Source organism: Nocardiopsis sp. ATB16-24 (genome assembly GCF_030271535.1).
Classification (GTDB): domain Bacteria; phylum Actinomycetota; class Actinomycetes; order Streptosporangiales; family Streptosporangiaceae; genus Nocardiopsis.
On sequence record NZ_JASCXJ010000006.1, the window covers coordinates 115,344 to 230,686 of the forward strand.

A 115,343-nucleotide genomic window follows, 5' to 3' on the forward strand; every position below is an offset into this window, starting at 1 on the left:
AATAAGCTGTGATCTGTCCGTGATGTATTCTGGCCGCCGAGTAGATCATCCGTTCCCCCTTCTCCTCGCACCCGAGAAGCAGGGTGCGCCGACACCTTCCTCCGCCACGGCCCCTCGGCCGAGATCACCGCGAACCAGTGGTGGGCGGAGACCGTCCCAGTGGGGGTGGGAGCCCCCCGACCAGAGCAGCTGCGCGGAGGTGAGCCGGTGCGAACGGCGAACGACGGCCTTGGCGAGGAGCCGTGGGACGACCCGGCCATTGCCTCCTCCCCCGATGACGAGGCCACCCGGGTCTTCTCTCGGGAGGCCTTCTCCCTGGCCTCCGCGTCCTCCGACGCGGACACCACACGTGAGTTCGCCCGTGAGGCGTCCGACGAGACGACCCGGGCCCTGCGACGTGAGGAGTCCACGGAGGCCTCCGGAACCCGTGAGTTCGCCCGGTCGGACTTCGACGACCTCTACGAGGTTCCGGCCGGCTCCGAAGGGGAGTGGGCGTCGGGCCGTAAGGCGCAGGAGCCGGGGTCGTCGAGCGTCGACTTCACCCGTCGCTTCGTTCGTGAACGTCCGCCCGGCCGCGGTCGGGCGCCGTATTCGCGGGAAAGGGAGCCGGAGGAGACACCGCCCACCGCCGAACCCCGCCGGTCGCGGCCGGCGCCTCCCCGTCCGCGCGGGCGTCGCCGCCGTTTCCGCCTGCGGTGGGTGATCACCCTGGTGCTGCTCACCGTCCTGGCCCTTCCCCCCGCGACCTGGGGTTGGGTCTGGTACACCGCACGGCAGGACGACCGCACGGCCTCCGACGCCATCATCGTGCTCGGCGCCAGCCAGTACAACGGTGTCCCCTCACCCGTCTTCGAGGCCCGACTGCGCCAGGCCCAGGAGCTCTACCTGGAAGGCGTCGCCCCCGTCATCATCACCGTCGGCGGCAAGCAGCCCGGTGACAACTTCACCGAGGCGGCCTCGGGCCGCAACTGGCTGGTCGAGGTGGGGGTCCCAGCCGAGCAGATCATCGCGGTGGAGGAGGGCAGCGACACCCTACAGAGCATCCAGGCCGTCTCCTCGGTCTTCGAGGAACGCTCCTGGGAGACGGCCGTCCTCGTCTCCGACCCCTGGCACAGCCTGCGTTCCAAGCGCATGGCGGCCGACCACGGCATCGAGGCGGGCACCTCGCCCTCCCGCTCGGGCCCGGCGGTCATCGAGCGCCGTACCCAGGTGTGGTACATCACCAGGGAGACCGCCTCGCTCTGGTACTACTGGATCTTCAACAACAGCAGCGACATTCAGGTCAACGCCGCCTGACCAGCGCAGACGGCGGGTGTTGTCGGAGCGGGGAAGTAGGGTCGTACCCGATGACGAACCACGTCCGCGAAGGCGGAGCGCCCGGATACACGGCACATGACACCGAACGCAGGACGCGGGAGGACCGCAAGAACCGCGCCCGGGACCCCTTCGAACGCGATCGCGCCAGGGTCCTGCACAGTTCCGCGCTACGCCGCCTGGCCGCCAAGACCCAGGTGGTCCAGCCCGGAGTGAGCGACTTCCCGCGCACCCGCCTCACCCACTCCCTGGAGTGCGCCCAGATCGGCCGCGAACTCGGTCAGGCGCTGGGCTGTGATCCCGATCTGGTGGAGACTGCCTGCCTCTCCCACGACCTGGGCCATCCGCCCTTCGGACACAACGGCGAGCGCGCCCTGGACGAGGCCGCCGCCGCGTGCGGCGGGTTCGAGGGCAACGCCCAGAGTCTGCGCCTGCTGGTGCGGCTGGAGGGCAAGGTCATCGACGCCGAGGGACGCAGCGCCGGGCTCAACCTCACACGCGCCACCCTCGACGCCACCGTCAAGTACCCCTGGCGTCGCGGTGAGGGCGGTCACACCCACAAGTTCAACTGCTATCCCGACGACACCGAGGTGTTCACCTGGCTGCGCCGGGGCGCGCCCCGGAATCGCACCTGCTTCGAGGCCCAGGTCATGGACTGGGCCGACGACGTCGCCTACTCCGTCCACGACGTGGAGGACGCCCTGCACGCGGGGTTGGTGGACCCCTCCGCCCTGCACAGCGCCGCCGAACGCGCCGAGATCGTCCGTATCGCGGCCGAACACTACTGCGACGCCGACCCCGCCGAGCTCGACGAGGTCTTCACCGCACTGGTCTCCGCCCCCGCCTGGCCCCGCGAGTTCACCGGGGACCTGCCCTCCCTGGCGGCCCTGAAGAACCTCACCAGCGAACTCATCGGCCGTTTCTGTCGGGAGGCGGAGGAGGCCACCCGCGCCGCCCACGGTCCCGGACGTCTCACCCGCTACGGCGCCGACCTCATCGTGCCGCGCCGCCCGTTGCTGGAATGCGCCCTTCTCAAGGCGGTCGCGGCCCACTTCGTGCTCTCCCGGGAGGAGGCCCTGGCCTACCAGGCGCAGGAGCGGCGTCTGATCACCGAACTGGTCGAGGCCCTGTGGAAGAGCGCCCCGGAAGGACTCGACCCCCAGTTCCGCGCCGCCTTCGCCGAGGCCGGGGACGAAACGGCCGCCCTGCGGGTGGTGATCGACCAGGTGGCCTCGCTCACCGACACCTCCGCCACCGCCCTGCACGCCCGCATGGTGGGTTGACGCGCCTCCCGGTTTCGGGGAAGGGGGGTTGACTTTCCGTATGTGAGCGCTAACACTGTTGCGCACCTCACATGACCCCTTGGAGGTGCGTCCAGTTGAACCCAGGTGACCGTACCCCCGTCATGGCGGACGTGGCCCGGTTGGCCGGAGTCTCCCACCAGACGGTCTCCCGTGTCGTCAACGGCCATCCCAACGTCCGTGAGGAAACGGTCCTGCGGGTACGGCGCGCGATCGACGAACTCGGATACCACCGCAACCCGACGGCGAGGGCACTGGTCACCCGCCGGACCAACGTGCTCGGCGTCATCGCCTTCGACACCACGCTCTTCGGTCCCGCGCAGACCCTGGCGGGCATCGAACGCGCGGCACGCGAAGAGGGCTACTTCCTGAGCATGGTCACCTTGGACGACGTGTCGCCGGACGGGGTCGTCGCGGCGGCCGATTATCTGGTCCAGCAGTCCGTCGAAGGTTGTGTGGCGATCGCCCCGCAACGCAGCCTGGTCGAGGCACTGGCCGCGGTGCGGGGCCCACGCCCCCTCGTCGCCGTGGAGGGCGGGGAGGGCTCGGGCCTTCCCGTCGTGTGCGTGGACCAGGTCCAAGGCTCCTACGACGCCGTGCGACACCTGCTCGCACTGGGCCACAGCACCGTCCACCACATCGAGGGAGCTCCCCTGTGGCTGGAGTCGGAGGCCCGCGTGGTCGGGTGGCGCCGGGCGCTCACCGAGGCCGGGGCGCCGATTCCCGAACCGCTCCAGGGTGACTGGAGCCCCCGATCCGGCTACGAGCTGGGCCGCCGACTGGTGGCCCGGCGGGCCGCGGGGGAGCGCGTCACGGCCGTCTTCGTCGGCAACGACCAGATGGCCATAGGGCTGCTGCGCGCCCTGTACGAGGCGGGGCTGCGCGTGCCCGGGGACGTCAGCGTGGTCGGCTTCGACGACGTGCCCGAGGCGGAGTTCCTCACCCCCTCCCTGACCACCGTCTTCCAGGACTTCGCCCAGGTGGGCAAGGAGAGCCTGGCACTGCTGCTCGGCGAGATCGACGCCCAGCGCAACGGCTCCGCGGCCTCCTCCCGGGCCGGCCGCAGAGTCGTTCCGGCCCGGCTGCGGATCCGGGGCAGCAGCGGCCCCCCACCCCCCTGACGCCTTCGCCCGCCCCCGTCCGACCGTTCGCCTCCCCGCCTCCGAGACTCCGAGACTCCGCCCCCACCGGAAGGGATTCCTTCGTGGACCGAAATGTTAGCGCTCACATTCCTTCCCCCTCCGAGGCCGTGGTCCTCGGGGTGGACTTCGGTACCCTCTCCGGCCGTGTCGTGGTGGTCAGGGTCGACGACGGCGCCGAACTCGCCTCGGCCGCCCACGCCTACCGGCACGGCGTCATCACCGACCGCCTGCCCGGATCGGAGCGGGCCCTGGAGCCCGAGACCGCCCTGCAGTGCCCCGAGGACTACCGTGAGGTCCTGCGCACGGCCGTCCCCGAAGCGCTGCGCGCCGGAGGAGTCCTTCCCGAACAGGTCATCGGCATCGGCACCGACTTCACCTCCTGCACCTTCCTGCCGGTGACCTCGGAGGGCACACCGCTGTGCGAGATCCCCGAGCTGGCCCGGCGCCCGCACGCCTGGCCCAAACTGTGGCGTCACCACGCCGCCCAACCCGAGGCCGACCGGATCAACGCCCTGGCGGCGGAGCGCGGAGAGAAGTGGCCGGCCCGCTACGGAGGAAGGATCTCCTCCGAGTGGCAGTTCGCCAAGGCACTGCAGGTCTTGGAGGACGACCCCGAGATCTATGAGCGAACCGACCGCTGGATCGAGGCCGCCGACTGGATCGTGTGGCAGCTGTGCGGACGCGAGACCCGCAACGTCGCCACCGCCGGGTACAAGGGTCTCCACCAGGACGGCGCCTGGCCCTCCACGGACTTCCTGGCAGCCCTGGATCCCCGTTTCGCCGGTTTCGTCCAGGACAAGCTCGCCCACCCCCTGTCGCAGCTCGGTGAGCGCGCGGGCCCCCTCACCGCCCAGGCCGCCTCCTGGACCGGTCTTCCCGAGGGCATCCCGGTCGCCGTCGGCAACATCGACGCACACGTCACCGCGGCCACCGCGCAGACGACCGGATCCGGACGGATGCTCGCCATCATGGGCACCAGCACCTGTCATGTCATGAACTCCGACGTCCTGGCCGAGGTGCCCGGTATGTGCGGCCTGGCCTACGGCGGCATCACTCCCGGGGCATGGGGGTACGAGGCCGGACAGAGCGGAGTCGGTGACATCTTCGGCTGGTTCGCCGACTCCTACGCACCGCCCGCCTACCACGACGAGGCACGCGAACGCGGACTCACCCTGCACGAACTGCTCACCGCCAAGGCCGAGAGAGCGGCGGTGGGAGAGCACGGACTCCTCGCCCTGGACTGGCACAGCGGCAACCGTTCGGTCCTGGTGGACCACGACCTTTCGGGGGTCCTGGTCGGTATGACCCTGGACACCCGGCCCGAAGAGGTCTACCGGGCGCTGGTCGAGGCCACCGCGTTCGGTACCCGCACCATCGTCGAGGCCTTCGCCTCCTCCGGGGTCCCGGTGCACGACCTCACCATCGGTGGCGGCATGGTCCGTAACCCCTTCGTCCTCCAGGTCTACGCCGACGTGCTCGACCGGCCCCTGCGCGTCGTGGCCTCCGAGTACGGCTGCGCCGTCGGAGCGGCCATCCACGCAGCCGTCGCGGCGGGGGCCTACCCCGACATCCACGCCGCGTCCGAGGCCATGGGCCGTGTCCGGGAGGAGGCCGTCGTTCCCGACCCCGCACGCGCCGTCGTCTACGACGAGCTCTACTCCGTCTACTCCGAACTCCACGACCACTTCGGCCGGGGCGGCAGCCGCAGCCTGCACCGTCTGAGAGCCCTGCGCAACGCCGTCCTGGCCCGGGCACAGGACGGCACCGAGAAGGGAGAGCGATGACCATCCACGCATCCGAGGCGGTCCCAGAGGAGTTCCGAGAGGAGGTGGAGCACCTGAGAGAACAGGTGTGCGCCCTGCACTCCGAGCTGATCCGCTGGAACCTGGTCACCTGGACCAGCGGTAATATCTCGGCCCGTGTCCCTGGCGCGGACCTGATGGTGATCAAGCCCAGCGGCGTCTCCTACGACGACCTCGCACCGGACGACATGGCCGTGTGCGACCTGTACGGCCGGGTCGTCGAAGGGCGACGAAAACCCTCCAGCGACACCTCCTCCCACGCCCACATCTACCGTGCCCGCCCCGACGTCGGCGCCGTCGCGCACACGCACAGCCCCTACGCCACAGCCTGGGCCGCGCGCGGCGAGGCCATCCCGTGCGCCATCACCGCCATGGCCGACGAGTTCGGCGGCGACATACCCGTCGGCCCCCTCGCCCTCATCGGCGGAGACGACATCGGACAGGGCGTGGTCACCACCCTGGAGGGCCACCGTTCGCCCGCGGTCCTCATGCGAGGCCACGGTGTGTTCACCGTCGGAGCCGACGCCAGGGACGCGGTCAAGGCCGCGGTGATGTGCGAGGACGTCGCCCGCACCGTGCACATCGCCCGCCAGGGCGGTCCCCTCCGACGCCTGCCCCAAGAACACATCGACGCGCTCCACCACCGCTACCAGAACGTCTACGGCCAGTAAGGAAGTACGTCTCGTGTCCGTACCCGCAGCCCCGGCCACCGACCACCCGCCCGTCCAGGTCCACCGTCCCCGTATCGGCCTGCTCGGGATCATGCAGCCGCTCTACGACGACATGATCCCGGGTATCACCGAGCACCAGGCGGCCTACGCCGCACGCGTCGCCGACCGGCTCTCCGACGTCGCCGAGTGGACCGTCGGCCCGCCGGTGCGCGGGCGGGCCGACGCCGAAGCGGTGGCGCGCGACTTCGAGGCCGCGGGACTCGACGGCGTCATGGTCGTCATGCTCACCTACGGTCCCTCCCTGCGTGTCACCCGCGTGCTCGCCGACATGCGGCTGCCCGTCGTCCTGGCCAACATCCAGCCCGATCCCGAGGTCGACCCCTCCTGGGACATGGCGGACATGACCTACAACCAGGGCGTCCACGGAGCCCAGGACACCGCCAACGCCATGGTGCGCGCGGGTGTGCCCTTCGAGGTCGTCACCGGTGACTGGCGCAGTGCCGAGTTCGCCTCGCGTGTGGACCGCTGGGCACGGGCGGCCCGCGCGGTCACGGCGCTGCGATCCCTGCGGGTCGGCGTGTTCGGCCACCCCATGAACGGCATGGGCGACGCCCGCGTGGACGAGACCGCCCTGCTGCGCGTACTCGGCCCGGAGGTCCACGTCATCTCGCCGGGGGTCCTGCACCGGACGATGGCCGGCCTGTCCGACGAGGCGGTCACGGACCTCATGGACTGGGAGGACCGGGTGTTCGAGGTCGACGGGCGCCTGTCCACGGAGGAACGCGTCGACCACGCTCGTATGCAGCTGGGCATCGAACGACTCCTGGAGGAGAGCGGCTGCGGTGCCTACTCCACCCACTTCGACGCGATCGGTGAGGACGGACGTTTCGCCCGCCTGCCGATGGCCGCGGCCTCCACCCTGATGGCCAAGGGGTACGGGTTCGCGGGCGAGGGCGACGTCCTGGCGGCCTCCATGGTCTACGCGGGACACCAGCTCGCCGGAGACGGCCACTTCACCGAGATGTACGCGATGGACTTTCCCAGCGACTCCATCCTCATGAGCCACATGGGAGAGGGCAACTGGAGGGTCGCGCGTGGGGACGAACCGATCCGTCTCATCAAACGCCCCCTGGGCATCGGTGGCCTGGACGACCCGCCGACCCTGCTGTTCCGCTACCGGCCGGGACCGGCCACCCTGGCCTCGTTGGTCGCCCTCGGTGGTGAGCGCTTCCGCGTGGTCGTGGCCCAAGGCGAGGTCATCGACACACCCGCGCTGCCTTCCCTGGAGATGCCCTACGGCCGGTTCCGCCCCGACAGTGGCGTGCGCGGATGCATGGACGCCTGGCTGCGCTCGGGCGGTACCCACCACATGGTCATGAACACCGGAGCCCGCGCCGAGGACTGGCGGGTCCTGTGCGAACTCTCCGGTGTCGAGTACGTCCGGGTCTGAACCGTCGGACACGTCCCCCCACGGGGTTCCCAGGCGACGAGCGCCCACACACGGCGGCCGGTTCCGGCCACATCGCGAGGACGTCCGGGCAAGACCCGGGGCCGGCGGGCAGGATCGTCAGTCGACCGCCCCGAAGAACCCAGTGAGGACGACCCCCGAAGACACGACGTTCTCGAGCAGCCCCCATCACGAGGAGACCCCTTGCTCCACGCCTCCCTCAGCGCCGACGCGGTCACCCCGCTCTCTCCCGTCCACCGCCGTACCTTCGGCTCCTTCGTCGAACACATGGGACGTTGCGTCCACACCGGCGTCTACGAACCCGACCACCCAACCGCCGACGCCGACGGGTTCCGCGGCGACGTCGCGGCCCTGGTCCGCGAACTGGGCGTGACCACCGTGCGCTACCCCGGTGGCAACTTCGTCTCCGGCCACCGCTGGGAGGACGGGGTCGGACCCAAGGACCGACGTCCGGTACGCCGGGACCTGGCCTGGCACGCCATCGAGACCAACCAGTTCGGCCTCGACGAGTTCGTCACCTGGTGCAGGCGGTCGGACATCGAACCGATGATGGCCGTCAACCTCGGCACACGCGGACTCCAGGAGGCCCTGGACCTGCTGGAGTACGCCAACCATCCGGGCGGTACCCACCTGTCGGACCTTCGCGCCGCCCACGGACACCCCGACCCTCACGACATCCGTATGTGGTGCCTGGGCAACGAGATGGACGGACCCTGGCAGATCGGCCACTTGGACGCCCGCTCCTATGGGCGCAAGGCCGCTCAGGTCGCCCGTGCCATGAGGATGGCCGACCGCGATCTGGAACTGGTCGTGTGCGGCAGCTCGAACTCCTCCATGCCGACCTTCGGCACATGGGAGGCCACCGTCCTGGAGGAGGCCTACGACGCCGTCGACCACATCTCGCTGCACGCCTACTACGAGGAGCACGAAGGCGACCTGGCCGGCTTCCTCGGCTCGGTCACGGACATGGATCGCTTCATCGACTCCGTGATCTCCACCGCCGACGCCGTCGGCGCGAGACTGCGGGAGCGCAAACGCATCCAGCTCTCCTTCGACGAGTGGAACGTGTGGTACATGAGCCGCCACCACGCACAGGCCGCCGCCCGGCCCACGGACGACTGGCCTGTCGCGCCCAGGGTCATCGAGGACCGGTACAACGTGGCCGACGCGGTCGTGGTCGGCAACATGCTCATCAGCCTGCTCCGGCACAGCGACCGCGTCACCGCGGCCTGCCAGGCACAACTGGTCAACGTGATCGCACCGATCATGACCGAGCCCGGTGGGCCGGCCTGGCGACAGACCACCTTCCACCCCTTCGCCCTGACCGCCGCCTCGGCGGCGGGCCACGTGCTGCACACCGACGTCGACTGCCCGGTCCAGGACACCGCCAGGTACGGCGAGGTCCCCGTGGTCGACGCCGCCCTCACCCACGACCCCGAGGACGGGCGTGCCGCCCTGTTCGTCGTCAACCGCTCCACCGAACGACCCCTCACCCTCCGAGCCGACCTGCGCGACCTCGCCCCCGAGGGCGTCTCCGAAGCGCTCACCCTCACCGACGACGACGTGTACGCGACCAACACCATGGACGACCCCGACCGGATCGTGCCCCGACCCAACACGACGGTCCGACTCGACGGAGGGCGCCTCACGGTGACCCTGCCGCCGGTGTCCTGGACCGTCCTCACCCTGTCGACCAGCCGCAACTGACCGGAAGGCGTAACCGACATGACCCCCCGTATCGCACCATCACTGGCCCTGTTCGGCGTGACACTCCTGCTCACCGCCTGCGGCGGCGTCGGCGACGCCGCCCGTCCCACCGGTGAGGAGGGGACCGTCGGCATCGCCATGCCCACACAGTCCTCCGAACGTTGGATCAACGACGGAGCCAACATGGTCGCCGAGTTCGAGGAACGCGGCTTCGGCGCGGACCTGCAGTACGCCGAGGACGTCGTGGAGGACCAGGTGTCCCAGATCGAGAACATGATCACCAGGGGCGCCGACGTCCTGGTCATCGCCGCCATCGACGGCGAGGCACTCGGAGACGTGCTCGACATGGCCGCCTCCAACGACATCCCCGTGATCGCCTACGACCGTCTCATCCGCGGCAGCGAGAACGTCGACTACTACGCCACCTTCGACAACTTCGAGGTCGGTGTGCTCCAGGGCCGCTACATCGAGGAGGCCCTCGACCCGGAGAAGGAGGAAGGACCCTTCAACATCGAGCTGTTCGGCGGTTCGCCCGACGACAACAACGCCTACTTCTTCAACGACGGGGCGATGTCGGTGCTCCAACCCCACATCGACGACGGCGTCCTGCGGGTCCGCAGCGGTCAGACCTCCATGGAGCAGATCGCGACCCAGCGCTGGGACGGCTCCATCGCCCAGGCCCGCATGGACAACCTGCTCAGCGCCCACTACTCCGACGAGAACGTGCACGCGGTCCTGTCCCCCTACGACGGGATCAGCCTCGGCGTCATCGAGTCCCTGCGCGCGGTCGGCTACGGCAGTGAGGATCGCCCACTGCCCGTGGTCACCGGACAGGACGCCGAGGTCGCCTCGGTCAAGTCGATCATCGCGGGGGAGCAGACCCAGACGGTGTTCAAGGACACCCGGGCCCTGGCCGCCCAGACGGTCGACATGGTCGAGGCGCTCCTGGCGGGAGAAGAGGTCCCGGTCAACGACACCGAGACCTACGACAACGGGGTCAAGGTCGTGCCCTCCTACCTGCTCGAACCCGTGTCGGTCGACATCGACAACTACCACGAGGTGCTCGTCGGCAGCGGTTACTACGAGGAGTCCGACCTCTGATGACGGCCGCGGACGCGCGGCCCGCCTCCCACGGCGGGCCGCTTCTGACGATGCGGGACATCCGCAAGGACTTTCCCGGCGTGCGAGCCCTCGACGAGGTCTCTCTGAGTGTCGAGCACGGCCACATCCACGCCTTGATGGGGGAGAACGGGGCCGGCAAGTCCACCCTGATGAAGGTGCTCAGCGGTGTCCATCCCGTGGGCTCTTACACCGGTGAGATCCTCCTCGACGGCCGACCCTGCGCCTTCTCCGGTGTCGCCGACAGCGAACGCGCCGGGATCGCCATCATCCACCAGGAACTGGCACTCATCCCGCAGCTGTCCATCAGCGAGAACGTCTTCCTCGGCCACGAACGGGCCCGGTACGGCGTCATCGACCGGGACGCCACCCACGCCCGGGCGCGGGAGCTGATGCTCCGTGTCGGCCTCGACGAGAACCCCGCCACCCCCGTCTCCGCACTGAGCGTGGGCGCCCGACAACTGGTGGAGATCGTCAAGGCCCTGGCCAAGAGCGTGCGGCTGCTCATCCTGGACGAACCGACCTCGGCGCTGAACGAGGCGGAGAGCGCCCGCCTGCTCGAACTCCTCCTGGACCTGCGCGGACAGGGGGTGACGTGCATCCTCATCTCGCACAAGCTCGGCGAGGTCATGCGGGTGTGCGACGAGGTCACCATCCTGCGCGACGGGCGCACCATCGAGACCCTGGCCGTGGAACGTGACGCGGAGGGCGTCCCCTCCGTCGACGAGGATCGCGTCATCCGCGGCATGGTCGGTCGCGAACTCGACCAACGCTACCCCGACCGGATCGGGAAGGTCGGCGGGACGCGCTTCGAGGTCCGTGACTGGACCGTGGACCACCCGACCCAGGCCGGTCGGCGCATGGTCGACGGGGTCGACCTGACCGTGCGCGAAGGCGAGGTCGTGGGCATGGCGGGACTGATGGGCGCGGGCCGGACCGAGTTCGCCATGAGCCTGTTCGGTCGCTCCTACGGCCGTCACGTTCGCGGCGGCCTGTTCAAGGACGGCGTGGAACTGCCCACCGGAAACGTCGCGGAGGCCGTGCGGGGCGGCATCGCCTACGTGCCCGAGGACCGCAAGTCCCTCGGACTGCTGCTCGACGACGACATCCGCCACAACATCACGCTCGCCGGACTGGGCCGGGTGTCCCGGCGCGGGATCCTCGACCCGGGGCTGGAGACCGTGGAGGCCACGCGCATGAGCGAGCGGATGCGGGTCAGAAGCCACGGCACGACCCAGACCGTGCGCACCCTCAGCGGAGGCAACCAGCAGAAGGTCGTGCTCGGCAAGTGGATGTTCACCCGGCCCGAACTGTTGATCCTGGACGAACCCACCCGGGGCATCGACGTCGGTGCCAAGTACGAGATCTACCTCATCGTGCGTCGACTCGCCGCAGCGGGCGCCTGTGTGCTGCTCATCTCCTCCGAGCTGCCCGAGATCCTCGGTATGTGCGACCGGATCTACACGATGTGCGAGGGGCGCGTCACCGGAGAGGTGCCCGGAGAGGGAGCCGACCAGGAAACCCTCATGAGACTGATGACACGAACCGGGGGCCTCCCGTGAAAGAGACGACCACGACCTTCCGACCGTCCCGGCTCGGCTCGGTGCTGATGCGGGACAACGCCCGCCAGTACGGCATGGCCATCGCCCTGGTCGCCATCATCGTGCTGTTCCAGATCCTGACCGGGGGACTCCTGCTCACCCCGCTCAACGTCACCAACCTGATCATGCAGAACTCCTACATCCTGATTCTGGCGATCGGGATGATGCTGGTGATCATCACCGGTCACATCGACCTGTCGGTCGGGTCGGTGGTGGCGTTCACCGGCGCGGTCTCGGCGATCATGCTGACCTCGTGGGGACTGCCCACGCTCATGGTGGTGCCGGCGGTACTGCTTCTGGGCGGACTCATCGGCGCCTGGCAGGGGTTCTGGGTGGCCTACGTGCGCGTGCCCGCCTTCATCGTCACCCTCGCCGGGATGCTCGTGTTCCGCGGCGCGACCCTGGCGGCCCTGGGAGGGGAGTCCATCGCCCGGCTGCCCTCGTCCCTGCGCTCGTTGTCCAGCGGGTTCCTGCCGGGTCAGGGCGGAGAGGGCCCCCACCTGCCGACACTGTTGCTGGGAGCGCTCGGAGCCGCGGCGATCGTGTGGATCCAGTGGCGCTCACGTGCCCGCTCCCGCGGGTACGGGCTGCCGGTCCAACCGGTCGGGGTCACCGCGGCCTCCTCCGCCGTCGTCGTCGCGGCCGTGCTGGCGTTCACCTACGTGCTGGCCCAGTACAACGGGCTGCCCATCGTGGGGGTGCTGCTCGTCGCGCTCATCGCGGGGTACTCGTTCGTCATGCGCTCCACGACCATGGGGCGACGCGTGTACGCCGTCGGCGGCAGCGAGCAGGCGGCCGCGCTGTCCGGCATCAGGACCCGGCGCACCACGTTCTGGGTGTTCGTCAACATGGGTGTGCTCTCGGCGCTGGCGGGACTGGTGTTCACCGCGCGCCTCAACGCCGCCACGCCCGGCGCCGGGACCATGTTCGAGCTCGACGCGATCGCGGCGGCCTTCATCGGCGGTGCCTCCGCCACCGGGGGTGTGGGAACGGTCGTCGGCGCCGTCATCGGGGCGCTCGTCATGGGTGTGCTCAACAACGGCATGTCGCTGATCGGACTGGGAGTGGACTGGCAGCAGCTCATCAAGGGACTGGTGCTGTTGCTCGCGGTGGCCTTCGACATCTACAACAAGCGTCGCGTCTCCACCGGGCGCACCGTCTCCCTGCCGGTGCCCCGACGCCGGAACGGGGGAGGAGGGGAGGGAACGGCCGCTCCGCCACGGGGTGATGCCCAGGCCGTTCCGTGACCGGGCCCGGGACCGCCCCGCCGACAGCCCCGGACACTTCGCGAAGTCCGTTCCAGGTCCTCGTTCGGGGCGTCGGACATCCGGCGGCCGCCGGATGTCCGACGATGGGGCCGTCGCGGGCACGTCCGTCCCGCCGAGCAGCACCGGGGAACACCGGCACGGACGCCACCGCCGGGCCGGGGCCACCAGGGCAGGTGCGACCATCCCGCCCTCGCCTCGTCCGGGCGAGGAGCCGCCCCCGGCCGGCCCTCCCGGGCACCGTTCACCGGAGGCTCACGAGGACCGGAACGCTCCGGTGTGGAGACGGCCGGCCGATGTCCGCCCGACGAGGCGCGGGGGAAACCCCCAGTGGGGACGGTCACCGTCCGGGCGCGGGGCGCCGCGAAGCGGTCCGGACCGTGGGCGGGGCCGGAACGTCCCGGGGGAGAACTACCCTGGGGAACGTGGCAGGCCGGATCAGAGACGAAGACATCGCCCTCGTGCGTGAGCGCGCCCCCATCGCCGACGTGATCGGTGAATACCTCCAGTTGCGCAACGCCGGAGGCGGGTCGCTCAAGGGACTGTGCCCCTTCCACGACGAGAAGTCCCCCTCCTTCAACGTCACCCCCTCGAAGAACCTCTGGTACTGCTTCGGCTGCAACGAGGGCGGCGACACCATCTCCTTCCTCCAGAGGATGGAGAGCCTCAGCTTCGTCGAGGCGGTCGAGACACTGGCCCGCCAGGTCGGCGTCACCCTGCGCTACGAGGAGGGCGGTCGCAGCGCCAGGCGTGAGGAGGGCAAGCGCCGGCGCCTGCTGGACGCCCATCGGGAGGCCGCCGAGTTCTACTCCGAGCAGCTGCTCTCACCCGCCGCGGTCACCGCGCGACGCTTCCTGGACGAGCGCGGCTTCAACCGGGCGCACGCCGAGCACTTCGGTCTGGGCTACGCCCCGCCGGGGTGGGAGAACCTCACCTCGCACCTGCGGCGCAAGGGCTTCACTGACGCCGAGCTGGTGGAGGCGGGTCTGGCCAGTCAGGGGCGGCGTGGCGCCTACGACCGTTTCCGTAACCGGCTGCTGTGGCCCATTCGCGAGGTCACCGGCGAGGTCGTCGGTTTCGGGGCCCGCAAGCTCGACCCCGACGAGGACGGTCCCAAGTACCTCAACTCTCCTGAGAGCCCCATCTTCCACAAGGGGCGCCTGCTGTACGGGTTGGATCTGGCCAAGCGCAACATCTCCCAACAGCGCCGTGCCGTCATCGTCGAGGGCTACACCGACGTCATGGCCTGTCACCTGTCGGGGGTGACCACCGCCGTGGCCACCTGCGGCACCTCCTTCGGAGAGGACCACCTCAAGCTCCTGCGACGGATGCTGCTGGGCCGCTCCAACCAGGGCGGTGAGGTGGTGTTCACCTTCGACGGGGACGCCGCCGGGCGCAAGGCCGCCGTCCGCGCCTTCGCCGAGGAGCACGGCTTCACCTCCGAGACCTTCGTCGCCGTGCAACCCGACGGCCTCGACCCGTGCGACCTGCGTCTCCAGCACGGACCACAGGCGGTCGCCGACCTGGTCGAGGACCGTGTCCCGCTGTACGAGTTCATGATCCGCAACGTCATGGAGGGCTACGACCTGTCCACCCCCGAGGGCAGGATGGCCGCGCTGGACGCCGCCGCCCCGGTGGTCGCCAGCATCAGGGACGAGGGCGTACGGCGCAACTACGGCAAGAACCTGGACCGCTGGACCGGCATCCTGGACGAGGCCTTCGTGTTGCGCCGGGTCAACCAGCACATGCACCGGGGGAGAAAAGGGCAGGTGCGGGCCCCCGCACGGCCCGCCCCGACCCCGGACGCGCGCGAGGCCCCCTACGACCTGAACGATCCCTCGGTGCAGCGTGAACGTCAGGCGCTCAAGATCGCGATGCAGTACCCCTCCCTGGCCGTCGGATTCGACACGTTCACCGAGGAGGACTTCACCGTTCCCCAGCACCGGGCCCTGCTCCGGCTCATCCTCGACCACGGGGGCGTGGCCGCCGCGCATGACCCCGCCGCGTGGGTCAACGACCTGCGCGAGGCGGCTCCCAACGACGCCCAGCGTGATTTCCTGACCCGTTTGGCGGTGGAGCAGCTGGAGTTCTATGGAGAACTCGACGAGCATTACGCCAGACAAATACTGGGCACAATCAGAACTCATTCCATCAATCGCCGTGAAGCAAACCTGAAATCCCGGTTGTCGCGCCTGGAAGGCACTGCACAAGTGGAGGAACAACAGCAGGTACTGGTCGAGCTCATGGCGCTTCAGCAGCAAAAACGTGCTCTCCGAGAGGAGCTTGCCGGAGGCATGTAGCACCGAGGTGACAATAGTAGTTCTCCCTTTTCCGGCCCCCGTGCGGGCACAATGGGGGAGTGGCTCCCACAGTTGTGACCAAAGAAGTGCGGCATGTTCGGCAGGCGGCCCTGCCGCCCACCGACCGGGGACCGGTCGGTCGCGGCGAGGTCGCCTCCGCGCCGGAGCGGCCGGACACCTCCCCGGACCACCTGGACCACGCCGTCCTCCGGTTCTCGGGGATCGGTGCGCAGAGCGTCGACCAGGAGGAGGTCGGAGGACGCCCCGACGACGGCAGACGCTCCGGCTCCGATCTGGTACGGCTCTACCTGCGCGAGATCGGCCGGGTGCCACTGTTGACGGCCCAGGAGGAGGTGGACCTGGCCCAGGCGGTCGAGGCCGGACTGTACGCACAACACTGCGCCCCCCTCGCGGGGGAGCGGACGCGGGAGGAACTCCTCACACTGGTGGAGGAGGGACGACGGGCCAAACGGCGCCTGATCGAATCCAACCTGCGCCTGGTCGTCTCCATCGCCAAACGCTATGTGGGCCGGGGCCTGCTTTTCCTCGACCTTGTTCAGGAGGGCAATCTCGGACTGATCCGCGCGGTGGAGAAGTTCGACTACCGCAAGGGTTTCAAATTCTCCACCTACGCGACGTGGTGGATTCGCCAGGCCATCACGCGGGCGATCGCGGACCAGGCCCGCACCATTCGCGTTCCCGTGCACATGGTCGAGACGATCAACAAGATCATCCGGATACAGCACCAGCTGCATCAGCGGCTGGGGCGCGAACCCAGTACGGCGGAGATCTCCTCCGTGGTCGGATTCGGCGATGAACGTGTTCTGGAGATCCAACGGATCGCCCGGGAGCCGGTGTCGCTACAGGCGCCCATCGGGGAGGAGGAGTCCGACTTCGGCGACTTCATCGAGGACCGTGACGCGGTCGTCCCGATGGAGGCGGCGGCCTTCACCGTTCTCCAGGAACAGCTGGGACTGATCCTCGCGGGGTTGTCCGACCGGGAGCAACGCGTCATCAGACTGCGGTTCGGCATGGCCGACGGGCACCCGCACACCCTGGAGGAGGTGGGGCGCGAGTTCGGAGTGACCCGGGAGCGTATCCGTCAGATCGAGGCCAAGACCCTGGCCAAGCTACGCCACCCCTCCCGGGCCGGGGCCCTGCGTGACTTCCTCACCACCGACTGAGGGGTGCCGAGCGGGACGTTCGGCTCGAACGGGACCGGGCGGGAGCAATCAAGAACAACGTGTGGGAAGGTCCCGGGGTTCCGTGACGGCCTCATGTGGCCGGCTCCGCGGGAGCGGCCGGTTTCCCGCCCCCGGGCGTCTACCGTCGAAGGATGACTTCCCCATCTGTTCCGAGCGCGGGGCGCCGACGTCGGCGGCGCTCCCCGCTCGTCTTGGGCGCGGCCGTGGTGGCCGCCGTCGTACTGATCACGGGGGTCTTCGTCGTGGCCACATCGAAAAATCCCGAGCGCATCGGTTACTTCGCCGACTGGAACGTGGCCAATCGCGGCTACACCGTCAAGGAGCTGGACGACAGCGGCGCTCCCGAGCACCTGACCCGACTGATGTGGGCCTTCGGCGACGTCAGCTCGGAAGGACTGTGCCACATCCCGGGGAACCACGACCAGCCCTGGGAGCTGTACCAGCGGCGCTACGACGCGCAGGACAGTGTCGACGGGCGGGCGGACGAGTACGAGCAGGAGCTCGCGGGCAGTCTCCATCAGTTGCGCCTCCTCCAGGAGAAGCACCCCCATCTGCGGGCCAGCCTGTCCCTGGGCGGATGGAACTGGTCGAAGCACTTCTCCGTCGCGGCCCGTACCGAGGAGTCCAGGCGGGAGTTCGTGTCCTCCTGTCTCGACCTGTGGCTGCGCGGGAACCTTCCGGTCTACGAGGAGGAGCCCCAAGGAGGGGACGGGGTGGCCGCGGGCATCTTCGACGGCATCGACCTGGATTGGGAGTGGCCCGGGGGAGGGGGACACCCGGACAACGACGAGCATCCCGAGGACGCGGCCAACTTCACCCTCCTGGTGGCCGAGTTCCGCCGCCAACTCGACGAGCTCTCCCGCGAGACGGGCAGGGACCACGTGCTGTCGGTGTCACTGCCCGGCGGGAGCGCCGACGGTCGGGCCTACGACGGCGAGATCTTCGACCACCTCGACTTCGCCACCGTGCAGGGTTATGACTTCGCCGGCCCGTGGAACGAACGGACGGCCTTCCACTCCAACCTCTACACCTCCGCGTCACGGCCGGAAGCCGACAGCGTCGACCAGGCCGTTCAGCGCTACCTGGATCTGGGCGCGCCTCCGGAGAAGCTGGTGGTGGGCGTTCCGGCCTTCGGTCGTGGATGGCAGGGGGTCGGTTCCACCGACGAGGGACTCGGGCAGGAGGCGGACGGGCCGGCCGACGACGGCTACGACGGTCCGACGATGGCCTTCTCCGAGTTGCAGGAACACGAGGGCCGCCGCTTCCTGGACGAGGAGGCGGGGGCCTACTGGGTCTATGACGGCGACGAGTGGTGGACCTACGACGACCCTCAGGTCCTGGCGATCAAGGGCGAGTACGTGTTGGAGAGGGGTCTGGGCGGGCTCATGGTGTGGAACCTGGACATGGACCCGACCGGCGAACTGGTCCGCGCCATGGACGAGTCCCTCCGCGGCTGAACGGGCAGCGCGCGCGGCACGCTTGCGACACCGCCGGCCCACCCGTCACGCTGAACGGCATGGCCGACCCGCACAGCACCACAGAACGAACCGACGTGACCGCCCTGCGCCGCGACCTGGAGAGCCGTGTCAGGGGTACGGTCGCCTTCGACCCGGGCACGCGCGCCCTCTACACCTCGGACGCCTCCAACTACCGGCGCGTGCCGTTGGCGGTGGTCATCCCCGAGACCGTGGAGGACTGCGCGACGGCCGTGCGCACCTGCGCCGAGCACGGTGTACCGATCGTGCCCCGGGGCGGAGGCACCTCCATCGCGGGCAACTCCATCGGCACCGGCGTGGTCATCGACACCTCGCGCCACCTGCGCGCCATCGAGCACATCGATCCCCAGGCCCGCACCGCCACCGTCCAACCCGGCGTCATCCTGGACGACCTGCGCCGAGCCGCCGCCGAGTACGGGCTCACCTTCGCGCCCGATCCCTCCACCCACAGTCGTTGCACCATCGGCGGCATGATCGGCAACAACGCCTGTGGCTCCCACTCGGTGGCCTGGGGCACCACCGCGGACAACATCGTCTCCCTGGACCTGCTGCTCAGCGACGGCACCAGGCTCACGGTGGGCTCCTACGACAGTGAGGAGCAGACACGGGAACTGGCCCGCAGGCCGGGGCGCGAGGGACGCGTCCACGCCGCGCTGGCCCGCCTGGTGGAGGAGTACCGCGCCGAGCTGCGCACCGCCATGCCCGACTTCCGCCGCAGGGTGTCGGGTTATGCGTTGGACCGTCTGCTGCCGGAGAAGGGCCGCAACGTCGCCGCCGCGCTGGTGGGCACGGAGGGCACCTGTGCGTTCGTGCTCGGTGCCACCGTGCGGCTGGTCCGTACGCCCGCGGCCCGTGCCCTGGCCGTTCTGGGCTACCCCGACGCCCCCGCCGCCGCCGACGCCGTTCCCGCCCTGCTCACCCACCGTCCGCTCACCGTGGAGGGCATCAACCACCGCATGGTGGCCGCACTGGACCGGCACGGGACGGGGTCACGGGTACCGCTGCCCGACGGCGGCGCCTGGCTCCTGGTGGAGATCGCGGGACCCGACCACGACGGGGCCGCCGAGGCCGCCCGGGACATGCTGGCCGGACTCGCGGGCACCGCCCGTCCCCAGGACGCGCTGGTCGTCGCCGACCCCGCCCACCAAAGGGCCCTTTGGCGTATCCGTGAGGAGGGGGCCGGACTCACCCAGCGCACGCCCACCGGAGACGAGGCCTGGTCCGGCTGGGAGGACGCCGCCGTACCTCCGGAGAACCTGGGCGCCTATCTACGCGACTTCGACCGGCTCATGCGGCGCCACGATCGCTTCGGCGTGGTCTACGGTCACTTCGGTGACGGTTGCCTGCACGTGCGCATCGACTTCGAACTCACCCATGAACGGGGCCGCCGCGAGTACCGGGCGTTCATGGAGGAGGCCTCGGAGATCGTCGTCAGGCACGGCGGCTCCCTGTCGGGCGAGCACGGTGACGGTCAGGCGCGTTCGGAGCTGCTCACACGCATGTACCCCGAACGCCTCATCCGGGCCTTCGGCGAGTTCAAGAGGATCTGGGACCCCGACGGCCTCATGAACCCCGGCATCATCGTCGATCCGCTGCCCCTGGACGCCGACGTCCGGGTGTCGGCGAGGATGTCGCCACCGCTGCTGGCAGAGGCGTCCCTGGCCTACCGGGAGGACGACGGCGACTTCGCCAAGGTCCTGCGGCGTTGCACGGGAGTGGGCAAGTGCCGCCGACAGGAGGGGCCGGGCGTCATGTGCCCCAGCTACCAGGTCACCCAGGAGGAGAAGCACTCCACCCGTGGACGCGCCCGCCTGCTGTTCGAGATGGCCACCGGGGAACTCATCACCGACGGATGGCGGTCGGAGGAGGTGCGCGAGAGCCTGGACCTGTGCCTGTCCTGCAAGGGCTGCCTGAGCGACTGTCCGGCCGATGTGGACATGGCCGCATACAAGGCCGAGTTCCTGCACCAGCACTACCGGGGTCGGGTGCGCCCGGCCGCCCACTACTCGATGGGCTGGCTGCCACTCTGGGCGCGCCTGGCCTCGTTGGCCCCGGCCGAGGCCAACCGGCTCACCAGGACGCCCGGTGTCTCACGCCTGGCCAAGAGGGTCGCGGGGGTGGCTGCGCAGCGTGATCTGCCCTCGTTCGCCCACACCACCTTCACCCGGGCCTTCCACCGCCGTGTCGCACGCGGCCAGGCCCGGGCGGACGGGCCTCGGGTGGTGCTGTGGCCGGACACCTTCGGCGAACACCTGAACCCCCACGTACCGGCCGCCGCCGTACGTGTGCTGGAGGACGCCGGGTTCAGCGTGGTCCTGCCCCGAGGACGGGTGTGCTGCGGCCTGACATGGGTCTCCACCGGCCAGTTGGACGTGGCGCGCGCGGTGATGCGCCGCGCGGTACGGGCCCTGGCACCGTTGGTGGAGGAGGGGCTGCCCGTGGTGGGCCTGGAGCCCAGCTGTACCGCGGCGCTACGCCACGACCTGCGGGAACTGCTTCCCGGGCCGGACAGCGAGAAGGTGGCCGGGGCCGTGCACACCCTGGCGGGGTTCCTGAGCGAGTACGCCCCCGACTGGCGACCGCCGAGGATCCCCGCCTCGGCCCTGGCCCAGGTGCACTGCCACCAGCACGCGGTGATCGGCTTCGACGCGGACCGGGAGTTGATCGCCCGTGCCGGGATCGACGGTGAGGTGCTGGACTCGGGCTGCTGTGGGCTGGCGGGGGACTTCGGCTTCACCGAGGGCCGTTACGAGGTGTCCACGGCCATCGGGGAGCGCGACCTGTTGCCCCGGGTGCGTGAGGCCTCCGAGGACACCCTGGTACTCGCCGACGGCTACAGCTGTCGTACCCAGATCGAACATGGCACGGGTCGCCGGGCCCTGCACCTGGCCGAGGTCCTCGCACGGGGACTGGAGGGCTGAGAACAGACGGGAGTCGCCCCTTCCACGACCGGGAGGCGCCACGGGGATCCGCACGGCCGGCGACCTTCCTCGGAGCGGCGCTCTTTGGAGCACAGCGGTACCACGGCGGGTCTCTCCCCGTCGTGGCCGCCCGGGGAGTGGTTCACACCCCCATCTGGTCGTGGAGTTCGGCCAGGGCCAGGGAGACGGCGTCCGGCAGGCGCTGGTCCCGCGGGTCCACACCCTCACCCAGGTGGACGCGCCAGTCCACGTCGGTGCCTCCGGGCGGGCGGCGCGCCACCAGTCGGAAGCCGGTGGCGGAGTCGGCCTCGGGAAAGGGCACGAACCGGTTGACCAGGATGGTCGCGGTGACGCGTTCGGAGACGGTCTCGGCCAGGCGCCGGTAGTCCACGGCGTCGGCGGCCGGGGCCGAGCGCAGTCGCACGGTGTGCTCGCCCGACCCTCCCTTCAGGAACGTGAAGGTGTCGGGGGTCCAGCGTGCCTGGTCGATGTCCTGCCAGGGGACGGCACGGCCGTCGGGCAGGTACAGGGCGAGCGTGGTGGCGACCAGGACCGGGGTCCCCCCGTCGGTGGGGGTGGCGACGGGCGCGTGCGCCAACACGCGCTCGCCCCGCTCCAGCCGGGCGCGTACGGCGGTGGGCACGCCTCGGGAGAACAGGGACACTAACGCTCTCCACCCGAGGTGTCCCTGCCGCCCGGGGGCTGGGTTCCGTTGGAACCGCGGGTCTCCCACTCGACGAGGTCCATCTCCTCGTCGGTGGGCCGTGCCAGGAAGTCGCGCACCGATGTGACCGGCATCTTGTCCATGGCCTTGTCGTAGACGGTGCGGCCCGCGTTGCTGACCTGGGCGCCGACGAGTCCGGCCACCTCTTGGACGACGGGACTGTCGGCCACCTTACGGGCGACACGGGCCAGTTGCTCGTAGCGGGCCCTGCCCGCCCTCGCTCCCAGGACGTAACCGATGGCGAGTCCGGTCGCGAACGTGATCCGGTAACGCATGGGGTACCTCTTCCGCCTCGGAGACGATCGGTGTGGTCTGGCCACGACGTTACCCGGAAGGGACCCCGCCACACATGGCCGACACCGGTCAAGAGCACTCCACGAACACGCTAGGCTTGGGTTGTCGTCACGGCCGAGGAAGACCGTGACGTACGCAGTCCCGCGTAGCTCAATCGGCAGAGCAGCCGGCTGTTAACCGGCAGGTTATTGGTTCGAGTCCAATCGCGGGAGCCCGTATCGGACACCGGCGAGCCGTCCTCGTACAGGCGTCGTCGGTGGAACCACATCATGTGAGCCAGGGCTCTTCCCAAGGGAAGGGCCCTGCGGCCTTTCCGGGTGAGGTCCGCCGACTCACGAGGCTCTCCGCAGGGCCGGGGCGACACCGCCCTCCCGTCCGGCGTGCACCGGCGGACACACGCCCCGATGCCCTCTGACGAAGGGCCGCCACCCTCGGTCGCGCCCTTTCCCCGGAAGGCCCTCGTGTGCCTTCACCGACAACCGGTCCCCGATGTGGACGGTCACCGCCCTCGTGGCCGCCACGAGTCCGGTCACCCCATCTCCCCCCGGCGGGCGGCGCCGCGCGGCCCACGGACGAGCAGGACGGTGTTCACCGTACGATCCCCGACCCCAGCCCCGTCGAGCCGGGGAACGTCCGCCGCGCCGGTTCGCGAGCCCCGCGGAGCAGGTGTGGGGCCTGCGTTCCGGCGACGTGTGCGCGGCCGGGACGGGAGCCGGAAAAAGCGTCGCGAGCACCCTCCGGGAGGCGCTAGGCTAGTGGCGTCGCCACGGACCCCCAAGGCACCGGGTGAACGCAGTCCCGCGTAGCTCAATCGGCAGAGCAGCCGGCTGTTAACCGGCAGGTTATTGGTTCGAGTCCAATCGCGGGAGCGGTACGGTCGGGCCCCTCTCCTCAGGGAGAGGGGCCCGACGTCGTCCACGGGGCGTTGGGTCGTTCCTTCACGGGGAGGCTCGCCCACGTCGCCGGCCCTTCCCGGGCGTTCGCCGTGCCGGTCGTCCGGGGCGGGGCTGCTCCTCGACCGAAGGGGCACGCGCGAGAGCGTCGGTGAGGAGAGGGTCTCGGTCGGGCCGTGGTGGTCGTCCTCCCCGCCCCGCCGTCCACGATACTGAGAGGTCTTCTCGGTGTCCCGGCACGTCGGGATCGTGAGGGCTTCGCCCTTCGTCCGTACGCCGCAGAGACTTTCATGAGGTGGCCGGGCCGGGCGGGCGCCGACACGAGGAACGATGCGCGAGGGGGCCAAGGGAACACCGGTTCACAGCGTCCTCACCGACGCCGCCGTGGTCTCCACGGTGATCCTCTCCGTGCCCTCGCTCGTCTGTGGCCCGTCCCTGATGGGGAGGCCCGGCGCGCGAGGTCGTGTTCTGCGACCGGGTGGGTCTCTCTTCTCCGGGCGGGGCCCGCAGGACGTGCCCCCGTCGGCGCACCGGGACGGAAGATGGTGTGGTCCCTCGCCCGCTGCCGGTCCGAGGCGGCTCCAACGCGGGGGTGAGGGAACGACGGGTTTCAGATGCGGCCCAGACCGCCCAGGATCAGTCGACGGTTGCGCTGGGGCATCTGGTAGCAGCCGGGTACGGGCGGGGCCACGGGAAGGGTGCGCCAGCGCTGGACCTCGATCAGGCCGGGCTCGCTGATCCGCCAGCCCTCGAAGAAGCCCTCGATGGTCTTCCGCGAACGCCAACGGCCGGACCCCAGGTGGTCCAGGAAGACCCGCTCCAGCTGTTCGGCGCGGGAGGCGTCCTTGGGGAAGGCCGTGGGGTCGGGGCGGCAGTAGTGACTGAGGACCATGTGGCTGCCCGGGGCCAAGGACTCGCGCAAGGCGGCGATGTGCTCGGCCGGGGTGTCGGCGTCGGAGGTGTGCGAGACCACGCCGGTCAGCAACAGGCCCACGGGCCGGTCCAGGTCGATGAGGCTCCGGGTCTCGGAGCTGTCCAGAAGCAGGTCCGGCTGGGTGAGGTGGGCCTTCACCGCCGTGGTGGTGCGCCCGTCACGGAGCAGGGCGAGGTGGTGGGTCAGCACCACCGGATCGTCGGTGGCGTAGACCACGCGGGCCGAGGGGTCGCTCGCGTGCGCGATCTCGTGGGGGTCTCCGGGCGCGGGCAGCCCCGCGCCGAACTGAATGAACTGTCGGATGCCCAGGTCGGCGCTCAGGTGGCGCACGGCCCGTTGGAGGAAGGCCCGTTCGCCCAGGACGAGGTCCTGGAACCCCGGCGCCGCCTGTTCCGCCCTGGTGGCCAGGTCCCTGTCCACCTCGAAGTGGTCCTTGCCCTTGAGGTGGAAGGAATGCAGCCGGGCCAGACTCGGCCGGGTCAGGTCGACGAAAGGCGGAGGATTGGCCCTGACATGCTTACTCCCCGCCTGCCTGAGGAAATCGGGGGAGGTGAATCGAGACATCGCCGTCCTCTTGTCTGAGGTGGGGAAGTGTGGTCGACCTCTGGATTCTATTCCGAGTGTGCAGTGTTGTTAACCGCATCACAGACACAGGATGGAGAAAATCTCCGTTCACGGCGCCCGGGAAGTGCCGCGCAGGACATCGAAGGGCGAGCTTGGGGTCGCTAAGACTTATATCCCCGATGTCCATTATGCGAGGAATCAGGGCGCGGCCGCGCGACAAGCCCGTGGTTGCGGGCTTTGCGGGCCCCGGTAGGGGCGGACGGGCTTTCCGCACGGACCGGTGACAAGTGTGCGGAGCTTCTCGGACGTGTGCGCGATCACCGCTTGTTCTCGCGTCCGGAAAAGGAGATCCTCCCCTGTATCGGCGCGGAAAAGCACGGTAATCCAGGGCCGCTGCCTGCGGCAATACACTCCTTACCCCGAATAAGGGCGCTTCTTGAGGAGTGTTATGGCCATCAGGAAAACAAGGCGCCTGTGGTGTCCGACCGGCGGACGCACGGGAATTCCATGCCGACCCGTGTGGCCCCGTCGAGGCCGCGTGCCCACGTAGGATGGGCCCCGTGGACCGCCCCTACACCATTCTCAGCTGCGCCATGTCGGTCGACGGACGCATCGACGACACCGGACCGCAACGGCTCCGGTTGTCCAACGAGGCCGACTTCGCGGAGATCGACGAGCTGCGCGCGGAGTGCGACGCGATCCTGGTCGGCGCCGGGACCCTGCGCGCCGACGATCCCCGTCTCCTGGTCCGCTCACCCCTGCTGCGCCGGCGCCGCAGGGAACAGGGACGTACCGAGAACCTCCTCAAGGCCGTGATCACCCGCAGCGGGGAGATCGACCCCCAGGCCCGCCTCTTCTCCACCGGTGACGCGGGTGCCGTCGTCTACACCACCGGGGCGGGGGTGGAGATCGCCCGGAGCGCGTTGGAACGGCGTCCCGACGACGACCCGCCGGCCGACGTCGTGGACGCCGGCGACCCGCCCACCGCCAAGGCCGTCCTGGCCGACCTGGCCGACCGCGGCGTGTCCCGCCTGCTCGTCGAGGGCGGTGGACACGTCCACACCCTGTTCCTCACCTCGGGGCTGGTCGACGAGCTCCGACTCGCGATCGCCCCGTTCTTCGTGGGGGAGGAGGACGCCCCGCGCTTCGTCCTGCCCGGCGCCTTCCCCCACACCCCCGACACCCCGATGCGTCTACTGGAGGCGCGGGCGCTCGGGGAAGTGGCGGTCCTGCGCTACCGCCTGGGAGAGGGGGAGGGGCGGTGAACGTCGGGCCGCCTCCGGCCGTGGGCGAGGCCGACGCCCACTGGCTGCTGCGCACCGTGGAACTGTCGCGCTCCTGCCCGCCCTCCGACACCGCTTTCTCCGTGGGCTGCGCGGTGGTCGCCGCCGACGGCACCGTCCTGGGCGAGGGCTACTCGCGCCGTGACGACCCGCACGACCACGCCGAGGAGGTGGCCCTGCGCGAGGTGGACACGGACGACCCTCGGCTGACCGGTGCCACTCTGTACTCGTCGCTGGAACCGTGCAGCTCCCGTTCCTCCCGGCCCCTCCCGTGCAGCGCGCTGATCCTGGCCACGCCGATCCCGCGCGTGGTCTTCTCCTGGCGTGAGCCCGACCTGTTCGTGGACTGCGACGGGGCCGAGCGCCTGCGCGCCGCGGGCCGTGTCGTGGTGGAACGCCCCGAACTGGCCGAAGGCGTGCGTGAGGTCAACGCCCACCTCGTGGACTGACGACCCCGCCTTCCCTCCGGGGGGGAGGCACCGGGAGCGGGTCGCCTCCTCAGAGTCGGTCGACGTCCACCACGCGCAGCACCGCGTGTCCGGCGGTGTCGGACGCGGCCAGGTCCACCTCCGCGCTGATCCCCCAGTCATGGTCGCCCGCCGGGTCGGCGAAGATCTGGCGTACTCGCCACAGCTCCGGTTCCCGCTCGATGAGCAACATCGCGGGTCCGCGCGCGTCCGGACCGGTGCCGATCGAGTCGTGCTCGTCGAAGTACTCCTCCAGCGCGTCCTCCCAGTCCTCGGCGTCCCAGTCCCCGTCCTCCTCCAGCGCGCCCAGTTCGTCGTAGCGGCGGCGGGCGGCCAGCTCCACGCGACGGAACATCTCGTTGCGCACCAGGACGCGGAAGGCACGGGCGTTCGCGGTCACCGGACGCACCTTCTCCTCGACGGGCTCCTCCGCCCCCGGGTCCTCCGTCCGCGGGTTGGTCAACTGCTCCCACTCGTCCAGCAGACTGGAGTCGACCTGACGCACCAGTTCGCCCAACCACTCGATGAGGTCGCGCAGCTCCTCGGTCTTGGCGTCGTCGGGCACCGTCTGGTTCAGCGCCTTGTAGGCACTGGCCAGGTAACGCAGCACCAACCCCTCCGACCTGGCCAGCTCGTAGAAGCCCACGTACTCGGTGAAGGTCATCGCCCGCTCGTACATGTCGCGGACCACGCTCTTGGGCTGGAGCGGGTGGTCGCCCACCCACGGGTGACCGCGCCGGTACACCTCGTAGGCATGGTCGAGCAGCTCCTCCAGCGGCTTGGGGTAGTCGACCTCCTCCAGCCGCTCCATGCGCTCCTCGTACTCGATGCCGTCCATCTTCATCTGCTGGACGGCCTCACCGCGCGCCTTGTTCAGCTGTGCGCCCAGGATCTGCCGCGGATCGTCCAGAGTGGACTCCACCACGCTGAGCACGTCCAGGGCGTAGGTGGACGACTCCCTGTCCAGCAGCTCCAACGCGGCCAGCGCGAACGTCGACAGGGGCTGGTTGAGCGCGAAGTCGGCCTGGAGGTCCACGGTCAGTCGCGCGGTGCGACCCTGCGCGTCCGGTTCGGGGAGCACCTCCACGATCCCGCCGTCCAACAGCGAGCGGTAGATCGCGATCGCCTCCCGGATGTGGCGGCGCTGCGTCTTGCGGTCGTCGTGGTTCTCGGTGAGCAGGTGCCGCATGGCGGAGAAGCAGTCTCCGGGCCGGGCGATGACGCTCAGCAGCATGGCGTTGCTCACCCTGAAACGCGAGGTCAGCGGTTCCGGTTCGGCCTCGATGAGTTTCCTGAACGTGGACTCGTCCCAGGAGACGAATCCTTCGGGGGCCTTCTTGCGCACCACCTTGCGCCGCTTCTTGGCGTCGTCGCCGGCCTTGGCCAGGGCTTTCTCGTTCTCGATGACGTGTTCGGGAGCCTGGGCCACCACGTTGCCCACGGTGTCGAAACCGGCGCGGCCCGCCCGTCCGGCGATCTGGTGGAACTCCCGGGCGCGCAGGCGGCGCACCCGCACCCCGTCGTACTTGCTCAACGCGGTGAACAACACGGTGCGGATCGGTACGTTCACCCCCACACCCAGGGTGTCGGTACCGCAGATGACCTTGAGCAGCCCGGCCTGGGCCAGACGTTCGACCAGGCGCCGGTACTTGGGCAGCATGCCCGCGTGGTGCACGCCGATGCCGTGACGCACGTACCGGGACAGGTTGCGGCCGAACCGGGTGGTGAAGCGGAAGTCGCCGATCTCCGCGGCGATCGCCGCCTTCTCCTCCTTGGTGCACATGTTGATGCTGGTCAGTGACTGCGCCCGCTCCACGGCCTGGGCCTGGGTGAAGTGCACGATGTACACCGGGGCGTTGCCGCTGCCCAGCAGCTCCTCCAGCGTCTCGTGCAGGGGAGTGACCCGATAGTCGTAGTAGAGGGGGACGGGGCGCTCCGCGGAGGTGACCACCGCGGTGGAGCGTCCGGTGCGTTTCTCCAGGTCCTCCTCGAAGCGGCTGACGTCGCCCAGGGTGGCCGACATCAACACGAACTGCGCCTGCGGCATCTCCAGAAGGGGCACCTGCCAGGCCCACCCGCGGTCGGGCTCGGCGTAGAAGTGGAACTCGTCCATGATGACGGTGTTGATGTCGGCGTCCGCGCCCTCGGCCAGGGCGATCTGGGCCAGGACCTCCGCCGTGCAGCACACGATGGGCGCGTCGGCGTTGACACTGGCGTCGCCGGTCATCATGCCGACGTTCTCGGTGCCGAAGATCTTGCACAGGTCGAAGAACTTCTCCGACACCAGTGCCTTGATGGGAGCGGTGTAGAACGCGCACTCGTCACGGGCCAGCGCCGCGAACAGCGCGCCCGTGGCCACCATGCTCTTACCCGAACCGGTGGGGGTGTTGAGGATGACGTTGGACCCGGAGACGACCTCGATGAGGGCCTCCTCCTGGTGCGGATAGAGGGTGAGGCCCCGCTCCTCGGCCCACAAAGCGAACGCCTCGAAGAGGGAGTCGGGTTCTGGTTCGGCCGGAAGCACATCAATGAGACTCACGACTTCTATACTGCCTGCTTTCCGAACCCGTTCGGGACGGTGCGGGGCGCACCCGGACACCAGAACGGGCGCGCCCCGTGGGACGCGCCCGTTCACGGTCGGTATCTCAGATCAGGCCGAGCTGCCTGACGGTGTCGCGCTCCTCGACGAGTTCCTGGACGGAGGCGTCGATGCGGGCGCGGGAGAAGTCGTCGATCTCCAGGCCCTGGACGATCTCCCACTCGCCGCCGCGCGAGACGACGGGGAAGGAGGAGATGAGGCCCTCGGGCACGCCGTAGGAGCCGTCGGAGGGAATGGCGGCGGAGGTCCAGTCGCCCTCGGGGGTGCCGTTGACCCAGTCGTGGACGTGGTCGATGGCGGCGTTGGCCGCGGAGGCGGCGGAGGAGGCCCCCCGGGCCTCGATGATCGCGGCGCCGCGCTTGGCCACGGTCGGGATGAAGTCGTCCTCCAGCCAGGCCTGGTCGCCCACGGCCTTGGCGGCGTTGGTGCCGTTGACCTCGGCGTGGAACAGGTCCGGGTACTGGGTCGCGGAGTGGTTGCCCCAGATCGTGAGCTTCTTGATGTCGTTGACCGACACGTCGAGCTTCTTGGCGAGCTGGGTGAGGGCACGGTTGTGGTCCAGACGGGTCATCGCGGTGAAGCGCTCGGCCGGAACGTCGGGGGCGTGGCTCTGGGCGATGAGCGCGTTGGTGTTGGCGGGGTTGCCCACCACCAGGACGCGGACGTCGTCGGCGGCACCGGCGTTGATCGCCTCGCCCTGAGGCTTGAAGATGCCTCCGTTGGCCTCCAGAAGGTCACCGCGCTCCATGCCCTTGCTGCGGGGGCGGGCGCCGACCAGCAGGGCGATGTTGGCGCCCTGGAAGGCCTGCCCCGCGTCGTCGAAGATGTCGATGCCCTGGAGCAGGGGGAAGGCGCAGTCGTCCAGCTCCATCGCGGTGCCCTCGGCGGCCTTGACGGCCTGCGGGATCTCCAGAAGGCGCAGCTTCACCGGGGTGTCGGCACCGAGCAGCTGGCCCGAGGCGATCCGGAACAGCAGCGCGTAGCCGATCTGGCCGGCGGCGCCGGTCACGGTGACGTTGACGGGTGCTTTGGACATGACGTGAACTCTCCTGAACGACGTTGTGCGGCCCGCGATGTTACCAACGGGTTCCACGCGGCGTCGGTGCCGGGGCGCTGGGGGCCGTCCAGACGTGCGCCGCACCTCACCACCCTAGACCTCGTGCCCTCCTCGCCTCGGACCCAGGTACGCGGTAGTCGGAATCCCGGAGACCGTAAGCCTTGTCCGACAGCGGATTCACGGCGGAAGAAGGGCGGACACACCCTGTTAGGATGACTTTCGCCTGCAACGGCGGGCCGGTAGCTCAGCTGGTTAGAGCAGGGGACTCATAATCCCTGGGTCGCGGGTTCGAGTCCCGCCCGGCCTACCCTCAGATAGGCTTTTCACCTGGGCATTCCTTTTGTCCAGGGATCCCCTTCGGGCTGTCGGGCTCTTTCGGTGGACCGTTGGGGGACCGGCAGTCCCGGAACCGGTCCCCGACGAGGCACGGGGGACCAGCCGCGCGGACGCCTCCGCGGCTTCGTGCGCGACCTCTGGCGACACCGACGCCTAGATGTCGGCCGTGACCGTGATCGAGGAATGCCGCAACATCGCCTGCACGGTTTTCATGTCCACCCCGGCCGCGAGCGCGAGCGTCGTCGCGCCATGGCGAAGGTCGCCTCTGACCCGTCGCTCTTGAGGTCGGCGTCCTCGATCGCGTCGAACATCGCGGAGACGTGATCTCCCCGAAGCTCGTCGAGTTCGAAGTGCCCGAGGCGCGGTTTCAGGTAGGGGCGTCCGTGCTGCTCGTACTTCTCGGTTGTGGACCGCTGGAGGCTGTTCTTCCCAGCCGACCAGCTGTCGAAGAACGTCCCGAACACCCGTGTGCGGTGATGGGGCAAGGAGAAGGGGCCACCGGCCTGGAACCGGTGACCCCGTGCCCGGCCTTCTGTCTGACCGGTAGTGGCCGCTCCGCCCCTCGTCAGAAGCGGCCGTCAAGACCCGCGCCGCGGTTGTCGACCAACACCCTCCCCTTGGGGCACTGGGCCGCGACGCGGGGGTCTATGGGCGCCTGGGTGTGGTCGGGCTCGGTGGTGCGGGCCGCACCGGGACAGCGAGCGGGGAGGCCCCGGGGCGTCTTCGAGGGAGCGGACCGCCGCCGCTGGTGAGGGGTGCGTCGCGGGTGGTGCGTGGTGCGGTGAGCCGCGCCAGTTCTGCGAAGGTCACCGGTCACCCCTGCGGGGGATGTTGCCCCACGGGGAGGGGTTGAGCATGCGGGCTTCGAGCCGGTCGGCGGTGTCCTCCATCAGGGTCGGCTCGACACCGTCGACGCGGGAGGTCGCCATCCAGTACCGGGGGGTTCGCCATACCTTCCACCGTGTGCCGTGTTCGGCTTGTAGCCGGGCGAGTTCCTGGGTTTCCAGACGCACGAGGAGGCCGGCCGGGGAGGGTGCGGACAGGGTCGTGTTCCCTCTGGTGGCTTGCCAGTTGCCGTGTGTGGCGCCGTCCCGGTCGCGGCTGACCTCCCATGCGGGGAAGCCGGCCGCGATGATCTCGATCGCGGACGGATGGGCGTGCAGCGCTGCCTGGTCTTCTGCGCGCTGGTCGGTCATCATCGGTCACCTCGGGGGAAGCCGTGTGCGTGGTGACACGACGCTAAGAGCGCCCCAGGGTGACGGAGGGCACAGAATGTGTCCCCTCGACGTCACACGGTCAACAGCCCCAACCGGTCCGCCAGCTCAGAGGCGCGCCGCTGTCGTCGGCCGTCCCGTTCGTCGAGTTCTTCGAGGACGATGCGCCGCGCGTACCCGTTGAAGCGGATCGTCTCTGGGGCCGCCTCGTGCGCGGCTTCGAGCACCGCCAACGCCGCGTCGGGTTGGGCGTCGAGGTAGTAGGCGCGCGCCTGCTCGATCTCGTGCCGTGCCCGGCGCGGACGTGAGGGGATGCGCGCCGAAGCGGCACGAGAGGCTTGCCGCACCGACTCACCACCGGCCCGAAGTTCCACGGCGATCGTGACGGCGTGCGCGCCCATGATCGCCTGAGAGAACGACGTGACCGGGTGGTAGTAGCCGTGGGGGAGCCGCGCGGCGACCTCGTTCGCCGCGTCCCACCGCCCCCATGCCGCGCCGGTCTCGCCACGCCGCGCGGCTGTGTACCCGTCCTCGAACAGCATCGCGCCCCGGATCGCCGCGACGTCGGAGGCGTCGTGGTCGGCATGCCGGTCGAGGAGTTCCAGGGTGCTCGCCGTCACCACGTCGGCCGCGTCCCAATCCCCCGCGTCGCGGTGCGCTTGTGCCATCAGCCAGGCGGCGACCCCGATCGCGTGTAGATCGCCGGAATCGTGAGCGGCGACCATACCGCGCTCTGCGACGCGCCACAGGAGGTCTTGGGCGGGTTGGTAGGCGATGAAGAACTGGGAGAGCGCGTACACCTCGGCAAGGATCGCTTGGGCCGCACGCCGGGCGGTGCGGTCGTCGGCCTGGTGGGCGGCAAGCTGGGCATCCTCGATCAACGCGGGCAACAGTTGCCCCAACACTTCCCGGTGGTGGGGTGAGGAGTGGCGCGCCGACCACGCCTGATCGAGACGCGCGCGCAGGTGCGCGACCGGTGGTGCCTCCCTGGGAGACAGAGCGGGGAGCGCGTTGACAGCCTCCCGGACCCGGGGCGACCGGGGATGTCCGGGGCCGGTGAAGAGGCTGATGGGCATGGACTGGTCGCCGGTGAGCTGGGAGAGGTCACGCACCCGCAACGCCTCTGCCAACCGCAGGAGGTTCGCGAGCTTCGGTGTCTGGAGTCGGCCGGTCTCCACGGCCTTGACCCACGATGCGGACTTGCCCACCAGGCCGGCCAGGACCTCGCGCGTCATGCCGCGTCGGGTGCGTTGGATCTTCAACCGCTGCCCGAAGGTGAGGGCCGTGTCGGCGAGGTCGGGGGTAGGCTGTGGCATGTCGGGCCTCGTCTTCTCTGGGTTGGTCGCACTTCACAGAGTAGGGCGGGGCCTTCGTCGTGTCAGGAGGTCGCCGACCACCACGGCACGACAGAGCGGGCCGCCCCGGCAAGGGGCGGCCCGCTCTCAGCCTGCGATCAGGCGGTGCGGCGCTCCCGGATACGGTCGCGGCCCCACCGCTTCGACCTGCCGAACCGTTCGGCAAGCTCCTCGCCGGTCAACCGCTGCCCCTCATCGAGGGCGGCACGGTACACCTGCCGGGCGCGGGCACGGTCGTCCTCGGGTGGCACGTCGACACCGGGTTCGCCTTCTGGTCGCGCCACCACCCCCACACGAGTGGGCGGCGATGCGAAACACCTCACGGAACATCCCGGAACCTCCCCGCCGGGTGGAATCGTCTCCCTTACACTGGCGGCCGGTCGGGGAGCGTGGTGTGCCACGTCTCAGCAACCACCGCGTGCCCGGAGTCGTCGAACGGTGGACGGGCGACGGTCGGGGAGGCGAGCGTTGGGAGCGGACGGGACACGGCACGGCGGTGCGCACCGGCGGAGCCGGCGTTCTTCGCGTCATCTGCTGTACCTGGCGGCGGCCGTGGTCGTGGTGGTCGTGGTGGCCGCCGTCGGCGTCACGATCTCCCGCGGGCCGACCTCCGATCCCACGGAACGGGCGGAACCCGCCCGGCCCGGCCCGGCCGCGCCCTCCTTCGACTCCCTCCTGGGCCACATGGGCATCTCCTGGGACGGTTCGGCGGCCAACGTCGACCTCGACGGCCTCGGCAACAGCCTGTCCTCGCAGGCGCTGGCCGGCGCCGGGTGGACGCCCGGCCGTGAGGTCGTGCTGATGGGCTCCTCCCTGGAGCTGCCCGACTACGCCCGAGGTCGCCCGGACCACGTGGTCTCCGCCGGGCAGTCCGTGGGACTGCCCGCCGATCGCTACCGGTCGCTGACCTTCCTGGCCACGGCCACCCGCGTCGACGGCACCGGGGCGGACGTCGACGGCACCGGCCACGTGGTCTACGCCGACGGGGAGGAACAGAGGTTCGTCCTGTCGGTCCCCGACTGGCTCGCGGGGAACGCGAGCGAGGCCGCGCTCGTCCTGCCCTACGCCAACTCCGCCGAGGAGTCGGGGCCCGGTTCCACCCTGGGCTCCGCGCGTCTGTACGCGCACCACGTTCCCGTCGATCCCACGCGGGAGATCTCCCACGTGGTCCTGCCCGAGGTCACCGACGATCACGGCCGCATCCACCTGTTCTCCGTGGGCGGGCGCACCGCCGCCCCGGAATGGACCGGTACCTGGGCGCGTGCGATCTCGGGCTACATGGAGGTCGGTCCCTGGCAGGACCAGACGCTGCGCCTGTCGGTACGCACCACCACGGGCGGCCACCAGGTCCGGATCCGCTTGGAGAACACCTTCTCCACCACGCCCGTCACCGTGGGCGCGGCCTCCCTGGCGTTGCGCGGGACCGGCGCCGCCACCAAGGGCTCCGCGGTCCCGCTCACCTTCGAGGGCCGCTCCGACACCGTCATTCCGGCCGGGGGACAGGTGTTCAGCGACCCCGTCGAGATCCTCCTGCCGCCTCAGACCGACGCCCTGGTCAGCATCCACCTGCCGGAGCAAGTGACCACCGCACCGGTGCACTACGCCTCGGTGGACACCAATTACGTCAGCGCTCCCGGCAGCGGCGACCGGACCTTGGACACCACGGGGGAGCCGTTCACCGGCACGGTCGAGCAGTGGCCCTTCCTCACCGGGGTCGAGGTCCTCGACGGCCCCGGCGCGATCGCGGCGCTCGGCGATTCCATCACCGACGGGATCCGCTCCACCACCGACGCCCACTCCCGGTGGCCGGACGTGCTCAGCGCCCGTCTGGCCGCGCAGCCGGAACTCCCCACCCCGGGGGTGCTCAACCTGGGGGTGGCCGGGAACCACGTGATCAGGGACGGCTATCCCGGGGAGGGGGTCTCGACCAATCTCAGTGGCGTGGCGATGCTCCGGCGGGCGCACCGAGACGTGTTCACCCGCAACGGGGTGGACACCGTCGTGGTCTTCGGCGGCATCAACGACCTTCGCTGGGGTACCTCGCCCGAGGCGGTGATCAGCGGTATCGGCCAGATCGCACGGACGGCCCACGAACACGAGATGAGGGTGTTCGTGGCCACGCTCGGACCGTGCGCGGGGGAACGACGCTGTACGGAGGAGGTCGAGCGGGGTCGCCAGCGGGTCAACGCCTATCTGCGTTCACAGGCCCATGACCCGAGGTCGCCCTTCGACGGGGTCTGGGACTTCGACGCGGTCCTGCGTGATCCGAGCGACCCCGCTCGCCTGCTGCCCGCGTACGACTCCGGAGACCACATCCACCCGGGGGACGCCGGTCTGCGGGCGCTGGCGGAGTCCATCGACCTGCACGGCCTTCTCGGCAGATGAGTCGGCCGCGAGGACCCCTGGGGTGCGCCCGGCGCGGAGATCGGACGCGCGCTGCGGCCGAGGGCGGAGGTCCTGACGCGGAGCGTGGGGGGCGGGTGCCGTCCGTCACGCGCTCCGGGTGGCGAAGACGCCGACGGGTGTGGTGTCAGCAGGAAGAACGCTCACCGGAGCGGTTCGATGCGCCGGTGCGCCGTGATTGCGAGCGGACTCACGTCGCCCCGGCCTCGAAGAGGTGTGCCGGGCTGGGAAACTCTGTTACATGGCGTCGTGACCGCACGGCGCTCCCATGGCCGTCCCCCTGGACTGTGAGGCGAACGATGATTCCGGACCAGCGACGAGAGCATATTCTCAAGCTCCTCCAGGAGCGCCACGTGTTGAGCATCAACGAGCTCACGTCGATGCTGTCCGTGTCCCACATGACGGTTCGGCGTGACATCCAGGCTCTGGAGAACGACGGCAAGGTCCTGTCGGTGACCGGGGGCGTCAGACTCGCGGCACGCCTCAAGAGCGAACCCTCCTACCTGGCCAAGGCCCAACTGGAGGTGCCCGCCAAGCGGGCCATAGCGCGGGCCGCGGCCGACCTCGTCAGGGAGAACTTCACCATCTACCTGGACGCGGGCACGACCACGCTCCAGATGGTCCCGCTGTTGACCGACAAGGTCGGTCTGACCGTCATCACCAGCGACTTCAACGTCGTCGGCCACCTGATGGAGTATCCGAGCATCGAGCTGATCCACACGGGAGGGCTGGTCTCGCACTCCGACCACTCCTCGGTCGGCCGTTTCACCGCGGAGTTCCTGCGTCAGGTGAACGTGGACCTGGCCTTCATCGCCAGCAGTTCCTGGGACGCCCAGCGCGGGTCGACCACCCCTTCGGAGGCCAAGGTGATCGCCAAGCAGGAGCTGTTGAGGATCGCCTCCAAGAGCGTGCTCACCGTCGACAGCACCAAGTACGGCAAGTTCGGTACCTTCAGGGTGGCCAGGCTGGAGGAGTTCGACCTGATCATCACCGACGACCGGTTGCCCCGTTCCGCGGTGGACGACCTGGCCGAGCGCGACGTGCGCATGAAGCTGGTCGGTACGGAGTAGGGGACGCGGGCCGCCCTCAGAAGTCGTCCGCGTCGAGTTCGGCGCGGGCGAACAGGGCCAGTTCGGTGCCGTCGGGGTCGTAGAAGAGCAGCGTGGATCCCTCCTCGCCGTGCATCACGGGGGAGTGCTCCACGTCCATCCGCGCGAAGCGTTCCTCCCACGCCTCCAGTTCACCGATGTCGTCCACGCCGAGGGTCAGACGGTCCAGGCCGCAGTGTCTACGATCGAACCGGCCTTTGAAGTTGTCGCGGTGCTGGATGAGCGCCAACGACAGTCCCGAGGCCGGGTGGCGACATTCGGTGCGGAGTGTGCCCTTGCGGTCGTGCTTGGCCAGGACGCGGAACCCCAGGACCGTGCGGTAGAAACGCACGCTCTCGTCGCGGTCGCGCACGGACAGGGTGATACGGGCGAGCCCGTTGAGCTGGGGCACGGGTACCTCTTTGCGGCGGGGGCCGAAGGGGGTCGACAGGTCGAGCACGGTCATCGAGCGTAACCCCGAGTGGGGACGACGGCCACCTCCCGGACGGGGTCGCCGGACCGGAGCCGACCCCGGTTCCGTGGTACGGGGACGGAGGTCGAAAGCTCAGGAGGCGGGTTCGGCCACGTTCGCGGGGCGGGAGGGTCCCTCCTCCTCGCGGCCGTACCAGCGGGTGCGCATGACCAGGGTCGTGACGGCGAAGGAGACCAGCGCGCCCGCCGTGGCCAACGTGAACGCCCCCTGGTGACCCAGGGAGTCGGCCAGGATGCCCGAGCCCATCGACCCCAGTGACTGGCCCAGGATCAGGGAGCTCAGGATGACGGCCATGGACTGGGACAGCCGACTCGCCGGAGCGGCCCGTTCGATGAGCCCGAACAGGCTCACGATGTGCGGACCGATGGCCGCGCCCAGCACGAAGACGACCACGGCCAGGCTCGCCACACCATGGTCCAGGTACAACGGCAGGGTGAGCACGAACAGCGCCCCCGCCGCGATCCGGGTGCGCAGGGTGAGGGCGAACCTCACGGGTACGGAGGCCATCAGCAGCCCCGCGGCGGCGCTGCTGACGCCCATCACCGCGTACATCAGTCCGGACAGGTCGCCGTGTCCGGACGCGGTGGCGAAGGCGGTCACGCCGGTGGACATGCCACCGAAGAACACGCCCTGGCAGAACATGGGAACGGCCAGGACGAGCAGTGCCGGTGTGGTGATGCGCTCCCCGGCGCCGGCCGCCGGCGCGGTTCCCGGCGGAGCGGTGGGGTGCAGCGCGAACACGGTTCCGAAGACGCCGATGAGCGCCGCGGCGCCCAGCACGCTCGCCGACGGTGACAGGAGCACGGTGAGGATTCCGACCAGGGCGGGTCCCAGGACGAAGGAGGCCTCGTCCAGCACCCCCTCCACCGACATGGCGGCCGACAAGGAGCGCTCGCGCTCCACGCCCCGCTCGGAGCGGCGCCTGATCATCACCACCCAGCGGGTACGGGCCATGGGGCCGATCTGCGGCATGCACAGGCCCGCCAGGGCGGCCAGCACGGCCAGGGCGGGAAGCGGGGCCTCGGCCAGGATCGCGAGAACGAGCACGGTGATCAGTACCGCGTCCGCGATCGAGGTGACCAGTACCGGTGTCCGTTGTCCGTGGCGATCGGCGAAACGGGCGATGACGGGTCCGCCCACGGTCTCACCCAGGGCGAAGGCCCCGGTCACCATGCCGGCCGTGGCCACACTGCCGGTCGTGGTGGTGACCAGCGTGAGCAGTCCGATCAGGGACATGGAGATGGGAAGACGAGCCAGGAAGGTGCTGAGGAGCAGTGGCCATCCGGCGATGTGGTGCATGCGCCGCAAGGTCTGCAAAGGTGACATCCGGCCCTCGTCCTGTCGTGGTCGTCGCCCCTGGGATTTCATCACCGCCGTATCGGACGGGCAAGCGCACAAGGGGTCAAATCATCCCATGATATGGCCCATGGCGAGTGAGAGGGGATCCCCCGTCGCTCCGACCGAGGGTCGGGGCACGTCCCTGACTTTCGACGGTGCCACCCGGGTCCCGTGATGTGTAGGTTTCACCGACATGGACATGTCCGAATCGCGTTCCCTCCTCCCGCGTGCTCTGCGCCCGCTCGCGGGATGGCCGGATCGGGGCGCCGTCCTGCGGGACGTGTCGTGGGCGATCGTGATCATCGCCCTGTGCCTGACCGAGGTCTCCCTCCGACGGACGACCGAGGGCCCGAGCGGCGCGGAATCGGTGGCCGTCGTGGCGGCCATCGTCGTTCTGGCCGCCCTGACCGTCGTGCTCAGCCGCCTTTACCCGTTGTCGGCCCTGGTCGTGGCGATGCTCTGCTCGTTCTGGCTGTACGGGTTCGGGTTCGTGCTGCTGGGCGTGTCCTATCTGGTGGGCCGCCGCATGCCCCGGGTCCGGTCGGCCGTGGTCCTGTTCGTCGTCGGCGCCGTGCTGTGGCTGGCCCTGGCGGTGCTGCTGTGGCCCGACGACCTCATGGCGTTGACCACCATCGTCAGCACCATGCTCTTCAGCGTCGTACTGCCCTGGCTGGTCGGGGTCTACCGACGCCAGCACGTGGCCCTGACCACGGCGGGCTGGGAGCACGCCCGCCAGCTCCAGCGCGAGAACCGGCTGACCGCCGAGCAGGTCCGGTTGCGCGAGCGCTCCCGCATCGCACAGGACATGCACGACTCCCTGGGCCACGAACTCAGCCTCCTCGCCCTCCGGGCCGGAGCCCTGGAGCTGGACGCCGACCTGGGCGAGGAGCACCGGCGGGCGGCCGCCGAACTGCGTACCAGCGCCGTCACCGCCACCCGACACCTGAGGGAGATCATCGGTGTGCTGCGGACCGACGCCGAACCCGCTCCCATGTCGCCGGCCGGAGAGGGGGTCACCGCCTTGGTGGACCGCGCCCGTGAGTCGGGGATGCGGATCGCCCTGGTACACGACGGTGACACCACGGACATGCCGCCGATGGTCGACCGTGCGGTCCACAGGGTCGTCCAGGAGTCGTTGACCAACGCCGCCAAGTACGCCCCGGGCGCCGACGTGACGGTGTGGCTCACATCGAGCGAGAGCCGCGTGGAGGTCAGGGTGACCAACTCGGTGCCGCGTGGTCCTCTGCCCGGGGCCGGCGGGGGAGGCAGACGGGGGCTCATCGGTCTGCGTGAGCGCGTCCGGCTGACCGGGGGCGTCTTCGCCGCCGGTCCGGACGGAGACGGCGGCTGGGAGGTGTGCGCGACCATGCCCCTGGACGGAACGGTCGAGGCGGCGCCGGAGGAGGACGACGACGCCCAGATCGACCAGTTGCAGTCGGCGGCCCGCCGCCGCGTGCGCGGGTGGTCGTTGGCCCTGGTGCTGGTGCCGGCCGCGGCTCTGGCCGCGCTCGTGCTCGTGGTGGGCTGGAACGGCTTCCAGAACATGAAGGAGAGCACGCTGACCCCCGAGGAATTCGCCGGGCTGAGGGTGGGGGACGACCAGGCGGACGTGGAGTCGGTGCTGCCGCGACACTCGCTGTACGTCGACGCCCGACAACTGGAGGAGGGCGCCGTCCCGGAGGGGGCCACCTGCAACTACTACCGCAGCGACCCCGCCTTCTTCGGCACGGACGTGGTCCTCTACCAGGTGTGCTTCGCCGAGGGGCGCCTGTCGACCAAGGGAGAGGCACCGTTACGTTGACCACGGGCCCGGGCCGGCGCGCGCCGGGAGGAGACCGACGAGGAGGGGAAGGCCATGGAGGAACAGACGTGATCAGGGTGCTGCTCGCGGACGACGAGGCGATGATCCGCGCCGGCGTGCGGGCGATCCTGGGCAGTGATCCGGGGATCGAGGTGGTGGCCGAGGCCTCCGATGGACGCGAGGCGGTGGACATGGTCCTCTCCCACCGGCCCGACGTGGCCCTGCTCGACATCCGTATGCCGCGAATGGACGGGCTCGCCGCCACGGCCGAGATCCGCAGGGTCGCCCCCTCCACCTCGGTGATCATTCTGACCACGTTCGGTGAGGACGGTTACATCTCCCAGGCGCTCGGTGACGGCGCAGGCGGCTTCCTCCTCAAGGCCGGTGATCCACGTGAGCTCATCACCGGGGTGCACGCGGTGGCCGACGGAGGCGCCTACCTGTCCCCCCAGGTGGCACGTCAGGTGATAGCCCGGTTCGGGGGCGCCCGGGCCGCTCGTGAGGCGGCGGCCGTCGCCCGGATCGAGGAGCTCACCCAGCGCGAGCGGGAGGTGTTGGCGCTCGTGGGCGCCGGACTGTCCAACGCCGACATCGCCGAGCGACTGTTCCTGGTGGAGGGCACGGTCAAGAGTTACGTCAGCGCCATCCTCAACCGGCTGGGACTGCGCAACCGGGTGCAGGCGGCCATCCTCGCCCACGAGGCCGGACTCGTGGACACCTCCGAGATCTGAGGGCCTCGCTGGACGGACGGGTCCGCGTGGCGAGGGCTCGCCGGAAACTCCCCCGAGGCGATCGCGGTGGGAACCGAGCTCCTGCGGCGCTGGGACGAGCCGCACCGCCGTCACCACACGCCCGCCCATCTGGAGAGCACGCTGCGCGCGGCGGGGAGCCTTGGGCGCAGGCACGTGACATCGACGGCGTTCTGTACGCGCTCTGGTTCCATGACGCCGTCTACGAGGGCGTTCCCGACCAGGACGAACGGCGGAGCGCTCGGCCGGCCGAACGTCTGTTGCCCCGGATGGGGGTGGCGGACGCCCGCGTGCCTTCGCGAGGGACCCCTCCCGTCTGAGCGGCGTCCGGAAGCGTCGTGGAGAAGACCCGCCCGGGGCGGCGGGGCTCAGACGCGCTCGCGTGCCCGTGCGGCCTTGGGGCGACGCAGTCCCGACGCACGCAGGCGGGTGACCAGCTCGCGGCTGCCGACGTGTCGGGCGCCGAGTTCCAACGCGCGGGCGTGCAGGAACTCGGGGACGTCGTAGTGGTCGCGGTCGAAGGCACGCGGGCTCAGCCCGAGCGCGCGGGCGAAGGCGTGCAGTTCCTGGAAGGAGTGGTCGCTGACCAGGTGTGCGAACAGCCGGTCGTGTGGCCCCGGCCAGAGCGGGGTGTCGATCAGAACGCTCACCCGCGTCACTCTAGGCGTCGCTCTTCGGGGTACGACGCTCCGGGGGCCGACGGGCGTGGCCCGGGTCCGCCTCAGGTCTGTCCCGCCACGGGCGTGGTCACCGCACGCCAGGGCACCGGGCTCGACATGACCATGGTGCTGGAGGGACGGCCGTGCGCGGCCAGCCTGTCGATGACCTCCTCGAAGTGCTCCATGGAACGGACCGCGATGAACAGCACGCAGCAGTCGTCCCCCGTCACCCGGTGCACTTGCAGGATCTCGGGGAGTTCCAGTGAGGAGCGCTCCCGCAGCAGGCAGTGGGCTCCGAAACACTCCATGCGCACCAGCGCGGTCACCGGAAGCCCCGCCGCGGACGGGTCCACGTGCGCGTGGTAACCGGTGATCACGCCGCGGTCGGTGAGGCGGCGTACGCGGTCGGCGACGGCGGGCGCCGACAGGTTCACCCGGCGGGAGAGTTCGTTGTAGGAGAGGCGTCCGTCCCGCTGGAGCTCGGTGAGGATGCGCTGGTCGACGCCGTCCAGCGGGATCGCCGGTCGTGGTGCCATACTTTTGGTTCCCAAGCTCAAGAGTCACTAATGCTTACGAATGCTAACCCGAGGCGCGATTCGCGTACTCGCCGCCCATTCCTTCGCGGCGACCTTTGTCCCATGATGTGTCCTCGTGTCCGCGATCGCCGTACACGGAGGTGCCGCCTTCGCGAGGTGCCGCGGGCACGCGGCAGTCACACCAGACCGACAAGGGGTTCCCATGCTCTCCACCACCGCCCAGCAGTGTCCGTACGCCGGGGAGGCCGGCGGGGTCGAGGCGGCCGGGACACAGCGTGCCGAGGCCGACCAGGACAGTCCCACCCTGTCCTTCGACCGGAACACCCCCTACGTCGACTACACGGGGATCGACACCCTCCTCGATCTGCAAAGGCCCCGCACCGATGAGCCGGCCGAGTCCGCGTTCATCATCACCACCCAGATCATGGAGCTGCTCTTCGTCCTGGTGCGGGAGCGGTGGGAGGCCGCCCGCGAGGCGTTGGAGGCCGATGACGTCCCCGGTGCCCTGGCCTGGTTGAGGCGCGCGTGCAACGCCCAGGACGTGCTCAACGACTCCTGGGCCCTGCTCGCCGACATGACGCCCACCGAGTTCAACCGTTTCCGTGACTCCTTCGGCGAGGCCTCGGGTTTTCAGTCCTACGGCTACCGTGAACTGGAGTTCCTGCTCGGCAACAAGTCGGCCGCCATGATCCGCCCGCACAAGGGCATGACCGACGTCGCACGACGCCTCAGGGATCTGCTGGAGCGCCCCGGTCTCTACGACGCCGCACTGCGCCTGCTGCACCGTCGCGGTCTCTCCGTCCCCGCCGACCGGGTCGAACGCGACTGGACCCTGCCCTATGAGCCCAGCCCCGAGGTCGAGGCGGCGTGGTCGGCCGTCTACGCCGACGACCGGCCGGGCAACGACCTCTTCCTGCTCGCCGAGGCGCTGCTCGACGTCGCCGAACGGGTGACCAGGTGGCGTCACCACCACCTGCTCGCCGTCAAGCGCACGATGGGGGCCAAGCGCGGCAGCGGTGGTTCCAGCGGTCTGAACTGGCTGGCGCGCCACGTCGAGCAGGACGTCTTCCCCGAACTGTGGTCGCTTCGCAGCACCATCTGACCCCCCTCTGGTGTCGGGGGGACCGCCGGCGCATGATCGGCCTGTGCGCCGATCACGCGCCCATCCGCAACGTTCCGAGCCTTCAGGAAGCAGGACCCGATGACCCCTACCACTCGTGAGGACTGTGCCGCGCTCGACGCGGCCGACCCCCTCGCCGCCTTCCGTGAGGAGTTCGTCCTCCCCGAGGGGGTGATCTACCTGGACGGCAACTCGCTCGGCGCGCTGCCGCGCTCCACCCCCGGTCGCGTGGCCGACATGGTCGAACGCGAGTGGGGCCGGGATCTCATCCGTAGCTGGAACGACGCCGGATGGTGGGACAAGCCGCGCACGTTGGGCGCCAAGATCGCACCGCTGGTCGGAGCCGGAACCGACGAGGTCGTGGTGGGAGACGGCACCTCGGCCAACCTGTTCAAGACGCTCGTCGCGGCGCTGCGCATGTCCGACCGCTCGGTGGTGCTGGGGGAGGCGGGCAACTTCTCCACGGACCTGTACGTCACCGAGGGCGCCGTGTCCTTGACCGGGGCCGTTCACCGTCGTGTGGACCCCGACGGCCCCGAACTGGCCGAGGCGCTCGCCGCCGACGATGTCGCGGTCGTGCTGCTCAGCCACGTGGACTACCGCAGCGGCACCATGCGCGACATGCCCGGTATCACCCGCTTGGCGCACGAACACGGCGCCCTGGTGATCTGGGACCTGTGCCACAGCGCCGGCGCGGTCCCGCTCGACCTCTCGGGCAGCGACGTGGACTTCGCCGTGGGATGCACCTACAAGTACCTCAACGCGGGTCCGGGCGCCCCCTCGTTCCTCTACGCCGCCCGCCGGCACCACGCGGTGGCCGACCAGCCGCTCAGCGGTTGGCACGGGCACGCCCGCCCGTTCGACTTCAGCGCCGACTACGAGCCCGCGCCGGGGGTGTCGCGCTTCCTGAGCGGGTCCCAGCCGTTGGTGGCCGACGCGGCGCTGGAGGCGAGCCTGGACGTCTGGGCCGGGGCGGACCTGACCCAGGTGCGCGCCAAGAGCCTGGTGATGACCGACCTGTTCCTGGACCGCGCGGCCAAGGCGGGACTGTCCTCGATCACCCCCGCCGAACACGCCCGGCGCGGCAGCCAGGTCTCCCTCGTGCAGCCCGAGGAGGGAGCGGGGTACCCGATCGTCCAGGCGCTCATCGCTCGCGGTGTCATCGGCGACTTCCGTTCTCCCGACGTCATGCGATTCGGGTTCGCCCCGCTGTACCTGAGTTATGTGGACGTGTGGGACGCCTCCCAGGCCCTGTTGGAGGTGGTGGAGACCGGTGAATGGCGCCAGGAGCGCTTCGCCCAGCGGGCACAGGTGACCTGACCCTCGCCTCGCCGCGTGGTGTCCGCCACCCCGCGGCGCTCCCCGTGGCCTCGGCGCGTTCCCCGGGCTCCGCCCAGGCGGGTGGCCGGAGAGAGTGTGAGGAGGCGCACCCAGGGCCCGTCCGCCGTCCTCGGACGGGCCCGTAAACCCCTCCTGGACCGGAGTTTTCCCCTTTTCGGTCCCGCTCGGGTCCTGGTTCGTGGGGTATTGTCCTGAACACGCTGAGTCAATTTACTTGGCGGTCTTGCGCGCTTTGCCTTGGCATGGGTTAGTGTCCCTCGTGATCGGTTCGTGATGCGCGATCGATGAACCGATGCCGAGCCCTTGGTCGGCCGAGCGCCACAAGGGAGTCGAGACCCCTTCTTCCACGGGAACAGGGCCGCGCGGACCCACGCGCCGAGCCGACGGAGAACCCTTCCGTCCCCGCCCGCCATCGCCGTCCGCGACGCGGGAGAACCCTGTCCTGACACGCCTTTCGCGGGACGCGTCCAGCGTGCCCGCCGTGTGCGGCGTGCCGGTGGTCTTCTCGGCCCTGTCGTCGACCCGGCTTTCACCTCATGAGCAAAGACACTCCCATTCAGCACGGCCACGTCACCGCGACCTACTTCTGGGACGACGGCTCCGGCATCAACGGGGACACGGGCATGCCCGCCGGTGGCGAACCCATGCAAAAGGGCCTGTTCTCCAGTCCCAGTTGGCCGCTCGGTACCGAGGGTTACATCGTCTACGAGGAGCACGAGGTCGACTTCTTCATCGGGGACCGGGGCCCGGGCGCACCGTCCCACGACTGCGACGTGCTGCTCGACATCGACGGTAAGACCTTCGCCGAGATCACCGGCCAGACCTGGGACGACACCGACTACACGGTCAGCGGCGGCAACGGTCACCTCCAGGTCGACTACTACATCACCAAGTGGGGTGACGGACACGGTTCGGAGGGTGCCCCGCATCCCTTCCAACAACCCGAGAACACGTGCGAGGACGCGGTCTCCCCGATCCCCGAGGAGGTTCTCGCCCAGGAGAAGCCGGGGAAGGCGGCTCCCGAGGGGCCCGTCGACGGATCCGGCCGGGACGACACCGACCAGGAGGAGGCCGGTCCGGGGGAGGGCGAGAAGGGCGGGACCGCGGGCGGTGACGGTGGCGGTGGCGGTGTGACCGCGGAGAGCGCGACCAACGATCTCTCCGCTTCCCGGCTCATGGGCGCGGACGGAGTGCCGGGCGGCGCCGGGCTGCTCGTCCTGGCCCTCGTCTCGGTCCTGCTCCTGGCCCTGTACTCCGTATGGACCCGGCGTCCCTCCGGGGCTCATGCCGGTGTCGCCTCCGAGGGCGGACGACTGCTGGACCGACGCAGTGGTCGGCACGGCATGGACCCGCGCCTGAAGCGGACCTTCGGGCGGCCGTACGTCGAGTGATCACCGTGGGGCGGCCTCACGCCACGACGGAGGAGGCAGGACGGGCCGTCGGTCGCCGTTGACCGTGCCGGCCCGTCCGCGCCGTGGGCGGACCGACACCGGGTCGGTGCGCCCCGCCCCGTCCCGTGCCGGCCCGTCGGGGCCGTCCGTACCCGCTCGCTCGTCGGCGCCGTTGCCGCCGAGGGTTCGGATCTCTTCGGGTCTCGGCACGGTGGTCGGGGGGCTTTTCGGTAGAGGGCGAAGGGCCGATCGGACCCTCCGCGATTCACGGTCCCGCTCTCGGCGCAGCCGGCCCGACGAGGGCCGGACCGCGGAGCGGACGATGCCGGGAGGAGGGCGTGGGGAACGGCCCGCTCCCTCCGATGACGCGCCCGCGCACGTGTGCGGCGACCTTCTCCGCGTCCGTGTGGAAGGCGGCCAGGACCCGCTCGGTCTCCTCCTCGCTGCCGAGGATCCCCTCCGATCGCAGGAACGCCTCCGTGCGGAGCAGGGGGTCGCGCTCGATCCAGTAGGCCGTCTCCGGCTCGTCCCGGCGACGGTGCGGGGCCCGGGGACCGGTGTGCGGGTCCACTCGGCAGGTGATCGCCTCGATGATGGCGGGTCCGGCGCCGCACCGTGCCTCGGCCAGGGCTCGGGAGACCACGGCGTACACCGCCGCGACGTCGTTGCCGTCGACGCGGTGGTCCACCGGCCCCCGGCCGGTCGGTCGTCGCGGCGAGAGGTCGATCGCGCGGTGGTCGTTCTGCACGAGGAAGACCACGGGGGCGTTCCACACGGCGGCGAACTCGTAGGCCTCGTGGGCGTCGCCCTCGCCGGTGGCCCCGTCGCCGATGAGGACGAGCGCGGCCACGTCACGACCCTTGCGGCGTGCGGCGTAGGTCAGGCTGACGGCGTGGGAGGCGTTCGTGGCCAGAGGGGTGCCCTGCGGAGCGCAACGGTGGCGGTGGGGGTCGTATCCGGAGTGACGCTCACCGCGGAACAGGGTCAGGGCCTGTACCGGGTCGACCCCGCGGGTGACCAGGGCGACGCTGTCGCGGTAGCTGGGAAAGAGCCAGTCCTGCTCCGACAGAGCCAGCACACCGCCGACCTGGGCCGCCTCCTGACCCGTCGAGGACGGGTACACGGCGAGGTGGCCCTGGCCGGCGAGTGTGCCGGCCTGCTGGTTGAAGCGGCGTCCGATGACCATGGCGCGGTGGAGGGCGGTGAGCCGGGTGGGATCGGGAGCGGTGAACAAAGGGTGTTCCACACGCCGGCCGTGCCGGTCCAGGAGGCGCACGGGCTCTGCCGCCGGAAGCGGAGGAGCCTGACGAGATCCCTCATCGGTGTGCTTCATGTCTTGAATATGAGGTCAATCACCCCATATTGTCGATATCCCCGCGCCGATGCTGGACGAACTGCCTGGTAATGCGGCGTGTTGATCCTGATGTTCTTATGTGACCATCATGTGAGCCGTATGAGGTAAGACACATGGCCGTGCAGTTGGACGACATCGACCGTCGCATCATCTCCCTGCTCCGAGCCGACGGGCGCATGTCCATACGCGCGGTCGCCGAACAGGCCCACATCTCCCGGGCCAACGCCTACTCGCGTCTGGAGCGGCTTCGGGACGAGGGCGTCATCCGGGGGTTCACCGCCGTCATCGACCCCGAGAAGTACGGTACGGCCCTGTCCGCCTACGTGTCGGTGCGTATCGAGCAGCACTCCTGGGAACGCTTCCGCGGTTACCTGCGCGACATCCCCGAGGTCGATCACGCCGCCCTGGTCTCGGGGGACGTCGACCTGCTGCTGCTGGTGCGGGTGACCGACGCCGCGGCCTTGCGCACCTTCGTCCTGGAACGGCTCCAGCGCATTCCCGAGGTCAAGAGCACCCAGACCATGTTCATCCTGGACGAACCGCCCTTGTAAGGCGTGCTCGGGAGAGGGGCGTGGCGCGCTCGCTCCCAGGGAGTGTTTTTTAGAAGGCTTTCGGGTCAGCGAGCGGCCGTCCAGGCAATCTCTCGCAAGACGATGTGCGAAGTTCAGCCTGGTTGTGCTTCACGAGCGCAGAGGCGTAGCGAGAGGCAGCCTGGTGGACGCGAGCCCGGAATGATGCAAAAAACACGACCTAAGCTGGGCCCATGCCCGAGTACCGCGTGGTCGACGCCTTCACCGACCGGCCCCTGTCCGGAAACCCCGCCGCCGTCCTGGTCCTGGACGAGGCCCGCCCCGATGACTGGGCGCAGGGAGTGGCGGCCGAGTTCAACCTGTCCGAGACGGCTTTCGTACGTCCGATCGAGGCGGAGGGGGCCGACTACGAGCTGCGGTGGTTCACGCCCACGGTCGAGATCGACCTGTGCGGTCACGCCACCCTGGCCAGCGCCCACGTCCTGGCCGAGCTCGGGGTTCCGGGCCCCTACCGCTTCACCACGCGCAGCGGTATCCTCACCGTCACCCGGCGCGGAGAGAAACTGTGGATGGACTTTCCCGCCCGTCCCCCCAGGCCGGTCGAGGCGCCCGAGGGGCTGGCGGAGGCCCTTGACGCCGAACCTCTGTGGACGGGGCTGGGCGGAGGGGAGGACCTTCTGGTCGAACTCGCCGACGAGGGGACCGTCCGTGGCCTGGCGCCCGACATCGCCGCACTGGCTCGGCTGCCCCACCACCTGGTGATCGTCACCGCCCGTGCGGACGAGGGACCCGATTTCGTCTCCCGTGTCTTCGCTCCCAACGTCGGTGTGCCCGAGGATCCCGTCACCGGCCGGGCGCACACCGTCCTGACGCCCTTCTGGGCCCGACGTCTGGGCCGGAGCGGTCTGACCGCGCACCAGGCCTCCGACCGCGGGGGCGACCTCGACCTGGAGGACCGGGGAGAGCGCGTGCTGATCGGCGGGCGGGCGGTGTCCGTGGCCAAGGGGACCCTGTACCTCTAGGGTGTGGACAGTCGACAAGGAGCCGCGCCATGGAACAGTGGGCCACCAAGGAAGAGATCATCGCCGCCCGTGAGCGCCTGGAGGCCGCACACTCCGGTTGGCGGCGGCCCGCCGCCTACGGGGTCGGCCTCGTGAAGGACGAGGGGACCGTGTTCGGTCTGGTCAACGAGGGGGGCAACCATCTGCCCGCGGTGGTGCTGGCCCGTGCGCTCGGTCACCGACGGGGCACCGCCACCTATCCCGTCTCCACCGACCTTCTGGAGGAGGCCGTGGCCGGACTGGCCCCCGCCGAGGCCTGTACCGACTACGACCATCCAAATCTGCACCACTGGCGCGAACTGCTGGCCCGGACCGCCACGGGGGAGGGGCGGCTCGTCGCGGTGTTCGTCGACGATCTGACGGACCCGCCCGTGGACGAGCACGACCGGGCCCTGCGCGCGGCCCTGCGTGCGTGAGGCGAGGCACCTCCTGTCCCCGCCGAACGTGCCCGCGTACGTGACGGCTCCGATATGTGGGGGCATTGTGTCCGCATTCGCCATATCTTGGCCTCTCTGTGAGAACGCGGAGCTCTGCATGGGTGCGGGAGATTTCAGTTTTCTCCCGCGCGTGTCCCCCGCTTCCGGTAGAACTGAATCGAGGCACCTCCCCACCCCTCCCGGGGAGGTGCCGGTCTCCCGCCTTCGGCGCGCCCCCTTGGTGCCGAAGGCGGGCGGCGCACCCTGACCGGCCCCGGCACCCCACCGGGGCCGGTCTCGTCTCCGCTTCACCTCGGGGAGATGAAGGACCCCCTGGACGGGAGTTCGTCCGGTGAGCCCACGGCCCCACCGGACGAACGGCTCTTCCGGAAGGGGCCGTGCCGTCCTCCTCCTGTTCCTCCTCGTGGAGCCGTATCGGAAGGGCGGACCGGAGCACCGCGACAGGACCTCTCCCGTCGGTCCCGGCGAAATCGCGCGCAGGACGCCCTGGGATCCGCCACGGCGGGTCGGGAGAGGCCCTAACCTGACCGGAGCAACGCAAGGCCACACTCAGGGGGAGGACGATGAACTCACGTCACGGTGACGGCCGGGGGCGTCGGCGGGGAGGCGGAGGCCGCGGCGGTGGGCACAGACCCGAACCGGAGCCCCTGCGCGGAGTACGCGACGACGCCCGCCTCTCCGAGGAACTCCTGCGTATGGACGGGGCCTCCTACGGGCGTTACAAGTCTCTTCGGGGGGACTGGGACTTCGGTGACTTCACCCTGACCGTGCAGCGGGTACAGGCCGACCCCTTCGCTCCGCCCTCGCGCGTGCGTGTGCTCGTTCCGGACAGCGGTGTACCCGAGAGTGCCTGGGGCGACCCGGTACGCCGCCGCGCCACCGCCGACTACCTGGGGCGGCGGGCCCACCGGTTGCTGCGCGGGTCGCTGCTCAGGATCGACACCGGAGGCCAGGAGGTCATCGAACGCTCCTCCTGTCGACTCACCGACGGTGGTATCGATCTGCGCATCGGTATCGACCTTCCGGGCCACGGTCGCCGTATCGACGGCCGTACGGCCGAGCGCGAACTGTGCCGTACCCTGCCCGACCTGGTCGACGGACTGGACTGGGAGGAGATCGACGTGGAGGAGGCGGTCGCCTTCGCCGACAGCGTGGCGGACGCGGTGACCCTGCGCTCCGGGCTGGCCGAGCGCGGACTGGTCGCCTTCGTCGCCGACGGTGCGATCCTGCCGAGGCGCAGCGGTGTCAGCGACGAGCCGATGACCCGGGGAGCGGTGCCCTTCTCCTCCCCCGAGAGCCTGCGTGTGAGCGTCGAGCTGCCCCACCGCGGCACCGTGAGCGGTATGGGCGTACCCGAGGGCATCACCCTCATCGTCGGCGGCGGCTTCCATGGCAAGTCCACGCTGCTGCACGCCCTGGAACGTGGAGTCCACGACCACGTGCCCGGTGACGGTCGCGAACTGGTGGTGACCCGGCAGGACGCGGTCAAGATCCGTGCGGAGGAGGGGCGCCGGGTCGAGCGCGTGGACGTCAGTCCCTTCGTGCGCAACCTGCCCACGGGGGCCGACACCGGCGAGTTCCGCACCGAGAACGCCTCGGGGTCCACCTCCCAGGCCGCCAACATCTGCGAGGCGGTGGAGGCGGGGTCGCGGACGCTGCTGGTGGACGAGGACTCCACGGCCACCAATCTGATGATCCGTGACGAACGCATGCAGGCCCTCGTCCACGGAGACCGGGAGCCGTTGGTCCCCTTCATCGACCTCGTACGTCCCCTGTACCGCGACCACGGGGTCTCCACGGTCCTGGTCATGGGCGGCAGCGGCGACTACTTCGACGTGGCCGACCAGGTGATCATGCTCGACGCCTACCATCCGCACGATGTCTCCGAACGGGCCCGGGAGCTGGCCCGCGCACGCACCGACGCCGACTTCACCCCACCGCGCGCGCGGGTGGTCGACCCCGCCTCGGTGGACGACACCACCTCCCGAGGCAGGGGCAGGATCAAACGCCGCGACACCGACGTGCTGGTGTTCGGCGAAAGCGACGTCGACGTGCGCGCCATCGAGCAGTTCGTCGACCCCGGCCAGATCACCGGAGCCGGACTCGCTCTGCGCGAGCTCGTCCGGGGAGGCCACCTGGACGGCACGCGCACGGTCGGCGAGGCTCTGGACTCCCTTGAGCGGGCCTTGGACGGGGAGGGCGTCCTCCTGCTCGGCGCGGACTTCGGTGGCGACTACGTCCTGCCCCGCCGGTACGAGATCGCCGCCGTCCTCAACAGACTGCGCACCCTGAGGGTGCTCGGGATGCGCTGACCGGACACGCGAGGCCCCGCCGGAGGCCGGGCAGGTTCAAGGGGTCTTCGCGGGGCCCGGGAACGCCTCCCTGGCCGTCAAGGCCGTGCCGACCGCCATGAGCACGGGTTCGGGCCGGTGTGACGGAGGCCGCACGGCTCGTCGGTTCTGACACGGGGTCGGTAATGTGGACAAGCAGGACACAGCGCCCCGGTCGGCGGCAGGCTGGGGCGCTCAGAGCCTCCCGACAGTCTTGACCACCGCATGAGCGCGGTCCCCGCTACCCCGACTTTTTCTGGAGACGAGAACCGGTGCGTGATTCCGCAGACCTGTATCAACTCCACCCTGGCTTCGAGGACGTCGCCGGGCTGGCGATGCTCGTCTTTTTGGACGGCTTCGTGGACGCCGGTCACACCGGACGCCAGATGGTCGCGTCGCTGTTCGACCGACTCACCGCGGAGGAGGTCGCGACCTTCGACGGTGACCGTCTGGTGGACTACCGGTCGCGCCGACCGACGATGACCTTCGTCGAGAACACCTGGACCTCCTACGAGACGCCCAAGCTCGCCCTGTACCGCATGCACGACGAGGAGGGGTCCCCCTTCCTCCTTCTGCGCGGCCCCGAACCGGACCTGGAGTGGGAGGGCTTCTGCGCCGCCGTCATCGGGCTCGTCGAGCACTTCTCCGTCACGCTGTCCGTCAGCGTGCACGGCATCCCCATGGCGGTCCCGCACACCCGGCCGATCACGGTCACCCCTCACGCCACCCGTCCCGAACTGATCGAGGGCCACAGCTCGTGGATCGGACGCGTCGAGGTGCCCGGCAGCGCCGTCTCGCTGCTGGAGTACCGCTTGGGTGAGAGGGACCACGACTTCATCGGCTACGCCGTCCACGTACCGAGCTACCTGGCCCAGTCTCCGTACCCGCGTGCGGCCATCGCCGCCACCGAGTACGTGGCCACGGCCACCGGTCTGGTCCTGCCCACCGGTGCGCTGGAGGAGGCCGCCGGCACGACCGACGCCGACATCGAGGAACAGGTCGCGGCCTCCGCGGAGGTCCAGCGTGTCGTGGCCAACCTGGAGCGTCAGTACGACGACATCATGTCCGCACGGACCGACCCCGAGGACCGTCCCGTGCTCCCGCTCGCCGAGGACGAGACCCGACTGCCCACCGCCGAGGAACTCGGCGCCGAACTCGAACGCTACCTCGCCGAACGCGAGGGTGACGGAAACGGATGAGCGTGCTCTACCAGATCTTCTTTCGCTCGGTCCTGCGCCATATGGACGCGGAGAGGGCCCACAGGCTGAGCTTCGCCGCGCTGCGCGGTGCGGCCGCCGTTCCGGGGGCCGCCGCGGTCATGGGCAGGGTGCTCGGGCCGCGCGAACCGGAACTGAGGGTGCGCGCTCTGGGTCGGGAGTTCCCCGGGCCCCTGGGGCTGGCCGCGGGCTTCGACAAGAACGCGGAGAGCCCTTCGGGACTGGCCGCGCTCGGTTTCGGCTTCGTGGAGATCGGCACCGTCACGGCCCAGCCCCAACCGGGCAACCCCGCACCGCGCCTGTTCCGGTTGGTGGCCGACCGCGCGATCGTCAACCGGATGGGTTTCAACAACGAGGGCTCGGCCCTGGTCGCCGAGCGTCTCCACCACCGATCGGGCGCGCGCCGGCCCATCCTGGGGATCAACATCGGCAAGACCAAGGCGACCCCCGAGGAGGAGGCCCCCGAGGACTACGCCCTCAGCGCGCGGCGCCTGGCCCGCCACGCCGACTACCTGGTGGTCAACGTCAGCTCGCCCAACACGCCGGGACTACGCGACCTCCAGGGCGTGGAGCGGCTGCGACCCCTTCTGGTCGCCGTACGAGAGGCCCTCGTCGAGGTGGGACGCCCCGAGCTCCCCCTGTTGGTGAAGATCGCGCCCGACCTCGCCGATGAGGACGTCGACGCCGTCGCGGACCTGGCCCTGGCCGAGGGGCTGGACGGCATCATCGCCACCAACACCACCATCTCCCGTGAGGGGCTGGCGACCCCCGCCGACCAAGTGGAGAGGGCGGGGGCCGGTGGGCTGTCCGGTGCCCCGCTCAAGCGTCGCTCCCTGGAGGTACTGCGCCGTCTGCGAGCCCGCGTGGGCGACCGTGTCACCCTGGTGGCCGTCGGCGGTATCGAGACGCCCCAGGACGCCTGGGACCGGATCCGGGCCGGAGCGACCCTCGTACAGGGGTACACCGGTCTGGTCTACGGAGGCCCCCTCTGGCCCCGCCGTGTCCATCGGGGCCTGGCCCGGCTGGTGCGCGCCGCCGGCTACCGCTCCGTCCAGGAGGCCGTCGGCTCCGACGTCGGCGACCGGACCGGCCCCGTGACCCAGGTGCCCGCCCCGGCTCCCGAGGCCGTCGACACCCCCTGAACCGTCGACGTTCGCGTTCGGACACGCCGTTCGGTGACGGGTGGGGACGTCCCCGTCACCGGAGCCGGGGTCACGCCTGGGCGGGCTCGCCCAGTCCCTCGGGCGGGTAGCTCTTCCCCGGTTCGAGGTCGTCGTAGATCCGGCTGACGGTCACGAACTCATACCCTTCCTCGCGCAGTCGCTCGATGATCTCCGGGGTGGCCGCCAGCGTCGGCGCCAGGGTGTCGTGCAACAGCACCACCGCCCCGGGCTCGGCCCCCTCCACCACGCTGTCCACGATCTCGTCGCGACTCAGGCCGGTCCAGTCCTCGCTGTCCTGGCTCCACAGGATCTCGGCCATGTCCTGGCGGCCGATCTCCTTCAACACCGCGGGCGAACTGTCCCCGAACGGCGGACGGAACAGTTGCACGGTGTGGCCGGTCTGTCGGCGGACCATCGCGCTCACCGCGGCCACCTGGCCGACCAGTTCCTCCTCGGAGAAATACTCCGGCATGTGCTCGTGAAGGTCGTTGTGGCTGGCGATCTCGTGGCCCTCGGCGTAGGCACGCCGCAGCACGGAGGGGCGGGACAGAGCCGGGTCGCCGTTCAGGAAGAAGGAGACCGTCACCTCCTTCTCCGCCAACAGGTCGAGCAGGTGCGGTGTCGTCTCGGCCGGGCCGTCGTCGAAGGTCAGCGCGATGCACTTGGCCTTCGCGCAGTCCACGCCCTCATCGCCCGTGGTGATCACCCCCGGCACCGGCGGAGGGGACTGCGGTCGGGCGGCGGGCTCGTCCACGGCCGGCACGGGCTCCTCGGCCAGTGACGCCTCCCTCGCCCGCTCACCCAGGTCCGACAGCAGCGGCAGCGCCTCCTCCGAGGGGATCACCGCGACCATCCGACCCGGTTCGGTGGAAGGGACGTGACCCTCCACGGACGGGGACAGGTGTCCATCGTCGAACTCCACCACCAGATCACCGTCGGTGTTGAAACCCATGGAGTCGTACGTGCGCAACACCGGATGCAGACCCTCCATGTCCACGTTCTCCTCGCCGGCGAACGCCTCGCGCACGAGCCCGTTGAGCTCCTCCAGGGCCGCGTCGTCGGCCAGCAGTTCCGTGGCGTAGGCGGTGTGGCCGGTGGCCGTGTCGTACCAGTACGTCTCATACCCCTGGCGCAACCCGTGGTAGTCCTCCTCGGTCCGTGTCAGGCGCACGCCCAGCACCCCGTTCCCCGCCGCGGTGACCTCCCAGTCGATGTCCAGACTCACCGGGTCGCGACTGGCGCCCCGGAAGTCCCGCACCTCCTGGTCCACCCGGGCGGCCAACTCCTCGGCGAACGCCTCGGCCCCCTCGAACAGTGGGTAGGCCACGTCGATCTCCAGGCCCTTGGGCCGGTAGGGATGATCCTCGAAGTGGTCGGCGCCACCGCGCCACTCCGTGACCGCCCCGTCGGGCTCGTCCCACACCACCGTGATCAGTTCGGACTCCGGGGGGTCCGTGACCGCGCTCCCCGTGCCGCAGGCCGACAGTGGGAGGACCAGTGCCGTGAGCACGGCGGTGGACCTTCTCGTCCCGCGCCTCCGCGCCGTACGACCTTTCTGCTCTCGACGTCGGACGGTTTCGTTGGCTCGGCTCGACGACGACACCGGATCCCCTATCCCTAGCGGTGCTCACACGGCTGCCGGCGACAGGATGGGAGGCACCGCCCCCGAGGGGGACGGAAAGGTGTTCCACGGGTCAGTGGTGCCCACTGCTCCTCGCACGCGGACATCCGTCCCGGTCCGTACCCGCCGGTCCGGGCCCTCCAGCGCCGGAGACCATCGTCTCTCGGATCCCCGCAAAAGTCGCGGGACTCTCCGTTGTGAGCCCATGTCGGCGAACCCGGACCGGGACGTCCGGCCTCAGACGTCGTCGGCGACCTCGTCGCCCGGCTCGGGAACCCCCGCGATGTAGGTCTCCCCGGGGACCGTCGTGCCCAGGAGTTGGGAGACGGTGACCATGGTGTACCCGCGAGCGTCCAGTTCCCTGATGATCGTGTGCGAGGCGTCGATGGTGGTGTCGTGGATGTCGTGCATGAGGATGATCGCCCCGTTCGAGGCACCGTCCAACGCCCGGGAGGCGACCACCAAGGCCTCCCGGTCCTTCCAGTCGTTGGTGTCCACGCTCCACAGGATCTGGGCCAGTCCCATGTCCGCGGTCACCGACGCCACACCCTCGTCGGTGGAACCGTAGGGGGGTCGCATCAGGTCCATGGTGTAGCCGGTCTCGCGGTACACCAATGCCTGCACGGGATCCAGGTTCGACCGCACCCCGTCCGGGCCCAGGGAGGCCAGGTCCGGATGGCTCAGGGTGTGGTTGGCCAGCTCGTGCCCCTCGGCGTAGGCGCGCCGCACAGTGTACGGGTTCTCCATGATCGGGTATCCGGAGACGAAGAAGGTGGCGCGCGCGTCGTACTCGGCGAGGAGGTCCAACAGTTCGGGAGTACGCCCTCCGGGACCGTCGTCATAGGTCAGGGCCACGCACGTGGTGTCGGGGGCGGAGCAGTCGACGTCCTGATCCACCGCGGGCAGCTCCCCGGGCACACGGTCGTCCCGCCGGCCGTCCTTGTCGGCCTGGGGCGGAGCGGCGATCTCGAAGCGTTCCACACCGACCGTCGCGGCGTCGCGTACGCGCGCACCCACTTCGGAGAGCAGGTCCCGGGCCTCCTCGGACGCGATCACCGCGTGCACGCGGCCCTCCTCCACGGGGGCCACCTGACCGGTGTCGAACTCCACCACCAGGTCTCCGTCGGGGTTGAACCCCACCGAGTCGTACAGGGCGCTGATCGGATGGATGCTGCTCGTGTCCACGGCACCGTGGTCCCCGCCGACGCCCACGGCCCTTTCACGCACCAGCTCGTTGAGCCGCTCCAGCTCCTCCTGCCCGGCGAGCAGGGCGGTGGAGGGGTGGTGCTCCGCGGTGGCGGTGTCGTACCAGTAGGTGGTGTACCCCTCCTTGGGGCCCTCGGAGTCGGTTTCGGTCCGCGTCATCCTGACCCCGAGCAGACCGTCGCCGGCGGTGGTGAGGTTCCACGCGGCCTCGAAGGAGACCGCGCCCGGGGCGGCCGTCTCGAAAGCGCGCACCTCCTCGCCGAGCCGACGCTCCAGGAAGGCGGTCAGCGGCTCGGCGTTGGGGATGACCGGGAAGGTCACCGACGCGGGGACGCCCCCGTCGTAGGAGAGTTCGGCCTCGCTCACCCCCACCACGCTCTCCGCCTCCACCATGGTCAGCCCGTCGGGCTCCCCCAACGCGGGAGGCGTCTGTGCGACCTCGGAGGCGGGATCGGAGGCGTTCTCCGACGAGGAGTGCTCGGACACGGAGGGTGGTCGCGCCGACAGCAGCACCATCCCGGCCAGGACCAGCGACGCCACCACCACCGTGAGGAGGGGATGCTCAGGCGCCATGGAGGGGGGTGACTGCTTCTTCACGGGGAGATCTCCACGTTCATCGTCGAACGAACACCGGCGGGGAGCAGGGGGTTCGCCCGCAGGACGCTTCATGTCAGGTGTGACGTCGGTCATGCGGCCGGGGTTCTCGTCGTTTTGACCGACGAGGAAAGGGGTGCGCCCACTACGGAGGGCGAGGGGGGCCTTCCTATACTCGCAGGCGCGGGAGGTACGTGGGCCCTCCCACGGACCGAACCGACCCCGGAGGGGACGGGACGCGTCGAAAGAGCGGCCCGACGGGAACCCGGGACCGCGCCGCGGCGGCGAGGGGCGACGGACGTCGCCACAGGCACCGGTGAACCGGTCGAGGGCCGGCGGCCGGGAAGCGGTGACCATGAGCAGGAGCGGTGCCCGCACCGCGCGTGTGCTCGGTGGAGGAGATCGAAGAGGCGCCGCGATCGACGGTCTCGCGCGTCGACGCCGCGAACCTGTGGTGGGTCGACCTCGACCTCGGGATCGAGGCACGGGACCACGCCGAGGCCGAACCGGCCCCGCGCGACATGGCGGAGGCGGTCCGCGGACGCGCACCGATCTGTTCGGCTCCTCGGAGCCGGGGCGTCGCGCGGTGCCCCGAGCGCGTCGGGGACGTCGAAGCCTCTCGGCTCCCAAGGGACGCCGGGCACCGGGGTGACGACGAGGGGGCCGTGGCCAAAGCCACGACCCCCTCGTCCTGTCGTGCGGAACGGTCAGGTGCCGACCACGGCCAGCGCCTCGGCGCCGGCGTTGAGCATGATCTCCTCGACGTTGTCGGGCATGACCAGGTCCTCGGCGGTGTCATCGCCGCTGAAGGACGGGTGCAGCTGGTACTCGATCCGGATGTTGAGGTTCGCGGTGCGGATCAGCAGCACGGCCTGGGGGATGTCGTCGCCCAGGAAGTCGTACTTCGTCAGGACGTAGTGGGCCTCGTCACCGAGGTCCACGTCCTTGCTCTCCTCCACGTTGTCGGCCTCGTAGAAGGTGTTGTACTGGCCCTTGCCGTTGACCTCGTCCACGCGGCTCTGGTAGTCGGACTTGGCGGCCTCCACGGAGTCCGCGGCGGAGTAGGGCGTGCTGTACTCGATCTCGAAGGCCGCGTAGCCGCCGGGGTCGTTGCCCTCCGGTGCGGCGCCGTCCAGGGTGTCACAGTAGGAGGTCTCGTCCCGGACCGACTTGCTTCCGCCGTCCTGGATGAGGAAGTCGGAGACCACCTGGTCGGTGAAGGCGTCGCAGGGCTCGGTCGGAACGGAGTAGGGGGGCTCACCCGCGGGTTCCGCGTCGGGGGCGGGCTGGGGGTCGTCACCGCCCTCGTCGTCCTCCACGACCTCCTCGCTGTCCTGGGAGGTGGGGTCGGGCGCGGCGACCTGGTCCCCGTTGCCGTTGGTGACGAGCATGACCAGGACGGCGATCACCAGGACGACGATGACGGCACCGCCGCCGATGACCACCCACAGTCCGGCCTTGCTCCCGCCGCCCGAAGGCTGCTGGGGCGGCGGCGGGTAGCCCGGACCCCCGGGCCCGCCGGGGCCGCCGGGACCGCCCGGATAGGGAGGCTGTCCGCCCGCGTACATCTGTTGTTCGGGTGCCCCGGGGTATCCCGGAGGCCCACCGTAACCAGGTTGGCCGCCGTAACCGGGTTGACCACCGGTGCCCTGGTCACCGTACGGTGCGCCGTGGGGCTGGCCGTAGGGCTGCTGGCCCCCACTGTTGTCCCCGCCACCGTAGGGGTTCTGCGGTGGCTGGTTGTAAGGTCCGTTTTCGCTCATGGCTCCCCTCGCCCGTGTCTGATGGCCGTGTTCTTTGGGACGCATGTGTGCGCCTGTGGGTTCTCATGCCTTCCCGTACCGTGACTTTCGCGCTGGAACCCGGGAATCGTGTGAGGGGAGGCGCACCAACCGCTGCTGCCGTTCCGCGGGCGAGTGCGGGGGCATGGGGCGGGGCGTTCCCCGTGTCCGTGAGGAGGCTTCCGTGGACCGTGGGAGGCCGACCACCCGAGGCGGGTGTGGATCAGCGTATCCCCCGGTCGGGGGACCGGACGTGTTGCATCCTAGCTGTGAGCATGGGGTCAAGGGCAGGTCGGGTGGGGGGCCATGAGGGGAATCGTCACTGTTTTGTGTCGATTGTGCAGGAGCTCATCATGCACGTGACGCAATCGTGGCCGGAGGGTGGGGGGAACCGTGTCCTGCCTCCGGTAGGCGGGGCCGGGGCGGGCTCCGTCGCCTGTTCGCCCGCCCCTCGACACGTCGGCGTCGGCCGGAACGAGGGCGGGCGGTGTCCACCGGCGCCGGGGGAGGGGGGCGAATCCCGCAACAGACGGGATTCGTCCCCCTATCAGAACATCGAGATGTGCACGTGGTCGAAGTGGTTCTCGGTGAGGTTGCCGCGGTCGGCCATCGGGCGCCAGTCCGTGTCCCCCCGGCGCACGTCCCAGATCTGCTGTCGATAGATGACGTACATGATCCCGAGGTCGTCGGCGTTCTCCCTCGCCCACTCCGCGATCGCCCAGCCACGGTCGATCTGCTCCTGTGAGGGCGTGCCGCCGCTGGGATGCAACATGAAGTCGCAGGCCCGACCCTTGGGATGTTCACCGACCACCCAGCCGCCGACCTCCCGGTAACAGCCCACGCCGCCCACGTCCCGGCCCTCACCGAACTTCTCGATCACCAACTCGCGCATCTGCTCGGTGCGCGGGGTGATGTTGTAGGGACCTCCCATCGGCTGCTCGGGATGGTCGGCGATCAACCGCTGTACCTCCAGTCGGCGGTCCTCCAGTTCCTGGAGGTCCTCCTCGGCCTCGCTCAACCGCTCCTCGGCGGTCTCCCGAGCGGTCTCGTCGCGGCTCAGCGCCTGGTCGAGCTGGTCGATCTTGTCCTGGTTGCTGGTGGACAGGTAGTCGATCACCACCGCCCGGTCGATGACCTCGTCGGGTTCGGCCTCGACGAACAGCGACATCGACGGATCGATCCCGCCGCTGGTGTAGGTGGCCACCGCCAACGCCCGCACCTGGGCCCGCGCCTCCTCCACGTCCTCGCGGGTGCTCTCCGCGCGTTCCTCGGCGCGCTCGGCCTCGGCGATGACGCCCTCCATGTCCCGCAGATCTCCCTGGTAGTCCTCGCTCAGGGCCTTCGCGCGCTCCTTCAGGGAGCTCATGCTCTCGGGTTCCATCGGTGTCGCCGTGGCCGGAGAGGGAGGGAGGAACAGCAAGACCCCGAGCAGGGCCGAGGCGAGGGCGAGGGTGCGGACACGGTCGGCGCCGGTGGGCGCGGCGAACACCGCGGCCAGTGCTCGGACCCGGTCGGCCCAGGCCGTTTCGGCGGGGTCGGAGGCCCAGAAGTCGGCGAAATCGTCCACGCGGTTCTGGTGGTCGGACTGCACGGTGTGGTCGCTCCTCGGTCCCGTGCGCCCCCTGTGGGCACGGGGCGGGCGGGCACTGCTTCTCGTCGTTTCCCGAACCGGGTCGGTGGTCGAAGTCGGATCCGCGACACCGGTTCTCTCGCTCGCGCCCGGGGGCCTGGGCCGAGGCTGAGAGGGACGGGGCGGTCATGAGTGTAGGCACTCGGGCTGGGGATTCGGGAGAGAAGGGATGATTCCACCGTGCGACGAGCACCTCAATGTGGCCTACATAACCTAGCCATAAGGTGCTTTTACGGCGAACCAACTCGATTGTTCATGGTTGAGTGAGAATCGTGGGCGATCCCACGCGCGACCGGGGGATCGAGGCTCGGACCTGGGCCGACACCGCCTGGCGGGCCGGGCCGTCACGCGGCGGCGAGTCGCCGCCGTTCGTCCAGGGCCCGCTCCGTAGGCTCGGGCGTGGGCGTCGAACCCACGCGCCGGTTCCGCCCGCCCGGGCGCCGTGAGACCACCGCCGAGACGTCGATGGGAAGACCGTGATTGACGCAGTGGGCCTGCACAAGGTCTACAGGTTGAAGAAGCGCCGGGTGACCGCTCTGAAAGGCGTCGACCTCCACGTCGAGCCCGGCGAGATCTTCGGGGTGGTCGGTCAGAGCGGCGCGGGCAAGAGCACCCTGCTCCGTTCGGTCAACCTCCTGGAACGACCCGACGCCGGGACGGTCCACGTCGCGGGCGAGGAGCTCACCGCGTTGCGCGGTGCCCGCCTGCGCGCCGCCCGTCGCGGCATCGGCATGATCCACCAGCACTTCGCGCTGTTGTCCTCGCGCACCGTCGCGGGCAACGTGGGGTTCCCGCTGGAGGTCTCCGGTGTCGATCGGGCACGTCGCAGGGCCCGCGTGGGCGAACTCCTCGAACTGGTGGGGCTGAGCGACAAGGCACGGGCCTACCCCTCCCAGCTCTCGGGTGGTCAAAAGCAGCGTGTGGGGATCGCCCGCGCCCTGGCCTCGGGCCCGCAGGTCCTGCTCAGCGACGAGGCCACCTCCGCGCTCGACCCCGTGACCACCGACTCCATCCTCGCGTTGCTGCGCCGGCTGCGCGACGAGCTCGGTCTGACCATCCTGCTGATCACGCACGAGATGGACGTGATCAAGAGGATCTGTGACTCCGCGGCGATCATGGAGGCCGGGGAGTTCCGCGAGTCCGGTCGGGTCCTGGACCTGATCGGTACACCGGGCTCGCTGCTGGCCCGTTCCCTCTTCCCCCTGCCCGCCCACAGGGGCGCGGACACCGTGTACGTCACCTACCCGCGCTCCTACGACGAGCCGCTCATGTCGGAGCTCACGCGGCGGTTCGACGTGGACGTCAACATCCTCGGCGGTGGTGTGGAGGAGGTCGCCGGACAGTCCGTGGGACGTCTGAGCGTGGACCTGCGCGGAGAGCGCCGGAGGCAGGCCCTGACCTACCTGGCCGAGCAGGGACTGCTGGTCGAGGAGGCCGGAAAGTGACCGTCATCCCCGTCGACGGCCTCGTCATGGCCACCGAGGACACGGGTGCCTGGAACGCCGTCGTGGACTTCGTCCGGGCCTGGCCCGAGATGTGGCCCACCCTCTGGCTGGGCACGATGGACACCGTCTACATGGTCTGGTGGGCGACCGTCTTCAGTCTCCTGTTCGGTCTGCCGCTGGGCGTGCTGCTCGTGACCACGGACAAGGGCGGTCTCACCCCGGCGCCGACCGTGCGCGCGGTGCTCAGCGCCATCGTCAACATCGGCCGTTCGCTGCCTTTCATCGTCCTGATGGTGGCGGTGCTGACGCTCACGCGTTTCCTGGTGGGGACCACCCTGGGGCCCACCGCGGCGATCGTGCCCCTGAGCATCGGGGCGATCCCCTTCTTCGCGCGTTTGGTGGAGACCTCCCTGCGGGAGGTGGACCGAGAGGTCATCGAGGCCGCGCACGCCATGGGCACCCGCCGCTTCACCATCGTGGGCAAGGTGATGCTGCCCGAGGCGCTTCCCGGCCTCATCGCCGGACTGGTGATGACCGTGGTCACCCTCATCTCCTACTCGGCGATGGCGGGGGCCATCGGAGGCGGAGGCCTGGGCGACCTGGCCATCCGCGAGGGCTACCAGCGTTTCAACGACCACTACCTATGGGCCACGGTCATCCTGCTCATCGTGATCGTCCAGATCGCGCAGAGCCTCGGCGACCTGTTGGTGCGCAGACTGTCCCGACGCTGAGGGGTCGCCGGCCGGGCCTGACACCGCCCGGGGCGGCCCTTGCGCGGCCCTCCTCTCTCCTTCGAGCGACATCGGACGACGACCGATACGGGCGGACGCCGAGCGGTGGCGTGCGAACGGTACGCTCTGCGGACACGCCGACTGGCCTCGTCGAAGGACGTGGCGGCGGAGCGCCCTGCGCCGCCCGACTTCCGGAGAGCGGGCCGTCCGAAGGCCGGAGACACCCGACGTCGCCATGGCCTTGGGCCCGTAACGGTTGGGTTGCGGTGCGGGCAATGTCGATTGACATCAAAGTACTTCTCTGTTTGTTTTATGGGAGCGCTCCCAAAACGATGTCCCCTCGTCATGGAAGGTGCGTACACCAACAGTGAGCAACCGCAACGATTTCCCTGAGGGCTTCCTCTGGGGGGCGGCCACCGCCTCGTTCCAGATCGAAGGCGCCACGACCGCGGACGGCCGAGGCCGCAGTATCTGGGACACCTTCGCCGAGACCCCCGGCAAGGTCCTGGGCGGCGACACCGGTGACCCCGCCGACGACCACTACAACCGCTACGCCGACGACGTCGCCCTCATGAGCCGACTCAACCTGGGCGCGTACCGCTTCTCCATCGCCTGGCCCCGGATCATCCCCGAGGGCGGCGGCGCCGTGAACCAGGCCGGCATCGACTTCTACGACCGTCTGGTGGACACCCTCCTGGCCGCCGGGATCCAGCCTTGGGCCACGCTCTACCACTGGGACCTGCCCCAGCCGCTGGAGGACGCGGGCGGTTGGCCGCACCGGGACACCGCCTACCGCTTCCGCGATTACGCCCAGGTCGTCGCCGAGGCGCTCGGTGACCGCGTCGGTGACTGGATGACCATCAACGAGCCCTGGTGCTCGGCCTTCCTCGGCTACCACAACGGTCACCACGCGCCCGGACGCAAGGACGCCCCCGCGGCACTGGCCGCCGCCCATCACCTGCTGCTCGGCCACGGCCTGGCGGTCGAGGCGATCCGCTCCACCGGACGCCCCGCCCGGGTGGGCCTGGCCCACAACCAGGCGGTCATCCGTCCCCACGGACCCAGCGCCGAGGACGCCCGTGCGGCCCGACGCGCCGACGGTGTGCGCAACCGCATCTTCACCGACCCCCTGTTCAAGGGCCGCTACCCGGCGGACGTGATCGAGGAGCTCGCCGACATCAGCGACTTCTCCTTCCTCCTCGACGGTGACATGGACATCACCTCGGCCCCGTTGGACTTCCTGGGCATCAACTACTACTCGCCCGAGTTCGTCGCCGCTTCCGCCAAGGGCCTGGACCCGGCCCGGGTCAGCGGTGAGGGCGATGCCTGGCTCGGTGCCGAGCCCGAGGAGGTGCACGTCTCCCAGGGGCTGCCCGTCACCCACATGGGCTGGGAGATCGATCCCACCGGCATGTACGACGTGATCACGCGCCTGGCCGGTGAGACCGGCGGCATCGACCTCTACGTCACCGAGAACGGTTGTGCCTTCGAGGACACCCTCACCGAGAACGGCGAGGTCAACGACCGTGACCGGGTCGACTACTACGAGGGCCACCTCAGAGCCGCCAAGGAGGCCCTCGCGGCCGGGGCGCCCCTGCGCGGCTACTTCGCCTGGTCGCTCCTGGATAATTTCGAATGGGCGTGGGGATACTCCCGCAGATTCGGAATCGTGCACGTCGACTACGAGACCCAGAAGCGGACAGTGAAGGACAGCGGTCACTGGTACGCCGAGCTGGCCAGGACGGGACGGTTCCCGAAGCGCTGAACCAAGGCGTTCCCGTGGTCGCGGGAACGCCGGTCCGGTCACACGCGGACGACGGTGGGGTGCCCCGTGGGGCACCCCACGCGTTCGTTCCCCATCGCCGTGACGGTGGGAAGGACCCCCGTCGCGTCGCGGCAGGGGCGGAGTGTCCGGACCGCGGAAGACGATTTCCCAGAGGGAGCCTCGAAGTGGTCAAGAGCGGTCAAGGTCGGAAGCGTCCGACCCTGGAGATGGTGGCGCAGCGTGCCGGGGTCGGACGTGGGACCGTCTCCCGTGTGATCAACGGCTCCGCCCAGGTGAGTCCGCGTACGAGGGAGGCCGTGCACAGCGCGATAGCCGAACTCGGGTACAGCCCGAACCAGGCCGCGCGCACGCTGGTGACAAGACGCACCGACACCATCGCGCTGGTCGTCTCCGAGCCCCGTGACCGATTGTTCGCCGATCCCTTCTTCGCGGACATCATCCGCGGTGTCAGCTCGGTCCTGCACGAACGCGACCAGCAGTTGATGCTGACCACGGCGCGTAGTGAGGCCGAGCACAAGCGCGTGGGCGACTATCTCAGCGGCTTCCACGTGGACGGGGCGCTGTTGGTGTCCCTGCATCGGGACGACCCGCTGTCGGCCCGCCTGGACGAGGCGGGCGTGCCCGTGGTGCACGGTGGCCGTCCCCACTCACCCGACCAACCCGCTCCCTACTGTGTCGACATCGACAACGTCGGCGGGGCCAGGGCGGCGACCCGACACCTGCTGGACCGCGGGTGCCGACGGGTGGCCACCATCACCGGTCCCCAGGACATGAACGCCGGTGTGGAGCGTCTACGCGGCTACCACGAGGTCATGGCCGCCTCCGGACGGGAGGTCGACGAAAGCCTCGTGGTCCAAGGCGACTTCAGCGTGGAGGGGGGAGCCGAGGCGATGCGTCGGCTGCTGGACACCGGCCTGGAGCCCGACGGTGTGTTCGTGGCCTCCGACATGATGGCCATCGGAGGCCTGCGGGTACTGCGCTCCCGAGGGCTGCGGGTACCCGAGGACGTCGCCGTGGTGGGCTACGACGACACCGTCATGGCCCAGCACAGCGACCCGCCTTTGACCACCGTCCACCAGCCGACGGTGAGAATGGGCCAGGAGATGGCGCGACTGCTGGTGGACGTGGCGATTCCGCACACGATGGAGGCCGAGACGGTCCTGCTCGACACCCACCTGGTGGTACGCGAGAGCGGCTGAGACCGACGGGCCGTCCGTGTGGAGCCCGAGCCCGCCACCCGGTGTGACGGGTCCCCGGCTCGGCCCGGCTTCCTCGTCCCGATCGCGGCTGGACGCGCAGGTGAACACTGTGCAAGGCTGGTCGCGATTTCGCGGGAGACGGTGGGAGCGCATGGACCCGACGCGGGAACCGACACATACCCGGTGCGCGATTTCCTCGTGCGGATGGTGCGAGCAGGACGGAGTCGACTGCCGGTTCTGCTCCGGGACCGGATGGTGGCGGCCGGAGAGACCACACCGGGACGGCAGCGGGGTCATCGTCTGGGTCCGGGTCGAGGAACCCTGTCGTGGTTGCGCCGGGACGGGAAAGGAACACAGCCCGACCGCCGCCCATGGCGGATAGGGCCGGTACGCGAGGGCGATCCGCGACCCCGGGTGGACAAGGAGAGACGACATGCGCTGGGTGACCTACCTGTCACCGAGTGGAGGTGGCGAGCGCGTCGGGGTCCTGGACGACGGGGACGTGCTCGGCGCTCCCGGGAACGAACGTCTCGTCGACCTGCTGGAGGCGGGCGGAGCGGCCCTACGAGAGGCCTACGGGCGTGCGGGCGACACGCCGGTCGAGATCATCGTCGAACCCGAGGCACGCATGTGCGCACCTGTGACGCCCGTCTCCCCGGTCCCGGTACGCGCGGGCGAGGAGGTATGGCGGATCGGGCCCGAACTGGTGCGGGGCGCGGACGACGCCGTGCCCTCCGGCGCGCGTACGGCCCGCCTGGGGGTCGCCGCCGTCGCCGGGGGAGAGGGGCCGGCGAGCGCCTACACCCCCGCCTGTCTGTGGCTGGACGGAGAGGGTCGACCGCTACAGCTGAACCTGGGACCCGTGCTGACCACCGCCGAGGAGGTGGCGGAGGGAGGGCTGGAGTTGTCCGCCTCGGTGGACGAGCGGGAGGTGACCCGTGGGACGGTCGACCCCGCCCATGAGTGGCTGGTGTCGGGCCCCGAGGGCGTCCGGGCGTTGCTGCCGGTGGCCACACCGTCGTTGGAGGCCGACGACGAACTCTTCGTGGAGGCCGACGGCCTGGGCTCCTTCGAGGTCCGGGTGGGTTCCCAGGTCTGAGCGGGGCCCGGGTCTCAGGAGGCGTCGAACTCCCAGTGCCAGGGTTCGTATCCGCCGCGCGCCCACACCGGGTTGTCCCAGCCGTAGCGGGGCGCGTTGGCCAGCATCCACTCGTGCTCGGGGGTGCCCGACCGGTTCACCCCACCGCACAGGTCCACGGCCAGCCCCAGCCCGTGCCGACTGGTCCCCGGGTCGGCGGCCATACCCGGCACCATCTCCCGGAACAGGCGCACCTGCTCGTGGTAGGGCCGGTAGGAGTCGGCGACGCACATCGGTCTGCCGAACGCCTTCCGGTAGGCGCCGTCGAGTTCGATGAAGGCCGCGGCGGCGTCGGCCCTCAACCGCTCGCCGGGCTGGGGGAGCGGGCACAGCAGTGTTTCGGGGATGTGTCCGTTGGCGTGGACGGTCACGTCCGCACCGGTACAGCCGGAGCCCGGGCCCCCGTCCACGGCGACGTCCGTGGTGCTCGCCTTGGTGTCGTCCCCCTCTCCCGGGACGTCGTCGTCCTCGGTGGGCGCGATCGCCGCACGCGCTCCGCGCAGTGCCCGCTCACGCCGTCGTTCCGCCGCTCGGGGATCGACTTCCTTGGCGAGTTCGGCCTCCAGTCGGGTCTGCTCCTCCAGCAGTTCCTCGAGCGCCTCCTCCCGCTCGGTGACGGCGCGCACGGCCTCCTCCCGCGCGGCGGCAGCGGCCTCCACCGCCTCGCTCTGCTCGTGCTCGGCGGCCTCGGCGATCTCGGCCAGGGTGTCCGTGGCCACCCGCGCCGCCTCTCCACGGTCCACGTCGGCCTCGCGGTGCTCGCCCAACAGGGACAGGTACGCGCCGCGTTCGAGCACCTCCGAGGGCCCGCCGGTCCAGGCGGACAACATGCCGAGGTCACCGCCCTTGTAGGCGGTGGAGGCCTGCCGGGCCGCGGCCAGGCGTGCGGTGCGTCCCCGTTCGTCGGCCTCCTCGGCGCGTTCCTCGGAGGACCTCCGGCGTTCGGTCAGCTCCGTCAGGCGTTCCCGCTCGGCCTCGTAACGCTCGATCTTGGCCGACGCCTCCTGACGGAGGGTCTCCATGCCCGCGCGCAGTATCGCCAACTCCACCCGAACGTCACCGGGTGAGGATCTCTCGACCGGGCCGGAGTCGTCCGCGCCCCCGGACGTGGCGGTCGAGAGCACCAGCAGCGCGGCCAAGCCCACAGGAAGCACGGCAGTGACCGAAAAGGCGCGTCCGGAAGTCCGGTGTATCTCCGTCGCAGAGTGACTCTCCGATTCCTTGTCATGACCGAACGTGCCCGAGGTGGGGCGTGACAAGGGACGCATCTCCGTTTCCTTCCCAGGGCCTGCGTATACGTCTTGTCACGATGTCATGTCAGGGCGGTGTTGGTGGGGAAGCTGCCGGTGTGTCCAAAAAGTTACTTGAGTCCCCTGGGGGTTTCGGTCGGCCGCTCTGACCTGGGGGGTTGGCAATAATGTCGGATCCACGGGCATTATGGGTCCGGGCCGCGGAAGATGTTCCCGCCGAAGGTCGCGAAACCACCGAGGCGAGCCCTTCGCGCCCATTGGTACGCTATGCATCGCACGCGCACCCACTCGGACACCTTGGGGTGCGCGGCTCCTCCCCTCCCAGGCGAGTCCGGCGGACAGTCTTCACATCTCCCCACATTCCCCACCGTTTCCGGTTCGGTGGACCAGTGGTCTCTACCGATCTCCATGAAGGCACTTCGGCCGAGGCGGTCGGCCCCTGGGGTCCAACCAGCCGCTCGAAGCGGTGACACGAAAGGTTGCGAGGGTCCGTGTCGACACGAGCGACGAAGAACGGGGCCAGTGCGCAGAGCGAGGCAGCGCAGGCCGAACATGCCGATGCCACGCCCCAGCGCAGAGCCGACTGGTGGCGGCCACGTAACTGGCGGGTGCGCTCCCGACTGGTGGCCCTCATCGTCATTCCCACCGCCGTGGCGCTCGCGCTCGGTGGTCTGCGCGTCTACGAGGCGGCGGTCTCCACCGTCACCCACGCCCACATCCAGGACCGCGCCGAGGTGGGCGTCCTGGTCGTGCAGCTGGCCAACCAGCTGGGACGCGAGCGCTCCGCGAGCGCGATCTACATCTCCGACAACGCCGATCCCGCCCGGCGGTCGGACGAGCTGCGCCAGCGGATGGAGGAGGAGCGCGACGCCTCCCGCGACATCCAGCAGACCCTCACCGCCAGGCTCGAGGACATGGGAGAGGTCCAGGGCAACGCCGCCACGCGTCTGTCGGGTATGCGCAGTCAGATCTCCACACTGGAGGCCCTGCGCACCGAGGTCGACGAGACCCGCATCACCGTTCTTCCGGTCGTCACCAAGTACCGGACGGTCTCCCGTTCCCTGGCGGAGTTCAACCAGACGATCGCGGACGAGACCGGTGACACCGAGCTGAGGGAGAGCGTCCGTGCGCTGACCGCCCTGTCCAACGCGCGGGACCAGCTCTCGTACGAGACCGCGTTGATGAGTCACTCGCTGGCCCGCAACACGATGACCGGTGGTATCTCCGAGGCCATCGACTCCAGCCGCGCCCGCTACGAGAACGAGATCTCCAACTTCGCCCAGGCCGCGTCGGAGGACCAGCGCAGGACCTTCGACGACAACTTCACCGGCCTGGAGGTCAGCCAGGTCTCCACGATGCGCATGCGCGTCATGTACCGCGCCGATCGTGGTGACCAGCTCACCGGTGTGACCGAGAACGATGGCCCCGAGTCCTACCGCGAGATCGCCGACTCGGCTCTGGAACGTCTCCAGACGGTCGAGGAGAGCGTCGCCGAGGGCATCGCCGACGAGGCCAACGAGCTGCGGGACGGGGCCATCGCGCGAGCCCTCATGGACCTCGTCCTCGTCGCGGCGGTGCTCCTGGCGGTCTTCATCCTGACCTCCCTGGTGGTCCGCTCCCTGGTGCGCCCGCTGCGCACCCTGGAGGACGGTGCCCGCCGGGTGGCCGAGCGTGACCTGCCCGACGCGATCAACCGGATGCAGGAGGCCGGGACCGTTCCCGAGAACGTCAAGGTCACGCCGATCGAGGTCGACACCCACGACGAGATCGGCGAGGTCGCCCGCGCCTTCGACGACGTCCACCGCGTGGCCCTCACACTGGCCTCCGACGAGGCGGCCCTGCGCAGCAACGTCAACGCGATGTTCGTCAACCTGTCCCGCCGAAGCCAGACGCTGGTGGAGCGGCAGCTGCGCCTCATCGACGGCCTGGAACAGTCCGAACAGGACTCCGACCGCCTCTCCGACCTGTTCCAGCTGGACCACCTCGCCACGCGCATGCGCCGCAACAACGAGAACCTGCTGGTCCTGTCCGGCCAGGACAACACCCGTAAGTGGGCCCAGCCCGTCCCGCTGGTCGACGTTCTGCGCGGTGCCGTGTCCGAGGTCGAGCAGTACGAGCGTGTCAACGTGCGCGCACCCTCCCACATCTCGGTGCTCGGCCGTCCGGTCAACGACATCATCCACCTGATCGCCGAGCTGGTGGAGAACGCCACCGCCTTCTCGCCGCACGACACCGAGGTCCTGGTCAGCGCCAAGGGCCTGGACAACGGAGGCGTCCAGGTCGACGTCACCGACAGCGGCATCGGCATGGCGGCCGAGGACCTGGAGGCGATCAACGCCCGCCTGGCGGCTCCGCCCCGCATCGACGTCGCGGTCTCGCGCCGCATGGGCCTGTTCGTGGTCTCGCGTCTGGCCAACCGTCACGGAGTCAAGGTCCGTCTACAGGAGGCGCACGGCGGCGGGACCACCGCCCGCGTCATCTTCCCGCCGGACCTGCTGATCACCCCCGTCGACGGACAGCACGCCCTGGGAGGCGGAGGCAACCGCCCCGAGCTCACCTCCGGCGTACCCTCCACCTACGCCGACGCCGAGGCCGCCTTCGCCTCCACTCCGGCGCCCGCCGAGCCGAACGACCCTTGGCAGACCCAGGAGGCCGGGAGCGGTCTCGGCGACATGGCCGGCCTTCCCAAACGTCAGCCCGGCGGCTCCTCGCGTACGGAGGAACACCCGCCCAGCGGCCAGGACCTGTGGAGCACCACCAGGGGAGCGGGGACCACCGGCGGCGCCGGCGGCACGGGCGGCTCCGTCGTCGACCCCTACGACGTCCCCGAGGAGGAGGAACCGCAGCGCCCGCAGCCCGAGAGCGGGGGCCGCAGTCTCTTCGATCCGGCCCCCCGCGCGGACGCGGGAGGCGACCGGCCCTTCGGTGACGGCGGCTCCGTGGGCCGCTCCTCCGACACCGGCTCCTTCAGCAGGCCGACCGACACCGGGGCCTTCCGCCGCCCCTCCACCGACACCGGGGCCTTCCGCCACCCGGTGGGGTCGACCGACTCCTACGACGCCTTCGACGGCTCCGCGAGGTCGGCCCGGTCCGGGGCCGAGGACGACAACGGCGCGGGAGACCTGTTCCGACGAGGCACGGGGACACCGGAGAAGCCGGCCGCCCCGGCCCGCTCGGACGACACCGAGACCTTCCCCGCGATCTCGGACTGGAACAAGGGGACCTCGTCACAGACCCCGTCGTCCTCCGACACCGGCGGCTGGCGCTCCGGTGGTGCCTCCGACTCCCGTGAGGGATACGGCTCCACCGCCTACCTCTCCCGCCGTTACGGTGGCGCTCAGGGACCGAACAACACCGTCGTTCCGCCCAGTCCCTCGGGCGAGGAGAACGACTCGCTGCCGATCTTCGACGCGATCGAGTCCAACTGGTTCAAGCGACGCACGGGGGGACCCACCGTGGACACCACGGAGACGGGCCCCATCAAGCAGGTCCCCGCGGACCAGGGGCGGCAGGCGCAGCCGTCCGGCGTCGAGCCACGTTCCCAGGCCGCCCAGAGCCCCCACTCCGAGCAGGAGTGGACCTCGGCCGCCGACCGTGGATGGAAGGCCGCCCGTACCGCGGTGGAGCCCCTGGCGGGCGGGCTGACCACCTCGGGGTTGCCAAAACGGGTTCCCAAGGCAAACCTTGTTCCGGGAACGGCGCCCAAGCCGGAGAACTTCAAGCAGATGCCCACCCGTAGCGCCGAACGCGTCCGCAACCGCTTCTCCGGCTTCCAGAAGGGTGTCCGGGAAGGACGGAACCGGCTCGGTGAAGGTGAGAGGTGACCTCAGTGGAACCTGGCGGGACGGGGTCCCCCTTATCCCCGGACGCGGGATGCAATAGCATCTACCGAGCTTCTCGAACGCGCCACACCCGTAGCTTGAAGAGTGCAGAACACCAGACTCCCGGCTCCTCCACGGGAGGGGTCGGGCAGTTCGTAGAGGCAGTGCTGTCACATGCTGTGCCGGCGGTAGCAGTGCCCACAGACCAGCCGGCGAATTTGGACAGGAGATCAGATGAGTCGACAGGTGAATGAACTCAACTGGTTGATCACTGATTTTGCCGACCGGGTCCCCGATGTCGCCCACGCGATCGTCGTCTCCTCTGACGGCCTTCCACTGGCTTCGTCCGCGGGTTTCCCGGCCGACCGGGCCGACCAGCTGGCAGCGATCGCCTCCGGCCTGTCGAGCCTGACCCAGGGTGCGGCACGGGTGTTCGAAGGTGGCGCCGTCGCCCAGACCGTCGTGGAGATGGAGCGGGGGCTGATGCTCATCATGGCCATCAGTGACGGCTCCTGTCTCGCGGTCCTGGCGGCCGCGGAGAGCGACCTCGGTCTGGTCGCGTACGAGATGACTCTGCTCGTCGAGCGGGCGGGGCGGGCGCTGACACCAACGGCGCGCACCTCGGGAATCCACTGAACCACCACCGACAGGAGGAAGTGGTGGCACCTCACAGTAGAGATGCCGGGAGCGCCTCGTGGTTCGGACAACAGCCGAGCAATCCCCCCGCGGGGGGAATGCCGGCGGTTCCGGGCGGCGGAGATGTTCCTCGACCAATCCAACAACCGTATGAACAAAGATCCGCTGGAGGGAGCGCGCCCAGTTCGCTGGTCCGTCCCTACGCGGTGACCAAGGGCCGTACCAAGCCGAAGTCTCAGCTTCCCCTGGAAGCCCTGATCTCGGCCACGGCGGCGGCCCGCAACGAGTCTGGGACGCTGACGCCCGAGTGGCAGGCGATCAGCGACCTGTGCCGGGAATGGCGTTCCGTAGCGGAGATCTCCGCGCTGTTGCGGATGCCACTCGGTGTGGCGCGGGTGCTTGTGGCGGACATGTCCGAGCAGGGACTGGTCCAGATCAGGTCCTCGCTCAACAACGATGCCCGCCCCAACACCAACCTGCTTGAAAGGGTGCTCAGTGGACTTCGCAAGCTCTAACCCAGCCGAGGAAGGCGGTGTTGGGGGAAGCGCGATGACGTCGGTCAAGATCGTCGTCGCGGGGGGCTTCGGTGTCGGGAAGACGACATTCGTTGGCTCCGTCTCCGAGATCGTGCCGCTGACCACCGAGGCGGTCATGACCAGCGCCAGCGTGGGGGTGGACGATCTCGCCAAGACACCGGACAAGCAGACCACCACCGTGGCCATGGACTTCGGCCGCGTCTCCCTGGATTCGGACCTGATCCTGTACCTGTTCGGAACCCCCGGGCAGCACCGTTTCTGGTTCATGTGGGACGACCTGGTCAAAGGAGCCATCGGCGCGGTCGTGCTCGTGGACACACGCCGCCTGGCGGACTGCTTCCCCGCGATCGACTACTTCGAGGAAGCGCGTCTGCCCTTCATCGTCGCGATCAACGGCTTCGACGGCTACTACCCTCACGCCGCGGACGAGGTCCGGGACGCTTTGACGCTCAGCCCGGAGATCCCCATCGTCCAGGTGGACGCCCGGGACCGCGCGTCCACCAAGTCGACGCTCATCACCCTCGTCGAGCACGCCATCACGGTGGGGGACCCCGAGGGCGCCGCCGGACAGCCCACCTCCACGGGTGGCCAGAACTCCTGGCGCTAGGACCACCCGGGCCGGGGTCCCGCACAGAACACGGCCCGGTTCCCGCGAGTCGGGGACCGGGCCTTCGTGCCGGCATCATGGCGCAATGAGCTCTTCCTCCGACGCAGAAGCGATGACCCGGCGATTCCGGGACGTGGCCGGGCGTGTGCTCGACTTCCTGCTCGAAGACGCTCCCGAGTGGGCGCTGGACCTGGGCGACACACGTGGCGCGGACCGACTGTCCGACCATTCCGTCGAGGCCGACCTGAACCGCGTGGCGTCGCTCATCGACGCACTCGGTTCCCTGGACGAGATCGACGGTGACCTCATCCCCGAGGGGGACCGGGTCGATCTGGAGGTCCTGCGGGCCCGCGTCAGCGCCGACCTGTGGCACACCGCCGAACTGCGTCCGCACACCTGGAACCCTCTCCTGCACTCTCCCGGAGAGACCCTGTACGCCCTCCTGGAACGCGACGACCTGCCCCCGCCCGAACGGCTCCGGGCGGTCGCCGCGCGCTGTGCGGCCCTGCCCGACTACCTCGCCACGGCACGCGCGCGCCTGACGGAGGGGCCCGGAATGCCCCGTGTACACGTCGAAACGGCTCTGGCGCAGGCCGAGGGGGCCCGGACCATGCTCCTCTCCCGGGTGCCCGCCCTGGCCTCCTTGGAGTCTTGGGGGTCCTCGGAGACGGAGCCGGCCCGCCTGGCGGCCCTGGCCGCCGTGGAGGAGCACGTGGACTGGTTGCGCACCCGACTGGAGGGAGCCACCGCCGACCCCCGACTGGGAGAGCGTGCCTACGCCGCCCGACTGTGGTACACGCTCGACTCCGAACTGTCGCCGGAAGCGCTGCTGGTGCGCGCCGAGAGCGACCTGATCGCCACCGAGGAGGAGATCGCCGAGGTCGCCGCCGAGTACAGGGACGCGCCGCGTCGCCCCGGACAGGTGGCCGAGGTGCTCGCCGAGATCGCCGAGGACGACGCCACCGGCCCCGACACCGTGTACGACGTCTGCGCCGAGGCGCTGACACACCTGGACCGACGGGTACGCGACCTCGACATCGTGACGGTGTACGACGACCCGGTGCGGATCGTCGCGATGCCCGAGTCCCGCCGGGGCGTCTCCGTGGCCTACTGCGACGCCCCCGGGCCCCTGGGCCCCGGAACGGGGGAGCGGCCCACCCTGATCGCGGTCTCACCGCCTCCCGCGGACTGGACCGCGCGACGCCGGGAGTCCTTCTTCCGCGAGTACAACGCGAGCATGCTGCGCGACCTGATGGTCCACGAGGCCATGCCGGGCCATGCCCTGCAACTGGCCCACGCCATGCGTCACACCGGCGGTACCAGGGTCGGCAACGTCCTGCGCAGCGGCACCTTCGTCGAGGGGTGGGCGGTCTACGCCGAAGAGGTCGTGGCCGGGCACGGCTGGTCGGACGACCGCCGCGAGAACCTGGTCCTGCGCCTGACGCAGCTCAAGATGCGCCTGCGCACGATCCTCAACGCGATCCTCGACGTGCGCCTGCACGCCGGTGACCTCACCGAGTCGGAGGCGCTCTCCCTGCTCGTCCGACGCGGACACCAGGAGGAGGGCGAGGCCGTCGGCAAGTGGCATCGTGCCCGGCTCACCAGTGCCCAGCTGTCCACCTACTACGTGGGTTACACCGAGATGTCCGACATCGCCCGTGATTTGGTCGCGGCACGCCCCTCGCTCACCGAGCGCCGTCGTCACGACGCGATGCTGGCTCATGGCAGTCCGCCTCCGCGCCACCTGCGCACGCTGCTGGGCCTTTAGGCCGCGTGTTCCTCGGGCCCGTGCCCCGCCTCGGCCCGCCCATGGTCCTCCCCCACCCCCGGTGAAGGTCGCCGAGGGCGGTCCCTTCGCTCCAGGTCCTCGAACACGAGGGGCCGCGGCGCCCCGCGGAGCGGCCGTCCCCTCTCCTCCAGAAGGGACGCACCACCTGTGACGCCTCCCCTCGCCCGCGCTTCTATGCTTGGTGAGGCAACAGAACACAGGCCAAGGAAACGGACGAGCCATGCGCGGTGCCGACAACGAGCACGGAAACGGTTCCGGAGATCCTCCCGGCGCGGGGACCGGAGTCCCCGACGGTTGGGAGCGGCTGTGGACGCCGCACCGTATGGCCTACATCAAGGGCGAGAACAAGCCCACCGACCCACGGCCCCAGGACGGTTGTCCCTTCTGCCTCGCGCCGGGGCTGTCCGGCCCCGAGGGTCTCGTGGTCCACCGGGGCGCGTCGGCCTACGTGGTCCTCAACCTCTATCCCTACAACAGCGGCCACCTGCTGGTGTGCCCCTACCGCCACGTCGCGGACTACACCGCCATGGACGAGGACGAGACCATGGAGGTGGCCCTGCTCACCCAGGCGGGCATCAGCGCCCTGACCTCCGCCTACGGGCCGCAGGGCTTCAACGTCGGTATGAACCTCGGTAACGTGGCGGGCGCGGGCATCGCCGCGCACCTGCACCAGCACGTCGTTCCCCGCTGGGGAGGGGACGCCAACTTCATGCCCGTCGTCGGCCGAACGAAGGTGTTGCCCGAGATGTTGGAGCGGACCCGGGACAGGTTGGCCGAACACTGGCCCAGAGACTGACGGGCCTCGGGGACGGGGCGGGGATGGTGACCGACCGCCGTGCCCCCTCCCCCCGCGCCGTGACGCGGCCAAGCGGCGGCGCGCCGTCGCCCAGGTGCGGTTCCCACCTCCACGACCTCTCCCGCCCTACGATCGCAAAGACATGCTGAAAATCCTTCGTCCCATGATCTTCCGGGTCACCACCCCGCTCGGTCGGAGCCTCGCCCGGATCGGCCTGACCCCCAACCTCGTCACCATCATCGGAACCGTCGGGGTGGTCGTCAGCGCCCTGTACTTCTACCCCCGCGGGCAGTTGTACGCGGGTTCGGTGATCATCACGGTCTTCGCCCTCTTCGACATGCTCGACGGCGCCGTGGCCAGGGCCAACGACAGCGCCAGCGCCTTCGGCGCCTTCCTGGACTCCAGCCTGGACCGGGTGGCCGACGCCGCCATCCTCGCCGGCCTCCTGTGGTGGTTCATCGGCGACGGCGACGACCCCCTGCTCGCGGGGCTCACCCTCTTCTGCCTCATCAGCGGCTTCATGGTGTCCTACATCAAGGCGCGAGCCGAAGGGCTGGGGGTCAACTGCGACGTCGGCGTCGCCGAGCGCACCGAGCGCCTGGTGATCATCCTGGTCGCCGTGGGACTCAGCGACCTGGGCGTCCCCTACATCCTGGCCGGAGGGCTGTGGCTGCTCGCCCCGATGAGCCTGCTCACCGTCCTGCAACGCCTGCTGGAGACCCGTGCGCGCCTCAGCGGCCCCGGACTCGCCGACGCCGACGAGACGGCCGGAGGCAACGACACCGGTGGCGGGGTCTGAGGGCGAGGGACGAGGAACGATGGACGAACGTATGGCCGACATGGCCTACTCGGCGGGATGGGCGCTGGTGCGAAGAGCGCCCGAGCGGGTGGGGAGAGCCGTCTTCCGGCGTCTGGCGGATCGCGCCTGGCGCAGCCACAACGAGGGTACGCGTGGACTGGAACGCAACCTGCGAAGGCTGCTCGGCCCCGAGACCACCGACGCTCGGCTGCGCGCGCTCTCACGCGCGGGGATGCGCTCCTACATGCGTTACTACTACGAGATGTTCCGCCTCCCCGCGATGGAGGAGGAGTACATCCTCGGCCGTACCCGCGTCACCGGCATCGAGGCGTTGGAGGAACACGTCCGCTCCGGCCGCGGTGTGGTCGCCGCGCTGCCGCACATGGGCAACTGGGACCATGCCGGGGCCTGGATCACCCTTCGGGGCATCCCCCTGACCACCGTCGCCCAGCGTCTGCGACCGGAGAGCCTCTTCCGACGGTTCACCGCCTATCGGGAGTCCCTCGGGATGGAGGTCCTACCGCTGACGGGCGGTACCTCCAACACCGTGGGGACCCTGGCGCGGAGGCTGCGCGGGGGAGGCCTCGTGTGTCTGCTCGCCGACCGCGCCATCGGAGGGGCGGGTCTTGAGGTCGAGTTCTTCGGCGAGCGTGCGCGTGTGCCCTCCGGCCCGGCGGCACTGGCCATGAACACCGGGGCCGCGCTGATGCCGGTCTCCCTCTGGTACGACGGCCCGTACTGGAACATCCGTGTTCACGACGAGATCCCCGTCGCCGAGGGCGCGACCCGCGCCGAGCGGATCCACACCACCACACAGGAGCTGGTCCGGGTCTTCGAGGGCGCGATCGCCCGGCACCCCGAGGACTGGCACATGCTCCAGCCGGTGTTCAGTTCCGACCACGCCTCCTCCTCGCGGGAGTCGTCGGAGACGACGCCCCGGGGCTCCGCCCTCGGTAGGACCGACGACGGACGGAAATCGGGCATGCCCGCGGCGGGCGGGGTAGAGGATGGGAACGGCATCGGAAAGAACCGCTGCGAACGCGACGAACGGAACGGGTGACCGCGCATGCGGGTCGGTCTGGTCTGCCCCTACGCCTGGGACGTGCCGGGCGGAGTGCAGCAGCACGTCGGAGACCTCGCCGAGGCGCTCATCGCCATGGGCCACGAGGTGTCGGTCCTGGCGCCGGTGGGCGAGGCCGACGGCCACGGCCTTCCCGACCATCTCGTCCCCGCGGGCAGGCCGGTCCCGGTGCCCTACAACGGCTCGGTGGCCCGTCTCAGCTTCGGCCCCAGAACCGCCTCCCGCGTACGCCGATGGATAGCCGAGGGCGGGTTCGACGTCCTGCACATCCACGAACCCTCCGCACCCAGTGTCTCGTTGCTGGCGTGCTGGGCGGCCGACGGTCCGTTGGTGGCCACCTTCCACACCGCCAACCCGCGCTCCCGTGCGATGGCCGTCGGTTCTCCGGCGCTGCGTTCGGCGATGGAGAAGATCAACGGACGCATCGCGGTCTCCCAGGCGGCGAGACGCACCCTGGTCGAGCACCTGGGCGGTGACGCCGTGCTCATCCCCAACGGGGTGGCGGTGCGCAGGTTCGCCGCCGCGGAACCGCTGCCGGGGTGGCCGGGGGAAGGCGGCTCCCTCGGTTTCCTCGGGCGTGTGGACGAGCCCCGCAAGGGCCTGGGCGTCCTGCTGGAGGCCTTCGCCCTGATGGCGCCGGCACGGCCGTCCCTGCGCCTGCTCGTGGCGGGGCCCGGTGATCCCACGGCGGCCCTGAGCGCGGTCCCCGAGCATCTGCGCGAACGCGTCGTACTGATGGGCCTCCTGGACGAGGACGACAAGGTGCGCGCCTACCACTCGGTGGACGTCTTCTGCGCTCCCAACCTGGGCGGTGAGAGTTTCGGCATCGTCCTGACCGAGGCGATGGCCTCGGGGGCGGCCATCGTGGCCAGCGACATCCCGGCCTTTTCCGCGGTCCTGGACGGTGGTACGGCGGGAGAGCTGTTCACGGTGGGGGACCCCGTCGACCTGGCCGAGCGCGCCGGCGCGCTGCTCGACGCCCCCGAGCGGCGGGCCGCGCTGTCCCTGAGCGCCCGACGCGCGGTACGCGCCTACGACTGGGAGACCGTCGCCGCCGACGTGGCCCACGTCTACGAGACCGTCCTGATGTGGGACGGGGCCGGCCGTGGTCGACCCACGGGGGTACGTCTGGACCCCGGGCCGCGTGCCGGTGCGCTGCTGCGCCGGGGGGCGCCGTGACGGTCATCGCGATCCTCGGGGTCCTCCTGGCCCTGGTGTTGTTCGGCTTCTACCTGTCATGGCGGGCCACCCGTCTGCATCGCCTGCACCATCGGGTCGACACCGCCCGCGCCGCCCTGGACGCGGCGCTGTCGCGCCGCCTGACCGCCGTGCTCGACCTGCTCGACGCGGATGGTGTGGAGGAGGGCGGGGAGTTGGCCGAGGCGGCCCGGGCCGTGGGCACGGCGGAGCGGGACCGACGGGACCTGGCGGAGAGCACGCTCTCCCGTGTACTGCGCGAGTCCCTGGAATCCCCGGAATTTCGGGGGTCGGCCGAGCGTTGGGACGGGTTGCGGTCCCAGTTGACCGAGGTGGAGGCGGCGGCCAAGGGCGTCCACATGGCCCGCACGTTCTACAACGACGCCGTCTCCGACACCCGTCTGGCACGTCGCTCCAGACTCGTGAGGATGCTCCGGATCGCGGGCACGGCACCGCTACCGGACTACTTCGAGATCGACGACCAGCCGCCCCGGATCCCGCTTCTGCCGATCGGGCCCGACACCCCGTAGGAGGAAGGTCCTTCGGAACACCGATCTGACCAGAACCTCCCACAGGGGGTGGAAGTAGGGTGGGGGATCGGTCGACCATCGACCAAGGTGCGGTGCCGACGGCGTCCTCGCACTGTCGAGTCGCCCGCCCGCCGAACCTTCGCGCGGTCCCGCCCACAGCGTCCGTCCGAAGGACGTGGCGCCGTGGGAGAACCGCGTCCTTCGTAGAACGAGACATCGGGAGTCCGAAACCGTGGCCAGATCGAACACCTCCGACAACGACGTTGGCACCGAACGGGTCAAGCGCGGCATGGCCGAGCACCTCAAGAACGGTGTCATCATGGACGTCGTCACGCCCGAGCAGGCCAAGATCGCCGAGGACGCCGGGGCCGTCGCGGTCATGGCCCTGGAGCGGGTCCCCGCCGACATCCGCAGGGACGGTGGCGTCGCCCGCATGTCCGACCCCGACATGATCGACGGCATCGTCGACGCGGTCTCCATCCCCGTCATGGCCAAGGTGCGCATCGGCCACTTCGTCGAGGCGCAGGTCCTGGAATCGCTCGGTGTCGACTTCGTCGACGAGTCGGAGGTCCTCACACCCGCCGACGAGGCTCACCACATCGACAAGTGGGCGTTCACCGTCCCGTTCGTGTGCGGTGCCACCAACCTGGGCGAGGCCCTGCGTCGTATCGCCGAGGGCGCGGCCATGATCCGCTCCAAGGGCGAGGCCGGCACGGGCAACGTCGTGGAGGCCACCCGCCACATGCGTGCGATCCGCGCCGAGATCAGGCGGCTGGGAACGTTGGACGAGGCCGAGCTCTTCGGCGCGGCCAAGGAGCTGGGCGCCCCCTACGAGATCGTCAAGGAGGTCGCCGAACTGGGCGGGCTCCCGGTCCCCCTGTTCTCCGCCGGAGGCGTGGCGACCCCGGCCGACGCGGCGCTCATGCGTCAGCTCGGCGCCGAGAGCGTGTTCGTGGGTTCGGGCATCTTCAAGTCCGGGAACCCGGCCAAGCGCGCGGACGCCATCGTGCAGGCCACCGCGCACTACCAGGACCCCGCCGTGATCGCGCGCGTGTCCCGGGGGTTGGGCGAGGCGATGGTCGGCATCAACCTGGACGAGTTGGCCGACACCGAACGTTACGCCGGTCGGGGCTGGTAGAAGGCGTCGCCCGTGCCGGACGCGCCGTCCCCACCGGCCGTCCGGCCCACGTCCATCGGCCCGCGGGCGGATCGGGGCGGGCCCCTGATCGGCGGACCCGTCGTCGGAGACCTCGCCTCCCCTGTCGGCGCGATGGTGGTCCGCGCGCCTCGGGTGGGGCCGGTGGAGCCGGGGCGCCCGTACTCGGTGACGTCCGGGCCCCCGGCAGGGCCGATAGGATCGTCGCCGTACGGCAGGGCGGCCTGATCGCCACGTCCTTCCACCCCGAACCGACCGGCGATACGCGCATCCACCATCTCTTCGTCGATTTCGTGAAAGGACATCCATGGCCGGCCACTCGAAGTGGGCCACCACCAAGCACAAGAAAGCCATCATCGACGCCAAGCGCGGCAAGCTCTTCGCCAAGCTGATCAAGAACATCGAGGTGGCGGCCCGTACGGGCGGCGGTGACCCCGACGGGAACCCCACGCTCTACGACGCCATCCAGAAGGCGAAGAAGAGCTCTGTTCCGCTCGACAACATCGAGCGTGCCCGCAAGCGCGGCTCCGGGGAGGAGGCCGGCGGCGCCGAATGGCAGACCATCATGTACGAGGGCTACGCCCCCGGCGGGGTCGCTCTGCTGGTGGAGTGCCTGACCGACAATCGTAACCGCGCCGCCTCCGAGGTGCGTGTGGCCGTGACCCGCAGCGGGGGCAACATGGCCGACGCCGGTTCGGTGTCGTACCTGTTCAACCGCAAGGGCGTGGTGATCGTGCCCAAGGAGGGCACCACCGAGGACGACGTGACCATGGCGGTCCTGGACGCCGGAGCAGAGGAGATCGAGGACCTTGGTGAGGTTTTCGAGATCGTCTGCGAGGCCACCGACCTGGTACAGGTGCGCACCGCGTTGCAGGAGGCGGGGATCGACTACGAGTCCGCCGACTCCAGCTGGCTTCCCACCATGGAGGTCCCCGTCGACGCCGAGACCGCCAGGAAGGTCCTGCGGGTGGTCGACGCGTTGGAGGACTCCGACGACGTGCAGAACGTCTACACCAACGCCGACATCCCCGACGAGGTCCTGGCCGAGATCGGCTGACCCGGGGACGCGTCCGGCGGACACCTCATCCGACCCTCGGCCGACGGTGTCCACCGGACACGTCATCGCGCACGCCTGTGGCCGCGCTCCTGGACAAGGGGCGCGGCCACAGGCGTCTTGCGTGTTCTCTCAGTCCCCGCCGTGGTTCAGCAGATCACGGACCCGCTCCGGCTCCTCGTAGGGCGCCAGATGGCCGGCTCCCTCGATGACGTGCACGTTGGCGTCCAACAGACGCCGGGCCGCGCCGTGCAGGAGCGAGGGTGAGAAGACACGGTCGTGGGAACCCGTCGCCACGGTCACCGGAACACCGTGCCAGTCGCTGAACTCCTCCCCACGGAGCATCCCGGGGACCGGTACCGTCCGGCAGTGCCGCCCCATCAGCGTCATCCACTCCTGGAGTGGATGGGAGTCGTGCTCCGGTCCCGCCCGGTGCGGAGCGCACAACGTCTCCAGCAGCCGGGCGCTGGTCCGTTCGCTGGGGGAGAGGCGCCACGCACCGGTCGCGATCCGGCGTTCGAGACTGAACAGAGGGTCGGCGAGCCCCGCCGGGTTGACCAACAGCATGCGCTCCACCAGTGGTGAGGGCAGGGACGACAGGGCGGCGACCGCGCCCAGAGCGTGCCCCATGAGTATCACCGGCCGGTCGGTGATCTGCGGGAGCAGGGCGTCGAGCCAGAGCCCGTAGGAACCCGGACGCTGCCCGAACACGCGGCGCGAGGAACTCAGCCCCGGCTGTCCCGGCATGTCGGCCAGGATCACGGTCCGGTCCTCGGCCACCAGGCGGGCGAACCCGGTGAGGGTCGCCGAGTTGAGGACCGCGCCCGACAAGACCAGGACCGGTGTTCCCGAACCTCCCTCCAGTACGTGCACCCGGGTGGAGCGACCATCCGCGGTCAGCTCCGGCAAGGGGCGCATCCCCGGGCAACCCACCAACTCCATCTCACACCACGAGCGCACCGCGACCTCGCCTGCTCTGGATCGGTATACGTGTGCGTACACCGGTGCCTGGGACAACATCTCTCACCTGGGATAGGGCAGAAACCAACGGCGTACGACGCGGGCCCTGAACCGCGTGTGCCAGGACTGGAGTCCATACCCCGGTCAGGGTATGGGAAGTTCGCGTACACGAAACGGAAGAGACAGACCCGACAACGCACTGATCAGGCGTCCCACGCACGCGGAACGCCTGATCAGCCGGTTGTCCTCAGCGAAGCGGATCGAGCGCGCGCAGCTCCTCCGGACGCTCTCCGGTGGCGATCTGCTCGGCGAGCAGCCGCCCTGTGATCGGTCCGTGGGTGAGTCCCCACATGCCATGCCCGCCGGCCATGTAGACGCCGGGCGCCCGGGTCGCGCCCACCAGTGGCATGCCGTCGGGGGTGACCGGGCGGGAGCCGACCCACTCGTCGGTGCGCTCGTCCCACTCCACACCCGAGAGATAGGAGCGGGCGGAGGCGATGATGGCCTCGATGCGCCGCCGGACCAGTGCCGCGTCGGGACGGCGGAACTCCATCGTCCCGGCCACCCTCAAGGAGCCCTGGTAGGGCGTGCACGCGACCCGGGCCTCGGGAAGGTAGACCGGGCCGGGCACGGGCTCGCGGGTGGGCACGGTGAAGGAGTAGCCCCTGCCCGCGCGGACCTGGGTGCGCACGCCATGGGCCCGGGAGAGCCGGTCGAACCAGGCTCCGCTGGACACCACGACCGCGTCCGAGGTGATCGGCTCGTTCTCGGAGGAGGTCGTGATGACCGTGCCGCCACCGGTGTGGATGTCGGCCACCTCGAACCCACCGCGGATCTCCCCGCCGCGTTCGACCACGGACCGGGCCAGGTTCTGCACCAGGGTGCCCGGATCGACGTAGCGCTGGCCGTCCATGCGCACGGCCGCCCCGACGTTCTCGGAGGCCTGAGGCAGGGCCTCACGCGCCTGGTCGCCGGTGAGCGCTCTGTAGTCCAGGGACAGACCGGAACGGGTCACGCGTTCCAACTCGCGCAGCAGACCGGTCGCCGCACGGGGCGATCGGAAGAGCGCGGTGATGGGCGCGTCCACCATGGTCGTCTCCACCCCGCCCTTGGCCAGGACGTCGAAGGCGTCCAGGCACGCGGTGTTGAGCGGCAGGTTGGCGTGTACGGCCCGGTCCCACGCGCTCCAGCGGCAGTGGGCGGCGAACCGGGTGAGGAACAGCCACAGCTCGGGGTCGATGGTGGCCGGAACCGACAGCGGAGCGGCGGGGTCCAGGAGGGAACGGATCCCGTAGCGCAGGACTCCGGGTTCGTTCAGGGGCAGGGCGAGCGCGGGGGAGAGCCACCCGGCGTTGCCCCAGGACGAACCCGCACCGACGTCGCCGCGGTCGACCACGGTGACGTGTACGTCGCGCTCCTGGAGGAACCATGCGGTCGAGAGTCCGACGATCCCCGCCCCCACGACCAGCACCCTTCGTGCGTGGCCGTCGAGACCCATGTCCGTCATTCCCGTGTCTCCCCCTCAACGATGTACGTCTTCATCCGCCAGCACCAGCCTGCTCGAACACGCCGTGTAAAGGCTTGTCGGAAATGGACAAAGGGGCTCCTTCCGTTTGTGGGGCCCGGCCAAGATTCCGCGTGACCCGATCCCGCTCTTCCAGCGTAAGTGACGAGCGTCATCCGCCGCTCGTGGCGACCCCGTGGACTCCGGCGGTGGCCGAGGCCGGGCCTGGGGGACGTCGTCGATCTCGGCCCGTCCCCGGGGGAGGGGCCGGCACACCGACGGGTGCGTCTCCCGCGAGGAGGGGCGGTGGTCGAGGGACGAAGCGGCGGGCCACGTTTCGACGCTAGTCTTCGGAAGGCCCCCGGCGCGTTCCGACACGCCCGCGGGCGTTGCGGCGGAGTGCCCGTGGATCCCGCTAGCATGAGTGCGAACGGGCGTTCGAGAAGGGTGGGGTACGTGCGGGTGTTGGGGATCGATCCAGGGCTGACCCGATGCGGTGTGGCCGTGGTCGAGGGGGCCGTCGGCCGACCTCTCACCCTGCTCGGCGCCGACGCCATCCGTACCAGTGCCGACGCCGACCTGCCTCGACGGCTGGTGGGGATCGAACGCGGTATCGAGCAATGGCTGGACCTTCATCGGCCCGACGCCGTCGCGGTCGAGCGGGTCTTCGCCCAGCACAACCTCAGCACCGTGATGGGCACCGCCCAGGCCAGCGGTGTCGCCCTGGTCTGCGCGGCCCGGCGTGGACTGCCCGTGGCCCTGCACACCCCCAGTGAGGCCAAGGCCGCCATCACCGGCAGCGGCCGTGCGGACAAGGCGCAGGTGGGGACCATGGTGGCGCGTATCCTCGGTCTCGACGGGCCTCCACGGCCCGCCGACGCGGCCGACGCCGTGGCCCTGGCCATCTGCCACATCTGGCGCGGTGGGGCCCAGGCACGTGTGGCCCGGGCCCAACAGGACTTCGCCCGCAAGGTGGAACTGGCCCGCCGCAGCCGCGGCCGGTAGAGCCCCGCTCCAGGAAGGAGAAGGGCACCACCGTCGGTGCCCACACGAGATGATCGCGTTCCTCACCGGCCGGGTGGCCGCACGTGGCGTGGCCAGCGCCGTGATCGACGTGGGCGGGGTCGGCATGACCGTGCAGTGCACCCCCTCCGCCCTGTCCCGCCTGCACGTGGGCGAGACCGGTACCGTCGCCACCAGCCTCGTCGTCCGCGAGGACTCCCTGGCGTTGTTCGGCTTCGCCGACGAGGACGAGAAATACCTGTTCGAGCGGTTGCAGACCGCGTCGGGCGTCGGTCCCCGTCTGGCCCTGGCCATGCTGTCGGTCCACAGTCCCTCCGGCCTGCGCCACGCGGTGTCGACGGAGGACACCGCGGCCCTCACCCGCGTGCCGGGCATCGGAAAGAAGGGGGCCCAGCGCATCGTCCTGGAACTCCAGGGCAAACTCGACGCTCCCGTGCCCACCGACGGCGCTCCGCCCGGCGCCGGCGCGACCGCCTCCGCGGGCGCGCCCGACGGTGCCTGGCGGGGTCAGGTCGTCTCCGGCCTGGTCAACCTGGGCTGGTCGGCCAAGGACGCCGAGGCCGCCGCCTCCGCGGTGGCCTCCGAGGCCGAGGAGACCGACGACGTCGCCGCCCTCCTGCGCAGCGCCCTGCGCAGGCTCAGTCGCGCTTAGGGAAGGCAGGACCCGTGTACCACTCCCACGACGAAGCAGGCGGACCCGCCTCCGGCGGGGTCCCCCCCTACGAACGCGGGGCGGTCTCGCCCGAGGCCGGTGCGGACGAACGCCAGATCGAGGGGGCCCTGCGTCCCAAAGGACTGGACGAGTTCGTCGGCCAGGAGCGCGTACGCGAACAGCTCTCCCTGGTGCTGCGCAGCGCGCAGCGGCGTAACCGGGCGCCCGACCACATCCTGATGTCGGGTGGGCCGGGACTGGGCAAGACCACTCTGGCCATGATCATCGCCGCCGAACTCGGCGCTCCGCTACGGATCACCTCGGGGCCGGCCATCGAGCGTTCGGGCGACCTGGCCGCCGTGCTCTCCACCCTCCAGGAGGGCGAGGTGCTCTTCCTCGACGAGATCCACCGCATGGCCCGCCCCGCGGAGGAGATGCTCTACGTCGCGATGGAGGACTTCCGGGTCGACGTCGTGGTCGGCAAGGGGCCCGGGGCCACGGCCATTCCCCTGGAGATCGCCCCTTTCACGCTGGTGGGGGCCACCACCAGGGCGGGGATGCTGCCGGCACCGCTGCGCGACCGCTTCGGGTTCACCGCGCACATGGACTTCTACAGCCCCCAGGAGCTGGAGCTGATCCTGCACCGCTCGGCGGGGCTGCTCGGCGTCCCCCTGGAGGAGGACGCGGCCCGGGAGATCGCCGGGCGCTCGCGCGGCACTCCCCGGATCGCCAACCGGTTGCTGCGCCGGGTGCGCGACTACGCCGAGGTGCGCGGTGACGGCAGGATGTCGCTGGCCACCGCGCGGGCGGCGCTGGAACTCTACGAGGTGGACGAGCTGGGACTGGACAGACTCGACCGGGCCATCCTCGACGTGCTGATGAACCGGTTCCGTGGCGGGCCGGTCGGCCTGTCCACGCTGGCGGTCTCGGTGGGGGAGGAGGCCGAGACCGTGGAGGTCGTGGCCGAGCCCTTCCTGGTCCGTTCCGGTTTCCTGGCCCGGACCCCGCGTGGCCGGGTGGCCACCCCCCAGGCCTGGGCCCACATGGGGTTGACGCCCCCGCCCGACGCGGCCTTCGGCGCGGCCGCGGCCAACGGAGGTTCCTCCTCGGGCGGTCCGTCGGGTGGCGGCGGCGCCGTGACCCCCTGACCAGGGGTTCCGACATGGGGACGCCCTCGGAAGCGAGGGGCGTGCGCGGGAGTCCGGGTCCGAACCGTTAACACTCCGATCCCCGCCGGTGGGATATCGGTGACCGGTGACACGTAGGCTGGAGTCGAAACAAGCCGATACGGGGCGAAGCTCCGTGCGTGTCGTGGCGCACCGGTGGAACGAGTCGGACCTCCGACGCGTTGTACGTGCCGGGTACGGTTCGGGCCGCGCGGTTCGAACCGCTACGAAGAAGGTGGTCGCGGCGGCGTCCGAAGTCGACAGCCGCCGGCCACACGACGAAACGTCAGGAAGGACGCCCCGTGCAGGGCCTTTACCACCTCGCAGCCGAAGGAGAGCCCACGGGCGGACTCCTCGGCATGATGTTCCCGTTCCTGCTGATCCTTCTGGTGTTCTGGCTGCTGTTCTGGCGTCCGAACCAGAAGCGCCGCCAGCAGGAGATGCAGATGCACGACTCCCTGGTCCCCGGCGTCGAGGTGATGACCAAGGCCGGTATCTTCGCGACCGTCGTCGAGATCCACGATCGTGACGTCCTGCTGGAGATCGCGCCCGGTACGCGCATCCGCATGATCAAGGCCGGTATCGGTGAGGTGATCACCCCACAGGAGGACGACACCCCCGTGGAGGACCGTCCCGACTTCGGCGACGACGACAGGCCCAAGGGCTGACGACAGGCCCGAGGTCCGAGGAGGCCCGAACCTTCTCGGCCACGGACCAAAGCACGGCGGAGACGTGAGATGAGCACCGTTCCGGGCACCGCGGAACGTCCTCGCCCCCTCCCGATCCGTTCACGGCCTTCCACCGGCCCCGGGAAGGTTCTTCGGCACTCCCGGGCCGTGGGACGCCCTCGCCCGATTCGGCCCGGTGGGTCCGCCGGTACCGGCGGACCCACCGGCGGGGCGCGTCCGTTTCGGTGGCGCCCCACATCACGACCATCCACACTCCAGAAGGTTCCACCGCACATGCCCGACGACACCGCGATCGCGGATCCAAGCCCGAGCACGGACCTGATCCAGGCGCACATCCGTGACATTCCGGACTTTCCGCAGCCCGGGGTCCTGTTCAAGGACATCACGCCGTTGCTCAACGACCGGGAGGCCTTCGCCGCGGCCGTGGACGGGATGGCCGAACCCTTCCTCGGAGCGGGGGTGGACCACGTCGTCGGCCTGGAGGCACGCGGCTTCATCTTCGGGACACCGGTCGCCATGGCGTTGGGGGCCGGTTTCGTTCCCGCGCGCAAAGCCGGGAAACTGCCCGCGCGGACCCTCGCGCAGGCCTATGATCTGGAGTACGGCACCGCGACCGTGGAGATCCACGCCGACGCCGTCGCACCGGGCGGTCGTGTGCTGATCGTCGATGACGTCCTCGCCACCGGCGGCACCGGCAGGGCGGCGGTGGATCTCGTCCGCAAGGCGGGTGGTACGGTCGTGGGATTCTCCGTCCTGATGGAGCTCGGAACGCTCCGGGGACGGGAGAAGTTGCCCGACGTGGAGCTGCACACCCTCCTCTCGGTCTGAGCCCGCCGAACCGCGCCGCGGCCCACGCGCCTCCCCCCGGGGAATGCGCGAAGGCCCGTCATCGTTGACATACTCCACCACCTGGGGTGTCGCCCCGGGTGGTCTGTGTCACATCCGCCGACCGCGGTGCGAGCGGGTGGGCAGGGACTCTCCCCGATCCCACGGGGAAGGTCTCACTAGACTGGTGGGGGACCGCGGCGGCCATGTCATGACTGGCCCTGATGACACGCACGTGCACCGGTGGAGCCGGGCGGCGCTGACGGCGTCCGAGCACCGGGCGGACCCGCGGGAGGTAGACATGCCAAGCGAAGTGGTTTCGACCGGGGCCGTGATGGCGAACGGGACGCGGCAGGACGCCTCGGCAGGCCCGCGGCCGACCATGTCGGGAGGGCACGCGGAGAACACCGGTGTGCCGGGTGCGACCACGAGAACACAGGCAGACCGCCCGGAGGGCGCCGCGGGAGCAGCGGCGCCCTCCGGTGTCTCCGGTGTGGGGGCCACACGACATCAGTCCCCCTCCACCACGCCCTCCACGGTGCGAGTACGCAGAAGGCTCGCCCGACTCGGCGCCCAGCGGGGAGTGACGATGAACCCGGTGCTCGAACCATTGATCAAGACCGTGCGAGCCACCCATCCGAAGGTGGACGTGCGGCTCATCGAGCGCGCCTACGAGGTCGCCGCCCACTACCACCGGGACCAGAAACGCAAGAGCGGCGACCCCTACATCACCCACCCCCTCGCGGTCGCCACGATCCTCGCCGAACTGGGCATGCAGGAGGCCACCCTGGCCGCCGCGCTGCTGCACGACACCGTCGAGGACACCGAGTACTCGCTGGAGGCCCTGCGCGCCGACTTCGGGGACGAGATCGCCGAACTGGTCGACGGTGTCACCAAACTGGACAAGGTCAAGTACGGCGAGGCCACCCAGGCCGAGACGGTCCGCAAGATGGTCGTGGCCATGGCCCGCGACATCCGCGTGCTGGTCATCAAACTGTGCGACCGCCTGCACAACATGCGTACGCTGCGCTACCTGCCCTCCAAGGCCAAACGGGAGAAGAAGGCGCGGGAGACGCTGGAGATCTTCGCCCCGCTCGCCCACCGCCTCGGGATGAACACCATCAAGTGGGAACTGGAGGACCTGGCCTTCGCCACCCTCTATCCCAAGCGTTTCGACGAGATAGCCCGGCTGGTCTCCGAACGCGCACCGCGCCGGGACGTCTACCTGCAAGAGGTCATCGAGGCGGTCTCCGCCGACCTGCGGGAGGCCAAACTCAAGGCCACCGTCCGAGGTCGGCCCAAGCACTACTACTCGATCTACCAGAAGATGATCGCCCGGGACTGCGGCTTCGACGAGATCTATGACCTCATCGCCGTGCGGGTACTGGTGGACAGCGTCCGCGACTGCTACGCGGCGCTGGGGACCATCCACGCGCGGTGGAACCCGGTGCCGGGGCGGTTCAAGGACTACATCGCGATGCCCAAGTTCAACATGTACCAGTCGTTGCACACGACGGTCATCGGACCTTCGGGCAGCCCCGTGGAGTTGCAGATCCGTACACGGGCGATGCACCGGCGCGCCGAGTACGGCATCGCCGCGCACTGGAAGTACAAGGAGGACCGCGGCAGGGGCGGCGAGAGCAGGCCCAAGGGCAGTCCCGACATGCAGTGGCTGCGCCAGCTCATCGACTGGCAGCAGGAGACCAAGGACCCCGGGGAGTTCCTGGAGTCACTGCGCTTCGACCTGTCGGTCCAGGAGGTGTTCGTCTTCACCCCGGGCGGTGACGTGATCTCCCTGCCCCAGGGCGCCACCGCCGTCGACTTCGCCTACGCCGTGCACACCGAGGTCGGCCACCGCACCGTGGGGGCCCGGATCAACGGTCGCCTGGTGCCCTTGGAGAGCGAACTGCACAACGGCGAGACGGTGGAGATCCTCACCTCCAAGACCGCCGACGCCGGCCCCAGTCGGGACTGGCTGAACTTCGTCAAGAGCGCCCGGGCGCGCAACAAGATCCGGCACTGGTTCACCAAGGAGCGCCGCGAGGCCGCGATCGAGCACGGCAAGGAGGAGATCGCCAAGGTCATGCGCAAGCAGGAGCTGCCGGTCAAGCGCCTGTTCAGCGGGGAGGCGCTCATCGCCCTGGCCAGCGACCTGCGCTACGCGGACCTGGACTCGCTCTACGCGGCGGTGGGGGAGAACCAGGTCAGCGCCCAACACGTGGTGGGCAAGCTCGTCGACTCGCTGGGGGGCCTGGAGAGTCACACCGAGGACATCGCGGAGTCGGCCCTGCCCACCAAGGCGGCGCGCCACCGCCAGCACGGCAACCCGGGCGTGGTCGTGGAGGGGTCCCCCGATGTCTGGGCGCGCCTGTCCAGGTGTTGTACGCCCGTGCCGGGGGACGAGATCGTCGGTTTCGTGACGCGGGGCAACGGGGTGTCGGTACATCGCAAGGACTGCGTGAACACCACGACTCTGGACACCGACCGCATGGTCGAGGTGCAGTGGTCTCCGACCGAGGATTCGATGTTCCTGGTGGCGCTGCACGTGGAGGCGCTGGACCGTTCCCGGCTGCTGTCGGACATCACCCGAGTGCTGTCCGACCAGCACGTCAACATCCTGTCCGCCACCGTTCAGACCAGTCGTGACCGGGTGGCGCAGAGCCGCTTCACCTTCGAGATGGCCGATCCCGCCCACTTGGGCAGCGTGTTGCGCGCGGTGCGGGGGGTGGACGGCGTCTACGACGTCTTCCGCGTCCGTAACTGAGGCCCCGGGCACCCTCTCGGGGCACCCGGGGACCGGGTACCTCCGCTCAGATGCGGACCGTGGTCGAGCGCACGATCGCGAAGACCGGGTGGCGGTCGGCCTCGGCGGCGAACACCTCGGCGGGGGCGTCCGGTGGTGTCTCGAAATAGGGACCCACCACGGCCGCGCGAGGATGGTCCAGGTACTCCTTCAACAGCGGAGCGGCCTCCTCGGCCCCCAACTCGCGCACGCTGATCAGTTCGATCCAACCGCCTTGCCGCAGTGTCGCGAAGCCGTCCTCACGCAGGTTGCGGACCCAGTCGGTCTCCCCGTACGGGGAGACCAGGAACCGCCCGTGATCGCTGTCCAGCACGCTGAGCGGGATGGTGCGCAGGAAGCCCGACCTGCGCCCACGCGTGGTGAGCAGGTGCAACTCCGGCGGGCACACCCCGTACTTGACGAAGCCGCTGACGAAGGCGTTGGCGGTGCGCCGAAGCCGTGTCATCTCGAACCGCTTCGTCGGTTCGTTCCCCATCTCGGTAACTCCCTCGCTCGGATGCTCACCATTGTGGTGCTTGCGCCCCACCGATGGCGCCGTGGACGCCGGGAGTCCCCGTCTGAGGACTCCCGGACACGAGGTGAGGCTCTCGAAAGACCCTCCTACCGGAACGCGGAGAGCCCCGTCACCGCCTGACCGATGCTGAGCGCGTGGATCTCCTCGGTGCCCTCGTAGGTGGCGACCGTCTCCAGGTTCACCATGTGTCGCATCACCGGGTACTCCAGAGTGATGCCGTTGGCCCCGTGCATCGAACGCGCGGTGGCGGCCACGCGTTGGGCGGCGGCCACGCACGAGAACTTGCCGAAGCTCACATGGTTGTGGTGGCACTCGCCCCGGTCCTTGAGCCGTCCGATGCGCAGAGCCGTCATGTTGGCGTGGTTGACGTCCACGACCATGTCGGCGAGCTTGCGCTGGGTGAGCTGGAAACCGGCGATGGGGCCGCCGAACTGCTCGCGACTGAGCGTGTAGTCCAGAGCCGCCTCGTAACAGGCGCGGGCCGCGCCCGCGGCACCCCACACGATGCCGTAGCGGGCCTCGTTCAGACACGACAGCGGCGACCCCAGCCCCCGGGAGGCGGGCAGTAGCGCCTCGGAGGGCAACCGCACCTCCTCCAACACCAGTTCGGAGGTGAGGGACGCGCGCAGCGACAGCTTCCTGTGGATGACGTTGGCGGAGAACCCGGGGGTGTCCGTGGGCACCACGAACCCGCGGATCCCTTCGTCGGTGGCGGCCCACACCACGGCCACGTCGGCCACCGAACCGTTGGTGATCCACATCTTGGTCCCGTCGAGCACCCAGTCCGTTCCGTCCCGGCGCGCGCGGGTGCGCATGGAACCGGGGTCGGAACCGGAGTCCGGCTCGGTCAGTCCGAAGCAGCCGATCGCCTCACCGGCCGCCATGCGCGGCAACCACTCGTTCTTCTGCTCCTCGGAGCCGAACTTGTGGATGGCCGTCATCGCCAGTGAACCCTGCACCGACACGAAGCTGCGCAGACCCGAGTCGACGGCCTCCAGCTCCCGGCAGGCCAGACCGTAGGCGACCGCGCTGGAACCGCCGCAGCCGTACCCCTCCAGATGCATGCCGAGCACCCCGAGGTCGCCGAAGGCCTTGGCCAGACCGCGCGGGTCGGGCAGGGTGCCCGCCTCGAACCAGTCGGCCACGTGCGGCAGCAGCTCGCGTGCGGCGAAAGCGCGCACGGCGTCACGGACGTCCCGTTCGACGTCGGACAGGTCGGCGTCCACGGCCAGGAAGTCGCGCGGGTCCGGGGCGGCGGGCCTGCGGGGGTCGCTCATGGTGAAAGTCCCTTCGTGCTGTGTTCGGCCGGTGCGACCGAGCGGGTGCGAAACCGCGCCGTCCGACGACGGCGTGGTCCGTACGGTCTCCGTGTTCACGGTAGGTCGGACTGCTGGACGGCCCCGCGCTCGATCATCTCGTCCACGCGTGCCCGGTCCAGACCCAGTTCGGTGAGGATCTGACGGGAGTGCTGCCCGAGCAGCGGCGGAGCGGTGAGCGGTGGAGGGGTGTTCTCCAACCGAAAGCCCGCGCGCACCTGTTCGAGCAAGCCCGCGGTGGGATGTTCCACGGTGCGCAGGACGTCGTCACCGCCGGCGTCGGCGGTGCGCAGGGCGTCCAGTACCCCTCGTACCCGCCCCACCGGAACCCCGGCCTCCACCAGCACCTCCATCCAGTGGTCGGCGGGCATGGAACGCAGGGTCGCCGACAGTTCGCCGACCAGTTCCTCCCGGTGCGCCACGCGGCCGGAGTTGGTGGCGTAACGGGGGTCGCCGCCCAGGTCCAGGCGGTCCAGGGCCGCGCACAACCGCTGGTACAGGGCGTCGTTCCCCGCGGCGATGACGATCTCCGCGTCCTGGGTGGGGAAGGTCTGGTACGGCACGATCGTGGTGTGGGCGTTACCGACCCGGGGCGGCTCGGTCCCCGTCACCAACGCCTGCTGGGTGAGGTTGACCAGGCCGGACAGGGTGGAGTTGATCAACGACACGCTGACGTTCTCCCCCCGCCCGGTCGCGCGTGCCCGCATGAGCGCACCGAGCACTCCCACGGCCGCGTTCAGCCCGGTGAGCACGTCGCTCAGGGCCACGCCGACCTTGCTCGCCGGTCCCTCGGGCGGTCCGGTGGTGGCCATGAGACCGCTCTCGGCCTGCACCACGATGTCGAAGCCGGGTCGTGTGTCCGGCTCGTGCTCGGGGCCGAACCCGCTCACCGAGCAGTACACCACGGCCGGGTTGCGGGCACTGACGGCCTCGTAGCCGAGGCCGAGCCGGTCGATCACCCCGGGCCGGAAGTTCTGGATCACCACGTCGGAGGTCGCGCACAACTTCTGCACCGCGGCCAGTCCCTCGGGATCCTTCAGATCCACGGCGAGGCTGCGCTTGTTGCGGTTCACCGACAGGAAGTAGGCGCTCTCACCGGTGCCGGGCCCATCGGCACCGGCCCACGGTGGGCCCCAGGCGCGGGTGTCGTCACCGCGTCCGGGCTGCTCCACCTTGATCACCTCGGCGCCCATGTCGGCGAGCAGCATGGTGGCGTAGGGCCCCGCCAGGACACGGGAAAGATCGGCGACGCGCACCCCAGCCAGAGGCGGGGCCGCCGGGACGTCGGACCACTGGTCGGCCTCGGCCGGGGGCACGTCCCCGTGGTCCGCTGCGGAAGGAGGGGAAGTCAATGCGGTGCTCACTCCTCGCTGTCGGGGGTCTCGGGCGATCGGGCGCCCTCACGCAGGTGGTGGTACGTCTCCAGGCAACGGCGCAGGGCGGTGGTCAGCGCCGCACCGGACTGGCCCGCGTACCGTGTCTGTACTCGCCGTAGGAGTCCGGAGAGGTCCTCGGTCACCGAGGAACCCTCCACCAGGGCGCGGAAGAAGTCCTTGGCCAGGTCGGTGAGAAGGGTGGTGTCCGCGGCGACGATACGGTCGTCCGCGGTGTCCACCGCCAGGACCACGCCGAGGCGCTGGTACTGGGAATGGCTCGCCACCGTGTCGGGAAGACGGGCGTAGCCGGAGACCAGGACGACTCCGGGGTCGCGGAAGAGCTGCTGGATACGGTCGTGGCCGTGCAACGTGGACACCTCTCGCTCGCGGGCACGCGAAAACTCCGATGCTCTGGAGTCTCGCGCCTGGAGGGCGGTCGGGGAAACCGGACACCCGCGGCGTGAGGGCAGGCAGGCACAAGTATGTCCTCACGGGATTCGAGGGTGTCAAGCGGGGCGGGGTCCCGAGCGTCCCGTCCGGTGGTGCCCCGGTGCGATTCCCCAGCCGGTGCGGGAACCGCGCGTGGTCGGGACGACGGAGCACGGCGGTACCTTGCCCCAGCCCCGTACGACAGGAGCTGGCAAAAGGCGAAATAGGGTACATAACACCCACCTGTGTGCCGAGGGTCACCTCTCCAGGGGTACCATCGGGCCCTGACAGCATGGCGCGACGCTGCCTGGGTCAGACCGGCCCCTCCCGTGGCGCGTCCTGCCTCCCGCGAGCGGACCGGCTGGGGGAGCATGATCGTGACCAACGCACGAGGACCTGAGACGGGGCCGCTCACTGCCGTGTCCCGTGGACGAGAATCGGCATCGGCGACAGGCCACCGGTCGCGCCTGGTCCCGCTCCGACCGTGTGCGGAGGAGTCCCCCCACGCCCTCCAGACGGAACACACCCGCCTGCACCAGGCCTTCCTGGGGCGGGTGATCGACTACCTGTGCGCCGACGCGGGCGTGCGCCAGTTCGTCGACTGGGGGTGTCCGGTGCCCGGCACGGCCGAACGCGTCCGCGACGCCTGCTCCGGCGCCTCGGTCGTCCATGTCGCCCCGCACGGTACGGCCGGCGTGCTCTCCACCGCGGGTGCGGCCGTGCTCTCCGGCGAAGGATCCGGTGTCGACGCGCTCCTGCGTCGGCTCGGCACCTCCGGGCTCGTCGACTTCGACGAGCCCGTCGCCGTTCTGATGACCCGACCCTTCACCGCCGGCGACCCGCCGACCGGGACCGACGCCCTGCACGCCCTCATGCGCGGCGGCGGTTACCTCGCCCTCGCCTCCACCGCGCCCCACGCCGTGGCGGAGCGCGCCTTCCTCCCCTTCCAGCCCCTGGAGCCCGGCGTCGCCGACATCGCGTGGTGGCCCTACCCTGACGAGGACGTGTCCGACAAGGGCACCGGAATCGTCGCGGGGCTGGGTCGTGCCCCCGTCCAGGGGAGGGGAACACGTAGATGGCGGTGAACTGGGCCGGCGAGATCCTGGCACAGTCGCAGTTCTACTGGGAGTACTCCCTGTGGCCCCGGCTGGAGGGGCTCACCGACGAGGAGTTCTTCTGGGAACCGGTGCCCGGAGCCTGGACGGTCCGCAGGACCTCCACCGGGCGACACCAGCCCGACTCGGCCGTTCCCGAACCGGAGCCGCCCCCGGTGACCACCATCGCCTGGCGGCTGGGACACATCGCCGTGGACATGCTGGAGATCCGCGTCAACTGGCACTTCGGTGACCGCACCGCCACACGTGAGGACATCGACTGGCCCGCGAGCGCGGTCGAGGCCAGGCAACGGCTGCGCCACGCCTACCAGGCCTGGTCCGGGCACATCCGGCGACTGGACGACGAGGCCCTGGCCGCCCCCGTGAGCAGTGCCGAGGCACCGCAGTGGGCGGGTTTTCCGATGGTCGCCCTGGTGCTCCACGTCAACAGGGAGATCATCCACCACGGTGCGGAGGTGGCGGTGCTACGCGACCTGTACCGCGCCGGCCACGGCGGTTGAGCGCGCCACGGTCGACGGCCGTGGGATCCCCTCCTCCCGCCGACCCCGACGCGCGGACACCACGTTCAGACCACGTGCAACGGGTCGACCCTCACCTGTGCCAGATGTTCGTCGCGGCGGGCGCTGCGCGCCGAGGCCGCCGCCTTCAAGGACCGGGCCAGCGCGCCCACCCGCGCGCGCGGTACCCGTAGCAGCGCGCGCTCGGTCGGGCGGGCCTCGTCGGCGTCGGTCGAACGGTCCCCGCCGACGGGGACCGGGCCCAGGAGTTCGGTGCCCTCCGGCAGGGCGATCTGGTCGAGCAGCTCGCGCACGTGCTCGGGGGAACCGGTGACCGAGGCCATGGACACGGCCGGAGGAAAGCCCAACTCCCGACGTTCGGCCAGTTCGCGTTCGGCGAAGCCCGTCGGATCCCAGCGCACGAACGACTGCACCACCGGCAGCGAGGCCTCGGCCGACACCACGACCGTACCGCCCGGACGCACCAGCGCCGCGGCGTTCAACCAGCGTCGCAGGGTCTCCTCCGACGCACGCAGGTCCATCCGGTTCAGCAGTGCCCAGCCGTCCAGGAGCACGGCCGCCGCGTACCCGTTCTCGGCCACCGGCTCCGCGCCCGGGGTCGCCACCACCAGCGACGGCGAGTCGGCCACCCGGGGCAGGATCTCCTCGCGGCCCGAGGTGCGCACGGCCAAGGAGGGAAAGGCCCTGCCCAACTCCTCGGCGGTGCGACGGGCGCCCACCACCACGGCGCGCATCCGGCCGAGGCCGCACTCGGGGCACGCCCACTGACCGGCCACCCGACCGCACCAACCGCACGAGGGCATGGCGTGCGAGCCGCGCACCGCGAGCGGGCCCCGGCACGAGTCGCAGCGGGCGGGTTCACGGCATCCGGCGCACGCGAGCGTGTTGAGGTAGCCCCGACGCGGAACCTGGAAGAGCACCGGTCCGGTACGGGCGGCCTCGCGCGCCGCGCGCAGGGCCAGGCTGGGCATGCGCGCGGACCGCGCGGCCTCGTCACGCGCCAGTTCACGGTCGTCCCCGGCCGCCCGCACCACCGGTGCGCGGCCGCGCAGGGTCCGTCTGTCGGCGGTCAGGGAACGGGCCCATCCCGACTCCACCAGGGACTGGGCGTCGGTGGTGCGCGTGTGCCCGCCGATCAGTGCGCCCGCGCCTGTGCGGTGCGCACGCATGGACAGCACCGTGCGCGCGTGCGGGTAGGGGGCGTGAGGGTCGGCGTGCACGTCGTCGCCGTCGTCCCACAGGACCACCAGGCCCAGGTCCCGGACCGGGGCGAACACCGCGGCGCGCGTGCCCACCACCACCTGGACCCGCCCGCGCAGTACCGCCAACCAGCGCCGGTAGCGCTCGGCCGGCCCGAGGTCGGCGGTGAGCGCCACGTACCGACCCTCGCCCACGTGCAGGCCGAGTGCGGTGTCGACGGAGGCGACGTCGCGTCCGTCGGGCACCACGATCACCGTCGCGCGTCCGGCGGCCAGGGTCGCACGTGCGGCGATCGCCACCGCCGCGGTCCAGTCCCCGCCGGGCAGGGCGTTCCACACGGCCCGCGCGGGCCGACCCTCCCGGAGCGCGTGGAGGAAGGAGGGCCCCTCGGGATAGTCCGCCCAGGGGCCGAGGGATTCGATCTCGGCCGTCCCGCCGGCGCCCTCCGCCTCCCCGATGTGCGTTCCGGCCTCCGGCGCGTCCCCGACCTCCTTCTCCACACGGGCGTGGCGCGGTGGCACGGCCAGACGCAGCACGTCACTGAGCGTGCCCGCGTAGCGGTCGGCGACCGCCCGTGCCAGCCCGAGGATCTCGGGGGTCAGCACCGGCTCGGGCGACACGACCGACTCCAGGTAGGCCAGTCGACCCGGGAACTCCGAGGTCTGCACCCGCTCCGCGAGGAAGCCGCTCAACAGGCGGTTGTTGAACCGCACCCTCACCCGGCAACCGGGCACCGCGGACTCGTCCATGTCGGCGGGAACCCGGTAGTCGAAGTACCGGTCGAGGTGGGGCAGCGGGGTGTCGACGATCACGCGCGCCACCGGTAGCCGCTCGGCGGGGCCGCGCGGTGCCGGACGGCGGGACTTCCTGGTCGTGGGGGCCTTGGCCCCGTCCTGCTTCGGAAGGTCGAAGAGGGTCTCGTCGGGCCGGCCGGGCTGCGCTGTCATCGCTCTTCTGTCTATCAGAAGGAGATGACGGCGACCCGCTCCCGGGACTGGTAGAACTGGGAACCCGACAGACCGTGCTCGTGGGCTCCTCGTCCTCTCCGGCCGGATCCGGCGCACGGGGCCGGCCGCCGGCACGACGGCCGACCCCGGGCAAGTGGAGGGAACCCACAGTGAAGCTTGTCTTTGCCGGCACGCCCCAGGTGGCGGTGCCGTCGCTGCGCGCGCTGCTCGACTCCGACCACGAGGTCGCCGCCGTGGTCACCCGGCCCGACGCGCGTTCCGGACGGGGCCGCAAGGTCTCGACCAGTCCGGTCGGGGAGCTGGCCCGAGCCGAGGGGATCGAGGTCCTCAAACCGGAGAAGGCGGGCGACCCCGAGTTCCTGGAGAGGCTCCGACGGATCGCCCCGGACTGCTGCCCCGTCGTCGCCTACGGAGCCCTTCTGCCACGGTCCGCACTCGACGTCCCCCGCCACGGTTGGGTCAACCTGCACTTCTCCCTGTTGCCGGCCTGGCGCGGCGCCGCGCCCGTGCAACACGCCGTGTTGCACGGTGACGACGTCACCGGCGCGTCCACCTTCCGGATCGTCGAGGAGCTCGACGCCGGGCCGGTCTACGGCACCCTCACCGAGTCCATCCGCCCCACCGACACCAGCGGTGAGCTCCTCGAACGGCTCTCCGTCTCCGGTGCCGAGCTTCTCGTGCGCACGATCGACGGCATCGCCGAGGGGCGGCTCGTCCCGGTCGAACAACCGGCCGACGGCCTCTCCTACGCCGCGAAGCTCACCCCCGAGGACGCCGAACTCGACCTCACCGCACCGGCCCTGCGCGTGGACCGCCAGGTCCGGGCCTGCACACCGGCCCCGGGGGCCTGGACCACCTTCCGCGGCACCCGCCTCAAGATCGGTCCCGTCACCCCCCTTCCCGAAGCCGACACACCGGTCCTCGAGCCCGGTCGACTGCACGTCGACAAAAGGCGCGTGCTGGTCGGCACCAGCACCCACCCGGTCGTCCTGGGGCAGGTCCAGCCCCAGGGCAAACGCGCCATGCCCGCGGTGGACTGGGCCCGTGGCGTGCGTCCCACCGAAGACGACCGCCTGGGACGCTGAGCTGCCGTAGTCTCGTCCTGGCGGGCCGTCCGGCCCACCAGGACCCGTCCCCGGCTTGTTGAGGCACATACGTTGAGCGAGCAGTCCCGATCTCCGTACCACCGTCCCGGCAGGAGAGGAAGGTCCGGGCGAGGCGGCGGTCAGGGCGGGTCCGCACCGCCCCAGCCCCGTGACCCGGCCCGCCGCGTGGCCTACGACGTGCTGCGCGCGGTCGAACAACGCGACGCCTACGCCAACCTGCTGTTGCCCGCCCTGCTCAACGAACGCGCCATCAGCGGACGCGACGCCGCGCTGGCCACCGAACTGACCTACGGGACCCTGCGACGTCAGGGCACCTACGACGCCGTTCTGGAGGCCTGCGTGGACCGCACGCTCGCCTCCGTGGACACCGAGGTGCTGCCGCTGCTACGCCTGGGCGCCCACCAACTGTTGTCCACCAAGATCCCGCCGCACGCGGCGGTGAGCGCGACGGTCGACCTGGCCCGCCGGGTCGTGGGCCACCACCGTGGAAGGTTCGTCAACGCGGTTCTGCGTCGGGTGTCCGCGCGCGACCTGGACGAGTGGACCTCCGTGGTCGCCCCCGAACGCGCGACCGACCCCAGCGGGCACCTGTCGGTCGTGCACAGCCACCCCCGCTGGGTGGTCAAGGAACTGGCCCGAGCGTTGGGGGAGAGGTCGGCCGAGGGCCTGGTCCGGACCGAGCGCCTGCTCGCCGCCCACAACGAACGCCCCCGGGTGACGCTCATGGCCAAGCCGGGGCGCGCCACCGTCGCCGACCTCGTGGCCGCCGGTGCGGAGGAGGCCCGTTACTCGCCGTTCGGCGCCTACCTGCCCGAAGGTGACCCGGCGGCGATCCGCGAGGTGCACCAGAACCGCGCCGCCGTGCAGGACGAGGCCAGCCAACTGGTCGCGTTGGCCCTGACCAGGGTGGACGCCCATGGACCGGACACCCGTTGGCTGGACATGTGCGCCGGCCCCGGCGGCAAGGCCGGTCTTCTGGCCTCCCTGGCCGGGCAGCGCGACGCCCGCCTGCTGGCCGCCGAGATACAACCCGCGCGTGCCGGTCTGGTGGCCAGGGCGGTACGCCGCTCCCCACGTGACGCGGGCCGCACGGTGATCGCCGACGGAACGGCGCCCGCCTGGCGGCCGGGAGCCTTCGACCGGGTCCTGGTGGACGCACCGTGCACCGGCCTGGGCGCGCTCCGCCGTCGCCCCGAGGCCCGCTGGCGGCGTACGGAGGACTCGGCCGCGGGGCTGTCACCGCTCCAGCACGACCTGCTGACCAGCGCGGTCGAGGCCGCCCGCCCCGGTGGGGTGATCGCGTACGTGACGTGCTCACCCCATCTGGACGAGACCGACGCGGTCGTGCGGCGCGTGCTCTCCGAACGGTCGGACCTGACCCTCCTGCGCGCCGCCGACTACCTGGACGAGGTCCCCGACCTCGCCGCGGGGCCCGAGGGGCGGTACGTCCAGTTCTGGCCGCACGTCCATGGGACCGACGCGATGTTCCTGGCCCTGCTGCGCAGGTCAGAGCGTTCTTGAGTCCTCGGATCCGGTCTCGGTCGCCGGTCGGTCCGCCGTGGGACCGACCGGACCGGGAGCCGGCCCCTCCGGGGGCCGGACCGGTTCGGGCCCCGGCTTCGGAGGGAGGGGAGGCCTCATGTGCAGCGGTGGCATGCTCGCGCGCAGGCGCAGGGTCAGCCTCTCTCCGAGGTCACCGCTGAACCTTCCCTCGTGCGCGACCCCCAGCCGCTCCGCCAGTGCGATCGCGTGCAGGCGCACAGTGGCCTCCACCAGGGTCGCGTAGGTCTCGGCCGCGGCACGGGTCCGTGTCCACGCGATCGCGCCCAGGGCCGCGGAGACGAACGCCGCGGGCCACCACCACACGGTCAGCGGCAGGTAGAGCAGAGCCCACGCCGCCGGCCCCATGGCGCGGGAGAGCCCCTCACGGGCTCCCGCGATCTCGGTGCGTTCCTCCTCCGGCAGGATCAGCCACAGGTGCGGCCACAGCACGGCCAGGTCCGCGCGGTGGTCACGGGCCAACCGGGTCCGCACGGCCTCCAACCGGTCGCCGCACCAGGTGGGGCGCTCCGGTCGTTCGGGGGAAAGACGCGCCATTCGGTCGTAGGCCATGGCGAACGCGGACTCGTCGTGTTCGCCACGGGCCCGCTCGACCCTCTCCCGTAGCCGGTCCCAGCGCACACGGCGCGAGTCCACCCACCGCTCGGTCCAACCGCGCAGCGGCGGGGGCCACAGGCGCCAGTCCGAGGCTGTCCACAGCCGTTCCACCGCCCGGCCGACCCCCCGCGCGACCAGGCCCGCGGCGGCGCTCCCGGCCACCACGACCGCCAACACCAGGGCCTGCCCGCCGAAGGTGTCCACACGCGGATCGGCGGCGTGCTCCGCGATCAGGGCGAGCAGGCCGTCCACGTCCCACGCCGCGGCCCATCCCAGGGTGTGGGCGGCGACGGCGACCGCCAGGTACAGGGCCCCGGGGAGGAGGAGCGACGCCACCCGCCGTTCGGTGAGCCGGGCGCCCAGTTCCGCCCAGAGGTCGCCCATGCGCCTACCGCCCCCCGGGAGGGCGCAGCGAGGAGCCGCTGACCCGGCAGACGGGCACGTCCTCCGCGGGGGTGGGCTCCCAGGTCCGCGCGCACCGGCCGTCGGGGCACCCGTACAGGGCGGAGGCCGGTCTGGGCAGGCCGACCCCCGCCACCCTCGCGTCCCTGGCGCCCACGCGATGGATGCCGTCGGCGTACTCGGCCAGGCCACGGCCCCCGAGCGCGGTCAGCGACTCCGAAAGACGGGACAGTTCGCCCGCGAGGTCCCCGCCCTCGCGGGCGGCCCGGAGCACCGCGTCGACCGGCGAGGCCCTCTCGGACGCGCGTCCGAGTCGAGCGCGCAGGAGATCGGCGTGCTCGCAGACCAGGCCCAGATCCGTCTTCGTGTCCTTGCTCATCGGGGGGTCCTCCCGTCCAGGGGTGGAGTGGGACGAAGCGTACTCCAGCGGCGTCCGGCACAGGAGCCCTCGACCCCTTCTCTCCTCTCGGCCACCGCCCGCCGTCGGCCTTCCGAAGGAGCGGTGGTCCACGTCGACGGAGCGCACCGGGGCCGATGCCCGGGTCCGGTGAGGTGGGAGGGGGCCGCCCGCCCGCCGGCCACGCGGTTAGACTGCACGCGTGGCCATCCAGATCTCACCCAGCATCCTCAGCGCCGACTTCGCACGCCTGGCGGACGAAGCCGCCGCCGTGTCCCCGTCCGCCGACTGGCTCCACGTCGACGTGATGGACAACCACTTCGTCCCCAACCTGACGTTGGGCCTGCCCATCGTCGAGTCCCTGCTCAAGGCGACGGACACGCCGCTGGACTGCCACTTGATGATCGAGGACCCCGACCGTTGGGCTCCGGCCTACGCCGAGGCCGGAGCGGGCAGTGTCACCATCCACGCCAAGGCCGCCGGTGCTCCGGTGCGCACCCTGCGGGAGATCCGCCGCCTCGGAGCCCGAGCCGGACTGGCCCTCAACCCCGCGGAGGCGGTCGAGCCCTACGCCGACCTCATCGGCGAGATGGACATGCTCCTGCTCATGACGGTCGAGCCCGGTTTCGGAGGTCAGAAGTTCCTCGACATGGTCCTGCCCAAGATCCGCAGGGCCCGGGAACTCCTCGACAGTCGCGAGGCCTCGGTCTGGCTCCAGGTCGACGGCGGCGTCAGTGAGGAGACGATCGAGCGGGCGGCCGAGGCCGGCGCGGACGTCTTCGTCGCGGGCTCGGCGGTCTACGGCGCCCAGGACCCGGCCAAGGCCGTCGACTCCCTACGCTCCCTGGCGGCCAAGGCCCGAGGGCGCGACTGAGGGCCCCCGCAACGATCCCGACACGGCCGCGTACGCGTGTGGCCACGTCCCGCCGGACGGCTCTATGCTGTGCGACTCGTAGTCGTTGAATCCGCTTGGTCGCGGCTCCGTCTTCCCTCCGTGCGTTCGCGTGCGCGGGGGAGCGGCGCGGCGTGAGCGCGTTGCCAGGCGCGGACCCGTGGGAGTACGCGTTGCACGCTTCGGCCGTCGAGTATCCGCCCCTGGACGCCCTGTGGGAGGCGGAGATCGTCCCCATCCGATGGCTCCAGGGGCTGGGGGACTGGCTCGCCCTTCCGTTGGGGGTCCTCACCCACCTCGGTTCCCAGAGCGTCATCATCGTCGTGCTCGCCGTGGTCTTCTGGTGCTTCGACTCCCGGTTGGGCGCACGCCTCTTCGTCGTCGTGGCCGCCTCGGGGATGGTGAACTACCTGTGCAAATCCCTGCTCTACGGGGCGCGTCCCTCCTGGTTCGACGCCCACGTCAAGGCCCACGCCGACCATGGCAGTTTCGGGATCCCCTCGGGGCACACCCAGGGGGCCATGGTCACCTGGGGCTACCTGGGCCTGAGGTCCGGGCGTCGGGTGATGCCGTGGGTGGCCGTCGCCGTCATCGCACTCGTGTCGTTCTCACGGATCTACCTGGGCGCGCACTTCATCAGCGACGTGGTGGCGGGTCTGCTCCTGGGCGCCGCCGTGCTGTGGGCGGCCCTTCGATGGGAGGACCGCATCGCCCGCTGGTGGTCGGGCCTGACCACCGTCCGTTGGGTGGGCTGCGCCCTGGCGGTGACCCTCCTGCCCTGTCTCGTGGCCGCCCTGTGGCAGTCGCTGGTGCTGGGCTCCTGGGAGGTCCCCGCGGAGTGGATCGGGGCCGCCCCCACGGATCCGGCCGGACACACCCTCACCGGTCTGTACACGGTCTCCGGCGCCCTGCTCGGGGGGATCGTCGGTTTCACCCTGCTGGCGGGACGCGGCTGGTACAGCGCCCAGGGCACCGTCGTGTCCAAGATCGCCCGATTCGTCCTCGGGATCTCGGTGGTCGTGCTCATCCAGGCGGTCATGGACGTGTTCTTCGGCGCAACGACCGGGCTGAGCGCCTCAGTCGTGAGCTTCGTCGCCTACGCCGCGATCACCTTCTGGGCCTCCTACGTCGCACCGGAACTGTTCGTCCGCAGCGGCCTGGCCCGACGTCCCGACCCGTCGCGCGCCTCCGTCTCCGACGCGCCGGACGGAACCGGGAGCGAATGATACACATCACACCCACTATGCGCCCGGGGCGGCGGGGGGTAGGATCCGAACCGTTGAGACAGTAGTCGAACACGTGCTCCGGGGTCGGTGTAATTCCGAACCGGCGGTGACAGTCCGCGACCCGGCCGAAACCATCGGCCGGTTGAACCGGTGGAATTCCGGTACCGACGGTGAAAGTCCGGATGGGAGGCAGTACGTGTCGGGACGGTGTGCTCACCGTCGCGTTCCGAACGCGCGGTAACCGCCGCCGTCTCGCCGTGGACCCGTTCCACACCCCTTTTCCCCGGAGCCTGTACAGGCGAAGGGATGGCAAGGGCGTGTTCACCGGAATCGTGGAAGAGGTCGGCGAGGTCGTCTCCGTCGAACCAGCGGGCGGCACGGGCCAGGCCCTGCTTTTGACCGTACGCGGCCCCCTCGTCAGTTCCGACGTCGCGCACGGTGAGTCCATCGCGGTCAACGGCGTGTGTCTGACGGTCGTCGACAGCGGCGAGGGCACCTTCACCGCCGACGTGATGAAGGAGTCCATGGACCGCTCCACCCTCGGCTCCCTCGCCCCGGGCTCTCCCGTCAACCTCGAACGCGCCGCCCGTGTGGGAGGCCGTCTCGGCGGTCACATCGTCCAGGGTCACGTCGACGGCACCGCGTGCCTGCTCTCCCGCGAGCCCGGTGACAACTGGGACGTCTTGCGTTTCGGCCTGCCCGCCGACCTGTCCCCGTACGTGGTCGAGAAGGGGTCCATCACCGTCGACGGCACCAGCCTCACCGTCTCCGCGGTCAGCGAGCCCGGGGCGGAGGAGGAGTTCTTCGAGGTCAGTCTGATTCCCGAGACCCTGAGGGCCACCACCCTGGGGGCTCTGGCCACCGGCGCCACCTCGAACATCGAGGTGGACGTCATCGCCAAGTACGTCGAGCGGATCACCGCTGTGTCCTCGGCCGACCCGCGGGTGTGAGCCCCGCCATGCCGCCTCGGGGAGCGGACCCGCACGGACGGGCCGCCGCCCCTCAGACCACCTCCACCCACGAGTCACCCCAGGGAGCGGTAATGACCGTCACCGAGACCATCCCGGCCGCCGAGACCGAGCGGGCCGTCGTCCTGGACCCCATCGAGGAGGCCATCGCCGAGTTCGCCGCCGGGCGGGCCATCGTGGTGGTGGACGACGAGGACCGTGAGAACGAGGGCGACATCATCTTCGCCGCCGAACTCGCCACACCCGAACTCCTGGCCTTCATGATCCGCCACACCTCCGGCGTGGTGTGCGTGCCGATGGAGGGCGAGGACCTGGACCGCCTCGACCTGCCGCTGATGACCGCGCGCAACGAGGAGAGTCTGCGCACCGCCTACACGATCACCGTCGACGCCCGGGAGGGCGTCACCACCGGTATCTCCGCCGCGGACCGGGCCCGGACCATCCGGTTGCTGGCCTCCGAGGAGAGCCGCCCCACCGACTTCGTGCGTCCCGGCCACATCCTGCCGCTACGGGCCCGCCCCGGCGGGGTCCTGGCCCGGCGCGGCCACACCGAGGCCTCCGTCGACTTCGCGCGTCTGGCGGGGCTGCGTCCCGCGGGAGTGCTCGCCGAGGTGGTCAACGACGACGGGACCATGGCCCGTCTCCCCCGCCTGCGCGAGTTCGCCGACCAGCACGGGCTGAAGCTGGTGTCGGTCGAGCAGCTCGCCGCCTACCGGGTCGCTCGGGGCGAGGCCCTCACCGAGGAGCAGGCCCACCCGCCGTTGGTCACCCGCATGGTGGAGACACGTATGCCCAACCGGTACGGCCAGTGGCGCGCGGTCGGGTTCAAGGGCACCACCGACGGGGCCGAGCACGTCGCCCTGGTCCACGGCGACCTGTCCGACGGCACCGACGTCCTCGTCCGACTGCACTCGGAGTGCCTCACCGGCGACGCGTTCGGTTCCCACCGCTGCGACTGCGGAGCCCAGCTGGACGCCGCCATGGCGACCATCGCCCAGGAGGGCCGCGGCGTCGTGGTCTACCTGGGCGGACACGAGGGGCGGGGCATCGGTCTGCTGCACAAGCTCCACGCCTACAGCCTCCAGGACCAGGGCGTGGACACCGTCGACGCCAACCTGAGTCTGGGGTTGCCCGCCGACGCCCGCGAGTTCGGCGCGGGAGCCCGGATCCTGACCGACCTGGGCGTGTCCTCGGTGCGGTTGCTGACCAACAACCCCGACAAGGTCGAAGGGCTGGAGAGCCACGGTGTGCGGGTCAAGGAGCGGGTGGGCATGCCGTCCTTCGTCACCGACGACAACATCGCCTACCTGCGTACCAAGCGCGACCGGATGGGCCACGACCTGGCCGACGTCGCCCGCTGAGCCCGGCCCCTCCCCAGACCCGTCCAGACAGAAAGCAGGACCTCATGAGTGGTGAAGGACGTCCGGAGCAGCGTGGTGTGGACGCCTCCGGAATGTCGGTGGGCATCGTCGTGACCCACTGGAACTCCGCGGTCGTCGGGCCCATGCTCGACAACGCCCTCGCGGTCGTCAAGGACTCCGGGGCGGTCGATCCCGTCGTCGTGGAGGTCGCGGGGGCCGTCGAGATCCCCGTGGTGGCCCAAGAGCTGGCCCGCAAGCACGACGTCGTGATCGCGTTGGGCGCGGTCATCCGTGGCGGCACGCCCCACTTCGAGTACGTGTGCCAGTCGGTCACGCACGGCCTGACGGAGGTCGCTCTGCGCCACTCCACCCCCGTGGGCAATGGTGTGCTCACCTGTGACACCCTTGAACAGGCGCGTGACCGTGCCGGCCTTCCGGGGAGCGCGGAGAACAAGGGCGCGGAGGCCGCGCTGGCCGCCCTGGAGGCAGCGGTGGTCCTGCGAGGGCTGCGACGCTGACCGGCCCGGGACGCGCAGGGGGATCGACGTCCCCGGTGGTGGAGTGAGAGTCCCCGAGCCCGGGGCGGGTCGAGAGTGGAGCAGTCGGTGCGGACGAGGGAACAATCCGTGGACGAGGCGTCGAAGCAGCCGGTCCTTCCCAGGGTCTGGCGGCCCCGGTCGGTGAGGTTGGTCGCCTACGGCCTCGGTCTGCTGATCGTGGCGACCCTGGCACTGCTCGCCGTGATCCTGCCGCAGAGCTGGGGGACCCTCGACAGGTTCCTGCTCGTGGGGATGGGACTGATGATCGCCGCCACCCTGCACCTGCTCGCCCGGCCTCGCCTGGTGGCCACGGAGGAGGGCGTGACGGTGGTCAACAGTATCCGCACCCACGTGCTCTCCTGGGCCGAGGTGGTGGACGTCCAGATGCCGATCGGCGAGCCCTGGCCCTCCGCGGACCTGGCCGACGGCACCACGCTGGCGGTGATGGGCATCCAGAGCACGGACGGCGAACGGGCCCGACGCGACCTGGAGGAGTTCCAGGAGTTGCTGCGTCACCGAGGCGAGGCCCAAGAGCCCGACCGCCCGTAGGGTCGCACCGGGGGAGCCGTCGGATCCCGTGGCTCCCCGATGTCGTGTGGAACACGTAGTTTGGTACCGAGGACCACTGGCGGAACGTGGAAGAAGGTACCGCGTGCGTGACATCCGAGCGGCCGTGTCCGACCTGTACGCCTCGGGCGAGACATTCGCGCTGGCCACGGTGATCGACACCTACAAGAGCGCGCCCCGCGACGCGGGGGCGTCGATGCTGGTCAGCGCCTCCGGCGAGGTCGTCGGCAGTGTGTCCGGCGGTTGTGTGGAGGGCGCGGTCTACGAGGAGGCCATGGAGGTCATCCGCACGGGGGTCCCGGTGCGGCGCACCTACGGGGTCAGCGACGACGACGCCTTCAGCGTGGGACTGACCTGTGGCGGAACCCTGCACATGTTCGTCGAACCGGTCGGCCGGACCACCTACCCCCAGCTCGGATCGGTGATCGGCGCCATCGACGAACACCAGCCCGTCGCCGTGGCCACCATCGTCTCCGACCCCTCGGACACCGGTCGCGTGGGGCGGCGTCGGGTGGTGTGGCCCGACCACGCCGAGGGCGACCTGGGCAGCGCTCGGCTCACCGACGCGCTGGACGACGACGTGCGAGGCATGCTCGCCCAGGGCAGTACCGGCCTGTTGCACTACGGAACCGACGGGCAGCGACGCGGTGACGAGCTGGAGGTGTTCGTCCGGTCGTTCGCGCCCGCCCCCCGCATGCTGGTCTTCGGCGCGATCGACTTCGCGGCGGCCGTCGCCGATCTCGGCTCCTACCTGGGGTATCGGGTGACGGTGTGCGATGCCCGTCCCGTGTTCGCCACCGCCAAGCGGTTCCCCACCGCCGAGGAGGTGGTGGTCGCGTGGCCTCACGTGTTCCTGGAGGAGATCGCCGAGGAGATCGACGAACGTACCGCCATCTGTGTGCTCACCCATGACCCCAAGTTCGACGTCCCCGTGCTCAAGGAGGCCCTGAGGACCCGCGCGGGCTACATCGGCGCGATGGGGTCGCGGCGCACCCACGAGGACCGGAGGCAACGGCTGCGCGAGGCCGGCGTGGGAGAGGAGGCCCTGGCGCGTCTGCACTCGCCGATCGGTCTGGACCTGGGGGGACGCACCCCGGAGGAGACGGCGGTGTCGATCGCCGCGGAGCTGGTGCAGACGCGCTGGGGTGGAAGTGGCCGCGCGCTGCGTGAGACCGAGGGACGTATCCACCGTGACACGCCGCGAGAGCCCCTGGTTCCGGTCGATCCCGACCGCGTCATCAGGTGAACCGAAACCAGGCGAACGGTGAAGTGCCTGGTCACGGGAGAAAGACCGACGAGGCTGACGAGTGTGGACGTACGGTCTATGCCGGGCGGCCCACCTCGGGCGCTCTCACGTGGCATCATCGCGTCATGGGTACTGGGGACTCTCGGAACGGGGAGCACACACCTACGGGCCTGGTGGCGGGCCTGCTCCTGGCGGCGGGCTCGGGACGCAGACTCGGGCGCCCCAAGGCGCTGGTGGAGGTGGGCGGTGAGCGCCTGGTCGATCGGGGCGTGCGTACGTTGACCGCGGGCGGCTGCGCGCCCGTCATGGTGGTGCTGGGCGCGGCCGAGACGGCGGTCCGAGGTGCCCACACCGTGCACAATCCCGACTGGCGGACCGGTATGGGGTCGTCGGTGCGTGCCGGGATCGACGCCCTGCCGGACGCCGCGGACGCGGTGCTGATCGCCTTGGCCGACCAGCCCCTGGTCACTCCCGAGGCGGTGCGCCGTCTGGTGCGGGCGCACGAGCAGGGTGCCCGTGCGGCGGTGGCCACCTACCAGGGGAACCAGCGCAATCCGGTGCTGCTGGGCCGTGAGCACTGGTCGGCGGCCTACGCCATGGCCGTGCACGACGTGGGCGCGCGCCCGTTCCTACGGGCCTACTCGCACCTGGTCACCGCGGTCTCCTGCGACGACATCGCCAGCCCCGAGGACATCGACACCGTGGAGGACCTGGAGCGACTCAGCGTCGTGCTGGACCGGGGGAGCCCCGACCGGGGATGAGGACCTCGGCCTCAGAGCAGGCTCTCGGCCATGATGCCGAAGACGTGCTCGGTCGATCCGCCGGGTGCGAGGACGATCAGGTCGGTGCCGCTGACCAGGGCGTTGGGCGGGCAGGTCATGGGCTCCACCGCCAGGTGGGCGCGGTGGTCGTTCCCGTCCAGGGTGTCGGCGCTGAACAGTTGCAGCCAGCCGAAACCACGGTCGCACCACAGCGACACACGGTGGCGGGGGCCGCTCATCCGCACCCACGCCAGACCGTCGGCGTCCCGCTCCAGGGAGGAGAAGGCGGTGTCCAGCACCGTGTCGCCGAGTCCACGGCCCGGTGCGCGGAAGTCGTACTCGCCCCCGTCCACCGGAACGGGGTCGCCTGAGGGCAGCATCCGTTCGTCGACCGGCTGCCAGGTTCCCGCGCCGCTCTCCAGGAGGAGCTCACCACGCTCGGCCAGTGCCCGGAGCGGTTCGCCCAACGTCAGATAAGGGTGGAAGCCCAGCCCGAACGGGGCCGGGACCTCCCCTTCGTTGCGGGCGGTGGCGGTGACCGTCAGTCCGGACGCGGTGAGCCGGTAGGTGAGGGACAAGGACAGGGGGAAGGGGAAGCCGGTGGTGCCCTCGAAGTCCAGACGCAGTGTCGCGGTGTCCTCGGACACCGACTCCGGTGTCCAGGTCCGATCGTGCACCAGGCCGTGGATGGCGGTGCCCGTGGCCGGTTCGTCGGGCTCCAGGCGATACCGGCCCCCGTCGAACCGATAACCCTCCGCCGCCACTCGGTTGGGCCACGGAGCCAGCACCTGTCCCTGGAAGGCCCGGGGCCTCTCCGCGCCGTAGGGCCACACCACGTCGTGACCCCGCCAGGTGAGTGCCCGCAGTCCCGCTCCCGTGCGGTCGATGTCCGCCCGGTAGTCTCCGCCGCGCAGCCCGATCACGTCGCCCACCGCTTGCCCGCTTCCCCGTTGTCGTGCGTCGAACCGGGCGATCATAGCCCACCCGCCTCGCGTCGGTCCCGATACGGGGACCTCCTCATCCCAGCAGACCGTCCAGCGGGATCAGCACGCCGGAGCCCAGGGCGACCAGGCCCGTGGACAGCAGCACGATCACCATGAGCAGTGATCCCACCACGGCCAGGCGGAACGCGCCCAGTCGTACCCGGGCCCGGGAACCGGGTCTCTTACTGGCCGCCGCACGCCCCAGGACCACCAACACCGCCGACAGCAGCACCGGCGACCACCACGCGGAGCCCGTACCGCCCGGCATCAGCCCGGTCACCGCCCCCGCGATCTCCGAGAGCCGTCCCAGGACCACGCCGCCGGCGGCGTCCAGCAGGCCGGTGTAGGCGGAGGTCACGAACTCGCTCTCGGGGTAGAAGCCCTCGGGAGGGCGCAGGGCCCGGCCCAGTCCGTCGATCAGGCCCAACAGGGCCGCGGGGTAGGCGAAGCGGCGACACCTGCCCGCCGACATCGCCCGCTGGATCTGCCTCATGGTCCGGTCGACCCTGCGCCTCCTCCGCTCCTGTGCGCGAGGGCTCGGCACGGGCTCCCGCGCGCCCAGGGGTCCGTGGGGGTACGGAGCGTCGGGACGGGTGGAGGCCGCCGCGGCTTCGGCCCTGCGTCGTTTGGCGGCGGCGACCCTGTCCTTGGTCTGTGACCAACGCTCCCGCGCCGACCCCGCGAGGGAGGCCCAACGGTCCTGGCGGCGGGATCGGCCGTCGGCACGTTCACGTTCGGCGATCCGCGCACCCACCCGGGCCGCCTCGGGCAGGAGGAGCGTCGCGGTGATCAGGGCGCTCTTGGTGATCAGGGCGTCGCGACCGCCGGTGTCCCGCAGCGCCAGGCGTCGTTGTTCCACCCACCAGGGGGCGCGGGGGGCGGCGCTGCGTTGGCGGGGATGCCAGGACTGGCGGCGCAGCTGCGACCGCAGGCGTGAGGCGGTCTCGGGGACCAGTACCAGCTCCACCGCCCGGGCCCACGCGGTGTCCTTCTCGTGGGGCTCGGGCTCACGCGGTGCGTCCTCACCGGCCTCGGTCAGGTGGTCGACGGTCTCCGACACCCGTCGCATGATCAGCTGCACCTCGTGCTGGACCCGCTCCAGCAGGGCACAGCGGCCCGAACCGCCAGAACGGCATGCGGGGTGGGGGCACCAGTGCTGGGCGGCCAGCCCGATCACGCCCGAGGACACCGCCTCGCGCACGACCGCGTGGCGGCTGGCGTCGCCGGTGGCCAGCGCCAGCAGTCCGTCGGCGCCGACCTCGTGTCCCCGGAAGCGCGGTGGCATCCCGGGCACGTAGCGGGCGGCCAGCGCGCTGATGGCCACGTGCGCCCGCTCGGGGTGTTGGTCCAGGCCGGTCAGGTAGGCGCGGTCGAAGGTGTAGTCGTTGACCTCGCGGTCCAGCCACGTGCGCAGCTCCGACCAGTGGCTGCGCAACCACATGGCGCCCGTCTCGGAGCGGTCGAGCAGGTCGAAGGCCAGGCTGGGCGGGTCCTCGTGGGTGACGCCGGCGAAGTCGATGGGGCGCAGACGGCGGGCGGTGCGGATCCGCGGGCGCTCGCCGTCCAGCCACTGGGCGACCTCGTCGTGGCCCCAGCGCGCGGACGGCGCGAGTGCGAGCAGGCCCCGTACCAGGAGCCGCCAGCGTTCGTCGGTGACCGCGGAGACGTCCACCTCGGTGTTGCGCGCGGTCAACCAGTTACCGCCCCGCTCGGGGCGTCGGCCGGTGACCAGCTCGTGCGCGATCACGCCCAGGGACCACCAGGCGGCGGGGGCCTCACGTCGACCCTCGACCACCTCGGGAGCGGCGTAGTCCTCGGTGATGGCCAGCCCCCCGTAGACACGGCTCATGGTGGCGCGTACGGCGCCGCCGAAGTCGGTCAGCGCCACGACCGGAGGATCCAGGGAGCGCACCAGCAGGTTCTCGGGCTTGACGTCGGTGTGGTTGTGCTGGAGTTCGCTCTGCCAGTGGTGCAGGCACGCGGCGATCGCGCCGACCACGGCGCGGGCCTGCTCCTCGGGCAGGGGGGCCTGGTCGATGAGCGAGCGCAGCGACCCTCGGGAGAAGTACTCCTGGGCCTCCCAGGCCACGTCCTCGCCCCAGGAACCGGTCGCGGTGCCGTAACCGTGGATGGCCGGGGTGTGCGGCGAGGAGGTGCCGCGCGCGCGGAGTCGGTCGAGGAGCTCGCGATTGATGTCGTGGCCGGGTCGATAGATCTTGAGCGCCAGTGAACGACCGGGGGAGTCGGTGGGCTCGGCCAGGTAGACGACGGCCTCCCCGCCCGCGCCGATGTGGTCGAGCACCTGGTAGCGGCGGCGTAGTTCGGCGGGGACGGCGTAGTCGAGTTCGCCGGCGGGACCGATCACCACGCGTGAGACCAGGCGGGCCATCCAGTCCAGGAGCGGGCCGAGGAGGGTCCGCCACCAGGGGGCGCGTCCGGTGGAGCGCCCCCCACCGGGGACGGTCGGGGCCGGATGTGGGCCCTGGAGTCCGACGGTGGGGGAGACCGGGGAGTCCACCCGCGTGGCGCCGGGCAGGACACGGGTCCGGTCCTCGCCGGAGACGGTGCGCGCGGTCTCGATGTCTCCGCGCCGTGGGGGACGCAGCACGCGCGTGACCCAGCGCGTGGCCGCCGCACGCGCGGGTCCTTCCTCACCGGAACCGGTCCGTGCGGCGGGTTCGATCCGTTGGGTCGGCGCGTTGTCGTCGCCGGGGTCGGGCATGACCATGGAGGTCGGGGCCGTCCTTACCTAGGCGTTCGTTTCGTGGACGTGCGGGGGACGGGCACCCCCTCAGGCCAGGTCCCCGAGGGCCTACGGCGCGGCTCTTTCCCCGCGCGGATCGCGGACACGGGCGCTTCCCCCACCTTGTCTGACTCCTGTGGGCCGTGTGGAGTTCCACCGAACGTGCACCGGCTCTTCCCAGGCCCGTGCCTCCGGCCCTTCGGCGCCGTTCGGGGTCGGGCTCAGCGGTGTTCCCGAGGGGCCGCACCGAGCCTCTCGCGGGCCTCCCGGTACATCCGCACGACCTCCGCCCGGATCTGGGGCCGCTCGGTCAGCGGCCGTGCCCAGGGGATGCGGACGGTGTGCTCGACGCCGTCCACGGTGACCGCGTAGTCACCGCCGTCGCCGTCCAGGCCGACCATCCGGGCGGCGGTGGCCTCGGGCCGACCGCCCAGCGCACGGCAGATGAGCAGTGTGTCCTCGGGATGGTCGTCGTTCATGTGCGCGGTGACGGCTGCGACGACCTCGGGGG

Annotated in this window: 96 protein-coding genes, 3 tRNA genes, 1 pseudogene and 1 riboswitch (1 of these 101 only partly in view); of the genes and pseudogenes, 69 read left to right on the top strand and 31 right to left on the bottom strand. The window is 70.4% G+C overall.

The genetic code is table 11. The features are described from left to right. Positions 1-207 precede the first annotated feature (207 nt). The 14 genes from PFX91_RS09360 (at position 208) to PFX91_RS09425 (ending at position 21,312) form a co-directional block, all read left to right on the top strand. On the top strand, positions 208-1,296 hold the full coding sequence (locus PFX91_RS09360; RefSeq protein WP_285730920.1) for a YdcF family protein: 1,089 nt from the start codon (positions 208-210) through the stop codon (positions 1,294-1,296). 50 nt (positions 1,297-1,346) lie between these two features. After that, positions 1,347-2,597, top strand: a complete 1,251-nt coding sequence (locus PFX91_RS09365; RefSeq protein WP_285730922.1) for a deoxyguanosinetriphosphate triphosphohydrolase — start codon at positions 1,347-1,349, stop codon at positions 2,595-2,597. A gap of 122 nt (positions 2,598-2,719) precedes the next feature. Continuing rightward, entirely contained in the window at positions 2,720-3,736 is a 1,017-nt protein-coding gene (locus tag PFX91_RS09370) for a LacI family DNA-binding transcriptional regulator (protein WP_285731091.1), read from the top strand. Positions 3,737-3,864: 128 nt separating this feature from the next. Then, a complete protein-coding gene (araB, locus tag PFX91_RS09375; protein WP_285731093.1) occupies positions 3,865-5,541 on the top strand; it encodes a ribulokinase in 1,677 nt (558 codons plus the stop codon). Then, on the top strand, positions 5,538-6,230 hold the full coding sequence (locus tag PFX91_RS09380; protein ID WP_285730923.1) for an L-ribulose-5-phosphate 4-epimerase: 693 nt from the start codon (positions 5,538-5,540) through the stop codon (positions 6,228-6,230). Before araB ends, PFX91_RS09380 begins: the two co-directional genes overlap by 4 nt. A 13-nt stretch (positions 6,231-6,243) precedes the next feature. Beyond that, complete coding sequence (locus PFX91_RS09385; protein ID WP_285730924.1) at positions 6,244-7,680, top strand: L-fucose/L-arabinose isomerase family protein; 1,437 nt, start codon at positions 6,244-6,246, stop codon at positions 7,678-7,680. A 201-nt stretch (positions 7,681-7,881) separates the two neighbouring features. Beyond that, entirely contained in the window at positions 7,882-9,405 is a 1,524-nt protein-coding gene (gene arfA, locus PFX91_RS09390) for an arabinosylfuranosidase ArfA (protein ID WP_285730925.1), read from the top strand. 18 nt (positions 9,406-9,423) lie between these two features. Further along, complete coding sequence (gene chvE / locus PFX91_RS09395) at positions 9,424-10,506, top strand: multiple monosaccharide ABC transporter substrate-binding protein (protein WP_285730927.1); 1,083 nt, start codon at positions 9,424-9,426, stop codon at positions 10,504-10,506. Next, on the top strand, positions 10,506-12,086 hold the full coding sequence (locus tag PFX91_RS09400; RefSeq protein WP_285730929.1) for an ATP-binding cassette domain-containing protein: 1,581 nt from the start codon (positions 10,506-10,508) through the stop codon (positions 12,084-12,086). The genes chvE and PFX91_RS09400 overlap by 1 nt, the downstream gene beginning before the upstream one ends. Continuing rightward, positions 12,083-13,372, top strand: a complete 1,290-nt coding sequence (mmsB, locus tag PFX91_RS09405) for a multiple monosaccharide ABC transporter permease (protein ID WP_285730931.1) — start codon at positions 12,083-12,085, stop codon at positions 13,370-13,372. The genes PFX91_RS09400 and mmsB overlap by 4 nt, the downstream gene beginning before the upstream one ends. Positions 13,373-13,815: 443 nt before the next feature. After that, entirely contained in the window at positions 13,816-15,690 is a 1,875-nt protein-coding gene (gene dnaG, locus PFX91_RS09410; RefSeq protein ID WP_285730932.1) for a DNA primase, read from the top strand. Between the two features lie 74 nt (positions 15,691-15,764). Continuing rightward, positions 15,765-16,874, top strand: coding sequence for an RNA polymerase sigma factor RpoD (gene rpoD, locus PFX91_RS09415; protein ID WP_502888294.1), 1,110 nt, complete (start codon positions 15,765-15,767; stop codon positions 16,872-16,874). A gap of 152 nt (positions 16,875-17,026) precedes the next feature. Beyond that, complete coding sequence (locus PFX91_RS09420) at positions 17,027-18,352, top strand: glycoside hydrolase family 18 protein (protein ID WP_285730934.1); 1,326 nt, start codon at positions 17,027-17,029, stop codon at positions 18,350-18,352. Positions 18,353-18,411: 59 nt separating this feature from the next. Then, positions 18,412-21,312 carry an FAD-binding and (Fe-S)-binding domain-containing protein gene (locus tag PFX91_RS09425; RefSeq protein WP_285730935.1) on the top strand — a complete coding sequence of 967 codons (2,901 nt, stop codon included), beginning with the start codon at positions 18,412-18,414 and terminating at the stop codon, positions 21,310-21,312. Positions 21,313-21,454: 142 nt separating this feature from the next. On the opposite strand, the gene PFX91_RS09430 is transcribed toward PFX91_RS09425, so the two are convergent. Beyond that, entirely contained in the window at positions 21,455-21,976 is a 522-nt protein-coding gene (locus PFX91_RS09430) for a hypothetical protein (RefSeq protein ID WP_285730936.1), read from the bottom strand. Next, the gene (locus PFX91_RS09435; RefSeq protein WP_285730937.1) at positions 21,976-22,311 is read right to left on the bottom strand and encodes a hypothetical protein; all 336 of its coding nucleotides are present in this window, start codon (positions 22,309-22,311) and stop codon (positions 21,976-21,978) included. Before PFX91_RS09435 ends, PFX91_RS09430 begins: the two co-directional genes overlap by 1 nt. Positions 22,312-22,469: 158 nt before the next feature. Between PFX91_RS09435 and PFX91_RS09440 the strand changes: the two genes are divergently transcribed. After that, a tRNA-Asn gene (locus PFX91_RS09440) sits at positions 22,470-22,542 on the top strand. 584 nt (positions 22,543-23,126) lie between these two features. Continuing rightward, positions 23,127-23,199: transfer RNA gene (locus tag PFX91_RS09445), tRNA-Asn, on the top strand. Positions 23,200-23,833: 634 nt separating this feature from the next. Here PFX91_RS09445 and PFX91_RS09450 read toward each other — a convergent pair. Next, positions 23,834-24,721 (bottom strand): SAM-dependent methyltransferase, encoded by an 888-nt coding sequence (locus PFX91_RS09450; RefSeq protein ID WP_285730938.1) that lies wholly within the window; start codon positions 24,719-24,721, stop codon positions 23,834-23,836. Between the two features lie 560 nt (positions 24,722-25,281). Between PFX91_RS09450 and PFX91_RS09455 the strand changes: the two genes are divergently transcribed. Both PFX91_RS09455 and PFX91_RS09460 read left to right on the top strand, forming a co-directional pair. Continuing rightward, on the top strand, positions 25,282-25,986 hold the full coding sequence (locus PFX91_RS09455) for a RibD family protein (RefSeq protein ID WP_285730940.1): 705 nt from the start codon (positions 25,282-25,284) through the stop codon (positions 25,984-25,986). Then, a complete protein-coding gene (locus PFX91_RS09460) occupies positions 25,983-26,453 on the top strand; it encodes a cytidine/deoxycytidylate deaminase family protein (protein ID WP_285730942.1) in 471 nt (156 codons plus the stop codon). Before PFX91_RS09455 ends, PFX91_RS09460 begins: the two co-directional genes overlap by 4 nt. Before the next feature lie 49 nt (positions 26,454-26,502). Here PFX91_RS09460 and PFX91_RS09465 read toward each other — a convergent pair whose 3' ends face one another. Both PFX91_RS09465 and PFX91_RS09470 read right to left on the bottom strand, forming a co-directional pair. Continuing rightward, positions 26,503-28,995 (bottom strand): DEAD/DEAH box helicase, encoded by a 2,493-nt coding sequence (locus PFX91_RS09465; RefSeq protein ID WP_285731096.1) that lies wholly within the window; start codon positions 28,993-28,995, stop codon positions 26,503-26,505. A 121-nt stretch (positions 28,996-29,116) separates the two neighbouring features. Continuing rightward, positions 29,117-30,106: a malate dehydrogenase gene (locus PFX91_RS09470; RefSeq protein ID WP_285730944.1), complete on the bottom strand. Its 990-nt coding sequence runs from the start codon at positions 30,104-30,106 to the stop codon at positions 29,117-29,119. Positions 30,107-30,360: 254 nt separating this feature from the next. On the opposite strand from PFX91_RS09470, the gene PFX91_RS09475 reads away from it, so the two are divergent. After that, positions 30,361-30,434, top strand: a tRNA-Ile gene (locus tag PFX91_RS09475). Positions 30,435-30,672: 238 nt separating this feature from the next. On the opposite strand, the gene PFX91_RS09480 is transcribed toward PFX91_RS09475, so the two are convergent. From PFX91_RS09480 to PFX91_RS09495, 4 genes are all read right to left on the bottom strand, one after another. Next, positions 30,673-30,948 (bottom strand): hypothetical protein, encoded by a 276-nt coding sequence (locus PFX91_RS09480; RefSeq protein WP_285730945.1) that lies wholly within the window; start codon positions 30,946-30,948, stop codon positions 30,673-30,675. Between the two features lie 321 nt (positions 30,949-31,269). After that, positions 31,270-31,662 carry a hypothetical protein gene (locus PFX91_RS09485; protein WP_285730946.1) on the bottom strand — a complete coding sequence of 131 codons (393 nt, stop codon included), beginning with the start codon at positions 31,660-31,662 and terminating at the stop codon, positions 31,270-31,272. An 89-nt stretch (positions 31,663-31,751) separates the two neighbouring features. After that, positions 31,752-32,993 (bottom strand): helix-turn-helix domain-containing protein, encoded by a 1,242-nt coding sequence (locus PFX91_RS09490; RefSeq protein ID WP_285730947.1) that lies wholly within the window; start codon positions 32,991-32,993, stop codon positions 31,752-31,754. A gap of 137 nt (positions 32,994-33,130) precedes the next feature. Then, positions 33,131-33,316 (bottom strand): hypothetical protein, encoded by a 186-nt coding sequence (locus PFX91_RS09495; protein WP_285730948.1) that lies wholly within the window; start codon positions 33,314-33,316, stop codon positions 33,131-33,133. A gap of 184 nt (positions 33,317-33,500) precedes the next feature. Here PFX91_RS09495 and PFX91_RS09500 point away from each other — a divergent pair, with 184 nt between their 5' ends. Both PFX91_RS09500 and PFX91_RS09505 read left to right on the top strand, forming a co-directional pair. Continuing rightward, positions 33,501-35,417, top strand: coding sequence for a GDSL-type esterase/lipase family protein (locus PFX91_RS09500; protein WP_285730950.1), 1,917 nt, complete (start codon positions 33,501-33,503; stop codon positions 35,415-35,417). A gap of 317 nt (positions 35,418-35,734) precedes the next feature. Continuing rightward, positions 35,735-36,505: a DeoR/GlpR family DNA-binding transcription regulator gene (locus PFX91_RS09505; RefSeq protein WP_285730951.1), complete on the top strand. Its 771-nt coding sequence runs from the start codon at positions 35,735-35,737 to the stop codon at positions 36,503-36,505. 16 nt (positions 36,506-36,521) lie between these two features. Here PFX91_RS09505 and PFX91_RS09510 read toward each other — a convergent pair whose 3' ends face one another. Further along, positions 36,522-36,989 (bottom strand): VOC family protein, encoded by a 468-nt coding sequence (locus PFX91_RS09510; RefSeq protein ID WP_285730953.1) that lies wholly within the window; start codon positions 36,987-36,989, stop codon positions 36,522-36,524. A gap of 99 nt (positions 36,990-37,088) precedes the next feature. Further along, positions 37,089-38,342: an MFS transporter gene (locus tag PFX91_RS09515; protein WP_285730955.1), complete on the bottom strand. Its 1,254-nt coding sequence runs from the start codon at positions 38,340-38,342 to the stop codon at positions 37,089-37,091. Between the two features lie 211 nt (positions 38,343-38,553). Here PFX91_RS09515 and PFX91_RS09520 point away from each other — a divergent pair, with 211 nt between their 5' ends. Beyond that, complete coding sequence (locus tag PFX91_RS09520) at positions 38,554-40,155, top strand: sensor histidine kinase (protein WP_285730957.1); 1,602 nt, start codon at positions 38,554-38,556, stop codon at positions 40,153-40,155. A gap of 68 nt (positions 40,156-40,223) precedes the next feature. Further along, positions 40,224-40,886 carry a response regulator gene (locus tag PFX91_RS09525; protein WP_285730959.1) on the top strand — a complete coding sequence of 221 codons (663 nt, stop codon included), beginning with the start codon at positions 40,224-40,226 and terminating at the stop codon, positions 40,884-40,886. A 386-nt stretch (positions 40,887-41,272) separates the two neighbouring features. Here PFX91_RS09525 and PFX91_RS09535 read toward each other — a convergent pair whose 3' ends face one another. Next, positions 41,273-41,554, bottom strand: a complete 282-nt coding sequence (locus PFX91_RS09535; protein ID WP_285730960.1) for a DUF4031 domain-containing protein — start codon at positions 41,552-41,554, stop codon at positions 41,273-41,275. A gap of 71 nt (positions 41,555-41,625) precedes the next feature. Then, positions 41,626-42,099: an Lrp/AsnC family transcriptional regulator gene (locus PFX91_RS09540; protein ID WP_285730962.1), complete on the bottom strand. Its 474-nt coding sequence runs from the start codon at positions 42,097-42,099 to the stop codon at positions 41,626-41,628. A 202-nt stretch (positions 42,100-42,301) separates the two neighbouring features. Between PFX91_RS09540 and PFX91_RS09545 the strand changes: the two genes are divergently transcribed. The 3 genes from PFX91_RS09545 (at position 42,302) to PFX91_RS09555 (ending at position 45,951) form a co-directional block, all read left to right on the top strand. Beyond that, a complete protein-coding gene (locus PFX91_RS09545) occupies positions 42,302-43,201 on the top strand; it encodes a tryptophan 2,3-dioxygenase (protein WP_285730964.1) in 900 nt (299 codons plus the stop codon). A 99-nt stretch (positions 43,202-43,300) separates the two neighbouring features. Continuing rightward, positions 43,301-44,539 carry a kynureninase gene (kynU, locus tag PFX91_RS09550; RefSeq protein ID WP_285730966.1) on the top strand — a complete coding sequence of 413 codons (1,239 nt, stop codon included), beginning with the start codon at positions 43,301-43,303 and terminating at the stop codon, positions 44,537-44,539. A 557-nt stretch (positions 44,540-45,096) separates the two neighbouring features. Next, entirely contained in the window at positions 45,097-45,951 is an 855-nt protein-coding gene (locus PFX91_RS09555) for a hypothetical protein (RefSeq protein WP_285730967.1), read from the top strand. 265 nt (positions 45,952-46,216) lie between these two features. Here the strand turns inward: PFX91_RS09555 and PFX91_RS09560 are convergent, their stop codons facing one another. Beyond that, positions 46,217-47,284 carry a thiamine pyrophosphate-dependent enzyme gene (locus PFX91_RS09560; RefSeq protein ID WP_285730969.1) on the bottom strand — a complete coding sequence of 356 codons (1,068 nt, stop codon included), beginning with the start codon at positions 47,282-47,284 and terminating at the stop codon, positions 46,217-46,219. Between the two features lie 134 nt (positions 47,285-47,418). On the opposite strand from PFX91_RS09560, the gene PFX91_RS09565 reads away from it, so the two are divergent. The 6 genes from PFX91_RS09565 (at position 47,419) to PFX91_RS09590 (ending at position 54,022) form a co-directional block, all read left to right on the top strand. Then, positions 47,419-47,856, top strand: a complete 438-nt coding sequence (locus tag PFX91_RS09565) for an Lrp/AsnC family transcriptional regulator (RefSeq protein WP_285730971.1) — start codon at positions 47,419-47,421, stop codon at positions 47,854-47,856. Between the two features lie 212 nt (positions 47,857-48,068). Then, on the top strand, positions 48,069-48,857 hold the full coding sequence (locus PFX91_RS09570; protein WP_285730972.1) for a PhzF family phenazine biosynthesis protein: 789 nt from the start codon (positions 48,069-48,071) through the stop codon (positions 48,855-48,857). 29 nt (positions 48,858-48,886) lie between these two features. Continuing rightward, on the top strand, positions 48,887-49,312 hold the full coding sequence (locus tag PFX91_RS09575; protein ID WP_285730974.1) for a hypothetical protein: 426 nt from the start codon (positions 48,887-48,889) through the stop codon (positions 49,310-49,312). Positions 49,313-49,896: 584 nt separating this feature from the next. Beyond that, on the top strand, positions 49,897-51,645 hold the full coding sequence (locus tag PFX91_RS09580; RefSeq protein ID WP_285730976.1) for an ABC-ATPase domain-containing protein: 1,749 nt from the start codon (positions 49,897-49,899) through the stop codon (positions 51,643-51,645). Between the two features lie 290 nt (positions 51,646-51,935). Beyond that, positions 51,936-52,862 (top strand): proteasome assembly chaperone family protein, encoded by a 927-nt coding sequence (locus tag PFX91_RS09585; protein ID WP_285730978.1) that lies wholly within the window; start codon positions 51,936-51,938, stop codon positions 52,860-52,862. After that, the gene (locus PFX91_RS09590) at positions 52,859-54,022 is read left to right on the top strand and encodes a quinone-dependent dihydroorotate dehydrogenase (RefSeq protein ID WP_285730980.1); all 1,164 of its coding nucleotides are present in this window, start codon (positions 52,859-52,861) and stop codon (positions 54,020-54,022) included. Before PFX91_RS09585 ends, PFX91_RS09590 begins: the two co-directional genes overlap by 4 nt. Positions 54,023-54,092: 70 nt before the next feature. Here PFX91_RS09590 and PFX91_RS09595 read toward each other — a convergent pair whose 3' ends face one another. The 4 genes from PFX91_RS09595 to PFX91_RS09610 form a co-directional block, all read right to left on the bottom strand. Continuing rightward, positions 54,093-55,553 carry a polysaccharide deacetylase family protein gene (locus PFX91_RS09595; protein WP_502888292.1) on the bottom strand — a complete coding sequence of 487 codons (1,461 nt, stop codon included), beginning with the start codon at positions 55,551-55,553 and terminating at the stop codon, positions 54,093-54,095. A 348-nt stretch (positions 55,554-55,901) separates the two neighbouring features. Next, positions 55,902-57,443, bottom strand: coding sequence for a polysaccharide deacetylase family protein (locus PFX91_RS09600; RefSeq protein WP_285731099.1), 1,542 nt, complete (start codon positions 57,441-57,443; stop codon positions 55,902-55,904). A gap of 728 nt (positions 57,444-58,171) precedes the next feature. After that, entirely contained in the window at positions 58,172-59,227 is a 1,056-nt protein-coding gene (locus tag PFX91_RS09605) for a DUF3558 domain-containing protein (RefSeq protein WP_285730982.1), read from the bottom strand. 565 nt (positions 59,228-59,792) lie between these two features. Further along, positions 59,793-60,836 (bottom strand): coiled-coil domain-containing protein, encoded by a 1,044-nt coding sequence (locus PFX91_RS09610; protein ID WP_285730984.1) that lies wholly within the window; start codon positions 60,834-60,836, stop codon positions 59,793-59,795. A 527-nt stretch (positions 60,837-61,363) separates the two neighbouring features. Between PFX91_RS09610 and PFX91_RS09615 the strand changes: the two genes are divergently transcribed. The 6 genes from PFX91_RS09615 (at position 61,364) to PFX91_RS09640 (ending at position 67,135) form a co-directional block, all read left to right on the top strand. Further along, positions 61,364-62,320 carry a methionine ABC transporter ATP-binding protein gene (locus PFX91_RS09615; protein ID WP_285731101.1) on the top strand — a complete coding sequence of 319 codons (957 nt, stop codon included), beginning with the start codon at positions 61,364-61,366 and terminating at the stop codon, positions 62,318-62,320. A gap of 26 nt (positions 62,321-62,346) precedes the next feature. Next, on the top strand, positions 62,347-63,051 hold the full coding sequence (locus PFX91_RS09620) for a methionine ABC transporter permease (protein WP_285731103.1): 705 nt from the start codon (positions 62,347-62,349) through the stop codon (positions 63,049-63,051). 367 nt (positions 63,052-63,418) lie between these two features. Continuing rightward, positions 63,419-64,816, top strand: coding sequence for a GH1 family beta-glucosidase (locus tag PFX91_RS09625; protein WP_285730986.1), 1,398 nt, complete (start codon positions 63,419-63,421; stop codon positions 64,814-64,816). A gap of 185 nt (positions 64,817-65,001) precedes the next feature. Next, positions 65,002-66,036, top strand: a complete 1,035-nt coding sequence (locus tag PFX91_RS09630; RefSeq protein ID WP_285730987.1) for a LacI family DNA-binding transcriptional regulator — start codon at positions 65,002-65,004, stop codon at positions 66,034-66,036. A gap of 151 nt (positions 66,037-66,187) precedes the next feature. Then, the gene (locus PFX91_RS09635) at positions 66,188-66,418 is read left to right on the top strand and encodes a hypothetical protein (RefSeq protein WP_285730989.1); all 231 of its coding nucleotides are present in this window, start codon (positions 66,188-66,190) and stop codon (positions 66,416-66,418) included. A gap of 51 nt (positions 66,419-66,469) precedes the next feature. After that, positions 66,470-67,135: a hypothetical protein gene (locus PFX91_RS09640; protein ID WP_285730990.1), complete on the top strand. Its 666-nt coding sequence runs from the start codon at positions 66,470-66,472 to the stop codon at positions 67,133-67,135. A 14-nt stretch (positions 67,136-67,149) separates the two neighbouring features. Here PFX91_RS09640 and PFX91_RS09645 read toward each other — a convergent pair whose 3' ends face one another. After that, positions 67,150-68,328 (bottom strand): M15 family metallopeptidase, encoded by a 1,179-nt coding sequence (locus PFX91_RS09645; RefSeq protein ID WP_285730991.1) that lies wholly within the window; start codon positions 68,326-68,328, stop codon positions 67,150-67,152. Positions 68,329-69,032: 704 nt separating this feature from the next. Here PFX91_RS09645 and PFX91_RS09650 point away from each other — a divergent pair. The 13 genes and pseudogenes from PFX91_RS09650 (at position 69,033) to PFX91_RS09710 (ending at position 82,429) form a co-directional block, all read left to right on the top strand. Beyond that, the gene (locus PFX91_RS09650; protein WP_285731104.1) at positions 69,033-72,248 is read left to right on the top strand and encodes a sensor histidine kinase; all 3,216 of its coding nucleotides are present in this window, start codon (positions 69,033-69,035) and stop codon (positions 72,246-72,248) included. Between the two features lie 231 nt (positions 72,249-72,479). Further along, positions 72,480-72,881: a roadblock/LC7 domain-containing protein gene (locus tag PFX91_RS09655; protein ID WP_014909276.1), complete on the top strand. Its 402-nt coding sequence runs from the start codon at positions 72,480-72,482 to the stop codon at positions 72,879-72,881. Positions 72,882-72,979: 98 nt separating this feature from the next. Continuing rightward, on the top strand, positions 72,980-73,396 hold the full coding sequence (locus PFX91_RS09660) for a DUF742 domain-containing protein (protein WP_285731105.1): 417 nt from the start codon (positions 72,980-72,982) through the stop codon (positions 73,394-73,396). Positions 73,397-73,430: 34 nt separating this feature from the next. Continuing rightward, positions 73,431-74,024, top strand: coding sequence for a GTP-binding protein (locus PFX91_RS09665; RefSeq protein WP_017572034.1), 594 nt, complete (start codon positions 73,431-73,433; stop codon positions 74,022-74,024). An 85-nt stretch (positions 74,025-74,109) separates the two neighbouring features. Then, positions 74,110-75,792: a DUF885 domain-containing protein gene (locus PFX91_RS09670; protein WP_285731005.1), complete on the top strand. Its 1,683-nt coding sequence runs from the start codon at positions 74,110-74,112 to the stop codon at positions 75,790-75,792. 241 nt (positions 75,793-76,033) lie between these two features. Beyond that, the gene (locus PFX91_RS09675) at positions 76,034-76,609 is read left to right on the top strand and encodes an HIT family protein (protein WP_285731007.1); all 576 of its coding nucleotides are present in this window, start codon (positions 76,034-76,036) and stop codon (positions 76,607-76,609) included. Between the two features lie 163 nt (positions 76,610-76,772). Next, entirely contained in the window at positions 76,773-77,408 is a 636-nt protein-coding gene (gene pgsA / locus PFX91_RS09680; RefSeq protein WP_285731107.1) for a phosphatidylinositol phosphate synthase, read from the top strand. Between the two features lie 19 nt (positions 77,409-77,427). Further along, positions 77,428-78,468 (top strand): phosphatidylinositol mannoside acyltransferase, encoded by a 1,041-nt coding sequence (locus PFX91_RS09685; RefSeq protein ID WP_285731009.1) that lies wholly within the window; start codon positions 77,428-77,430, stop codon positions 78,466-78,468. Between the two features lie 6 nt (positions 78,469-78,474). Continuing rightward, positions 78,475-79,668 (top strand): glycosyltransferase family 4 protein, encoded by a 1,194-nt coding sequence (locus tag PFX91_RS09690; RefSeq protein WP_285731010.1) that lies wholly within the window; start codon positions 78,475-78,477, stop codon positions 79,666-79,668. 35 nt (positions 79,669-79,703) lie between these two features. Next, entirely contained in the window at positions 79,704-80,216 is a 513-nt protein-coding gene (locus tag PFX91_RS09695) for a LemA family protein (RefSeq protein ID WP_285731108.1), read from the top strand. A 232-nt stretch (positions 80,217-80,448) separates the two neighbouring features. Beyond that, entirely contained in the window at positions 80,449-81,354 is a 906-nt protein-coding gene (pdxS, locus tag PFX91_RS09700) for a pyridoxal 5'-phosphate synthase lyase subunit PdxS (RefSeq protein WP_285731012.1), read from the top strand. Positions 81,355-81,489: 135 nt separating this feature from the next. After that, positions 81,490-81,764: pseudogene (locus PFX91_RS09705) on the top strand (pyridoxal 5'-phosphate synthase glutaminase subunit PdxT); the annotation flags it as partial. Further along, on the top strand, positions 81,680-82,429 hold the full coding sequence (locus PFX91_RS09710; RefSeq protein WP_285731013.1) for a YebC/PmpR family DNA-binding transcriptional regulator: 750 nt from the start codon (positions 81,680-81,682) through the stop codon (positions 82,427-82,429). The pseudogene PFX91_RS09705 and the gene PFX91_RS09710, both read left to right, overlap by 85 nt. A 129-nt stretch (positions 82,430-82,558) precedes the next feature. On the opposite strand, the gene PFX91_RS09715 is transcribed toward PFX91_RS09710, so the two are convergent. Then, complete coding sequence (locus PFX91_RS09715; protein WP_285731015.1) at positions 82,559-83,446, bottom strand: alpha/beta fold hydrolase; 888 nt, start codon at positions 83,444-83,446, stop codon at positions 82,559-82,561. A gap of 187 nt (positions 83,447-83,633) precedes the next feature. Then, the gene (locus tag PFX91_RS09720; protein WP_285731016.1) at positions 83,634-84,893 is read right to left on the bottom strand and encodes an NAD(P)/FAD-dependent oxidoreductase; all 1,260 of its coding nucleotides are present in this window, start codon (positions 84,891-84,893) and stop codon (positions 83,634-83,636) included. A 453-nt stretch (positions 84,894-85,346) separates the two neighbouring features. Between PFX91_RS09720 and ruvC the strand changes: the two genes are divergently transcribed. The 6 genes from ruvC (at position 85,347) to PFX91_RS09750 (ending at position 92,009) form a co-directional block, all read left to right on the top strand. Continuing rightward, positions 85,347-85,895, top strand: coding sequence for a crossover junction endodeoxyribonuclease RuvC (gene ruvC / locus PFX91_RS09725; RefSeq protein WP_285731109.1), 549 nt, complete (start codon positions 85,347-85,349; stop codon positions 85,893-85,895). 49 nt (positions 85,896-85,944) lie between these two features. Beyond that, positions 85,945-86,565, top strand: coding sequence for a Holliday junction branch migration protein RuvA (ruvA, locus tag PFX91_RS09730; RefSeq protein ID WP_285731018.1), 621 nt, complete (start codon positions 85,945-85,947; stop codon positions 86,563-86,565). Positions 86,566-86,579: 14 nt separating this feature from the next. After that, on the top strand, positions 86,580-87,713 hold the full coding sequence (ruvB, locus tag PFX91_RS09735; protein WP_285731020.1) for a Holliday junction branch migration DNA helicase RuvB: 1,134 nt from the start codon (positions 86,580-86,582) through the stop codon (positions 87,711-87,713). Positions 87,714-88,033: 320 nt separating this feature from the next. Further along, entirely contained in the window at positions 88,034-88,399 is a 366-nt protein-coding gene (yajC, locus tag PFX91_RS09740) for a preprotein translocase subunit YajC (RefSeq protein ID WP_285731023.1), read from the top strand. Positions 88,400-88,693: 294 nt separating this feature from the next. Then, complete coding sequence (locus PFX91_RS09745; RefSeq protein WP_285731024.1) at positions 88,694-89,248, top strand: adenine phosphoribosyltransferase; 555 nt, start codon at positions 88,694-88,696, stop codon at positions 89,246-89,248. Positions 89,249-89,834: 586 nt separating this feature from the next. Then, on the top strand, positions 89,835-92,009 hold the full coding sequence (locus tag PFX91_RS09750) for a RelA/SpoT family protein (protein ID WP_285731026.1): 2,175 nt from the start codon (positions 89,835-89,837) through the stop codon (positions 92,007-92,009). Between the two features lie 46 nt (positions 92,010-92,055). Here PFX91_RS09750 and PFX91_RS09755 read toward each other — a convergent pair whose 3' ends face one another. The 4 genes from PFX91_RS09755 to PFX91_RS09770 form a co-directional block, all read right to left on the bottom strand. Continuing rightward, on the bottom strand, positions 92,056-92,523 hold the full coding sequence (locus PFX91_RS09755) for a nitroreductase/quinone reductase family protein (protein ID WP_285731028.1): 468 nt from the start codon (positions 92,521-92,523) through the stop codon (positions 92,056-92,058). A gap of 125 nt (positions 92,524-92,648) precedes the next feature. Then, on the bottom strand, positions 92,649-93,839 hold the full coding sequence (locus PFX91_RS09760) for an acyl-CoA dehydrogenase family protein (protein ID WP_285731030.1): 1,191 nt from the start codon (positions 93,837-93,839) through the stop codon (positions 92,649-92,651). 95 nt (positions 93,840-93,934) lie between these two features. Further along, positions 93,935-95,194 carry a CaiB/BaiF CoA transferase family protein gene (locus tag PFX91_RS09765; RefSeq protein WP_285731110.1) on the bottom strand — a complete coding sequence of 420 codons (1,260 nt, stop codon included), beginning with the start codon at positions 95,192-95,194 and terminating at the stop codon, positions 93,935-93,937. Between the two features lie 44 nt (positions 95,195-95,238). Next, positions 95,239-95,622 carry a DUF3870 domain-containing protein gene (locus PFX91_RS09770; RefSeq protein WP_285731032.1) on the bottom strand — a complete coding sequence of 128 codons (384 nt, stop codon included), beginning with the start codon at positions 95,620-95,622 and terminating at the stop codon, positions 95,239-95,241. A gap of 432 nt (positions 95,623-96,054) precedes the next feature. Here PFX91_RS09770 and PFX91_RS09775 point away from each other — a divergent pair, with 432 nt between their 5' ends. Both PFX91_RS09775 and PFX91_RS09780 read left to right on the top strand, forming a co-directional pair. Further along, the gene (locus tag PFX91_RS09775; protein ID WP_285731033.1) at positions 96,055-96,768 is read left to right on the top strand and encodes a class I SAM-dependent methyltransferase; all 714 of its coding nucleotides are present in this window, start codon (positions 96,055-96,057) and stop codon (positions 96,766-96,768) included. Continuing rightward, positions 96,759-97,298, top strand: a complete 540-nt coding sequence (locus PFX91_RS09780; protein ID WP_285731034.1) for a DinB family protein — start codon at positions 96,759-96,761, stop codon at positions 97,296-97,298. Before PFX91_RS09775 ends, PFX91_RS09780 begins: the two co-directional genes overlap by 10 nt. A gap of 65 nt (positions 97,299-97,363) precedes the next feature. Here PFX91_RS09780 and PFX91_RS09785 read toward each other — a convergent pair whose 3' ends face one another. Beyond that, positions 97,364-99,463, bottom strand: a complete 2,100-nt coding sequence (locus tag PFX91_RS09785; protein ID WP_285731035.1) for a primosomal protein N' — start codon at positions 99,461-99,463, stop codon at positions 97,364-97,366. Positions 99,464-99,633: 170 nt separating this feature from the next. Between PFX91_RS09785 and fmt the strand changes: the two genes are divergently transcribed. Together fmt and PFX91_RS09795 are read left to right on the top strand one after the other, a co-directional pair. Beyond that, positions 99,634-100,569, top strand: coding sequence for a methionyl-tRNA formyltransferase (fmt, locus tag PFX91_RS09790; protein ID WP_285731038.1), 936 nt, complete (start codon positions 99,634-99,636; stop codon positions 100,567-100,569). 72 nt (positions 100,570-100,641) lie between these two features. Continuing rightward, the gene (locus tag PFX91_RS09795) at positions 100,642-102,111 is read left to right on the top strand and encodes an RsmB/NOP family class I SAM-dependent RNA methyltransferase (RefSeq protein ID WP_285731039.1); all 1,470 of its coding nucleotides are present in this window, start codon (positions 100,642-100,644) and stop codon (positions 102,109-102,111) included. Here the strand turns inward: PFX91_RS09795 and PFX91_RS09800 are convergent. Beyond that, positions 102,097-103,131 (bottom strand): hypothetical protein, encoded by a 1,035-nt coding sequence (locus PFX91_RS09800; RefSeq protein WP_285731041.1) that lies wholly within the window; start codon positions 103,129-103,131, stop codon positions 102,097-102,099. The genes PFX91_RS09795 and PFX91_RS09800 overlap by 15 nt on opposite strands. A 4-nt stretch (positions 103,132-103,135) precedes the next feature. Further along, entirely contained in the window at positions 103,136-103,528 is a 393-nt protein-coding gene (locus PFX91_RS09805) for a hypothetical protein (protein ID WP_285731043.1), read from the bottom strand. Between the two features lie 220 nt (positions 103,529-103,748). Between PFX91_RS09805 and rpe the strand changes: the two genes are divergently transcribed. The 8 genes from rpe to PFX91_RS09845 all read left to right on the top strand — a co-directional run bounded on the left by rpe (position 103,749) and on the right by PFX91_RS09845 (position 111,106). Next, complete coding sequence (rpe, locus tag PFX91_RS09810; RefSeq protein ID WP_285731044.1) at positions 103,749-104,420, top strand: ribulose-phosphate 3-epimerase; 672 nt, start codon at positions 103,749-103,751, stop codon at positions 104,418-104,420. A gap of 161 nt (positions 104,421-104,581) precedes the next feature. Next, complete coding sequence (locus tag PFX91_RS09815; RefSeq protein ID WP_285731113.1) at positions 104,582-105,664, top strand: phosphatase PAP2 family protein; 1,083 nt, start codon at positions 104,582-104,584, stop codon at positions 105,662-105,664. A gap of 69 nt (positions 105,665-105,733) precedes the next feature. Beyond that, a riboswitch (FMN riboswitch) is annotated at positions 105,734-105,864 on the top strand. A gap of 117 nt (positions 105,865-105,981) precedes the next feature. Beyond that, on the top strand, positions 105,982-106,614 hold the full coding sequence (locus PFX91_RS09820) for a riboflavin synthase (protein ID WP_285731045.1): 633 nt from the start codon (positions 105,982-105,984) through the stop codon (positions 106,612-106,614). 92 nt (positions 106,615-106,706) lie between these two features. Further along, a complete protein-coding gene (locus PFX91_RS09825) occupies positions 106,707-107,993 on the top strand; it encodes a bifunctional 3,4-dihydroxy-2-butanone-4-phosphate synthase/GTP cyclohydrolase II (RefSeq protein WP_285731047.1) in 1,287 nt (428 codons plus the stop codon). A gap of 44 nt (positions 107,994-108,037) precedes the next feature. Further along, on the top strand, positions 108,038-108,511 hold the full coding sequence (gene ribH / locus PFX91_RS09830; RefSeq protein ID WP_285731048.1) for a 6,7-dimethyl-8-ribityllumazine synthase: 474 nt from the start codon (positions 108,038-108,040) through the stop codon (positions 108,509-108,511). 108 nt (positions 108,512-108,619) lie between these two features. Further along, the gene (locus PFX91_RS09835) at positions 108,620-109,081 is read left to right on the top strand and encodes a PH domain-containing protein (RefSeq protein WP_285731050.1); all 462 of its coding nucleotides are present in this window, start codon (positions 108,620-108,622) and stop codon (positions 109,079-109,081) included. A 103-nt stretch (positions 109,082-109,184) separates the two neighbouring features. Further along, positions 109,185-110,345 (top strand): XdhC family protein, encoded by a 1,161-nt coding sequence (locus tag PFX91_RS09840; protein ID WP_285731052.1) that lies wholly within the window; start codon positions 109,185-109,187, stop codon positions 110,343-110,345. Between the two features lie 173 nt (positions 110,346-110,518). Continuing rightward, entirely contained in the window at positions 110,519-111,106 is a 588-nt protein-coding gene (locus PFX91_RS09845; RefSeq protein ID WP_285731115.1) for a nucleotidyltransferase family protein, read from the top strand. A gap of 11 nt (positions 111,107-111,117) precedes the next feature. Here PFX91_RS09845 and PFX91_RS09850 read toward each other — a convergent pair whose 3' ends face one another. The 3 genes from PFX91_RS09850 to PFX91_RS09860 all read right to left on the bottom strand — a co-directional run. Next, positions 111,118-112,038, bottom strand: coding sequence for an aldose 1-epimerase family protein (locus tag PFX91_RS09850; protein ID WP_285731054.1), 921 nt, complete (start codon positions 112,036-112,038; stop codon positions 111,118-111,120). An 85-nt stretch (positions 112,039-112,123) separates the two neighbouring features. Further along, on the bottom strand, positions 112,124-114,817 hold the full coding sequence (locus PFX91_RS09855; RefSeq protein WP_285731055.1) for a protein kinase domain-containing protein: 2,694 nt from the start codon (positions 114,815-114,817) through the stop codon (positions 112,124-112,126). A 236-nt stretch (positions 114,818-115,053) separates the two neighbouring features. Continuing rightward, a protein-coding gene (locus PFX91_RS09860) for a DUF2470 domain-containing protein (RefSeq protein WP_285731057.1) crosses the window boundary here: on the bottom strand, positions 115,054-115,343 show its 3' portion. 22 nt of this gene lie beyond the right edge of the window; 290 of the gene's 312 nt are visible here — the last part of the coding sequence; its start codon lies off the right edge, out of view; it ends in the stop codon at positions 115,054-115,056.

Bases quoted from the DNA above. Each gene is read 5' to 3' on its own strand.
- PFX91_RS09365 (WP_285730922.1), top strand. From the start codon at position 1,347: ATGACGAACCACGTCCGCGAAGGCGGAGCGCCCGGATACACGGCACAT.
- PFX91_RS09370 (WP_285731091.1), top strand. From the start codon at position 2,720: ATGGCGGACGTGGCCCGGTTGGCCGGAGTCTCCCACCAGACGGTCTCC.
- PFX91_RS09380 (WP_285730923.1), top strand. From the start codon at position 5,538: ATGACCATCCACGCATCCGAGGCGGTCCCAGAGGAGTTCCGAGAGGAG.
- chvE (WP_285730927.1), top strand. From the start codon at position 9,424: ATGACCCCCCGTATCGCACCATCACTGGCCCTGTTCGGCGTGACACTC.
- PFX91_RS09400 (WP_285730929.1), top strand. From the start codon at position 10,506: ATGACGGCCGCGGACGCGCGGCCCGCCTCCCACGGCGGGCCGCTTCTG.
- PFX91_RS09420 (WP_285730934.1), top strand. From the start codon at position 17,027: ATGACTTCCCCATCTGTTCCGAGCGCGGGGCGCCGACGTCGGCGGCGC.
- PFX91_RS09425 (WP_285730935.1), top strand. From the start codon at position 18,412: ATGGCCGACCCGCACAGCACCACAGAACGAACCGACGTGACCGCCCTG.
- PFX91_RS09435 (WP_285730937.1), bottom strand. From the start codon at position 22,311: ATGCGTTACCGGATCACGTTCGCGACCGGACTCGCCATCGGTTACGTC.
- PFX91_RS09450 (WP_285730938.1), bottom strand. From the start codon at position 24,721: ATGTCTCGATTCACCTCCCCCGATTTCCTCAGGCAGGCGGGGAGTAAG.
- PFX91_RS09470 (WP_285730944.1), bottom strand. From the start codon at position 30,106: ATGTCCAAAGCACCCGTCAACGTCACCGTGACCGGCGCCGCCGGCCAG.
- PFX91_RS09485 (WP_285730946.1), bottom strand. From the start codon at position 31,662: ATGATGACCGACCAGCGCGCAGAAGACCAGGCAGCGCTGCACGCCCAT.
- PFX91_RS09490 (WP_285730947.1), bottom strand. From the start codon at position 32,993: ATGCCACAGCCTACCCCCGACCTCGCCGACACGGCCCTCACCTTCGGG.
- PFX91_RS09505 (WP_285730951.1), top strand. From the start codon at position 35,735: ATGATTCCGGACCAGCGACGAGAGCATATTCTCAAGCTCCTCCAGGAG.
- PFX91_RS09510 (WP_285730953.1), bottom strand. From the start codon at position 36,989: ATGACCGTGCTCGACCTGTCGACCCCCTTCGGCCCCCGCCGCAAAGAG.
- PFX91_RS09515 (WP_285730955.1), bottom strand. From the start codon at position 38,342: ATGTCACCTTTGCAGACCTTGCGGCGCATGCACCACATCGCCGGATGG.
- PFX91_RS09520 (WP_285730957.1), top strand. From the start codon at position 38,554: ATGTCCGAATCGCGTTCCCTCCTCCCGCGTGCTCTGCGCCCGCTCGCG.
- PFX91_RS09540 (WP_285730962.1), bottom strand. From the start codon at position 42,099: ATGGCACCACGACCGGCGATCCCGCTGGACGGCGTCGACCAGCGCATC.
- PFX91_RS09545 (WP_285730964.1), top strand. From the start codon at position 42,302: ATGCTCTCCACCACCGCCCAGCAGTGTCCGTACGCCGGGGAGGCCGGC.
- kynU (WP_285730966.1), top strand. From the start codon at position 43,301: ATGACCCCTACCACTCGTGAGGACTGTGCCGCGCTCGACGCGGCCGAC.
- PFX91_RS09555 (WP_285730967.1), top strand. From the start codon at position 45,097: ATGAGCAAAGACACTCCCATTCAGCACGGCCACGTCACCGCGACCTAC.
- PFX91_RS09560 (WP_285730969.1), bottom strand. From the start codon at position 47,284: ATGAAGCACACCGATGAGGGATCTCGTCAGGCTCCTCCGCTTCCGGCG.
- PFX91_RS09565 (WP_285730971.1), top strand. From the start codon at position 47,419: ATGGCCGTGCAGTTGGACGACATCGACCGTCGCATCATCTCCCTGCTC.
- PFX91_RS09570 (WP_285730972.1), top strand. From the start codon at position 48,069: ATGCCCGAGTACCGCGTGGTCGACGCCTTCACCGACCGGCCCCTGTCC.
- PFX91_RS09575 (WP_285730974.1), top strand. From the start codon at position 48,887: ATGGAACAGTGGGCCACCAAGGAAGAGATCATCGCCGCCCGTGAGCGC.
- PFX91_RS09580 (WP_285730976.1), top strand. From the start codon at position 49,897: ATGAACTCACGTCACGGTGACGGCCGGGGGCGTCGGCGGGGAGGCGGA.
- PFX91_RS09590 (WP_285730980.1), top strand. From the start codon at position 52,859: ATGAGCGTGCTCTACCAGATCTTCTTTCGCTCGGTCCTGCGCCATATG.
- PFX91_RS09600 (WP_285731099.1), bottom strand. From the start codon at position 57,443: ATGGCGCCTGAGCATCCCCTCCTCACGGTGGTGGTGGCGTCGCTGGTC.
- PFX91_RS09605 (WP_285730982.1), bottom strand. From the start codon at position 59,227: ATGAGCGAAAACGGACCTTACAACCAGCCACCGCAGAACCCCTACGGT.
- PFX91_RS09620 (WP_285731103.1), top strand. From the start codon at position 62,347: ATGGCCACCGAGGACACGGGTGCCTGGAACGCCGTCGTGGACTTCGTC.
- PFX91_RS09635 (WP_285730989.1), top strand. From the start codon at position 66,188: ATGGACCCGACGCGGGAACCGACACATACCCGGTGCGCGATTTCCTCG.
- PFX91_RS09640 (WP_285730990.1), top strand. From the start codon at position 66,470: ATGCGCTGGGTGACCTACCTGTCACCGAGTGGAGGTGGCGAGCGCGTC.
- PFX91_RS09655 (WP_014909276.1), top strand. From the start codon at position 72,480: ATGAGTCGACAGGTGAATGAACTCAACTGGTTGATCACTGATTTTGCC.
- PFX91_RS09660 (WP_285731105.1), top strand. From the start codon at position 72,980: ATGCCGGCGGTTCCGGGCGGCGGAGATGTTCCTCGACCAATCCAACAA.
- PFX91_RS09665 (WP_017572034.1), top strand. From the start codon at position 73,431: ATGACGTCGGTCAAGATCGTCGTCGCGGGGGGCTTCGGTGTCGGGAAG.
- PFX91_RS09670 (WP_285731005.1), top strand. From the start codon at position 74,110: ATGAGCTCTTCCTCCGACGCAGAAGCGATGACCCGGCGATTCCGGGAC.
- PFX91_RS09675 (WP_285731007.1), top strand. From the start codon at position 76,034: ATGCGCGGTGCCGACAACGAGCACGGAAACGGTTCCGGAGATCCTCCC.
- pgsA (WP_285731107.1), top strand. From the start codon at position 76,773: ATGATCTTCCGGGTCACCACCCCGCTCGGTCGGAGCCTCGCCCGGATC.
- PFX91_RS09685 (WP_285731009.1), top strand. From the start codon at position 77,428: ATGGACGAACGTATGGCCGACATGGCCTACTCGGCGGGATGGGCGCTG.
- PFX91_RS09690 (WP_285731010.1), top strand. From the start codon at position 78,475: ATGCGGGTCGGTCTGGTCTGCCCCTACGCCTGGGACGTGCCGGGCGGA.
- PFX91_RS09710 (WP_285731013.1), top strand. From the start codon at position 81,680: ATGGCCGGCCACTCGAAGTGGGCCACCACCAAGCACAAGAAAGCCATC.
- PFX91_RS09715 (WP_285731015.1), bottom strand. From the start codon at position 83,446: ATGTTGTCCCAGGCACCGGTGTACGCACACGTATACCGATCCAGAGCA.
- PFX91_RS09720 (WP_285731016.1), bottom strand. From the start codon at position 84,893: ATGACGGACATGGGTCTCGACGGCCACGCACGAAGGGTGCTGGTCGTG.
- ruvA (WP_285731018.1), top strand. From the start codon at position 85,945: ATGATCGCGTTCCTCACCGGCCGGGTGGCCGCACGTGGCGTGGCCAGC.
- PFX91_RS09745 (WP_285731024.1), top strand. From the start codon at position 88,694: ATGCCCGACGACACCGCGATCGCGGATCCAAGCCCGAGCACGGACCTG.
- PFX91_RS09750 (WP_285731026.1), top strand. From the start codon at position 89,835: ATGAACCCGGTGCTCGAACCATTGATCAAGACCGTGCGAGCCACCCAT.
- PFX91_RS09755 (WP_285731028.1), bottom strand. From the start codon at position 92,523: ATGGGGAACGAACCGACGAAGCGGTTCGAGATGACACGGCTTCGGCGC.
- PFX91_RS09760 (WP_285731030.1), bottom strand. From the start codon at position 93,839: ATGAGCGACCCCCGCAGGCCCGCCGCCCCGGACCCGCGCGACTTCCTG.
- PFX91_RS09775 (WP_285731033.1), top strand. From the start codon at position 96,055: ATGATCGTGACCAACGCACGAGGACCTGAGACGGGGCCGCTCACTGCC.
- PFX91_RS09780 (WP_285731034.1), top strand. From the start codon at position 96,759: ATGGCGGTGAACTGGGCCGGCGAGATCCTGGCACAGTCGCAGTTCTAC.
- PFX91_RS09785 (WP_285731035.1), bottom strand. From the start codon at position 99,463: ATGACAGCGCAGCCCGGCCGGCCCGACGAGACCCTCTTCGACCTTCCG.
- PFX91_RS09800 (WP_285731041.1), bottom strand. From the start codon at position 103,131: ATGGGCGACCTCTGGGCGGAACTGGGCGCCCGGCTCACCGAACGGCGG.
- PFX91_RS09805 (WP_285731043.1), bottom strand. From the start codon at position 103,528: ATGAGCAAGGACACGAAGACGGATCTGGGCCTGGTCTGCGAGCACGCC.
- PFX91_RS09825 (WP_285731047.1), top strand. From the start codon at position 106,707: ATGACCGTCACCGAGACCATCCCGGCCGCCGAGACCGAGCGGGCCGTC.
- ribH (WP_285731048.1), top strand. From the start codon at position 108,038: ATGAGTGGTGAAGGACGTCCGGAGCAGCGTGGTGTGGACGCCTCCGGA.
- PFX91_RS09855 (WP_285731055.1), bottom strand. From the start codon at position 114,817: ATGGTCATGCCCGACCCCGGCGACGACAACGCGCCGACCCAACGGATC.